This is a genomic window from Candidatus Clostridium helianthi, from assembly GCF_045310795.1.
Lineage (GTDB): Bacteria > Bacillota > Clostridia > Clostridiales > Clostridiaceae > Clostridium > Clostridium helianthi.
Genome location: NZ_JBJIAB010000002.1, coordinates 230,685 through 330,647 on the forward strand (window position 1 = coordinate 230,685; position 99,963 = coordinate 330,647).

At 30.1% G+C, this 99,963-nt stretch carries 90 protein-coding genes, 4 tRNA genes and 1 rRNA gene; 17 read left to right on the forward strand and 78 right to left on the reverse strand.

Annotated elements, in window-relative coordinates:
* Positions 1-243: 243 nt before the first annotated feature.
* Positions 244-1,908, reverse strand: a complete 1,665-nt coding sequence (locus tag ACJDTP_RS02645; protein ID WP_406760422.1) for a hypothetical protein — start codon at positions 1,906-1,908, stop codon at positions 244-246.
* Between the two features lie 439 nt (positions 1,909-2,347).
* Between ACJDTP_RS02645 and ACJDTP_RS02650 the strand changes: the two genes are divergently transcribed.
* Positions 2,348-2,950 carry a recombinase family protein gene (locus ACJDTP_RS02650; RefSeq protein ID WP_406760423.1) on the forward strand — a complete coding sequence of 201 codons (603 nt, stop codon included), beginning with the start codon at positions 2,348-2,350 and terminating at the stop codon, positions 2,948-2,950.
* On the opposite strand, the gene ACJDTP_RS02655 is transcribed toward ACJDTP_RS02650, so the two are convergent.
* The 7 genes from ACJDTP_RS02655 to ACJDTP_RS02685 form a co-directional block, all read right to left on the reverse strand.
* Positions 2,917-3,126, reverse strand: coding sequence for a hypothetical protein (locus ACJDTP_RS02655; protein WP_406760424.1), 210 nt, complete (start codon positions 3,124-3,126; stop codon positions 2,917-2,919). The genes ACJDTP_RS02650 and ACJDTP_RS02655 overlap by 34 nt on opposite strands.
* Before the next feature lie 26 nt (positions 3,127-3,152).
* Positions 3,153-3,359, reverse strand: coding sequence for a hypothetical protein (locus tag ACJDTP_RS02660; protein WP_406760425.1), 207 nt, complete (start codon positions 3,357-3,359; stop codon positions 3,153-3,155).
* 3 nt (positions 3,360-3,362) lie between these two features.
* Positions 3,363-3,671 (reverse strand): hypothetical protein, encoded by a 309-nt coding sequence (locus ACJDTP_RS02665; RefSeq protein WP_406760426.1) that lies wholly within the window; start codon positions 3,669-3,671, stop codon positions 3,363-3,365.
* A 27-nt stretch (positions 3,672-3,698) separates the two neighbouring features.
* Positions 3,699-4,253 (reverse strand): hypothetical protein, encoded by a 555-nt coding sequence (locus ACJDTP_RS02670; protein ID WP_406760427.1) that lies wholly within the window; start codon positions 4,251-4,253, stop codon positions 3,699-3,701.
* A gap of 451 nt (positions 4,254-4,704) precedes the next feature.
* Complete coding sequence (locus ACJDTP_RS02675) at positions 4,705-5,097, reverse strand: four helix bundle protein (protein WP_406760428.1); 393 nt, start codon at positions 5,095-5,097, stop codon at positions 4,705-4,707.
* Between the two features lie 476 nt (positions 5,098-5,573).
* On the reverse strand, positions 5,574-5,807 hold the full coding sequence (locus ACJDTP_RS02680; protein ID WP_406760429.1) for a hypothetical protein: 234 nt from the start codon (positions 5,805-5,807) through the stop codon (positions 5,574-5,576).
* 29 nt (positions 5,808-5,836) lie between these two features.
* Positions 5,837-6,112 (reverse strand): hypothetical protein, encoded by a 276-nt coding sequence (locus ACJDTP_RS02685; protein ID WP_406760430.1) that lies wholly within the window; start codon positions 6,110-6,112, stop codon positions 5,837-5,839.
* A 224-nt stretch (positions 6,113-6,336) separates the two neighbouring features.
* Between ACJDTP_RS02685 and ACJDTP_RS02690 the strand changes: the two genes are divergently transcribed.
* Positions 6,337-6,636 carry a hypothetical protein gene (locus ACJDTP_RS02690; protein WP_406760431.1) on the forward strand — a complete coding sequence of 100 codons (300 nt, stop codon included), beginning with the start codon at positions 6,337-6,339 and terminating at the stop codon, positions 6,634-6,636.
* Positions 6,637-7,426: 790 nt separating this feature from the next.
* On the opposite strand, the gene lepB is transcribed toward ACJDTP_RS02690, so the two are convergent.
* The 12 genes from lepB to ACJDTP_RS02750 form a co-directional block, all read right to left on the reverse strand.
* On the reverse strand, positions 7,427-7,969 hold the full coding sequence (gene lepB / locus ACJDTP_RS02695; protein WP_406760432.1) for a signal peptidase I: 543 nt from the start codon (positions 7,967-7,969) through the stop codon (positions 7,427-7,429).
* A gap of 39 nt (positions 7,970-8,008) precedes the next feature.
* Entirely contained in the window at positions 8,009-8,767 is a 759-nt protein-coding gene (locus ACJDTP_RS02700; protein ID WP_406760479.1) for a Fic family protein, read from the reverse strand.
* Positions 8,768-8,884: 117 nt separating this feature from the next.
* The gene (locus ACJDTP_RS02705; protein ID WP_406760433.1) at positions 8,885-10,867 is read right to left on the reverse strand and encodes a hypothetical protein; all 1,983 of its coding nucleotides are present in this window, start codon (positions 10,865-10,867) and stop codon (positions 8,885-8,887) included.
* A 373-nt stretch (positions 10,868-11,240) separates the two neighbouring features.
* On the reverse strand, positions 11,241-11,957 hold the full coding sequence (locus tag ACJDTP_RS02710) for a hypothetical protein (protein WP_406760434.1): 717 nt from the start codon (positions 11,955-11,957) through the stop codon (positions 11,241-11,243).
* An 8-nt stretch (positions 11,958-11,965) separates the two neighbouring features.
* Positions 11,966-12,382: a protein-export chaperone SecB gene (locus tag ACJDTP_RS02715; RefSeq protein ID WP_406760435.1), complete on the reverse strand. Its 417-nt coding sequence runs from the start codon at positions 12,380-12,382 to the stop codon at positions 11,966-11,968.
* 14 nt (positions 12,383-12,396) lie between these two features.
* Positions 12,397-13,008: a hypothetical protein gene (locus ACJDTP_RS02720; protein ID WP_406760436.1), complete on the reverse strand. Its 612-nt coding sequence runs from the start codon at positions 13,006-13,008 to the stop codon at positions 12,397-12,399.
* Positions 13,009-13,665: 657 nt separating this feature from the next.
* Positions 13,666-14,919: an RNA-guided endonuclease InsQ/TnpB family protein gene (locus tag ACJDTP_RS02725; RefSeq protein WP_406760437.1), complete on the reverse strand. Its 1,254-nt coding sequence runs from the start codon at positions 14,917-14,919 to the stop codon at positions 13,666-13,668.
* 248 nt (positions 14,920-15,167) lie between these two features.
* Positions 15,168-15,659, reverse strand: a complete 492-nt coding sequence (locus ACJDTP_RS02730; protein ID WP_406760438.1) for a hypothetical protein — start codon at positions 15,657-15,659, stop codon at positions 15,168-15,170.
* 242 nt (positions 15,660-15,901) lie between these two features.
* Positions 15,902-16,750 (reverse strand): hypothetical protein, encoded by an 849-nt coding sequence (locus ACJDTP_RS02735; RefSeq protein ID WP_406760439.1) that lies wholly within the window; start codon positions 16,748-16,750, stop codon positions 15,902-15,904.
* A gap of 847 nt (positions 16,751-17,597) precedes the next feature.
* The gene (locus ACJDTP_RS02740; protein WP_406760440.1) at positions 17,598-17,819 is read right to left on the reverse strand and encodes a hypothetical protein; all 222 of its coding nucleotides are present in this window, start codon (positions 17,817-17,819) and stop codon (positions 17,598-17,600) included.
* 237 nt (positions 17,820-18,056) lie between these two features.
* A complete protein-coding gene (locus tag ACJDTP_RS02745) occupies positions 18,057-18,716 on the reverse strand; it encodes a hypothetical protein (RefSeq protein ID WP_406760441.1) in 660 nt (219 codons plus the stop codon).
* Positions 18,717-19,121: 405 nt separating this feature from the next.
* A complete protein-coding gene (locus tag ACJDTP_RS02750; protein WP_406760442.1) occupies positions 19,122-19,298 on the reverse strand; it encodes a hypothetical protein in 177 nt (58 codons plus the stop codon).
* A 622-nt stretch (positions 19,299-19,920) separates the two neighbouring features.
* Here ACJDTP_RS02750 and ACJDTP_RS02755 point away from each other — a divergent pair.
* Positions 19,921-20,469: a hypothetical protein gene (locus ACJDTP_RS02755; RefSeq protein ID WP_406760443.1), complete on the forward strand. Its 549-nt coding sequence runs from the start codon at positions 19,921-19,923 to the stop codon at positions 20,467-20,469.
* A 217-nt stretch (positions 20,470-20,686) separates the two neighbouring features.
* On the forward strand, positions 20,687-21,112 hold the full coding sequence (locus tag ACJDTP_RS02760) for a hypothetical protein (RefSeq protein WP_406760444.1): 426 nt from the start codon (positions 20,687-20,689) through the stop codon (positions 21,110-21,112).
* A gap of 283 nt (positions 21,113-21,395) precedes the next feature.
* Here ACJDTP_RS02760 and ACJDTP_RS02765 read toward each other — a convergent pair whose 3' ends face one another.
* The gene (locus ACJDTP_RS02765) at positions 21,396-21,659 is read right to left on the reverse strand and encodes a hypothetical protein (protein ID WP_406760445.1); all 264 of its coding nucleotides are present in this window, start codon (positions 21,657-21,659) and stop codon (positions 21,396-21,398) included.
* 485 nt (positions 21,660-22,144) lie between these two features.
* Here ACJDTP_RS02765 and ACJDTP_RS02770 point away from each other — a divergent pair, with 485 nt between their 5' ends.
* Entirely contained in the window at positions 22,145-23,314 is a 1,170-nt protein-coding gene (locus ACJDTP_RS02770; protein ID WP_406760446.1) for a hypothetical protein, read from the forward strand.
* A gap of 132 nt (positions 23,315-23,446) precedes the next feature.
* On the opposite strand, the gene ACJDTP_RS02775 is transcribed toward ACJDTP_RS02770, so the two are convergent.
* The 3 genes from ACJDTP_RS02775 to ACJDTP_RS02785 form a co-directional block, all read right to left on the reverse strand.
* A complete protein-coding gene (locus ACJDTP_RS02775; protein ID WP_406760447.1) occupies positions 23,447-24,349 on the reverse strand; it encodes an RpnC/YadD family protein in 903 nt (300 codons plus the stop codon).
* A gap of 180 nt (positions 24,350-24,529) precedes the next feature.
* Positions 24,530-25,228: a hypothetical protein gene (locus ACJDTP_RS02780; protein ID WP_406760448.1), complete on the reverse strand. Its 699-nt coding sequence runs from the start codon at positions 25,226-25,228 to the stop codon at positions 24,530-24,532.
* Between the two features lie 141 nt (positions 25,229-25,369).
* The gene (locus ACJDTP_RS02785; protein WP_406760449.1) at positions 25,370-26,284 is read right to left on the reverse strand and encodes a hypothetical protein; all 915 of its coding nucleotides are present in this window, start codon (positions 26,282-26,284) and stop codon (positions 25,370-25,372) included.
* A gap of 533 nt (positions 26,285-26,817) precedes the next feature.
* On the opposite strand from ACJDTP_RS02785, the gene ACJDTP_RS02790 reads away from it, so the two are divergent.
* A complete protein-coding gene (locus ACJDTP_RS02790; RefSeq protein ID WP_406760450.1) occupies positions 26,818-27,150 on the forward strand; it encodes a helix-turn-helix domain-containing protein in 333 nt (110 codons plus the stop codon).
* A gap of 56 nt (positions 27,151-27,206) precedes the next feature.
* Here the strand turns inward: ACJDTP_RS02790 and ACJDTP_RS02795 are convergent, their stop codons facing one another.
* The 39 genes from ACJDTP_RS02795 to ACJDTP_RS02985 all read right to left on the reverse strand — a co-directional run bounded on the left by ACJDTP_RS02795 (position 27,207) and on the right by ACJDTP_RS02985 (position 74,844).
* On the reverse strand, positions 27,207-28,169 hold the full coding sequence (locus tag ACJDTP_RS02795; protein ID WP_406760451.1) for a hypothetical protein: 963 nt from the start codon (positions 28,167-28,169) through the stop codon (positions 27,207-27,209).
* A 55-nt stretch (positions 28,170-28,224) separates the two neighbouring features.
* A complete protein-coding gene (locus ACJDTP_RS02800; protein WP_406760452.1) occupies positions 28,225-28,668 on the reverse strand; it encodes a helix-turn-helix domain-containing protein in 444 nt (147 codons plus the stop codon).
* Positions 28,669-28,877: 209 nt separating this feature from the next.
* On the reverse strand, positions 28,878-29,111 hold the full coding sequence (locus ACJDTP_RS02805) for a hypothetical protein (RefSeq protein ID WP_406760453.1): 234 nt from the start codon (positions 29,109-29,111) through the stop codon (positions 28,878-28,880).
* Positions 29,112-29,688: 577 nt separating this feature from the next.
* Complete coding sequence (locus ACJDTP_RS02810) at positions 29,689-29,811, reverse strand: hypothetical protein (protein WP_406760409.1); 123 nt, start codon at positions 29,809-29,811, stop codon at positions 29,689-29,691.
* A gap of 195 nt (positions 29,812-30,006) precedes the next feature.
* Positions 30,007-31,371 (reverse strand): 23S rRNA (uracil(1939)-C(5))-methyltransferase RlmD, encoded by a 1,365-nt coding sequence (gene rlmD, locus ACJDTP_RS02815; protein ID WP_406760454.1) that lies wholly within the window; start codon positions 31,369-31,371, stop codon positions 30,007-30,009.
* A gap of 898 nt (positions 31,372-32,269) precedes the next feature.
* Positions 32,270-33,691 carry a pyruvate kinase gene (gene pyk / locus ACJDTP_RS02820; protein ID WP_017212224.1) on the reverse strand — a complete coding sequence of 474 codons (1,422 nt, stop codon included), beginning with the start codon at positions 33,689-33,691 and terminating at the stop codon, positions 32,270-32,272.
* A gap of 144 nt (positions 33,692-33,835) precedes the next feature.
* On the reverse strand, positions 33,836-34,792 hold the full coding sequence (gene pfkA, locus ACJDTP_RS02825; RefSeq protein WP_012061003.1) for a 6-phosphofructokinase: 957 nt from the start codon (positions 34,790-34,792) through the stop codon (positions 33,836-33,838).
* A gap of 456 nt (positions 34,793-35,248) precedes the next feature.
* The gene (locus ACJDTP_RS02830; RefSeq protein WP_406760455.1) at positions 35,249-38,824 is read right to left on the reverse strand and encodes a DNA polymerase III subunit alpha; all 3,576 of its coding nucleotides are present in this window, start codon (positions 38,822-38,824) and stop codon (positions 35,249-35,251) included.
* Between the two features lie 102 nt (positions 38,825-38,926).
* Positions 38,927-39,211, reverse strand: a complete 285-nt coding sequence (locus ACJDTP_RS02835; protein ID WP_078114203.1) for a Dabb family protein — start codon at positions 39,209-39,211, stop codon at positions 38,927-38,929.
* A gap of 23 nt (positions 39,212-39,234) precedes the next feature.
* The gene (gene whiA, locus ACJDTP_RS02840; protein ID WP_017212227.1) at positions 39,235-40,182 is read right to left on the reverse strand and encodes a DNA-binding protein WhiA; all 948 of its coding nucleotides are present in this window, start codon (positions 40,180-40,182) and stop codon (positions 39,235-39,237) included.
* Positions 40,183-40,222: 40 nt separating this feature from the next.
* A complete protein-coding gene (locus ACJDTP_RS02845; RefSeq protein WP_077837795.1) occupies positions 40,223-41,575 on the reverse strand; it encodes a gluconeogenesis factor YvcK family protein in 1,353 nt (450 codons plus the stop codon).
* The gene (rapZ, locus tag ACJDTP_RS02850) at positions 41,572-42,456 is read right to left on the reverse strand and encodes an RNase adapter RapZ (protein ID WP_406760456.1); all 885 of its coding nucleotides are present in this window, start codon (positions 42,454-42,456) and stop codon (positions 41,572-41,574) included. Before rapZ ends, ACJDTP_RS02845 begins: the two co-directional genes overlap by 4 nt.
* A gap of 226 nt (positions 42,457-42,682) precedes the next feature.
* A complete protein-coding gene (gene murB / locus ACJDTP_RS02855) occupies positions 42,683-43,597 on the reverse strand; it encodes a UDP-N-acetylmuramate dehydrogenase (RefSeq protein WP_103698070.1) in 915 nt (304 codons plus the stop codon).
* 237 nt (positions 43,598-43,834) lie between these two features.
* Positions 43,835-45,700, reverse strand: a complete 1,866-nt coding sequence (gene uvrC, locus ACJDTP_RS02860) for an excinuclease ABC subunit UvrC (RefSeq protein ID WP_077842491.1) — start codon at positions 45,698-45,700, stop codon at positions 43,835-43,837.
* 141 nt (positions 45,701-45,841) lie between these two features.
* Complete coding sequence (locus ACJDTP_RS02865) at positions 45,842-47,311, reverse strand: peptidoglycan D,D-transpeptidase FtsI family protein (RefSeq protein ID WP_077837798.1); 1,470 nt, start codon at positions 47,309-47,311, stop codon at positions 45,842-45,844.
* A 3-nt stretch (positions 47,312-47,314) separates the two neighbouring features.
* Positions 47,315-48,535, reverse strand: a complete 1,221-nt coding sequence (locus tag ACJDTP_RS02870; RefSeq protein ID WP_077842493.1) for an FtsW/RodA/SpoVE family cell cycle protein — start codon at positions 48,533-48,535, stop codon at positions 47,315-47,317.
* A gap of 152 nt (positions 48,536-48,687) precedes the next feature.
* Positions 48,688-49,131, reverse strand: coding sequence for an FHA domain-containing protein (locus ACJDTP_RS02875; RefSeq protein ID WP_077842494.1), 444 nt, complete (start codon positions 49,129-49,131; stop codon positions 48,688-48,690).
* A gap of 367 nt (positions 49,132-49,498) precedes the next feature.
* Entirely contained in the window at positions 49,499-52,324 is a 2,826-nt protein-coding gene (gene uvrA / locus ACJDTP_RS02880; protein WP_173709286.1) for an excinuclease ABC subunit UvrA, read from the reverse strand.
* Positions 52,325-52,400: 76 nt separating this feature from the next.
* A complete protein-coding gene (gene uvrB / locus ACJDTP_RS02885) occupies positions 52,401-54,374 on the reverse strand; it encodes an excinuclease ABC subunit UvrB (RefSeq protein ID WP_077837802.1) in 1,974 nt (657 codons plus the stop codon).
* Between the two features lie 276 nt (positions 54,375-54,650).
* On the reverse strand, positions 54,651-56,021 hold the full coding sequence (locus ACJDTP_RS02890; protein ID WP_171772962.1) for a signal protein PDZ: 1,371 nt from the start codon (positions 56,019-56,021) through the stop codon (positions 54,651-54,653).
* Between the two features lie 11 nt (positions 56,022-56,032).
* Positions 56,033-57,295: a S41 family peptidase gene (locus ACJDTP_RS02895; RefSeq protein WP_171772963.1), complete on the reverse strand. Its 1,263-nt coding sequence runs from the start codon at positions 57,293-57,295 to the stop codon at positions 56,033-56,035.
* A gap of 161 nt (positions 57,296-57,456) precedes the next feature.
* The gene (gene ftsX / locus ACJDTP_RS02900) at positions 57,457-58,347 is read right to left on the reverse strand and encodes a permease-like cell division protein FtsX (protein WP_171772964.1); all 891 of its coding nucleotides are present in this window, start codon (positions 58,345-58,347) and stop codon (positions 57,457-57,459) included.
* On the reverse strand, positions 58,337-59,023 hold the full coding sequence (gene ftsE / locus ACJDTP_RS02905) for a cell division ATP-binding protein FtsE (protein WP_077837806.1): 687 nt from the start codon (positions 59,021-59,023) through the stop codon (positions 58,337-58,339). Before ftsE ends, ftsX begins: the two co-directional genes overlap by 11 nt.
* 126 nt (positions 59,024-59,149) lie before the next feature.
* Entirely contained in the window at positions 59,150-60,004 is an 855-nt protein-coding gene (locus ACJDTP_RS02910) for a YitT family protein (protein ID WP_077842500.1), read from the reverse strand.
* A gap of 162 nt (positions 60,005-60,166) precedes the next feature.
* A complete protein-coding gene (locus ACJDTP_RS02915; RefSeq protein ID WP_406760457.1) occupies positions 60,167-61,111 on the reverse strand; it encodes a transketolase family protein in 945 nt (314 codons plus the stop codon).
* Positions 61,111-61,932, reverse strand: a complete 822-nt coding sequence (locus ACJDTP_RS02920) for a transketolase (protein ID WP_012061022.1) — start codon at positions 61,930-61,932, stop codon at positions 61,111-61,113. Before ACJDTP_RS02920 ends, ACJDTP_RS02915 begins: the two co-directional genes overlap by 1 nt.
* Before the next feature lie 227 nt (positions 61,933-62,159).
* Positions 62,160-62,513 (reverse strand): type II toxin-antitoxin system PemK/MazF family toxin, encoded by a 354-nt coding sequence (locus ACJDTP_RS02925; protein ID WP_009172938.1) that lies wholly within the window; start codon positions 62,511-62,513, stop codon positions 62,160-62,162.
* A gap of 9 nt (positions 62,514-62,522) precedes the next feature.
* Positions 62,523-62,780 (reverse strand): hypothetical protein, encoded by a 258-nt coding sequence (locus ACJDTP_RS02930; RefSeq protein ID WP_012061023.1) that lies wholly within the window; start codon positions 62,778-62,780, stop codon positions 62,523-62,525.
* A gap of 226 nt (positions 62,781-63,006) precedes the next feature.
* Positions 63,007-63,639 (reverse strand): germination lipoprotein GerS-related protein, encoded by a 633-nt coding sequence (locus ACJDTP_RS02935; RefSeq protein ID WP_012061024.1) that lies wholly within the window; start codon positions 63,637-63,639, stop codon positions 63,007-63,009.
* 65 nt (positions 63,640-63,704) lie between these two features.
* A complete protein-coding gene (locus ACJDTP_RS02940; protein WP_406760458.1) occupies positions 63,705-65,213 on the reverse strand; it encodes an NAD(P)H-hydrate dehydratase in 1,509 nt (502 codons plus the stop codon).
* The gene (gene acpS, locus ACJDTP_RS02945; RefSeq protein WP_406760459.1) at positions 65,213-65,584 is read right to left on the reverse strand and encodes a holo-ACP synthase; all 372 of its coding nucleotides are present in this window, start codon (positions 65,582-65,584) and stop codon (positions 65,213-65,215) included. The genes ACJDTP_RS02940 and acpS overlap by 1 nt, the downstream gene beginning before the upstream one ends.
* Positions 65,585-65,656: 72 nt before the next feature.
* Positions 65,657-65,986 carry a DUF6514 family protein gene (locus ACJDTP_RS02950; protein WP_406760460.1) on the reverse strand — a complete coding sequence of 110 codons (330 nt, stop codon included), beginning with the start codon at positions 65,984-65,986 and terminating at the stop codon, positions 65,657-65,659.
* Between the two features lie 764 nt (positions 65,987-66,750).
* Positions 66,751-67,092 carry a single-stranded DNA-binding protein gene (locus tag ACJDTP_RS02955; RefSeq protein ID WP_077837811.1) on the reverse strand — a complete coding sequence of 114 codons (342 nt, stop codon included), beginning with the start codon at positions 67,090-67,092 and terminating at the stop codon, positions 66,751-66,753.
* A 124-nt stretch (positions 67,093-67,216) separates the two neighbouring features.
* Positions 67,217-68,071 (reverse strand): YihY/virulence factor BrkB family protein, encoded by an 855-nt coding sequence (locus tag ACJDTP_RS02960; protein WP_077842504.1) that lies wholly within the window; start codon positions 68,069-68,071, stop codon positions 67,217-67,219.
* A 230-nt stretch (positions 68,072-68,301) separates the two neighbouring features.
* Entirely contained in the window at positions 68,302-69,618 is a 1,317-nt protein-coding gene (locus tag ACJDTP_RS02965) for a nucleotide sugar dehydrogenase (RefSeq protein ID WP_077837813.1), read from the reverse strand.
* 112 nt (positions 69,619-69,730) lie between these two features.
* Positions 69,731-70,306: an acyltransferase gene (locus ACJDTP_RS02970; RefSeq protein WP_077842505.1), complete on the reverse strand. Its 576-nt coding sequence runs from the start codon at positions 70,304-70,306 to the stop codon at positions 69,731-69,733.
* Between the two features lie 85 nt (positions 70,307-70,391).
* Positions 70,392-71,573, reverse strand: a complete 1,182-nt coding sequence (locus ACJDTP_RS02975; protein WP_406760461.1) for a DegT/DnrJ/EryC1/StrS family aminotransferase — start codon at positions 71,571-71,573, stop codon at positions 70,392-70,394.
* 237 nt (positions 71,574-71,810) lie between these two features.
* The gene (locus ACJDTP_RS02980; protein ID WP_406760462.1) at positions 71,811-74,096 is read right to left on the reverse strand and encodes an ATP-dependent DNA helicase; all 2,286 of its coding nucleotides are present in this window, start codon (positions 74,094-74,096) and stop codon (positions 71,811-71,813) included.
* A gap of 157 nt (positions 74,097-74,253) precedes the next feature.
* Positions 74,254-74,844, reverse strand: coding sequence for a DUF1836 domain-containing protein (locus ACJDTP_RS02985; RefSeq protein WP_012061034.1), 591 nt, complete (start codon positions 74,842-74,844; stop codon positions 74,254-74,256).
* Between the two features lie 550 nt (positions 74,845-75,394).
* Here ACJDTP_RS02985 and ACJDTP_RS02990 point away from each other — a divergent pair.
* Positions 75,395-75,640, forward strand: coding sequence for an AbrB/MazE/SpoVT family DNA-binding domain-containing protein (locus ACJDTP_RS02990; protein ID WP_008429457.1), 246 nt, complete (start codon positions 75,395-75,397; stop codon positions 75,638-75,640).
* Positions 75,641-75,743: 103 nt separating this feature from the next.
* On the opposite strand, the gene rsmI is transcribed toward ACJDTP_RS02990, so the two are convergent.
* From rsmI to ACJDTP_RS03005, 3 genes are all read right to left on the reverse strand, one after another.
* Positions 75,744-76,589, reverse strand: coding sequence for a 16S rRNA (cytidine(1402)-2'-O)-methyltransferase (rsmI, locus tag ACJDTP_RS02995; protein ID WP_406760463.1), 846 nt, complete (start codon positions 76,587-76,589; stop codon positions 75,744-75,746).
* A gap of 1 nt (position 76,590) precedes the next feature.
* A complete protein-coding gene (locus tag ACJDTP_RS03000) occupies positions 76,591-77,340 on the reverse strand; it encodes a tRNA1(Val) (adenine(37)-N6)-methyltransferase (protein ID WP_077842509.1) in 750 nt (249 codons plus the stop codon).
* 191 nt (positions 77,341-77,531) lie between these two features.
* On the reverse strand, positions 77,532-78,770 hold the full coding sequence (locus tag ACJDTP_RS03005; protein WP_173709296.1) for a C40 family peptidase: 1,239 nt from the start codon (positions 78,768-78,770) through the stop codon (positions 77,532-77,534).
* Between the two features lie 343 nt (positions 78,771-79,113).
* Between ACJDTP_RS03005 and ACJDTP_RS03010 the strand changes: the two genes are divergently transcribed.
* Positions 79,114-79,189 (forward strand) — tRNA-Pro (locus ACJDTP_RS03010).
* Between the two features lie 225 nt (positions 79,190-79,414).
* On the forward strand, positions 79,415-80,059 hold the full coding sequence (locus tag ACJDTP_RS03015; protein ID WP_406760464.1) for an HAD family hydrolase: 645 nt from the start codon (positions 79,415-79,417) through the stop codon (positions 80,057-80,059).
* Between the two features lie 290 nt (positions 80,060-80,349).
* Here the strand turns inward: ACJDTP_RS03015 and ACJDTP_RS03020 are convergent, their stop codons facing one another.
* Positions 80,350-81,096 carry a peptidylprolyl isomerase gene (locus ACJDTP_RS03020; protein ID WP_012061040.1) on the reverse strand — a complete coding sequence of 249 codons (747 nt, stop codon included), beginning with the start codon at positions 81,094-81,096 and terminating at the stop codon, positions 80,350-80,352.
* 180 nt (positions 81,097-81,276) lie between these two features.
* Here ACJDTP_RS03020 and ACJDTP_RS03025 point away from each other — a divergent pair, with 180 nt between their 5' ends.
* Positions 81,277-81,954, forward strand: a complete 678-nt coding sequence (locus ACJDTP_RS03025; protein WP_168982392.1) for a uracil-DNA glycosylase — start codon at positions 81,277-81,279, stop codon at positions 81,952-81,954.
* Between the two features lie 145 nt (positions 81,955-82,099).
* Complete coding sequence (locus ACJDTP_RS03030; RefSeq protein ID WP_406760465.1) at positions 82,100-82,510, forward strand: DUF3785 family protein; 411 nt, start codon at positions 82,100-82,102, stop codon at positions 82,508-82,510.
* A gap of 859 nt (positions 82,511-83,369) precedes the next feature.
* On the opposite strand, the gene ACJDTP_RS03035 is transcribed toward ACJDTP_RS03030, so the two are convergent.
* Positions 83,370-84,530, reverse strand: a complete 1,161-nt coding sequence (locus ACJDTP_RS03035; RefSeq protein ID WP_406760466.1) for an ROK family transcriptional regulator — start codon at positions 84,528-84,530, stop codon at positions 83,370-83,372.
* A 149-nt stretch (positions 84,531-84,679) separates the two neighbouring features.
* On the opposite strand from ACJDTP_RS03035, the gene ACJDTP_RS03040 reads away from it, so the two are divergent.
* From ACJDTP_RS03040 to ACJDTP_RS03055, 4 genes are all read left to right on the forward strand, one after another.
* Positions 84,680-86,446 (forward strand): solute:sodium symporter family transporter, encoded by a 1,767-nt coding sequence (locus tag ACJDTP_RS03040; protein WP_406760467.1) that lies wholly within the window; start codon positions 84,680-84,682, stop codon positions 86,444-86,446.
* A complete protein-coding gene (locus tag ACJDTP_RS03045; RefSeq protein ID WP_406760468.1) occupies positions 86,406-87,911 on the forward strand; it encodes a sulfatase-like hydrolase/transferase in 1,506 nt (501 codons plus the stop codon). The genes ACJDTP_RS03040 and ACJDTP_RS03045 overlap by 41 nt, the downstream gene beginning before the upstream one ends.
* A 331-nt stretch (positions 87,912-88,242) precedes the next feature.
* Positions 88,243-89,361, forward strand: coding sequence for an anaerobic sulfatase maturase (locus ACJDTP_RS03050; protein WP_406760469.1), 1,119 nt, complete (start codon positions 88,243-88,245; stop codon positions 89,359-89,361).
* Positions 89,362-89,412: 51 nt separating this feature from the next.
* Complete coding sequence (locus ACJDTP_RS03055; RefSeq protein ID WP_406760470.1) at positions 89,413-89,709, forward strand: YidH family protein; 297 nt, start codon at positions 89,413-89,415, stop codon at positions 89,707-89,709.
* 93 nt (positions 89,710-89,802) lie between these two features.
* Here ACJDTP_RS03055 and ACJDTP_RS03060 read toward each other — a convergent pair.
* Positions 89,803-89,878, reverse strand: a tRNA-Phe gene (locus tag ACJDTP_RS03060).
* A gap of 5 nt (positions 89,879-89,883) precedes the next feature.
* Positions 89,884-90,000, reverse strand: a 5S ribosomal RNA gene (gene rrf / locus ACJDTP_RS03065).
* Between the two features lie 189 nt (positions 90,001-90,189).
* On the opposite strand from rrf, the gene ACJDTP_RS03070 reads away from it, so the two are divergent.
* Entirely contained in the window at positions 90,190-90,921 is a 732-nt protein-coding gene (locus ACJDTP_RS03070) for an NAD-dependent protein deacylase (protein WP_077837824.1), read from the forward strand.
* Positions 90,922-91,092: 171 nt separating this feature from the next.
* On the opposite strand, the gene ACJDTP_RS03075 is transcribed toward ACJDTP_RS03070, so the two are convergent.
* From ACJDTP_RS03075 to fusA, 4 genes are all read right to left on the reverse strand, one after another.
* Positions 91,093-92,325: a competence/damage-inducible protein A gene (locus tag ACJDTP_RS03075; protein ID WP_406760471.1), complete on the reverse strand. Its 1,233-nt coding sequence runs from the start codon at positions 92,323-92,325 to the stop codon at positions 91,093-91,095.
* Between the two features lie 484 nt (positions 92,326-92,809).
* Positions 92,810-93,763, reverse strand: coding sequence for an ROK family protein (locus ACJDTP_RS03080; protein WP_077837826.1), 954 nt, complete (start codon positions 93,761-93,763; stop codon positions 92,810-92,812).
* A 111-nt stretch (positions 93,764-93,874) separates the two neighbouring features.
* Complete coding sequence (locus ACJDTP_RS03085; protein WP_012061046.1) at positions 93,875-94,111, reverse strand: hypothetical protein; 237 nt, start codon at positions 94,109-94,111, stop codon at positions 93,875-93,877.
* Positions 94,112-94,351: 240 nt separating this feature from the next.
* Entirely contained in the window at positions 94,352-96,433 is a 2,082-nt protein-coding gene (fusA, locus tag ACJDTP_RS03090) for an elongation factor G (protein ID WP_406760472.1), read from the reverse strand.
* A 272-nt stretch (positions 96,434-96,705) separates the two neighbouring features.
* On the opposite strand from fusA, the gene wsfD reads away from it, so the two are divergent.
* On the forward strand, positions 96,706-98,205 hold the full coding sequence (gene wsfD, locus ACJDTP_RS03095; RefSeq protein WP_406760473.1) for a glycan biosynthesis hexose transferase WsfD: 1,500 nt from the start codon (positions 96,706-96,708) through the stop codon (positions 98,203-98,205).
* 293 nt (positions 98,206-98,498) lie between these two features.
* Here wsfD and ACJDTP_RS03100 read toward each other — a convergent pair whose 3' ends face one another.
* From ACJDTP_RS03100 to ACJDTP_RS03115, 4 genes are all read right to left on the reverse strand, one after another.
* Positions 98,499-98,951, reverse strand: a complete 453-nt coding sequence (locus ACJDTP_RS03100) for a VanZ family protein (RefSeq protein ID WP_406760474.1) — start codon at positions 98,949-98,951, stop codon at positions 98,499-98,501.
* A 45-nt stretch (positions 98,952-98,996) separates the two neighbouring features.
* Complete coding sequence (locus tag ACJDTP_RS03105) at positions 98,997-99,434, reverse strand: hypothetical protein (protein WP_012061050.1); 438 nt, start codon at positions 99,432-99,434, stop codon at positions 98,997-98,999.
* A 256-nt stretch (positions 99,435-99,690) separates the two neighbouring features.
* Positions 99,691-99,766: transfer RNA gene (locus tag ACJDTP_RS03110), tRNA-Ala, on the reverse strand.
* Between the two features lies 1 nt (position 99,767).
* Positions 99,768-99,844: transfer RNA gene (locus tag ACJDTP_RS03115), tRNA-Ile, on the reverse strand.
* Positions 99,845-99,963: the final 119 nt, after the last annotated feature.

The window sequence follows — 99,963 nt, forward strand, 5'->3', positions numbered from 1 at the left end:
TCCCTAACCCAAAGCACTTGAACTATCTTTTAGTCTTAATGTAAATATATCGCCTAACATTGGAAAGCTATCCATAAAGTCCTGCTCGAATTTCTTTCCTTCATTCTTCTTTATTGCTGTCATAAACTATCTTCTCCTCTTTTGTTGATTACTTACTTGATTAGTTTTTATATTATATACACTTTAAATAAAATAAAAAGAGAATAATCGGTTGATTACCCTCGTAAATTATATTTGACGATATTAAGCTAAAGTATTTAGGATAGCTATTGTTATCTGTCTTATATTATTTTGTTTATTTGAAGCTGTGTATGTTTTTACCTCTCCATCTGGATAAACTACATTCAAAACTCGGTGTGCTGACCCTTGTGGAGCTATAACTTTTAATGTCTGCCTTACTTTATTTAAGCTAAACCATATATCGTACTTTATATCTTTACTATTTTCATCCCTATCAATCAACATCCTTGTTGCAATTATCTTACCTCTTCCCGCACATATAAAATCAAATACAACATCTGAATTTTGACTTCCACATACCTTGAAAGTTGGACTATTAAAATTGGCATTAATTTTATCTTCTACAGCTTGTATCTCTGCTATATTCTTTTCAATAACATCTTCTGACCATCCATAGCCTCTCATAATCTCTCTATTCTTAGCCATATTAAATATTTTCATGCTTGTAGGTTCAAATGATGTTAATTGCTCTTGTTTTTTTTCTGCCTTAACCTCTGCCTTTATTTCATACTTTTTCATCATTTCATCAAGTTTAATCTCAGTAGCTTCTTCTAATTCAGCACCGCTAAGACCTTCATCATGTTTTTGGCTTCTTGCTCTTCTTCTAAGGTTCGCTCTAATTTGGCTTAATACTTCTTTTTCTTTTGTTATTCCTGTTATATCTTCGCCCTTTTCTACCGTGCTTTTTAATTCCATGTACTGATTATAAAGGTTATTAAATTCGTTCATTCTTATTTTTAAGCCTTCCAAGTGTTCCTCTTCTAACTCTTGGTTTGTTGAAGCTCCAAATGGCATTAAATCCATTTCATCTACTTTATCTGGAAAGTAATTTTTAGGTAAAGAACCAAACCAAGGCTCTGTAAGTAATTTATTTTTTATAGCTGTTTTTGTATTTTCTAAGATAGGATATAGCTCAGTATATATCTCTTTAAAGATTTCATATGTTTCACCTGTTACAAATTTAGCCCTTGCACGGTTCACACGAATTTCATCTAATGCTTTTGACCCATTTAATCCATAACGGTAGTTATAAAACTCTTCGATCTTTTCTTCATAAGCTTTTACTATATCCCATTCTTCAACCCTTTTAAAATCACAATACAATGTCATTCCCACCACGATAAATGAATTTTGATTATTTTCCCTAACGCCTAAAGATGGTCTATATGTCTTTATGAAGTCATATAGTTTATCAAAAGTTGAGAATTTTTGGTGTGTACTATATCCCAATATAGATGTTATAAAATTCTCCTCTAATCTTGCTAACCCAGGTTCAGCTACGCTCACTAATCCATTCACATTTATAGAGAATTTAGGGTGTATATATCCTTCTTTATCTATGTTTCTCTCAAAGTTTTCAAATCCTTGTAGATTTCTATTAAGTGTTTTTAATTCGTTTATTAAGATATATATATGTTTACCTGTAGTTGTAATCCTTTCTTCTAATGTGTTTCTATTTATATTTGGAAGGTTTAGAGCTTTTATTACTTCCTTTTCTTCATATTTAGAAAAGTTAAAGCCCATTTCCTCTAATTCATCTAATATTTCTGATTTCTTTTCTTTTATTTGTTCTTTCTTAGTGTATATAGAATTTTTTAATGTACCTATCTCATGTACTTTTACTTTACTAAGTTTATTTAAATTTTCTACGAATTTTTCAATATTCATAATTTTTCTCTCCTCTTTTTTCCTCTTTAGTTTTTCTCCAAATATAATTGTAAATTGTTTTATTTTATCTATCCAGACTTTAGCTGTTCGAGCTTGTTTAACTAAGTGGTATATAATATCATATACGATTAATCATTATTTAATAACAAACATAATCAACTTTTGAGTATATTTAATACAATCAATTATAATTGACGAGTATGGGTAGTCCTTAAAGGACTACCCAAATATACTGCAACAATAGGGTACACCTATGTGAAAAAGAATACGCTTTATATGTTAAATTATATTTCTTAATAAAATAGCCATTTTCAGCTTTAAAATATTGCAGTCATTTTATCATTAGGGTATAAAATTTATTTTTTAGCACTTCATAATTAATCACCTACCCTATTGATAAAATATATGGTATAATTTTCATATCAAGGAGGTAGATGTAATGGCAGTATCAAAAAACTTTGGATATATTAGAATTTCCGATAAATCCCAAAATGAAGCCCGTCAAGTAGAAGCATTGTTGACTTACGGGATTGATGAAAGAGATATTTTTACAGATAAACAAAGTGGGAAAGACTTTAACAGACCTCAATATCAAGCATTAAAACAGTGCTTGCGTCAGGGGGATATTTTATATATAAAATCTATAGATAGATTTGGTAGGAATTCAAAAGAAATAAAAAAAGAATGGGAAGAGATCACGCAAGATATAAAAGCAGATATAGTAGTTTTAGATATGCCCTTGTTAGACACAAGACAGCATAAAGACCTTTTGGGAGATTTCATCAGCAGACTGGTCTTAGAGGTGTTATCCTTCGTTTCAGAACAGGAGCGAAACTCTATCAAAACTCGCCAAGCTGAAGGAATAGCTATAGCGAAGAGTAAAGGGGTCTATAAGGGCAGAAAAAGAAAGGATACATCAAACTTCAACAGCTTGTACCCTAAGTGGAAAGAAGGCTCCATATCAGCTTTAGAGGTCTGTAGACAGCTCAACATATCCTCCCCTACATTTTACCGTAGGGTTAAGGAGTTAGAGCAGAGATAAACAAATCTCTGCTTTAGTTCATTCTCCTTTATCTCTTTGTATTTAATTAGTAATTCCATATCTTCTTCGGTTAAATTAAGTATATCTTTTAACCTTTCAAGTTCTACTGCACAACAAAACATCATCGCACAAAATAATCTACTCTCCCTTTTTGCCACTATTTCTTCTTCTGTCATATTTATCCCCCATTATTATAAACAAACTACAACCATTTTTTTGCAATGTCTAAAATTAGCCCTGCAAAGACAAAGAACACTACGAAGATAATAATAAGGATAAGTAAGCTACTATCTTTATTAACAATTGCAGTATAAGTTAGATAGCAAGTTGGTAAAATTGCCAATATTGATAGAAGTTCGCAAAATTTTATTAACTTTCTAAGTATATTTCTTATCTTTTCTCGTTCCATGGTCTATGCTTCCTTATCAACTTCTTTCATACCTTCTTTAAACTTTATTAAATCTTTTAATTCTTCTTCATTCAACTCTAATGTATTTTGTAAATATTCTATATTGAAATGATCACAGAATTTTCTTGCACAAGACATTATAGCCCCTCTTCGTATTGCTTCTTCAAATCCCATCTCTGTAACCCCAGTAGTCTCCATAATAAATTCTTTTGAATACACTCCCTTTTTCTCTAAAAACCTTCTTGCAATGGAAATTACGCTGTCTTTTATAACAAGCTCTTCTGCTTGACTTTTGTCCCTTAAATATATCATTTAAAACCACTCCGTTCTAATTTTTAACTAATTTAATAATAAATAGAAATATGATAATGTTGAAAAGATAACATTATCCAAAATAAAAAGACTATACCTATTAACGAATTCATGCTTTTTTTCGCTAATGGCACAGTCTTTTATTCTTTCTACTTCTTCAATTTCAAGCTTTGTATATCTGGCTACATAATAAATATCTTCTCCATTTTCAAACATCCGTATTGCTATTTCTACCAATTCAATTTCATCTGCCGAGGCTTCTGTAACCTTTGCAATTAAATCTTGGTCATACCCCTGCATTAACAGAGAAGTTATTACCCATAACTTAGCTAACTTCACCCCTCTCTGGTATCCTCTTTCAAATGCCTTTTGGAGTATTTCTTCTTTATATTCTGTCATACTTAGCCCTCCTTTCAATTTCCCTTTACTATCTAACTTCGTCAGGTTGGCAGTTTGCTCATGTACGCTATCCAGTTTCTTCTCAATTCTTTTTTGCCCTTCTTCTAATTGCTCTAATCGTTCATTACTTTTTATCTGTTCATCTTTAATTTGCTTCAATATTTCTAAAATTTTATTTTCCATAAATATCACCTCATACATTTATACTTAAATAATTTACGACATATATACCATCTCCTTTATATATAGTATATCTATTTTAAGCTCCTACTTCAATCGAATACAGGCTCTATCTACAATTATTTCTTTATCTTCTCCGTAAAAAGTACGGATTATTTCATTTTGTTCATCCAGACCCTCTGCTGTTTAAACTTGTCTGAGTAAGTAATATATTATATCTTATACATATGCTAATTATTTAATAGCATATATACTCAAATTTTGATTATATTTAACGCAGTCACTATATAATTAACAACTCTTTTAGTACAAAGCTTAAAAATAATTAGAAATATATTCATCCATTCATTAGAGATAGTATAGAATCTGTATCTGTTTTATTTAATATGAATACTCCTATTTACTATAAAGCCTACCCAATCCCATAATAATAGAAGTGTTATTAAAACACTTCTTATTTACCCGACAACTTATTCAAATATGCTATTAATAGCTTTTTTATTTCAATTGTTCTATTATTTAAATCTATGTATTGTTCCTTTGTAATATATTTCCGTCTTAGAGAAACTTCCAACCAACACTCTACTTCCCCACAACTCCCCAGGGAATTGTTATAAAACGAAAATTCCTTTTTTGTATATAATTGAGATTTTCCCTCTGCAAGATTTCCAACGATACTGGTAGTAGCACGTCTAAGCTGACTGCCCAATTCATATGTCTCAAACTTTGGGAAATTCAAAGTTACATCATATATCATATCTACCAATTCTAAGCCCTTTTGATACGCTATAAGCGTGTTAAAAGCTTTTACATGTATTTTATCTTTAGTTAATATTTCTTCACTCATTTATGTTCTCCTTTGGTTCATACCTTAGTCGTTTACTTACTTTATTATAGATCAAGATTTGATAGATTACTACGTTAAAGACGTTCCACAAAGTTTAACTAAATTGCTATTTAAAATCATCTCGTAAAAGTTGATGTAAGGAGATTAACAACATTAAGTTAAATAAATAAGCCTATATATTTCGTACTCAAATGTCATTAATTTACATTAGCATTACAAATTAGCAATTTATCTTGTTACACCTATGACAACTTCTATTAATTCTTCGTATTTGATTGTCACAGTCTGTAACCTTAATGTCATTGTTTTTCATTCATCGAAAATATATATTAAATAGGGGTTGGCTATTTGTATATTTATCTCCCCCTGTCTGTAATTTTGTTAATAAAAAAATCTTAATTTAATGATTAATATGCCACTTAAAAGCACATTAATTACCAAATTAAGACCTCTATTATGATTTATACACTTTATTATTAATTCCTCATACATTTTAAATGATTTACACTTATTCCAGTTATCTCCGAAATGACTGTATCATCCAATATCCCGATCAATTCACTGGCAATCCTCACTTGTTCTGACATAATTGCAAAAACAATATCCTGTTCTCTTCTCTCCTTATACCTTTCCTCCATTTCAACATATTCAGAAAACTTGTCAAGTTCAAGTCTATCCAATCCATGACTTCTCGCTTCTTCCACCTTCATTCCTGCTTCCCTCCTTAATTCCTATCTTCCTAATCTATATCTTCTTTATTCTTTTTCAAATACATTAGCTCTTCGATAGTCAATCCAGTCTCTAATTGAACCATTTCCAACATTTCCAATGTCTTAATCCCCAATTCAACTGCTATATGGTAACGCCCCAACGATTCACCCTTTATAACTCCATTTTGAAATTCAATTCCATCAGAGGAGAAATCACCAGTCACTTCATCAAAAACTTCTGTTATCACCAACTCTGACCCTATTTTCTTCTTAATTTCATTTGTAATAATATCCTTCTTTCTCATTGTTACATCACCACGTATCTTATCTGTTTCAAATACTGTTAGATGACACTATTATATAATATACGAACATATATTTCTATGATATTTCCTATCTTGGATGAATTTATATATTATTACATATAGTCAAATAACTCAAACGATCTAAGACGTTTTAAATGTTTTAACTTACTTAAAAACTTCCTATAATGGAATTAACACAAAAACGAACAGGAGTTGCTATAACAATGCTACAAGAACTATTATACAAACTACAATATACCCTAATTCAAAAATTTGTTAATATTAACATAGAGAAATTTGATTATGTTCAATGTCAGGAATTATTCTCACAAGTTTTAAGTACAGCTTCTTATTTACTTCCAGACTTTTATTTAACTACTGATGAAGTTACTTACAAACCTGAAAGTAATTATATTATGATGAAATTTAATAGCTCAGTCCCCCTGTTAAACGGGCAGTTATTAATCCTACTTAACATAAATAACTTCATTATTACTGGTCTTGAAGTTTCAATAATAAACTAACTGTCTACGGTTATCTCAAATTAGCAATGTGAAATATTAAATCGAAGGGCTATAAAAGCCCTTCCCCATTATTGTAGATGACTAATTCATCATAACTTCCTTATCCCTTAGTTCTTTTCATAATTTAAGCCTACTTAAACTATAATTAACAATACGGTCTATAGCTATAGCGGCCACAATTATACTTTTTTCAGTTCTAAGACAATATATATACTTCCCCACATCGTTATTAATGCCATCTGCGTCTCTAATTTCAATTTCCTTTATTCATCAAATTCTCGCACTACTAAATCAAGAAAAAGAAATGAAAAAATATACACAATACCCATTAAAATTACAAATATACCAAGCCTAAAATCATTAGTTTGAATACTTTTAAATGCTAAATAGCAACACAACAACATCGAAAATATATATCAAGTATTTGATTGCCTTTATTATGTCTAATAACAACTTTTTTATATCCATATCAATTTTCCTTCCCACTAATCTCCCCCATTCTGAGTATATATTTTGTACAATGCAACAATAGTTACCGCTACTAATCCCACAATACATATAATAATATCCGCCACTTTTTCACCTCCCTACCCATAATGTTTACCTTTCATCTTCAATAAAAGTACATAAGAAATGCCCTGTCAAATGACAGGGCATTTTATTAAAAATATTGAATTTTTTAGATATTCACTATTACATTTTTTCATAATTATCACCAATTTTTCATAATATTAAATATATAATACTATTTTAAAATTATAAAATCAAGCATATGTACCAATAGTTGCGTTTAATATTTAGAGAGTTCCTTAAACGGGAATATTCTAAGCATTACTTTTCCAATAACATCTTTCTTGTAGTCAATCATTCCAACCATTAGGCTTCTGCTATCAAGACTGTTATTTCTATTGTCCCCCATTACGAAGATTTTACCTTCTGATACAACTAATTTCAGGTCTTGATTGTTAACCATAGGTTCTCTGATGTACTTTTCATCTAACTTGTTGCCATTAACATATACTACGTTATCTTTGACTTCAATTGTATCACCTGGAACACCGATTACTCTCTTAATAAGAATTCTGTCATTGTCAATGTTTGTGTTAAGTACAACGATGTCTTTGTATTCTGGTGCATGAAGCTTATAGGCTACTCTGTTTATTAATAGCAAGTCCTTGTCCTGTAAAGTGTTAGTCATTGATTCCCCTGCTACTTGTCCTGGTTTTACAAATATAGAAATTATAAAGGTTAATGCTATAGCACCTATAATAACAATTGCATATTCTTTTATTAGTTGTATAATTATTTCATTCTTAGTTTTACTGGCATTCATTTATCATCTGTCATTCCCTTCAAATGCTTAAATCAACTTCTAATCCAAGAAATCCTTTAAGCACTTTAATTTTACATTGTAATCTTTTTCCCATGTCTTATATGATTGAACTTCTAAAAATTCAACCATTCTGGATATTTCGTTCTTTGTATTAAAATATTCTAATGCTAAATAATATTCTTCTTTATCCGTATAAAATACAATAATTGGAGGAAAATTGTTTCCTATAAGAAGATAATTTAATAACATCCTTCCCACTCTACCATTACCACACGCAAAGAGATGAACCTTTCCTAACCACCAACAGCAATGAAAATAACTAACTACCTTTAGAACATTATCCTCATTAATCTCTACCTCATTTATTTCTTTAATTAATAAATCCAAATTCTCTTCTATATCTACTGCTCCCTGCAAGCTTCCTACATTACAATCGATCTTAAATTCTCCTGGCTTTTCGCCTTTACTTAGTAATTCTTCTAAATAACATCCTTTCATCAGCTCAAAATGAAACCGTTTAATTAGATTAATTGATAACTTTCCATTATTTTCTTTACTTAATTTAAAAATATTTTTACAAAGATTCTTGTGGTTTTCAATCTCTTTCAGAGTTATTGTATCCCCATTAAAACCACTTACTCTTTCTTCGCTAAAAATACTTTCAACATCTCTAAGCCTCGTTTCAATATTTGCTATTTTATTAGAAGAATAGGTGAATTTAACAAAAAATCTATTTAATAAATCTTCTGCCTTCCTATCTCTCCATGTCCTTATAATATCATTATACAATATTTCCACCATCCTGCTGAAAGTTATTAATAGAATAAATTATACCACATATTTTTACCTTTATTGTAAAGAAGATAAAACGCATTATCTTATAAATATAATTAATTCCTTATTAACACAAAAAAATCAAGAACTAAGAACATCCATCCTTATTCCTTGAACCCAAATCTCCCTTATTCCTATTCTGTATTGAACAGCATATGTTTGGTATCCTGGTTGGTAAGGTGTTTCTGATACTGGTTTTACAACAACACTTCCAACAGAGAAATCATATAATTCATGCCACTCTGCAAACAATGCGTGACTTCCATATTGTTTACTATTATCATCTTGCACAATTGAAGATAAGTTTGAAGAAGCTTGTGCTAAAGTTCTTATAACTGGAACTTCATATGTGTGATAGTCCTTTGTAGTATACACATAAGTATCTCCTGCATGAATTTCTGATGATTTAGGAATTGTTTCTTTATAAACATCTGAAAATCCATGTACTGGTGGTATATTTCTATCAATCTCAATATTTAGTGGTATGCTCTTTACTGGGAACTCCCAATGGTCAAATACCTGTCTTGAGTGTGAGTGAGAATGTCCTTTACTATCATGTGTAGTATAATGTTCTGTACGATAGATAGCTTTCTTTACATCTGCACCACTGTAGCCTACATAATATCTTATTTTATAGTCTGCTCCTGGTGTGGCTCTATCATATTCTCTACCATCAGTACCTACAAGTTTTATGTAAGTAGTTCCAACAGTTGTAGAAGGTTGTTGCACTTTAAACAGAATGTTTGAGGTGTCATCATTTCTATCAAGGTTTTCGGCATTATCATTGTGAACTTTGTCTATCAATGATGTAACTCTTAGAGCTTTACCTACATTTTCATCAAAAGCTAAATTCCAAGTGAATGTTTTTTCTTCTCCACCTGCAAATGTTTCTGGTTTGTCAGCAGTAGTTTGAAACTGATTATCAGTAAATCCATAAACGCTTGAAGTTGCTACTGAACCATATCCATATCCACCATCAATTAATGAAGGATTTGATGTTGTCGGAATAGTTGACATATTTTTAACTGTAACTTCCACAGTATATTCATCTCCTGGTACTAATGGTTTTATAGGGTTAACGCTATGTTGATAGTTGTATGGGTCTGTTTCACTCATATTGTCATATCCCATAATCTCATTAGTTGCTTTATCCCTAACAACTGTTGAAACAACACGCAAATTACGAACATCTGGATTATATGTAGCAAGAGTTCTATAATAGCTATATCCGCCTCTTGTACCTACAAATATAGCAGATGTCTTAGTTGGATCTGTTCTTAGAGAAAGCTTATTAGCCCATCCATAAGGGTCCCATCCACCATAATAACCCATGTCTGGATTTTGACTTAATAATAACGTGATTGCGTCTATTTTATTTTGATACATTTGTGTATTATCTGAATTATCCCACATACTTTCACCACCTGGACATGCCATTCCCATATTCCAAGGAGCGTCATCATAACCATAATTACCCGCAGTATAATGTGAATTATAGTCAGATGGGAAATATGGATTATTGATAGCTGAACCGAAACTTGAATATCCTAAATAACGATATTCTCCCCAAGTGCCTGCATATGGGGCAACCGAGTTATATGTTTTTCCACCAGATAAATTATCTAATGATGTATCATTTAATTGTGAGGCATATAACTTATAATTACCATAACTACTGTCAGCTAATGTCCATGACTCAGGAATATATCCAGGGTCTATATTAGCATTTTCATAACTTTGTGCTAAATTCCTAATATCACTATATTGAGCGTCTCCTGGATTTGGTAAAGGAGAATACATAGTTATCCCTTGATATGATTGCAAGAATAGTTGATTACCACCATACCAATTAGGCAAATATGAACCATTGTTACTGTTAAAAGTAGCTCTTGTCATAGTACCATCTTGTGATACAGCAACAGGGTCTAATGCACTATTACCACCAGTTGGCATACCACCTAAAGCATGTACTTTGACCGTTGATACCGACAGTGCTATTAACGTCAAAGAGGCAAGCGTTAAAGCTTTTCCAAATAACGTTTTTTTGTCTTTTATCTTTGTCATCTTTTGTTTACCTCCCATTTTAGGATTAAGGAGTTTAGGATTAAGTGGGTTAGAGTTAAGGTTTGTGCCTTATAAACAACTTCCTTATTCCTATTTCTGTTTCCTTTTTATTAATCTATTATATTGTCTAAGAGCAATATTTAATAACATATTAGGTTTAAGAAGTTAGGGTTAAGGGTTAAGCCTTGCTACTGCCCTCTTATTCCTCACGTCCCTTACTCTTAATTAGTTTACAGGATTTTTATTTTTTTATCTATGGTTTGGAGGTTCTATAAGGTTCGAGTAATGAGGTTTAAAATTTGAGAGGTTTAAGATAAAAGAAAAAGCCCAAGTCATACAACTTGAACCTTAATTCTGAACCCCTAAACTGGTATTATTGAGCAAAAAATATACTTTCTAATTCAGCACCATCTACTATATCTATAAAATCATAACCTTTTCGTTTTAGATAATTTATCTGAAATCTTCCAGGTGCTACGAATGACGGGAATATGTACTTTACATCGTCTCTATTGATTTTTGTATTAAGTTCTTTAAACATTGTCAATTTATCCTGAGTATGTTTATTTACTCTATCTCCCTTTAAAATGTAAACAAATGTATTAATATCTTGCTTACATTCCAAAAATTCAATATCCTTTTCAAAACAAATATAATCTTCGTCTATTGTCACATTATCTAAATTATATAAAACCACATCAACATTACAATTATTAGAGCAAATATTTACAAGACTTTCACCATCATATATAATACACTCATTCTCGTAGTCTAAATTTTTAAAATCTAACTTTAAAGGCTTTTTGATTTTCGTGACAATATATTCTAATAGGTCTCCTTGTTTTGCCTTTCCGCTTTTGACAACTGCGTTAAAATTATTCCACAAAATATTAAATTCATCATATTTTTCTTTGGTTACTATCTTAGCTGAAACATATCTATTTTCAATGTGTGCAGATATATCGTTCTTTTTTACATTTATGCTTCTAATAAAAACATTAAAAAATGTTTTATCCGAAATTAAAAAATCGCCTAATTTTTGAACCTCACCTATGTATGGCATTTTATTTATTTTTATTTTATAACCCATTTTAAATCCTAAACAACCTTATGATTACCTAATATTAAAGCAGGAAATCCCATTCTTGTTGTCATTGAGTTTATTATTTCTCTTCCATAAGGCCATGTTATTATAGGTAGATTGTTTTGAACGTAGGTATCAATACATTCAGACTGCATAAGTTCCTTATTATCTATGTAATTAATTACTGTAAATTCACATTCTATTTCAAATAAAACCTCGTTCTCATTTTTTGCTGTAACGTGAAATTGAGCTACACTTGTGAATTCATTCTCTTTTTGTTCTAACTTATTAAAATCTGGTTTGAATTCCACATCAACATTGATGTCAGAATTATTGGTTTCTAAAATACTTCTCTTGCTTGTAATTTTAGATAAAAAAACATCTTTCAATTCTATCGCCTTAATAAACTCCTTGTATACATTCTTGTCCATATTCAACCTCCTTATTAGCTAACCATCGCTATTTTTTGACAATCATTACAATTAGGTATATTGTTTGCTGAACCATCATCAAATACGATAGGTGTGTATATATCATTTTTAAAAACAACACGACTAATTACCTGTTCATGCAAGTTTGTAGAAGAAACTAAATGAACCCATTCTTCTTCTCCTTGTTTATTATGTAAACTTTCAATAAACATATCAGTTTCAGACGGAATAGCCTCATACCAACCAAGTAAGCTATTAAAATATACAAAATCTTTCTCTTCATCTGGTAAATCAATTATAGTATAATATTCTTCTTTAGTAGTTTGCACGATATATTTAAGTCTGTTTGTTGAATCTATATTAAGGTTTCCTAACATTTTGTTAGTTTTAATAGCCTGTCCTTTTTGAGACAAATCTTTTATCACTTCACCATAATATTCACCAAAATCATCATAACAATCGCCTTTTAGCTGATTATAAGTATCTTTAGCAGTTTTTAATAACCACTCATATAAACCATCTATAATTTCATATGCTGTTTGTTGCCTATATTTCAACTTAAACCCATATTCTCTAATCATATTATTCTCCTCCTTTATTATAAAGGCTTGTACTTTTTTCTTCATTTTACCATACTCCCTCTTTAAAGTCTATAATTTGCCAACGTTAGTACATTATAGTTATCATTTAAGCTTATTATAATATTACCATTATTTTACATTAAAAACAATTACATTGCATAGAAATAAAATAATTATTTACGGAATAACGGGTTAGGACGCTTCGCTAAAGGAGTTATGGTTAAGTTAACCTAAATGTGATTAAAGATTTGGATATACCCTATAATATATTAATTTTTAAAAAACAAGGCAATAATTAAATTATTTATTTTAGAAGGCGTGTATTATGGGACCTTATCAAAAATTGAGAGTGGGAGTAGACCAAATACTTCATCGCCCTCTACTCTCAAATATTTTCCTTTTGTACCTGACTACTCCATCTCTCTTTAATTCTTATAATATAACAAAAGGGATAAAGTTATCAGGTAAACAACAACAATATTAAGAGCAAAAGAAAGGATTAAGATTTAAGGTTCGTCACCCTAACTTCTTAATCCTTAATTCCTGTTACGCAGGAGGAGATTTTAAAAACAGCTTTGCTTTATATTATATATATTAGGGTTTAAGGATATAGCACGTGAATACTCTCACCACTTAAAGCTAAAGATTTAGAAGTGGGAGCTTCTGTAAAGTGTAGTATTGAAGTTTCCACTTAGTAATTTACTAAGCCACTCTTAACTTTACTGGGCTATTCACATAACCCTTATCCTTTGCTGTTTGTATCAGCTTAGGAATACATTTATCTTTTGTATAGAGCATTAATATATTGAGACTTCCATTTACATCTGCATTTATTTTAATTCCAGTATTGCTTTTAAATAAGCCTCTATATATGCGTCTATTCTTATTATAATGAGCTTTATTAATAGGTTCTAAGTCTAATGCACTACAACCAGAGCTATATGCTTCCTTTTGTGCTATAACCTTGATACCTACAAGTTGAGCCTTATATAATATTAACTCCTTGAACCTTGCAACTGGTATTTGTACAAAAGTTTTGGCATAATTCATATTTTGCTTAATACCCTCAATGTCACCAATAACTATGGTACTGCACTTATGTTTTAAGGCTAAGTCAATAACTTGTCTACTTGCTTTGTGAAGGTAGTTATTAATATAATCATCTCTATATTTTCTTAACCCTGTAATTTGCTTAGTATCCTTAAATTTATCGCTACCTACCATGTGCATAGTAATACTTTGAAGGTGTGCTATTTTCTTATTAACAAAGCCATTTACAGCTTTAAGAGGCTTTCCGTTAATTATGTAACTTTCTTCATCATTAAGAAAAGTTACAGTAGCAAGGTTACTTAACCCTAAGTCAATTGACATTATGTTATTGAAATCATCTGGAAGTGTTTCTTCTGGCTTAATATGTATAAGAATTAGATACCATTCTTTAATACTGTTATCCCATTTAATTTTGACCTGTTGTAAGCTATTCCAGTTTAATAGGCTTTGAAGTTTTTCAGAAACCTCAAAATTAAGACTTTTTACACCGTATTCAACCTGCATAGCTTTAGATAATGACAGCATTAATGTATTGTCTTTAAATCTAATTCCTGCGGAAGTAAAAATAATTTCATTTTTCTTATCATTATGATTTTTGTATTTAGGCTGTCTTGGACAACCTAAGTATTTAGAATGATTTTTCTTATAGTCAGCAATTGCTTTAAAATAAGACTTCCAATTTTGTTCAAGAACTCTCAAACAATGTTGATAATTATGACTATGAAGGTAATCCTTATGCCAATTAGCATTATACATAGTGTTCATGTCATAGTAAGACTTGAAACCATTTTCTAAGTTGTCATGGTTGGCAATGTTATATAACTTAGTAGTATGATAACTAAGTTCTTCAATAACTTTTAACTGCAAATCATTTAGTTCTGGCTTGAACTTAAATGCTAATTTCAAAAGAAAAACCTCCTTACATAATTCATTGACTAAATTATATAAGAAGGTGAAGTAATTTCCTATAGTTAACGAGTTCTATAATGTTCGAGGTTATATTTATGCCTTTACAGGCAGGAAAATTCAGCTCCCACTTAAAGAATTGGGAGTATTCTTTTCAGCTTTTGATAAATATTGTTAAGAAAAGAAAGTTCAAGAACCAAGAGTTACAAATCTTTAATCCTTGAACTTTATATCCTTTAGCGAAACGTTCAATTCTCCTTGACACTATTTTCGTCAAAATCAACTACATAATACTTATCAGCATTTCTGTAGTCACCTTTTAACTTGTAAGCCTGATTGAACAATTCTAAAACCTTGGCATTTTTTAGACCATTTAATGTTTTCTTAGTCTCTTCTTTTAATTCCTTTTCGCTCTCTTCATCTAACATCCCATCAAATACAGGGTCATTTGGTCTGGATTTAAGAACTTTCATAAGGTCGTGTTGAGTTTCTAATGTTTCTTTGACACTTTTAGTTCTGCAAAGTTCTATAAATAGATATTTAGGATAGGTACATCCCATATTGTCTGCTTCTCTTTCACTCATTTCTAATGATGGTGATACCCACTTTGCTTGCTCAAATAAATTCTTTGTTTCTTTAAATCCTAATTCTGCTACAATGTTTTTTAAACTATCATCTTTTTCATAAAAAATTCCATACAGCTCTCCATTTGCTATATATCCATAAAAAGTATCCTTCATACAATCCGCTCCTTTATTCTAATATCTTAATGTAATATATTCTATCATACTATATATCAAGTTGCACGAACACCATAGTCAAAGCAGGAGCTTCTAACAAAATGAAGCGTTTGGAGGTTTAAGGTTCAAGGTGTTAGCAAGTAAAATATTCATTTTTGACTATAGTATTTATATTTTGCACAAAGAAAAAGAGCTAAACCATCTGGCTCAACCCTTATCCCTAATTTCCTTAATCCTATTATCTACCACTTAATCATCTTATTAACCTTTAATTCAAAGGCTAAATCTTGAATTCCTTCTTTAGCTTTATTCAAATATTCAACAGAATTTGTTGTTCTTGTAGATATACTTGAATGTCCTTGATTATTTTTCACTTTAATAAAGTAGTCACAAAGCTCCTTTAATTTAGGATTATTTGTAACGTCCATATTAATAGCTTTCTCTATAGTTTCATCTACCATAGATAATGTTTTATTAGCTATTTTTGAACCCTTTTTCATACTATTTTCTAATTTCTCTGCCATTTCCCATAAAAGAGCTAATGCACTACCAACAAAAGACTTTTGGATAGCTTCGTTCCCCTCAATATCCATATCTAATTCACAAAGAGCTAATGAAAATCTATCCATATAGATCGTCTTGTCTGGAATATCATTTCTTAACTTTGCCATTATAGTCTTCTTCTTTTTATTGTTAGCAAGAAATTGTTCAAATAAGTTAAAAAATTCCTCAGTTATTTTATCATAATCTCTTAGTATTTCATCTAATTGAGCGAAATACTCCTTTTCACAAGCTGTAAACCTTTCTTGGAAATCTTTATACATTTCACTTGTCATAAAGCTTAATTTTTGGTTTCCCCATTGAAATTTAACTACTGACCTACTAAATGCAGTTCTGATTTTAGCTTCAAGGTTATGAACATCTTTCTCTCTACTTTTGCTCATAATATGTAGCTCTCCAAAAGAAATATGTTCTTTAACGAATTCTTCGCTAACTCCTTTTAAATCAAGACCTAAAATCTCCTCATTTAATTGAATTGTCATTCTTGACCTATTTACATTTACATCCACCATTTTTACCATTTTTGACATAATAAAACTCCCCTTTATAATAAAAAATATATACTTTTAAAAATAAAAATCACAAAAAATTGATTTACCTGTTTGTTTATTAAAAACTTTTATATTATATACGAGTTAGGTTTAAGGTATAACTGATTAGGAATAAGGATGATTGAAGGTTAAGACACAGGCTTAGGACGCTTCGCTTAAAGGAGATAGGATTAAGGTTTGTGTGAAAATAAAGTTATCAGGTAAACAATAATAGTGGCAAGGAAGTTTGGAAATTTAGCAACAACAAAAAAGATTAAGAGTTAAGAGCTTTGCCCTCAATTATTAATCCTTCATGTCATTCATGTTACATAGGAGGCGACATGAAAACAGATTTGCTTTATATTATAGGGATTAGGTATTAAGGATATAAGCGTTATATGTCTTACCCCTGCCTTATCTATAACGCAAAAAAGCCCAAGTTCTAAGAGCCTCACCTCTTAATCCTTGAACCTATTCTCCAAGCCATAAGCTTGAACCTTAACTCCTATCTTATTGAGCCTTATATACTTTAGTGAAGCGTCCTAACCTGCGTCCTATTTTCTCTTATGTCTAATAATAGTCACAATACCACCAACACCAATAATAACCATAGAACTTATTATAATACTCATTATAGTAATTAATGTGCTATCCAAACTCATGCACCTCTTTATTAAAAATTTTCCATTACACTATTTTTTATTATATTTTCTAAATTAAAAATTTATTTATTCTGTTATAATTTTTATATTTTGTGATATAATAAGGGTAGATAGAGGCGATATGCCTTTAAGATTGTTTATTTATTTGTTAGAAAGTAGTGGGAAGGTCTGCAAAACTAAACCCACTATTTTCTTTTGCTTTTATTTTGATTACCGCCATCAATGTCAACTGACATCTCCGCTTCAACTTTCCCATCTCGCAAATTTGTCTTCAAGTTAGTATCTGATTTAATACGAAGATTTTCGTATTTGTAACAATATACTCCGATTATAGCTACCACACCAATAACAACCAATGCAATAGCTATTATGCCTACTAAGCAAATTAATGTATAATTAACTTCCAATGTATCGTCCTCCTACATATCTTAAAGCATAACGCCTCTACCCATGTTAGAGATATAGGAGTTTTAAAGACAAAAACAATATATAAACATCTCTCTACAAAACAAGATTAACTCTTGCACCTGTAATACTCATATATTATACAATGATTAAATGCAATGAACAAGTTTTTCTTAGGTAAAAGAAAAAAGCCCAGGTCAAATGACCTAAGCCTTAAATCCTAATTTCCTTAACCCTATTTAAGCCACCTTTTTAAAACTTTCTTCCATGACATCTTCACAAATAATTTTTAAGAATTCGGGAAATGAATTCCAATCCAATAATTCTAAATCAATGTCTGATAGATTGAAATAACTTGCACTTCTTTTAACAAATTTCTTATCTACAAAATTATATGGATTTTTCATAGCCTTATCTAAGAAAAGACATCTACAAAACTTTAATACCGTGCTACAACTATGTGTTTTTGCTAAAAACACTATCTCATATGGGAACATTAAAGACTGATAAAGAGTTTTATATATATCCCCTTTTTCTACTGAATGTCCAAGCTTATACAATCCTGAATTTAGGTCTTTAACTATGTAAACATGTCCACTACCGAAAGACCCAAAATAACCATCAACTAAGAAATCAATTAAATTACCCATATTATAATGAATTCTGCACATATGAATATTGTTATTCACAATTTCATCATTAAACATTGTCCAATATTTTGAATAAAGATTAATTTTCGATTCATTGTTTTTTTTAGTCCATTCACTTTTATTCTTTAGTATCTCTACTCTCCTACGGTCATATCTGTCTTCTGATTGTAATATTTCGTGATACTTTTTCTCAGCTCTTTTTATTCCGTCTCTTAAACTTTTAATTAAACTTTCAAATGATTTTGCCATAATAAAAACTCCCCTTTATAATAAAAATATACTTTTAAAAATAAAAATCATAAAATTTGATTTACCTGCTTGTTTATTAAAAACTTCTATATTATATACGGAAGAGGTGAAGGGTATAACGGTTTAGGGAGCTTCGCTAAAAAGGTTAGGTTCAAGGAACAAATGATAAAGCTGTTAAGTAAGTAAACAACAGTAGGATTAAGGAAGTTATATAACAAAAAAGACTAAAAATTAAGAGCTTAACCCTTAATCATTAGTCCTTAATATCATTCCTATTGTATAGGAGGACGTGTAAAAACAGAAAAGCCTAACTCAGTTAGATATTTTACAAAGTTTTTTATCTTCACTACATTAACAGTCATAATGATACTGCCTCCTACAAGTATTTGTTCACCAATGACAAGCCTAATCGCCATCTGAAAGATAGTCGTATTTAGAAAGATTTCCGACATTAATTTTAAGTTCTTTAATTTCTCCAAATTCTACACCTACGCTTCTTGTATATTTCAATTCTATATTTGGATACGACAAGTCCAAAATATCTTCATTTATTCGTTTTAGTTCTTTTTTCGTATTTTTCATATTGAGTTGCCCCCTTCCTGTTAGGATTACTTAATAAGGACTTCTTTAATTCTAATCCCATTAATCCTTAACTCTTATTCCTCGAACCTATTCCCTATTTGACTTAACAATATCAGCAATTACCTTCATTCCAAAACATACCATTACTACTATCCCTACAATTCCTACAATTGCAATTAATATCATTCCAGTTTCATGTGACATACTATATTCTCCTTTACTGAATTAGATTTTTTATATTATATTGAGAATTAGCCAACCATATAAGAAATTAGGCGTAGTAAAAGTCTTTATTAGTTCAGAAAAATAAAAAAAGTCCAAGAAGCAAAACCTTAACTCTAACTTCTTGAACCTATTTCCCAGTTCCTCCGTTATCAACAAACTTACTCAAACATATAATGTTATCAGCAACTTTATTGAAAAAGGTAATACATCTATACTATATGTATTTAATTGAACCAAGGCAAAAAATAATATCTAAGCAATATTATTATATTGCTTTGGTTCTTTTTTTACAACAGTATAGATGTTTTACTCATGTGGGAGATTTAACTGCCCATATGGGTTGGTATATTCTTCTCCATGTCTTGAAGTTGACTTTGAAAAATGGAGTAAGATAGCCATGAGCAAAAAGAAAATTTCTAAGAAAAAGGCGAGTAAAAAAAATCGCAAGGTGGTTAGTAGAGAAAAATCTACTACTGAATGTATTGAAAATAGAAATATTTCAAAGGTAGTTAGCAGTAATGCTACTAAATGCAAAAAGGGCGAAACTTCTCCAAAAGGTAATGTAATAGACGGTTGGATTGCATATGGTGTTACACTCTTATTAAAGGTACTTGTTATTAACAGAGTGTTTCCATTGTTTTCTGAAAGCATATTTTGTATATGTGCTTTAAAATGTCTTGAATGTGTTTTGTTAGATGAATTTAAAGATGAAGAGGATGTATTATGGAAGGGGAAATACATCATATTCGGACTTATAGAGATAGTCACTAATGTTATTTTTGACATATCTGAGAATTCCCTATTAATAGCGTTATTCTTTATATTCGCTTTTATAGGCAAAAAGATTATACTTGAAGACTATTCAGAAACATTGAAAAAATATCTATATGTCATCAGCCTATTACCGCTAACATCTATTTTTGTTATATTGATTAATATACGTTAGCAGTAAATTAAAGTTCAAGGTAATCCGCCTTGGACTTTTTTCATTAAGTAAATTATATAATAAGAGCAAGTTATTTTCTATGCTTACTAAGGTCTATAGTGTCTAAGTATTTATCTCCACCTTCATCCTATCATACTTATACCTTAATCATAAACTGTATATGATTATAAAGATAGTAGACCTAATTACCTTAATACTAATGAATGGAGGAAAAACAATGTCTTTAGGATTTTTCATAGAAGATTGTATCTCTTTATCAGCAATACTTAGTCTATTTATTGATGTGATTTTGTGGGGCGGTGTTAATAACCCATTCCCAGAAGTGAGCCTTGCCTCTTGCTATATATTCTTAACACAAATAGTTATTATTTATTATTTTGGAGGAAATGTAGAACGAATATTTTGGGGTGTGAAAGATGATGAAAATTTTATTGCTTCCAAGGTGAAAAACCGATACATAATATCAATGTTCACAAACTGTATAACAAGCCTTTTTCTTCTATATCTGCAAATATATGTATTGGGAACTAAAAAGTTCTTTATCCTTGGAGGGTTATTTGTTGGACAGTGGATATGGGCTTGTATGGTGTTCTATCTGTTGATAGACTACCAGAAACGTAAAGATAATGAAACTGAAAAGTGATATTGTTGGGACTAAAGGATAACTTAGTCCTTTTCTATTTTTAAACAAAGAGAAAGAAGTCCAAGAAGTAAGAGCCTTAGCTCATAATCCCTAAACCTATCTTGAAACTTAACCACTCAATTCTTACTCCTAATTTTCCCCACTATATCTTCCTCTGATTTCTTATATAGTTGAGCTAATGTCTTAATACAATCTGTAATTTTTGCGTTATAATCAATATAATCTTCATAGCTTGGGAAAACCATGCCTATATTATATTTCCCTATATGTAAATACAATTAATTTATTCTATAGTTTGTATTAACTCTTCTATTTGGTTAACAAGTATATGCTCTGAAACATCATTGCAAACATATAGAGCTAATAAGTTGTATGCCTCTTTTAATGATAACTCATAAAATATATTATCATCAAAATCTATTAAAAAATAGCTTTCATAGTCCTCTTTGTTGCCATCTAAAAACCTATAGTTATTTATATCAAATAGTTTCCTCGCTCCGTTTTGTGCTTTATCTAAATAAATCTCTTCTGTTATCTTTTTACCCATACATTCACCTCAATAACTTTAACTTATTTTCATTATATCACAACTATTATTTATCAAAAAATAAAAAGAACACGCCCGCTTATTTAAGCAGAGCTAAAATTTTAAGCCTATTAATGCGGAAGTATAACCTCGAACACTATAGAACCTGTTAAATATTTAGAATGTATTTATCTTCCTATATAATTTATTCAATGAACTATATAGAAGGTTTTTCTTTTGAAATTAGCATTTAAGTTCAAACCACACCAAAATGATTTGCAGTTAAAAATTATTAAAGAACTTATCTATCATACCATTAAGTTTTATAAATATTGCTAACTATAAAAACTTAGAAAATGACTTTAAATCCTACTATTATATGAATACAATTTACAATATTAATCTGAATAAGTATTACCTTCACAGTTATAATTATCAGCATTTTTTAAGAGTTCTTTAATAAAACTGAAAGTCTTATTTTAAACAAAAGAAAAGGATGATTACATATGAGAAAAAGAACACATGAAGAATTTGTAAGAGAAGTATATAACCTTGTTGGTGATGAATATGAAGTATTAGGAAAATATGAGGCTTCTAATACAAAAATTGCAATAAAACACACTCCCTGCAAACATGAATATGATGTTACTCCAAGTTCTTTTCTTTGTCAAGGAACTCGTTGCCCTATATGTCATGGTAATACTAAAAAAACTACTGAACAATTTAAGCAGGAAGTATATAACATTGTTAGTAATGAATACGAAGTATTGGGTGAATATATAAATAATTCTACAAAAGTTAAAATGAGGCATACTACCTGTGGACATGTATATGAAGTTATACCAACCAACTTCATATATAAGGGAAGACGTTGCCCCGAATGTTTTGGAAATCAAAAAAAAGATACTGAGCAGTTTAAGAAGGAAGTTCATAATCTTGTTGGTGATGAATATGAAGTATTAGGCGAATATGAAAATACTAATACAAAAATTAAAATGAGACATACTATATGTGGACATGAATATGATGTTACACCAAGTAAATTTATTAATGGAAGACGTTGCCCTGAATGTTTTGGAAATCAAAAGAAAGATACTGAACAGTTCAAACAGGAAGTCTATAACCTTGTTGGTGATGAATATGAAGTATTAGGTGAATATGAAAATACTAATACAAAAATTAAAATGAGACATACTACATGCGGACATGAATATGATGTTATTCCTTTTAGTTTTCTTAAAGGAAATCGTTGCCCAAAGTGTTCAGAGAGTAAAGGAGAAAAGAAAATATCAGAAACTTTAACTTTACTATTAGACATAAACAAATATGACTTTAATAGGCATTATTCCATTTCTGATTGTAGAGATAAAGCACCTCTTCCATTTGACAACTTTATAAAACAGGGTGATAACCTATTAGCACTTATAGAGTATGATGGAATACAGCACTTTAAGCCCGTAAAATGGTCAAGCAGTATAACAGATGAAGAAGCTCGTAAAAACCTTAAAGATGTACAAAGGCGTGACCGAATAAAGACTAACTACTGTAAAAACCATGGCATACCACTTATTCGTATTCGTCATTGGGAGTTTGACAACATAGAAGAAATACTTACAAGAGAACTTAATGAGTTAGAAATAATTCAAATTGATAATGATAAAAAAATTGAAGCCTAAATAAATAAGAGTAGTAAGTTACTGCTACTCTGGCTTGTGTTGTTTTAATATCTAAAATTAGTTGTATATAAAATAAAGTTCAAATACTAAGATAGCAACCTTTAGTATTTGAACCCTACATTCCTAATCCTCTTATTTTATTTTTTTTATAAAACTGTCTATACTATCACATCTTATAGCCTCTTTAAACAAGTTGCTAAGTGTTTCAAAATCAGTTATATTAACCAATTTATTTTTTATGTCATTGATAGTATCTAAAGAAAGATTAAATTTCTCTTGTAACAATTCCAAGGTAGACTCTCGTTTAGTTTCAATCTTACCTTTTGTCTCTCCTATATTAATCAAATCTTTTCCAACCTTTGTCATTCCGAACACCTCCAACACTTTGTTTTTATATTTTTCTTGAACATATTTCAACGTCAAAGCGTAAAATAAAGTCAGAACCTCTCTTTTGTCGTCCTCGTCCTTAATAGATTCTGCTATGTTTATAGCTCTTATATAAGGTTCACTACCTTTATACTTTGTATCCATCAGAGGGCAAAAGACTATATTTATTAAGTCTTCTTTTGTTAGTTTAATTCCATTATTTATTTTTTCTTCAATGACTTCTAATCTTTCGTCTCCATTGATCTTACTTAAATAATATGCACTAACTTTATATTTACTACTACCCAAGTCAATTTCAGTATTACTATTTTTAATTTTTGCAGTGTAAACTACAATAGTATTTACAGGCTTTAAATAATCGTAGCTTAATTTTGCGTCATAATAGTGAAAGCGGTAAATATCTTCCTTCTTAGAAGTAGTTTGAAACTCAAAATGTATTAACGTATCATCGTTTAACAAAAACACATAATCTGGTATAGTTGTTTTTACCGACACTTTCTTTTGTTCTATTTTAGGTGTTCCAATTATCTTCTTATTTATTCCAAAGAAGCTTAAAGCACCTTCTTTAAAGAAATCAAAGGCTTCTTTCATTACTGCGTCTTCTAATTGATTTGCAATATCATTTTTGGTCTTTTTTCCTTTGCTCAATGCTACCCCACCTTTATTATAGTATATCAAATTTTTACCTTGTTATAAATAACGTTTTAAGCAAACCCCTTTCTTAATATTTTCTATCTATATATTATACTTACACTTTATAAAGGATATAAAAAAAGTCCAAGGTTCAAGAGCCTTAACCCTTAAATCCTTGAACCTCATTCCTTAACCTTATTTAATTGGACTGAAATCAATAGCAATACCATAGCTTTGAACTCTAATATTAACTGTTCTACCATCCAACTCTAAAGTTTGAGATTTCAAGCCATTTGTATCTAATACGCTATACAAGTAATCCCCTTGTGTTGGAAGTATCCAATTAAGTATTGTTTTTACTTTTTTATCTGTTTCTGTGTCGCTTTGTAAGATTGTTAGGTTTATATCGTACTTATCAGACAAAACACTGAAATCCATTTTAGTAAAGTTAATAGCACCTTTAGCACCATATTGGTTCAATGTTAATCCTCCATTTAAATCTACAAACCCCAGACCATAAAGCTTCTGCTTTATGTCTGCACCATTGTAAATAGTTGATGGAACATTTGTATTCCAAACACCATCTTTATCTAAGTAATAACCATTTACTTTAGTATTAACAGCCATAGAGCCATCATTCAACATGTAATACCATTTGCCACTACTTTGTATCCATCCTGTAGCCATAGAACCATCAGAATAGAAGTAATACCAATCGTTATTAAGTTGCAACCAACCAGTAGCTTTAGAACCATCTGTTTTCACATACTCCCAAGCACCATTAACTTGTACCCATCCTGTTGAAGAAGCGTTCATATTTATTTTTGTAGCAACAGCTCCCGCAATAATTACTGAACATATAATACCTGCAATAATTTTTTTATTCATTTTCATAATAAATCATCCTCCTTAAATTAAAAGCCCAGGTCAAAGACCTGAGCCTTGTTACCTTAAAATATAATTTTGTTTTGTTAAAATTGAATTATGATATATAAGGAGTAATTCGCTTACTCCTTATATTCTAATTCCTTAAACCTACTTAATTGGTCCGAAATCAATAGCAATACCATAGTTTTGAACTCTGATATTAACAGTTCTACCTTCCAACTCCAATGTTTGAGATTGTAAACCAGATGTATCCAATATACTATACAAATGATTTCCTTGACTTGGAAGTATCCAATTAAGAATTGTCTTAATCTTTTGGTCTGTTTCTGGGTCACTTTGCAAAATGGTTAAATTCATGTCATATTTGTTAGATAAAACACTAAAGTCCATTTTAGTAAAGTTGATAGCACCTTTAGCACCATATTGATTTAACGTCAATCCTCCGTTTAAATCTACAAACCCAAGACCATATAGTTTTTCCTTTACTTCACTACCTGTATAAGTAGCTGAGTGTGTTGGTTGTGTAGCTCCGCTTCCGCCTGAACCACCTGACGTTGAAGTACCACCAGAATTTGAACTTCCACCAGATGAGGGTTTACTTGGATTGTTGCTTATAGGTCTATTACTTTCCACTACACCAGTAGATTTAGATGACCCGTTATTAGAAGAAGACTGAGAACCACTTGTGCTAATTGTAGCAACTGTAGAGGTGCTATTGTTATCTCCTACTGCTTCAAACGCTACTTGATTATCTTTCACGTCTAATTTCAATCCTACCTTAGAAACTAAGAAATCTACGGGTACATAGGTATCCCCATCTTTAGAAACTGGTGTTCTAAATACTGGAATTGTCCAATCCCCAATAGTCTTTGTCTCATACGGAACATACGTTCCGTCAATTACTGAAAAGCTCAATTTTTCATCAATAACAACTTTCTTACCGTTAATAGTATAAGTGGTTGTTTTATCAACATTGTTGGTAATTTCTCCACCCATTTGTTTAACGATTATACTGATCGGTGCATACGAAAGATTGCCACATTTACTTATGACAACTTCCATTCCTTTTTCATTTACCTTATATGGGCAATCAGGGGTAAGGATATTAAGGATATTAAGGTTAAAACTATTACATTTTCTGAATTTGCCATGTTCTATCCGTGCTACCTATTTTACTCCATATGTTTTTCATTCCATCCAATCCATAGGACATTCCCATGGTATATAATAGCAGTTATCTAAATATTACTATGCCTATCATATTTACAACCAAAATCACCGCTATTAGAATTTCTACGCTTTATTTCTTTCCCATACCACCTTTCATACTTTTATCATTTGCTTTTTATGTTATACCACTCAAAATTTGACCATATAAATGATACAACTTATATAAATTATATCAGTTTCCCTTTAAGCATTTTGTCGTATTTTGACAGCAATTGGTTTTCCATACACTTTTGAGGAAATTCTAATATTAAATTGTAATTTTATTTTAAATTATTATAATGCTATTTGCAAACCTTTTGTATGCAGTTAGCTTATTTTTATATCTTAACATTATCTGTAAAGTTTTAATTACAGGGGGTTTTAAGATGAAAGGGACAATAAATTATAACGCTGTTGGATTACGTGTAAAAGTAGAACGAGAGAAGCTCGGCTATACAAGGGAAGTTTTTTCCGAAATGGTTGGTATCGCCCCCGTCTATCTGGGCCAGATAGAACGTGCTGAAAGGAAAATGAGCCTGGATACCTTTGTAAAAGTTGCTTCAAGTTTAAATGTTACACTTGATTATTTGATTTATGGCGATGAATCTTATGATATTAGTAAAAATGAACTTATAGACATTATAAATAATCGCACTAAACGTGAATTAAATGTACTTTCCAAAGTATTAAAGGCATTATTTCAAAATTTAAAGAAATAACATAAAATTAGACCAGTTGTGTAACTGGTCTTAATTCTTATCCTTATATTTAAGGTTTATTTTTCTATTGCCTCCTTTAAGAACTGGTCAAATCCAAACAAATACTTCTTTACTAATCTGCAAAACATATGTATTTGCCTTTCACTATCATTACTACTCCCAAACGGTAAGTATGTACCAATCCTTTGGAACTTACTATCCCATACTGTCATGTAATCAAAGAAATCGTTTATTTCATCTCTATGTTTATACATTTTTGAGTATATCTGCTTTGAATTTACTTGGGAGAATACTAATTCTATACCTAACCTTGATCTTCTATCAAATGATACCCTATAAGATATATCGGAATAAGAACTTCCTATTGTAAAGCAATTCCCCGATACCTCCTTGAATTGGTGAACGTTAGCATGATTATAACTATCAATTCTAAGCCTTTTTAGAATTTTAATTAATACTTTTTCCTTATAACTATACTGCCTCTCTGAGTCAATGACTTCTGCTGAAACAGTTTCCTTGTTATTGTAACACTGCATTCCCTTAATTACTTCAAAATGGTCTTGAATTTTATCTAAATCATTTAACATATCTACTTGTTCTAAGTGATAGCATTCATTTATAGTTTCCAGACTACTTTTTAATTCTGGATTAATTTTTATAGCTATAAACTCAATATTCATGTCTGAGTTAAGTGAAACCATTTCGATTAATTCTTCCAAATATTTTTCCGAGAACGAAGTAGCACACCATACAATCACAGTTTTCTCCATTACACTTGTCAGTGCTATTAAATCCTGTATCTGGATAAAGTGTGTTTTATCTTCACTTTTTAAAGCAAGTTCTATTAGATACCGAGTTCCATCTTGGTCGATTGCTATTATGTCGGCTCTTCTATTTCCATACTTTTTCTCCAACTGGATTGTTTTAAACTTAGTACCTAAAATACTTTCTAACTTTTCTGGATAAAGCTTCGTATATAAACTATAGAGGTACTCTCTTCTGCTATTGTTTTTTGACAATTAAATCACTCCTTTTTAAAAAAGAATCAGCATTAGCTGATTCCTTAACTTATACTTATGAACTTAATCTTTCTCTCAACAATCCAACTATATCCAATATCTTAGCCTCATCTTGTCGGCAAACTGAAACACTGGTGGTATAGTTCTCTAACTCCTGGATTAGATTTCGCAGTATAGTTTTAGATTCCATATCCACCTCTAAGTTGGCAAATAAATACCTTTCATTCAACAATATAAAATCAAGGTTCTGTACTCGTCCATCCTCTAAGCTATTTTGACAATTACAAAATTCTGCCATAGATGAAAAGGGAATATCAAAATATTGAATTAGCCTTCCAATACAGTCCAGAGTTGGGTTGTCTCTGGAAGAATTCTCCAATCTGTTTATATATGAGCGTGAAAGCCCTGTACCTGTTTCCATTTCTTCAAGAGACACTCCCTTCGATTTTCTAAGCTCCTTAATAAAGCTTCCAAGGGAATTTTTACCTATGTTTTGCATATAATATCATCCTCCTGCTAAATTATTGTTGCTTAAAGCAACTCCTTTTGTATTTACACTTATGCTTTCTTATATGCAGTTCTACCTATGTTTATAACTTGCCTATACTTACTTATGCTACAATCCAATTAATAAAATATAAGTTCCTCTAACTTTCTTTCTTAGAAAAAAAAGAGACCAAATACATAGTCTCTTCTACTCTAAATTAATTATTTTTCTTTTGTTTTTTCTTCTAATTCATCAACTAACTTCATAACGTCTTCTTTCTTCACTTTACCTTCACTTAGAAGTTCTAATCCAGAATGGATTTCTTTTAACTTATCTACAATAGATTGTATATCAGCTAACTCCTTATCACTTGCATTTATATTTTTATTCACATTCTCCCACTCTTTCTTGTCAATTTCACTCGGTACAATATCTAAATTTATATATACTCCCATGTTCCTCATCCTTTCACATTAATTTTCACATGAATTTGTTAAATATAAATAATTAATTTTACTCTACCTAATATTCACTTTATTTTCCGCCCTCTCCCTTCAATACAATGATGTTGGGTATATAACTTTATAAAAAAATTAAGCACCCATCTAAGACGAGTGCTTGTTCTAAAAAAATTATATTCATTTGTAATTTATAGTAATAATTTATCATAAAATCACTTCCGCTTATTATTTATACTTATAATTGTAATATGAACATATTATACATCATTATACTCTGAAATTAAATATTAATTATATCTATATCTTTCTAAAGTATCATTACTCTGCGATACATTTAACACTTTTAATTCACCTAATAATTCTAAACATAACATTTTACAATTTATTCCTTAATCCTTAAAAACTTAATGGACATCGTTAGATTTACATTCCTACTATGTTAGTTTCAAAAAAAGTCTTTCCTCCACACGCCCCTCAATCCCGCTTTCCTCCGTAACCAATTCAAATAAAGTTTTTCCTTACTCCCTCTTCCAATCCGTTATTTAAAACCACATAAAAAGAAAAACCTTATTTAATTCAAATAAAGTCTTTCCTTTTCTCTTGCAAATCTCTTGCCTTCTATTCTGTTTTTTCTTATCCATTGACGCTTGTTCGATTGATGATTGAGCCTTGCCTGATCCTTGCTAAAATCCATCTAAACCCTTGCCATTCCTTTATTCTAACATCTTACTTCTTATCCCTCGAAACGCTCTAACGAGCGAGGCGGATAGCCCCCTTTCTGGTTAAGCTTCAAGCGTTCTTTTCTTGCATTATTCTTGCGTGGAAGAACTATTTTTGAAATATGGAAGAGGTTTATTGGAATTGGAAAGGGATTATTGTGTGGTTACAGCTATTTTGTAATTAATTTAGCTACTGCTTCCACATGCTTTGTATTTGGAAACATATCTACAGGCTGTACTTCTACTGTTTTGAATCCCAAACCTTCTAAATGTTTTAAATCTCTTGCTAAAGTGCTAGGGTCACATGATACATACACTACTCTTTTAGGCTTAGCTTCCCCTATAGCATTTAGCAAATTGATATCACATCCCTTTCTTGGGGGATCCACAACTATTATGTCTGGTTTGATTCCATTTTTTATTAGCTCCGGAATCACTTCTTCAGATTTTCCCACATAAAATTCCGAGTTGTCTATTCCATTTATTTTTGCATTATCTATCGCATTATCTATCGCCTGTTCTACTATTTCAACTCCATAGACTTTTCTTGCATTCTGAGATAAAAATAATGTTATTGTACCAGCACCGCAATATGCATCAAAAACAATCTCATTTCCACTTAAATCTGCATATTCTAAAGCTTTATTATAAAGCACTTCTGTTTGAATAGGATTTATTTGAAAGAAAGATAATGGCGAAATATTAAATTTATATTTACCTATATAATCAGAGATATAATCCTGTCCCCACAAAGTTATACACTTGTCACCGAGAACTAAATTATTATTTTTAGTATTTATATTCTGAATTATTCCCTTTAAATTTTCAACCTCTAACCTAATATTCTCTATTAGTTCTTCTTTCTTAGGAATTTCTTTATCGTTGGTAATCAGAACAACCATAATTTCATTGGTTTTAAATCCCTTTCTCACCATTACATTTCTAATTAGTCCTTCACTAAAAAATAAATTATCTTTCCTAGCAGGTAATATAGAATGCTTTTTCATCCAATTTCTTATTATTTTTATGATTTTATCAGTTTCTTCATCTTGAATTAGACACTTATCCATATCAACTACTTCATGTGTTTTTTCACTAAAAAAGCCCATTGAAAGTTCATTGTCTGTCAATGCAATTGAATATATTCCTTTATTTCTATATCTGTATGGAAATTTCATCCCTACAGTATTTTGAACTATATCCCCCGATAATCCACCAATTCTTTCTATGCAATCCTTAACTCTATTGTATTTGAATTTTAATTGCGAATCGTAATTAGAATGCATTAGAGTGCAACCACCGCATTTTTCATAATAATTACATTCAGGTACAGTTCTTTCGTCACATTTTTCTACTATATCTATAAGCTTTCCATAAGAATAATTCTTTTTATTCTTGATTATTTCTATCTTTACAGTTTCCTCTATCAAAGCTCCTGGTATAAATATTGGATATCCATCTATCTTTGCGACACCCTCACCTTCATATCCCAAGGAATCTATTTTTACAATATACTCTTTATTTCTCTCTAACACATGTACACATCCTTCATTGTTAGTATCATTTCTTAACTATAATTTTCAAATCAATATTTAAAAATACTTTCTACATTTTATCATATCTTATTCATTTATTTAAGATATTTATAAATTCTTATATCCAATTAAGAACAAACTCTTAACTATTAAATTTTCACTTAATGGATATTATATTTAGACTTGACATTTCAATAATCTCCTATAAAAATCAAATAATTTACTTATGCTACAATTTATTTTATCGGGTAATAAATAAGTAATGATAATTATGATATCTAGATTTAATCAACATCTTAGTACCATTAAATTATATAATTTTCCTAAAATAAAAAAGAGCACCTTGCGGTGCTAATACAGAATCAGTTGCCATTTAATTCCATAATCATTAAATTATTATTTCTCTTTTAGAGCAATAATATACATTATATATTAAATATCCTATCTTTAAATGTTAATTTTTTGTTAACTTTATATATTTCTTAAAATTTGATTACATATTTATCATCTTAAGTGCATGTATATATTGGATTTTATGCTTAAGGAGCATTTAAAACCTTCCATGTAAAAAAATCGCAGGCGACTGTGGTTAAGTTCCGTATTGTACTTCGCACTCTTTTCATATGTGTAGATTTTTTTCACGCATCTGCCTTTTCGAACGCATGTGAGAAAAATCTGCACATCAGAAATAGCAGCTCTGCTGCATATAAGAACATTTTATGCAGACGAATAAGATTTCTTTTTTTATTCTTTTTAAAATATCAAAACTATTTAATCAACCTTTTTTATGTTATACACAGATTTTACTTGAATATAAATTCCTAAAGAATAAAAAAGGACTTTGGTAAGATTCTTACCAAAGTCCCTTTATATATATTAAAAAATTATGTTTCAAATATTATTTTACTTCGCTAATCTTTAAAAGATTTGTTGCACCAACTTGATCTACAGGAACTCCAGCTGCTAACACAACTATATCTCCTGATTTAACAAATTCATTATTTTTAGCTATTTCAACTGATCTTTCTAACATTTCATCAGTAGATTCCATTTTATCAGCAACTACTGGATATACTCCCCATGAGAATGCTAATTGTCTAGCAACTATTGGATCTGGAGTAACAGCTATAATTGGGCATTCTGGTCTACATTGAGAAATTCTCTTAGCAGTTGCACCAGTTTGAGTTGAAGTAATTACTGCTGCTGCTTCTAATTCATTAGCTGCATTACTAGCTGCTCTTGAAATAACTCCTGCTATAGCTGGAATATGTGTTTTAGCTTGAGAAACTGCTACTTTATATTCTAAAGATTTTTCAGTTTCTTCAGCAATCTTAGCCATTGTAGCTACAGCTTCTACTGGATAATCTCCATTAGCGCTTTCTCCTGATAACATGATTGCATCAGTACCATCTAAGATAGCATTAGCAACGTCTGAAACTTCTGCTCTTGTTGGTCTTGGATTTCTCATCATAGAATCTAACATTTGAGTTGCAGTTACAACTGGTTTACCAGCTGCTTTACATTTTTTGATGATCATCTTTTGAACTGCTGGAACTTGTTCTATTGGAATTTCAACACCAAGATCTCCTCTAGCTACCATTATAAGGTCTGAAGCTTCTAAGATTTCATCTAAGTTATCAACACCTTCTTGGTTTTCTATCTTTGAACAGATAAGGATTCTTTCTCCACCATTTGCATCAAGTATTTCTCTGATAGTCTTTACATCAGATGCTTTTCTTATGAATGAAGCAGCTATCATAGTAACTCCAACTTCACAACCGAAGATTAAATCTGATTTATCTTTTTCAGTAAGAGCTGGTAATTGGATTGATACTCCTGGTACGTTAACTCCTTTATGAGTTCCAACGAATCCAGTGTTTTGAACTTCACACTTAATAGCGTTACCTTCAACAGATTTAACAGTTAATCCTACTAAACCATCATCTATTAAAATTGTATTTCCTGGCTTAACATCATTTGCTAGTCCTGCATATGTAACTGAACATTTAGTAGTATCACCAACTACATCCATATCTCCAGCATATACTGTAAATTCAGAACCCTTAGCTAATTCAACTTTCTTTGGTTCAAATTTACCAGTTCTTATTTCTGGTCCTTTTGTATCAAGAATTATTGCAATTTCTCTATTTAACTTCTTTGATAGTTCTTTAACTTTCTTAATTCTTCCACCGTGTTCTTCATGGTCTCCATGTGAAAAGTTATGTCTTGAAGCATTCATTCCTGAAAGAACAACCTTTTCTAATATTTCCATATCTTCACTTGCAGGGCCAATAGTACAAATCATTTTAGTTTTTCTCATTAAACTAACACTCCTCTTTCTTCGATTAGGCACATAAAATAAAATAATGTTACAAATATGCAAAATAAGCAAGCATGTTGATTCATTATTTTTTGATTGTACCTTATTTATAAAATTTATATAAATAAACTATAAGCTAAATTATTATGATAATACTTGAGCAATATCATAAAGTTCTTTATCAAATTTACTTTCCATATCAAGAGCTTCATCTATATCTTGGTCTATTATTTTATTATCTCTAATTCCTATTACTCTTGAAGTTCCACCTTTTAATAATACTTCTATAGCCTTTGCTCCCATTCTTGAAGCTAAAACTCTATCTGTAGCAGTAGGACTTCCTCCTCTTTGAATATGACCTAAGATTGTTGCTCTTGTTTCAATTCCAGTTACTTCTTCAACGTACTTTGCAAGTTCAAATGCTCCTCCAATTCCTTCTGCAAGCATTATTAGATTATGCATTTTTCCTTTATTTTTACCTTCTAAGATAGTTCTACAAAGTGCATCTTTATCAAATTCCATTTCAGGAATTATAATTGCTTCTGCGCCTCCGCAGATACCTGCATATAAAGATAAATCTCCGCAGTCTCTACCCATAACTTCTACAATTGAAACTCTTTCATGTGAAGTTGAAGTATCTCTAATTTTATTTATAGCATCTACAACGGTATTTAAGGCTGTATCAAACCCTAAAGTAAAGTCTGTGTAAGCTAAATCATTATCAATTGTTCCTGGTAAACCTATTGTTTTAATTCCAAGCTTTGATAATAATTTTGCACCCATAAATGAACCGTCTCCACCTATAACTACTAGAGCTTCAACACCATAAGCTTGTAATATTTTTGCAGCCTTTTTTCTTACTTCTTCATTCTTGAATTCAGGACATCTAGCAGTCCTTAAAATTGTTCCACCTCTTTGGATTATATCAGATACTGAATTTCTATCCATGCTGAATAATTCTCCATTGATAAGTCCACTATAACCTCTTTGTACTCCCATAACTTCAATTCCGTTATGAAGCGCAGTTCTTACTACTGCTCTAATTGCAGCATTCATGCCTGGTGCATCTCCACCACTTGTTAACACAGCTATCTTTTTCATAATATATATTTCCTCCTTAAAATACCGCAAAGGGACCTTAAATGACCCTTGTGTACATAATATAACCATAATTTATTAATCAAGAATTATTGTACATAAATTTGAACCAATTATCAATGATATTTAACCATTTTCTGATATTATTCTAAAATAAATGTCTAAATTTTATGAAAAATTTCACAATACAAATAATTTGAAAATTATTTTACTGAATTTATGACTATACACCGCTAAATATCATATTTTTTCATATAAGCTATCTTCATTTATAACAAGGATAGTAACTGCATTTTTATAATAGTTTTAGTGTTATAAAACAATGAACGTAATTTGTCTTCTCTATTATAACCAATAATCGATAAATTTATATAAAATAATATAATTTTTGTGATATTAATTTTTGTAATATTTTTCATTTGTATATTTACTAAATTTTTAATCGCATCTCGTTTCTAATTATGAATCTAATACCTTAACATTCTCATCTCCTAAAGTTTGTCTCAATAAATTCATAACATCACTATCTAGGGAAATCCATCTATCTCTTGGCACCCTGAACTTTTGTTTTCCTTGGCTCTCAAATATATAAATAGGCGTATCTCCAATATATTCCTTTATCAATAATTCTTTTAATTTTTTACTTAAAACAGTAGCTGCCACCTTATCATCAACTCTTAAATATACCTTTGAAGTATTGACCTTCTCTAAAGGTTCTATACTTTCACAAATAAGTTTTGGTGGTTCATCTTCTTTCAAGCTTAATCTTCCCTTAACTATTACCAGACTATCTGTTACGCATAATTCTTTTACTTTCTCCAAAGTTTTAGGGAACACTATTACTTCAATCGTTCCAGTTAAGTCTTCAAGTTTTAGAAATGCCATTATAGAATTATTTCTTGTTACCTTTTGATTAACACTAGCAAGTATTCCTCCAAGGATTACTCTATCATTATCTTGTAATGCATCCTGCCTGTTAAATATATTAATCTCGCCCATATCGCTCTCTAAAGAATCATCTAAAGTTTCCTGTACTAAAAATATTTTAGAAATCTCATTTGTGGTCTGCATTTTCAGACTTTGAGCATAGTCATCTAGAGGATGCCCAGTGATATAAAGCCCCGTCATTTCCTTTTCCATAGCTAATAAATTACGCTTAGTAAATTCCTTAATATTAGGATAGTTTACTTCTGGATTTTTTAATTCTTCACTTGCAAATAAGCTTATTTGACCATCAATATTTCTTCTCTTATCACTAGATATATTATCAATTAATTTTTCATGAACAGCTAACATCTTAGATCTAAAAACATCAAAATCATCTAGAGCCCCAGCCTTTATTAAACATTCAACTGCACGCTTATTTATTGATGATGGATCCATTTTATTTATAAAATCCACTAACGATTCAAATTTGCCCTTTTCTTCTCTTGCTTTCACTATGCTTTCTACAACATTAGTTCCAACATTCTTTATAGCTGCTAATCCAAATCTAATCTTGTTCTCTTTAACAGTGAATTTAGAAAAGCTTTCGTTTATATTAGGTGGTAAAACTTGTATTCCAAGTTCTTCTGCTATGCCGATATAGTATGCTACCTTTTCACTGATTCCCATGATTGAATTAAGCATTGCTGCAATCATCTCTACTGGATAGTACTTCATAAGATATGCTGTTTGATATCCAACAACTGCATATGCTGCTGCATGAGATTTATTAAATGCATACGAAGCAAAGTCCATCATAGAATCGAAAATTTTATTAGCTATTTCCTCTGAAATTCCATTTCTCACACATCCTGGCACTATTACTTCATCATTTTCAACAATACCATGAATGAAATTTTTTCTTTCTTCCTCCATGACCTTATGTTTTTTCTTTGACATAGCTCTTCTAACCATATCACTACGTCCCATGGAGTATCCAGCTAAATCTCTAACAGCCTGCATTACTTGCTCCTGATATACTAAACATCCATACGTAACACTTAATATAGGCTCTAATTCTTTAGTTAAATACGTAACTTTTTCTGGATTTTTCTTTCCTTCTATGTATCTAGGAATTTCAGCCATAGGTCCTGGTCTATAGAGCGATATTCCCGCAATGATATCTTCCAATGAATCAGGTTTTAATTCCTTCATGAATGAAGTCATTCCTGGCGATTCAAGCTGGAATACTCCAGCAGTCTTGCCTTCCCCTATCATTTTATATACTTCTTTATCTTCAAAATCTATTTTATCTAAATCAATATCTATCCTTCTATTTTCTCTAATCATATTTATAGCATCATTCATAACCGTTAATGTTCTAAGTCCTAAGAAATCCATCTTAAGCAGCCCAAGCTCTTCCAATGTTGTCATTCCAAATTGGGTTACTATCATTTCTTCATTCTTCTGTAGTGGAACATATTCAACTAGTGGCTTTGATGCTATAACAACACCAGCAGCATGAGTAGAAGAATGCCTTGGAAGTCCCTCTAAATCCTTTGAAACATCTATTAACGCCTTTACTCTTTCATCTGTATCATAGGCTAATTTAAGCTCTGGATTTAAGTCTAACGCCTTCTCTATAGTTATTCCAAGCATTGTTGGTATCATCTTAGCTATTCTATCAACCTCTGCATAACTATAATTCATAGCTCTTCCAACATCTCGTATACATAGTCTAGCTGCCATTGTACCAAACGTTATTATCTGCGAAACATTGCTTGCTCCATACTTCTCAACTACATAATCAATGACTTCTTGTCTTCTTTCATAACAAAAATCACTATCGATATCAGGCATGGATACTCTCTCTGGATTTAAGAAACGCTCAAAGATTAAACTATACTTAATCGGATCTATTTTTGTAATTCCTAACGTATATGCAACTATTGAACCTGCTGCAGATCCTCTACCTGGACCTGTAGGTATTCCACTTTCATAAGAAAATCTAACAAAATCCCATACAATCAAAAAGTAATCAATATATCCCATTTGCTTTATTACTTGAAGCTCATATTCTAATCTATCAACATATTCTTTAGCTTCTTCATAATTTGCTACTACTTCTTCAATTTTACTATAGTCCAAACTCTGATTTCTAAGATTTTCAAATACACTATATCTATCTATCAGACCTTTATAGCAAGTATCTCTAAGATAGTCATAAGGATCTTGGCCTTCTTCTAGCGGAAATTTTGGAAGCTTAGATTCGTGAAACTTATATTCATAGCTACACTCATCGGCTATCTTAATGGTGTTCTCCAAAGCCTCAGGAACATAGGAAAACATATCCCACATTTCATCTGCTGATTTTAAATAAAACTGATCTGAAGGATATCTTCTTCTATGAGGATCATCAATGGTTTTAGCTGTTTGTATACACATTAGTACATCATGTGATTTAGAATCTTCCTTACTTATGTAGTGAACATCATTAGTAGCAACTAGTGGTATACCAGTTTCATTAGATAATTTTATATTTTCTTCATTTACTCTCTTTTGTTCTTCCATTCCATGATTTTGTAACTCAATATAAAAGTCACCGTTAAAAATTTCTTTGTATGTTAAGGCTGTCTCTTTTGCTTTTTCATAATTACCTTTAAGATGGTAAGATTGTACTTCACCGCCTAAACAAGCACTCAAAGCAATTAACCCTTCACTATGTTTTCTTAAATATTCATAATCTATTCTTGGCTTATAATAAAATCCTTCAATAGATGCAACTGATACTATTTTCATTAGATTTTCATATCCAATTTGATTCTTTACTAATAAAACCAAATGGTAAGTTGAATTTTCTTTGTCTGGCTGCTTTATATGTCTAGATTTTGGTACAACATAAACTTCACATCCTAAAATAGGTTTTATATCATTTTCTTTTGCTGCCTTATAGAAATCTACAAGCCCATATAAAACTCCATGATCAGTAATAGCAATACTCTTCATGCCCAATTCTTTTGCCTTCTTCATGAGCTTTCCTATTTTCCCTGATCCATCAAGCAAACTATATTCTGTATGCAAATGTAAATGACAAAATTGTTTTTCTTCCATTATCCTCACCTCCTCTTTAAATTACAGTTAATTTAAAGTTTAAAATTTACAGTTTATTTAGAATTTTTCTAACCAAACTATAAATCTTAAACCATATGTTATTTAGAAATCTAAAGTTTTACTGTCTTCCATATATGGCCCTATAACCTTTTTAACTTTTTCAACATGAAATTCATTCACGTCATACGATAAATAATCTTCCTTATTATCAAACCTTGTTATAATTCCAACATCATAACTTCTATCACTTTTTATTACGTCTATCCCTACTTCTAGCTGCTTTAATTCCTTGATCATTCCATTCATAGATAATAAAGTCTTTTCTACAAACTTTAAATTTTCTGTTGTTGCTTCCTTCAATTTAAATAATACAATGTGTGTAAACATAACATCCTCTCCCTTTAATTTTATTATTTGCTTGTTCGTAATTCCTCTGCTATCTTTTCTATTTTTCTTAATCTATGATTTATTCCCGATTTTCCTACTGGAGGATCTAGCATTTCTCCTAATTCCTTCAGAGATTCATCTGGATAATTCAATCTAAGCTCTGCAATTTCTCTTAAATTATCTGGCAATCTTTGCAGCCCAATCTGTGATTGAATAAGTTTTATGCTTTCAACCTGTCTTACTGCTGCATTTACAGTTTTAGAAAGATTTGCTGTCTCACAATTTACAAGTCTATTTACATTATTTCTCATTTCTTTCATTATTCTTATATTTTCAATCTCTAAAAGCGATGAATGAGCTCCTATTACATTAAGCAAATCTACTATTTGTTCCCCTTCTTTGATATATACTATGAAGCTATTTTTTCTTTGTATAACCTTAGAATTTAAACTGAAAGTATTGATTAAATTCGATAAATCTTTTGCATATTCTTCACTGTGCGTTACAAATTCTAGATGATAAGTTTTTTCTGGATTACTTATGCTTCCTCCGCCGATAAACGCTCCTCTTATATATGCTCTTTTTATATCTTCATCTTTAAAAATATACTCCTCTATTCTATAGTCCAAGCTCATTATTCCATCAATTTCTTTGAGTATTCCAGTATCGCTTAATAATCCTCTAACACCCATTTCTTCAGAAATTACTACCATATAGATATTATTCTTCTTTAAAGAGTTACTCTTTTTTACCATTAACTTCGAATGTATATTAAAATGATCCTTTAAAAGTGTAAAAATTAATCTAGCACTAGCTGGGTTTTCTGTGGTCATTTTAAAACTAAGTCCACTTCCACTAAAAGCTAATGTACCACTAACCTTCATAATAGCCGATATTTCTGCTAACGCCTCTTCCTTCGAAATATCTATATATCTGCATATCTCTCCTTTAACTTTAGATGAAAATGACATTCTGTTTCCTTCCTTATCTATAAATTTTCTTATAGTTTAATTAATCAATTACTTTTCCTTTTTCTTCTCTGACTCTTTCTTTAATACGTTGCGATAAATACATATATTCTATTATCTTTTTCTTATCATATAAAAGTTTCTTTTCCATTATTGTATCCACTAATATTTCTGCCAATTTATCTGAATCATGCTTAACTAATCCATTTTTAACTTTTACTAAATCATCACCGACTATTTTTACACCTAGACTATTAATATCTTCTCTATCTAACTTAACAAGATCTGCACCATCTTTTTGATATTTTTCTTTTAGTTCCTCTGTTATTTCTCCTGTATTAGCAATTACATAATCAACAATATCTTTCCCACCATATTTGAATAAAACCTTTAAGTGGTCTGATACTTTAAAACCTGTAGTCTCTCCAGGTTGAGTCATTATATTTGAAATATATATTTTGATAGCACTACTCTTCCTAACTTCTTTTGCAATGTCTTTAACAAGCAAATTAGAAGTTATACTTGTATATAGGCTACCCGGCCCCATAACTATAGCATCTGCTTCCTTTATGGCTTCTAATGCCTCCGGAAGGGCTTTTGCATTCTCAGGAACTATTTTCAATTCTTCTATTCTAGATTTTTGTTCAATAGCCTCTTCGGGAATTTGTGATTCACCTTTTACTATGTTACCATTTTGTAATTTTGCAACCAATTGCATATTATCCAAAGTAACAGGTATAACTTTACCTGTTACAGCTAATACAGAACTCATTTTCTGAACTGCTTCCTCAAAGTTATCAGATATTCCAGCCATAGCTGCTAAGAATAAATTTCCAAAACTTTGATTCTTTAATCTTCCATCAGCAAATCTATACTGAAGTAGATCCTCCATTATTGGCTCTGTATCAGCTAATGCCAAAATACAGTTTCTTATATCTCCCGGAGGTAACATTCCCAAATCTTCTCTTAAATCTCCAGATCCGCCGCCATCATCTCCAACCGTAACTATTGCAGTTATATTTGATGTATAGTACTTCAACCCTCGAAGCATTGTAGATAAACCGGTTCCTCCACCAATTACAACTATCTTAGGCCCTTTTACTAATAATCTTTTTTCATATATTAGGCTTTCAATTTTTCTACTATCTAGGGACACTTTGATATAGCCTCTATTTACTAATGCAATTATTGATTTCATCGTTTCAGTAATTGATATATATAAAACAAATATTCCTGTAATATTTAAGAACACATAAAAAACTTGGTAATATAAATTGTAAACCCTATGGTTAACTAGTTCTGTAAATCCAAACGATATTAATAATATTCCGAAAATACCGAACGCTAGCCATCGTTTCACTTTAATTCCAGCCTTAAGCCAATCTTTTATCCTCATAGCTTCTTTTCTCCTTTATGAAGATCTTCAGCTACATCTCTATGCTCTATTTTAGAATTATAGTTTTCTTTATTTAATCTTTCATAAACTTCATTTGCTATTGCAACTGAACGATGTCTTCCACCTGTACATCCTATAGATATAATTAATTGACTCTTTCCTTCTTTTATATAATTAGGTATTAAGTACTTTAGCATATCTACTAACTTTTCTATAAAATTCACAGTCTCCTCTTGTTTTAAGACATAATCTTTAACTGGTTCATCATTACCAGAATACTGCTTTAATTCAGGTATATAAAATGGATTTGGTATAAATCTAACATCAAAAACCAAATCTGAATCCACTGGTATTCCATATTTAAACCCAAAGCTTAATACAGTAATTGATAATTGCTTTTCGGGATAAGTATGATCTCCATAATTCTTGTTTATTTTTTCTCTCAAATGCCTTATTTCGTATTTAGATGTATCAATGATAATATCAGCTATATTTTTAACTTCTCTTAATTTTTCTCTTTCCTGATTAATCCCAGTCAAAACTCTTCCATCTGGAGATAATGGATGACTTCTCCTTGTCTCCTTAAATCTCTTAATAAGCACTTCATCAGTTGCTTCTAGAAATAATATTTCGTATTTAAATTCATTTTTCTTTAAGTAATTTAGGGCTTCAAAAAAATCATCAAAGAAAATTCCGCCTCTAATATCTATAACTAATGCTACTTTTTCAATATTTCCGCCACTTTGCGTGCATACTTCTGCAAACTTAGAGATTAACTTTGGTGGAAGGTTATCAACACAAAAATATCCCAAATCCTCCAATGTTCTTGTTGCTTGTGTCTTTCCTGCTCCTGATAATCCTGTAACAATAACAAATCTCATACTACACACTCCCTTTTGCCAAAGACGTTTTCTAGGCACAACTATTACTTCTAATTTATCTTAACATCAAAATTATATCATATTATTATAATTAAATCATAAAAAACCCAAAAGTCTCTAAACTCTTGAGTTTTATATAATTTAGTGTTTATTTTATAGATATATTTAACATCTTCAACTTCTATTTTTATTCATAGTTTCAAAACTAATGTAGTCACTAAAATGCTTAATCTTCACCCCAAATTCTAACTTCAGGATATAAATCTACTCCAAATTGTTTTTTCACTTCATCTCTAACATGACATATTACATCTAATACATCCTTAGCTGTTCCGTTCTTATAATTAATAACAAATCCAGCATGCTTCTCTGAAACACACGCTCCACCGATAGCAAATCCCTTTAATCCTGCATCCTCAATTAATTTTCCTGCGAAATAGCCCTCTGGTCTTTTAAATGTACTACCTGCTGAAGGATACTCTAACGGCTGTCTTTCTTCTCTCCTTTTAGTTAATTCATCAACTCTAGCTTGAATTTTTTCTTTATCACCATTAACTAAATTAAAAGTTGCGCGTAATACTATATATCCCTTTTGCATAACTACAGACTGTCTATATCCTAAATTCAACTCTGACTTATGAATTATTCTAATTTCTTGATTGTCATCAAGTACTTCTGCACTTTCAATAACAAATGAAATTTCTCCGTCATAAGCTCCTGCATTCATAAATACAGCTCCACCTACGCTACCCGGAATACCACAAGCAAATTGAAATCCTGCTAGTGATCCTTCTGTAGCTGCCTTCGAAACATCTTTAAGTAATGCTCCACATTCTGCAATAATCTTGTTACCTATACATTCTATTTTATTGAGCTCGCATAACTTTATAACAACACCTCTAATACCACCATCTTTAACTAAGATATTAGACCCATTTCCTATTACATAAAATGGTATATTATTTTCTTTACAAATAGTGATAGTTTCTTTTACCTGTTGTATACTGTTTGGAGTTAGAAGTATGTCTACTGGTCCTCCAACTTTAAAGTATATATGTTCACTCATTTTCGCATCTAATTGAATTTGTGACTCTTCGTATAATTTGCTGAACAAATTCTTATATTCTCCATAGTGCTTCATGCCAAAACTCCTCAAACATTTATATTAATCTGCTTTTTGTTTACATGATATAGAATAATTTAAATATTAATCTAAGACAAGTAAATTTTTATTCCGTACTATTATAGCATAATTTATTTATTTTGTTCATGTTTTTAATATATATTCAAAAAATAACATAATGTATTTTAATTATACAGCATTGGTACAATAATCTAAGGCTAAAAATTAGGTTGAGATACCCCAACCTAATTTCTCTTATTTTGTATTTTTGAAATACTCTAATATACTATTAGCTGCTTTCGTATCAATTGATTCTGCCTCAAGAAGTTCGTCTAATGTAGCTTTTTTAATATTATCGATACTTCCAAACTTCATTAAAAGAGACATTCTTCTCTTCTGTCCAATATTAGGTATATCATCTAATATTGAATGTAGTGTTCTCTTATCCCTTAAGCTTCTGTGGTAAGTTATCGCGAATCTATGAACTTCATCCTGAATTCTTCTTATCATTTGCATCAAATTAGAATTTCTATTTATTATTAATTCATTATTATTATAAATAATCCCTCTAGTTGCGTGATAATCATCTTTAACCAACCCACATACAGGTATATCTATTCCTAATTTATCTAATACTTCAAGAGCTATATTTACCTGACCTTTTCCACCATCCATCATAATCAAATCTGGAAAATTTGAAAACTTTCCACTAGAAAATTTAATTTCTTTATTTTGAATCTCTTTAATCTCTTTTAATCCATGAGTGAATCTTCGTTCTAAGATTTCTCTCATACTATCATAATCATTAGCACTTTTTACAGTTTTTATACGAAATCTTCTATAATCACTATTCTTAGCTTTACCATTCTCAAATACAATCATTGACCCAACAGAATCTACCCCTTGTATGTTGGATATATCGTAAGCTTCAATTCTAAGCGGTATAGTATCAAGTTCTAATAATTCTTGAATTTCCTTTAACGAAATCATATTTATCTCTTTATCTCTCAAAATCTTGTCCTTAAATTGATCTAAAGTGACTTTCGCATTATTTTTAACTAGCTCCAACATCTCTTTTTTCTCGCCTTTTATTGGCACCTTAACGAAGACCCTTGAGCCACGCTTTATGCTTAAAAATTCTTCCAACGCTTCAATTTCATCACTTTCCGGAATGTATATATTCTTTGGAACTTTTGGTGTTCCTCCATAAAATGAAATTATAAATTGCGAAATTATTGTTGTATCTTCCTCATGGGAACTATTTTCAATCATAAAATGTTCTCTTCCAGTTATTTTTCCATCCCTTAAAAAGAATACTTGAATACAGCAATCTTTCTCATCTTTATAGATATTAATAAAGTCTTCATCATTCTCTTGAGATTTAAACACCTTTTGTTTCTCTGCTATATTTTCTATAGCAATTATTTTATCTCTTAAGGATGCAGCTTTCTCAAATTCTAAATTTCCTGATGCACCTTGCATTTCTTCTTTTAACTTATTTAAAAGGCTCCTATCTTTCCCACTTAAAACTTCCATTATTTCATCTATCATTTTTTTGTATTCAATTTTAGAAATACGCCCTTCACATGGTGCATTACATTTTTTTATATGATAATTCAAACATGCTCTTGTCGGCTTTTCGCCTTCTATAATAGATTTTTTACAAGTTCTTAATGGAAAAATTCTTCTAATCAAGTTTATTGTTTCATGTACATCCCCTGCATTTGGATACGGCCCAAAATATTTATTTCCATCCTTGGCATAATTTCTTGTTATAAAAACTCTAGGAAAATCCTCATTAGTAGTCACTTTTATGAATGGATAAAATTTATCATCTTTTAGTGAAATATTATATTTAGGGCTATACTTTTTTATTAGATTGCACTCTAATATTAAAGCTTCCATTTCAGAATCTGTTACTATGTATTCAAACTCAGCAATATTTTTAACCATTGCCTTTACTTTTTCTGAATGATTTTTAGAATTTTGAAAGTATTGGCGCACTCTATTTTTCAATATTTTTGCTTTTCCCACATAGATAATCTCTCCAAGTGAGTTTTTCATTAAATAAACCCCTGGTTCATTTGGTAGAATTTTTAATTGGGCTTTAAAATCAAACATTCCAACACTCCTTCCTATAAATTCAAATATAAAAAAGTGAAGAGTTTAAGGAAAATCCTTTTATTATTTCCAATTCAGTACTTTTAAGAAATTTTAACGGTTCTCCAATAACTATTCACTTTTTATCTACCATATTTAATTTTAATTTCCAATAACTGCTTGCCTAATTAATTTTCCTGCTATCGGTGCCGCTGCACTCGCTCCGTATCCTCCATTTTCAACTATTACAGCAACTGCAATCTTAGGATTACTTGCTGGTGCAAGCCCAATAAACCATGAATGAGGTTTAGCGCTTTCTCCATTAGCAAGATTATAATCAGCTGTCCCAGTCTTACCTGCTGCATCAGTTCCTTGGAAATAACTCCAAGTAGAGTCGATTCTTGAGTCAACTAAATTTTTCATATAGTCTTTTATAATTGCAGCATTGGCTGAACTTATAACTTGTTTATTCACCTTTGGTTCCACTGTCTTAACTACATTACCGTCCTTATCCACCACTTGACTAACGAGTCTTGGCTCCATCATCTTACCATCATCAGCAACTGTACTTGCAACCAAAGCCATCTCCATAGGCGTAGCTAAAATACTACTTTGGCCAATCCCAGATTGAGCTATGCTACCAATTTCAGCTTTAGATAACTTTGGAAATTGACTCTGATCTATTTTAAATCCATCAGATTCTACTGTATTATTAAAACCAAACTTCTCCGCAGTAGCTTTTAACTTATCATTTCCTAGCTCCATTGCCAATGTACCAAATACAAAATTACTTGATAATCTATAGGCATCCTTTAAATCTATTTCACCATTAACTTCTCCATTATCATTACTTAATGATTGTTTATCATTAAATACTATTTTACCAGTATCATTAAAAGTTCTATTTGTAATTCCAGGCATATTTTCTAATGCGCTACTAAGAGTTACTGTTTTAAATGTTGATCCTGGCGGGTATTTTCCTGATACTGCCCTATTTATAAACGGGCTATCTTCATTAGAAGCTTTCATTGAGCCTTCCAAATCATTTGGATTATATGTTGGCTTAGAAACCATAGCTAATACTTCTCCTGTTTTTGGATTTAAGGCTACCACTGCACCCTTATTACTTCCAAGTGCATCGTATGCTATTTTTTGAAGTGTTGGATCTAATGTAGTTATAACACCATTCCCAACTTTAACCTCATCTTCTTTTCTATTCTTAAACATTGATTTTAACTTATCCATACTAAAATCTTTAGTTAGATTTAAAATATTGTTAGTAAGTTTGTTGTATGTGGTTAACTCACTATCATAGTTTGCCTCTAATCCTGTCAATCCATATCTTGGATCTACATATCCTAGAGCGTGAACATATAAATCTCCGTTAACATAAGTTCTTTTTTGTGTTAAAGCATCTACCCTTGCACTTGTTGTAAGCGGATTTTTATTTCTATCATATATGGTTCCCCTCAAAACTTCATTTCTTCTTGCCCAAAGCCTTTGATTACCTTCACTTTCAGCTATAGTAGGCGCCGAAAAAACTTGAAAATATGCAATATACGAGATAAGAGCTACAAAGCAAAACAAAAAAACTACCATTACCTGTTTTATACTATTAGAAACATTTTTCAATTTTTAGCCCTCCTCCGATATCTTTTGAAGTATTGCTAGTGCAAAAAACATAGTTATTATTGAGGAACCTCCAGCACTGATAAGAGGCAATGTAATCCCTGTCAAAGGTATTACCGCAAACACTCCTCCTATTATAACTAGAACCTGACATGCTATCATAGCACTAAGGCCTATGGCATTAAGTTGTGAAAATCTATCTTTGATTCTAAACGAAGCTCTCATTCCCCTATAGAAAAACAAGAAATATATTATCATGATTCCAAGCCCAAATACCATTCCCAATTCCTCACAAATTACTGCAAAAATTAAGTCTGAGGTATTTACTGGCATAAATCCTGGGTAGCCTTGACCAAGTCCACTTCCAAACATTCCTCCAGAAGAAATCGAATATAATCCTTGAACTATCTGATATCCCGTGGTATCTTTATACTTCCACGGATCCCTCCATATTAATACTCTTTGCTGTACGTGCGGAAACAACTTATATGCTAAGATAGATCCCAACGCAAATAATATAAACGTTATTACTACATACTTTTTCTTTCCAGTTGCAACATACAACATTGTTAATGAAATACCAAAAAATATTAATGCAGATCCCAAATCCTTTTGCCCAACCAAGCATCCTAATGAGTATAAAACAACCAGTGCAGGTTGCCAAAGCTGTTTAAAATCTTCTATTATATTATTTTTGTCTTCATAATCATGTAAAGCTGCCGCTAAGTATATAGCAAATGTTATCTTACCAAATTCCGATGGTTGAATGCTAAATCCACCAATTCTAATCCAGTTAGTTGCACCATAAACCTCTTGATGCGCGAACAATGCTAAAGGCATTATAATCAAAGTTGCTATCAGATATACCTTCTTGTACTTAACAAAATCTCTTATATCTGGAATTATCACTACTAGAGCAATAAATATTACTATTCCAGCTGCAAAATACATTAACTGTTTAATAGCAATGTCAGTATCCAATCTATATAGTACAGCTATACCTATTACTGACAATATACATGCAAATGTAATCAAAAACTTATCCCCATGGGGATAAAACTTACGTATTAATATTTGGGTAGCAGTTATTAAGCCACATACTATCAACCCCATATATATAGCGCCTTTATCCATGTCATCTTTCAATATTGCTAAATTTGTAAAAAGCGCTATACATAACAAATAAGTTAACAGTAATAGCTTTATTTCATCTCTTTTTATCTTCAATCCATATCACCCCACCGTGCTATTCCTTTGATATTTAGATTTCTAAAATACTTTTGTAAAGCCCAGCGGAAAATATAGCTTTACAATACTTTCCCGCTGAGCCTAATTTTTTTAATAAAAAATGCTTTTAATATTCTCTTTATTAAAATATCTTAAATTAAAATCTTAAAAATTGCTGTACCAATTCTTATCTCATCTTTATTAGACAATTTTGCTTTGCCACTTATCTTATTCTTGTTTAAGTAGGTACCATTTGTACTATTTAAATCTTCTATAAATAATGCACTATTCCTTATGATAATTCTTGCATGACTTCCAGAAACATGTTGATCACATAATACAATAGAATTATCATCTTTTCTTCCTATTGTCAAATCCGATCTAATAGGAATAATAGATCCATCTTTTAAATCTTTGCTACTTCCAGAATTTATAATTTCTAAGCCATAACTTCCTTTTGCTGCAGTAGGCCTTCTTTTCTTCCCTCCGTTTTTAACATCCCTATACATTATCTTTAGCGCATAGTATATTATTACATACAGTATAATAATAAAAACAATTCCAAAAAAACCAGCAATTATTCTCGAAAAACTCATATTTTCACCTCAATATTCATTCCTGTATCCATTGTATATGTAAAATAACTTTCAGAAGCTTATAAGCTGTAATTTACATTTACCTCATTAATGATTATACAATAAAAAAGTAAGTATGACATGCAAAAGTGCCACTTAATTAATATATATTATTATATCATCTAGATTATTTTAATATCTACTTATCATATTCTGTCCTATAATGCCCCAATTGTCAATTTTCAATATAATTTCTTCATAAAAACTTTATTATTTTTAATTTTATGTTATATATATATTGCCAATTAGGCATTATAACTACCAAATTATAGGTTTTAATATTATATAGTTCTAAATATGAGTACTCATTCCTTAATATTCATAAGTTTTATCTAAGCACATCTTTTAAATATTTACCTGTATAAGATTCTTGAACTTTACATAATTCTTCTGGAGTCCCACATTTTATAATGGTTCCTCCCTTATCTCCACCCTCTGGACCTAAATCAATTAAATGATCTGCACATTTGATCATATCTAAATTATGCTCAATTACAACTACAGTATTTCCTGTTTCAACTAAACTTTGAAGTATTTCTATTAATCTACTAACATCATCTACATGTAATCCTGTTGTTGGCTCATCCAGTATATAGAGAGTTTTTCCTGTACTTCTCTTTGATAATTCATATGCTAACTTAATTCTTTGAGCTTCTCCTCCTGATAATTGAGTTGAAGGCTGACCTAATCTAATATATCCAAGTCCTACATCATTTAATGTCCTCAACTTATTCTCAATTCTAGGTATGTTTTCAAAGAATTTTAATGCTTCTTCAACTGTCATTTTTAATACATCATCTATATTCTTCCCTTTATACTTTACTTCTAAAGTTTCTCTATTATACCTCTTTCCTTTGCACACTTCACACGGAACATAAACATCTGATAGGAATTGCATTTCTATTTTTATTATTCCATCTCCAGAACAAGCTTCACATCTTCCACCTTTTACATTAAAACTAAATCGCCCTTGCTTATATCCCCTCATTTTAGCTTCTGTAGTTTGTGAAAATAATTCTCTAATTATATCAAATGTACCTGTATAAGTTGCTGGATTAGAACGAGGTGTTCTTCCAATCGGACTTTGGTTTATATCTATTATTTTATCTATATTTTCATAACCAACTATTTCTTTATGGTTTCCTACTGGATTTTTACTCTTATTTACTAATCTATTTAAACCTTTATAAAGTATTTCATTTACTAGAGTACTTTTTCCAGAACCAGAAACTCCTGTAACCATAGTTAAAGTACCAAGAGGAATTGAAACATTTATATTTTTTAAATTATTTTCCTTAGCGCCTACAATTTTTATTTTTTGTCCATTACCTTTCCTTCTCACTGCCGGAATTTGAATTGATTTTCTTCCAGTTAAATATTGACCTGTTATTGATTTTTCACATGCCTTAATTTCATCAAGTGTTCCAGCAACAACTACTTCTCCTCCATGCTCTCCTGCACCCGGTCCAATATCAACAATGTAATCTGCTTCCTTCATAGTATCTTCATCGTGTTCTACAACTACTACTGTATTTCCAACATCCCTTAGATTTTTTAAAGTATGTATTAGCCTGTCATTATCCCTTTGATGCAATCCAATACTTGGTTCATCTAATATATATAGAACTCCCATAAGTGCTGAACCAATTTGTGTTGCAAGTCTTATTCTTTGTGATTCCCCACCTGATAAGGTTCCAGAATTTCTTGATAAACTTAAGTAATCTAAACCAACATCTAACAAAAACTGCAATCTATTTTTAATCTCTTTTATAATCTGCTCACTTATAAGTTTATTTTTTTCTGAAAATTCCACTCCATTTATAAACTCAAGTTCTTCTTTTATTGACATACTTGTAAATTCATATATATTTTTTCCACCAACAGTAACTGCTAGCACTTCTTTTTTCAATCTAGCGCCTTTACATTTTGGGCATGAATCATTGCTCATGTATTGCTCTATTTCGCCCTTTATAAGATCTGAATTACTCTCTCTATACCTTCTGCTTAATGCATTAATTTCCCCTTCAAATGCATAACTATAAATAGCTTTAACTCCATCTTTCACATATTCAATTTTAAGTTTTTTTCCACCTGTTCCATACAACAATAAATCAACATGTTCTTTATCCAAATCTTTTATAGGCTTGCTTAAATCTAATCCATACTCTTTAGTTAGAGCCTGAAGTATTGCATATGTCCAAGAATCTTCTTTTAGTCTTCCACTTCCCCAGCTTGCTATAGCTCCTTCCATAACACTTAGCTCTCTATTAGGTATAACAAGCTTTTCGTCTATCTCCATAAGACTTCCAAGCCCATCACAATGATCGCACTTTCCATATGGAGCATTAAATGAAAATAATCTAGGCGATAGCTCATCAATACTTATTCCACAATCTGGACAAGCAAAATTTTCGCTAAATAAAGTTTCTTCTCCTCCAATAACGCTAATTATAACTAATCCTTCGCCCATCTTTAAAGACGCTTCTACAGATTCTGTAAGTCTACCTTCAATCCCTTCCTTTATAACAATTCTATCAATAACAGCTTCAATATTATGCTTTTTATTTTTATCTAACTTTACTTCCTCTTCAGTTAAGTCATAAATTTCCCCATCAATCCTTGCTCTAACAAAGCCGCTCTTCTTTATATGTTCTAATATTTTTTCATGAGTTCCTTTTCTCCCTTTAACTACAGGTGATAATACTTGAAGTTTAGATCTATCTCCATAACCCATAATTTTATCAACAATCTGATCAACAGATTGTTTAGTAATTTCTTTACCGCACTTTGGACAGTGAGGAATTCCTACTCTTGCATATAATAATCTCAAATAATCATATATTTCAGTTATTGTTCCAACTGTTGATCTTGGATTTTTACTTGTAGTCTTTTGATCTATTGATATTGCCGGTGATAATCCTTCTATATATTCTACATTCGGTTTATCCATTTGTCCTAAAAATTGCCGTGCATAAGAAGATAAAGATTCCACATATCTTCTTTGCCCTTCAGCATATAATGTATCAAAGGCCAAAGATGATTTACCAGAGCCTGATAATCCTGTAAGTACAACTAATTTATCTCTCGGTATTTCTAAACTTACATTCTTTAAATTATTAACTTTCGCACCTTTTATTACTATCTTATCGTTCATTAAACTAACCTCCTACTTAATGGACAATACATAATTCATAGTTTTATGCAATATATCATATATTGATTATTACCCATTACTTTCCATCTTTAATTTCATTAATAATATCTCTAAGCTCAGCTGCTCTTTCGAATTGAAGATTTTTTGCCGCTAAAAGCATTTCTTCTGTAAGATCCTTAATTAACTTATCTTTTTCTTTCTTAGTAAGTTTTTTCTTATCCGCAGCTTTATATTCTTCGACTTCTTCTGCAACCTTTGTTGCTTCTATAATATCTCTTACATCTTTAATTATTGTTGTTGGTACTATTCCATGTCTTTCATTATAATCTTTTTGTATAGCTCTTCTTCTTTCCGTTTCCTTCATTGCTTTATCCATAGACTTTGTTATATTGTCAGCATACATTATAACCTTGCTTTCCGAATTTCTAGCCGCTCTTCCTATTGTTTGTATTAATGATGTTTCTGATCTTAAAAAGCCTTCTTTATCGGCGTCTAAAATTGCAACTAAGGCTACCTCTGGTATATCTAATCCTTCTCTTAAAAGATTTATTCCTACAAGTACATCGTACTCACCAAGCCTCAAATCTCTTATTATTTTCATTCTTTCTATCGTATCAATATCTGAATGCATATAAGTTGTTTTAACACCAAGTTCTATTAAATATTTAGTTAAATCTTCTGCCATACGCTTGGTTAATGTAGTTATTAATATTCTAAATCCACACTCTATCGTTTTATTAATCTCTCCATATAAATCATCAATTTGTCCTTTAATAGGTCTTATAATGATTTCTGGATCTAACAATCCTGTAGGCCTTATGATTTGTTCAGCGATTTCTTCAGAATTATCTATTTCATAAGCCGATGGAGTAGCACTTACAAACACTACTTGATTGATTTTCTTTTCAAATTCCTCAAATTTTAGCGGTCTATTATCATATGCGCAAGGTAATCTAAACCCATAGTCTACCAATGTATTTTTTCTTGATCTATCTCCTGCATACATTGCTCTAACCTGAGGTAATGTTACGTGGCTCTCATCTATAAACATAAGAAAATCTTCCGGAAAATAATCTATTAATGTTTTAGGTGGTGTTCCTGAAGCTCTACCATCTAATATTCTAGAGTAATTCTCAATTCCGCTACAATATCCCATTTCTTTTATCATCTCAATATCAAAGTTAGTTCTTTGCCTTAATCTCTGAGCTTCTAAAAGTTTATCCTGAGCATTAAGTTCTCTAAGCCTCTCCTCTAATTCTCCTTCAATTATGCCAATTGCTTTATCAACAGTCTCTCTAGATGTTGCAAAGTGGGATGCTGGAGTTATGGCTACATGATTTCTTTCTCCTAGTATACTTCCTGTTAATACATCAAATTCTCTTATTCTATCAATTTCATCTCCAAAAAATTCAATTCTAATCCCTTTATTTGAATACGAAGCAGGAATTATATCTAAAGAATCTCCTCTAACTCTAAAAGTTCCTCTTGAAAAATCAATATCATTTCTTTCATATTGAATTTCTATGAGTTTCTTTATAACCTCATCTCTCTCTTTTTCCATTCCAGTTCTAAGACTTATAGTCAACTTTTTATATTCATCTGGATTACCTAGCCCGTATATGCAGGAAACAGATGCGACAATTATTACATCCCTTCTTTCAAAAAGAGCTGAAGTAGCTGAATGCCTTAATTTATCTATTTCATCATTAATTGATGCATCTTTTTCTATAAATGTATCTGTTTGAGGCACATATGCTTCTGGTTGATAATAGTCATAATAAGATACAAAGTATTCTACTATATTATCAGGAAAGAACTCCTTAAATTCCGAACATAATTGCGCTGCTAAAGTTTTATTATGAGCTAATATTATAGTAGGTCTTTGTAATTTTTCTATAACATTTGCCATAGTAAATGTTTTTCCTGAACCTGTTACTCCAAGCAAAGTTTGACCTCTATTATTGCTTTTTATGGAATTGACTAATTTATCGATTGCTTGTGGTTGATCCCCTGTAGGTTTAAATCTCGATTGTATTTTAAATTCTCCCATTATATTACCTCCAATCCGAACAGACATTCGTATCATATGTCTATTTTACTTTTCCTTAAGTATTAAGTCAATAAATTATCTTATTTATTTTAAATGCTTGCTCATGCCTTTAATACTTTCCATATATCTAAAATATTATAATTATTAGATGTTTACTTTATTTAAATCAGTTGTAATTAAAATTATTTATTAAAAAAGATAAAATTTATCTTAAATATCTCTCAAATAAAAATATTATTATTAGCTAAAGAAAAAAGTGGCCAAGCCACCTTCTAATTACATTTTATTATCTTTATTCTTAACATCCTTATCATGTTTTCCATCATTCTCTTTTTCTATTTTATATTCAACTTTATTTTCAGAACCCTTTTCGGAACCCTTTAATGAATTCAAAACATTTTTAAAATTTCCTCCATCGACTGGCACAATATCTTCCTTGCTTACATTTCTAGGTACTACTAAAATTCCAAGCCTAGTATTTTTATTATGCCTAAATTGAATATCTTTTACCATTCCATGAGAATCCTTTATCTTTAAAACTGCATTATATAAGTTTTCCTTTAAAATAGAATAAACTTCCGCTTCGGAATTAATTTTTTTACCATTCACTGATAAAATTTTACTTTGAATATCAACTCCAAATTCCCGCATCCTAGAATCCGCTGACATTTCTAAAACTACCAGCCCTTCTTCATCACTAACAAATTTAGCCACTTGCTTTTTCTCTCGATCTGCCTGAAGCTTAAGCATTAATTCGTGCGCTGTTGGCATGAAAATCACAACAAATATTTCACCAATAATTCCAAACCTAGAAATTTGAGCTGAAGCTATTAGAATAATTCCATAAGCTAGTATGTGTACTCCTGAAGATATAGCTTTTTCTCTTTTACTTTTTGTAAATGTAATTGATGAATAACCTAATACCATATAAAAAGGAACTATAGAAATAATACTTCCAGCTATTAAGGCGAGTCCATATGGTAATTTAATTAATGGCCACCAATCTGGATTAGATATAGATTCTGTCATATAACTCAACATCGAATTATTCCCATTCATAGCAATAATTATTGCTATTGGCAATGCCCAATATCTTTTTAATGCATATCCACCTAAAATTTTATTATCTCTATTTGTAAATACAGGTACAGCTCCTCTATCTCCATCGACAATTACTAATATCCCTTCAATAACATGGAATACTCCTATAAGAATTGCTAAATAAAATATATTTAGATCAAAAACTCCTAAACTATAAGGAATGAATATATTAATCAATTTAATTATAATTACTATACCACCTAGAATTGCTCCCGAATAAGAAAAGCATATTAACCTTGGTCTTATAAGCATTAATAATATTGATATAACAAACAAATACGATATTCCAGAATTTTCACTAAAAACTACACCTAAACTTGTAAGTATTATGCTTCCTATAATTCCACCTATAATTCCTAAAACAAGTTGAGATAGTGTAAGTTCAATAGATGAATTTACACTACCTCCTAAAATTATTTTTTGCATAGTTACTACTTTTTTGTTCTTTGAATGTAGTACCATTATTAAGAGTATTAATAAGAATACTAATGGAGGGGTTACTATAGCACCTGATACGCTCCGTAGCGTATATATAAATAAACCCATTTAATCCCTCCCTATTTAATCTTTTCTCCTATTTTTTCAACCGCTGTCTTTAGCTGCTCATCAGCATTTTTATCATAACTCTTTTCATCAATACCAACAGGTGTTGTAACATCGAAATCTGGGGCTATCCCTTTTTTATGAATATTCTCTCCATTTGGAGTATAATATTTAGAAATAGTTACTTTAAGTCCACCAATATTATCATCAAATTTAACTGTTTGCTGAACTATACCTTTCCCAAAAGTAGTTTTTCCAACAATTGTTGCTGCGCCATAATCTCTTAAAGCACCTGTAACAACTTCTGATGCACTAGCGCTATTTTCATTAACTAGTAATACCAATGGCATGCCTTCAGCATCTCCACCAATTGATAATGAATCATTTCTGTTTTCATATTTATCAATTGTGTAAGTTATTATCTTTCCTTTCGGAATAAACTGTGATGCAACACCTACTGCTTCTGTTAATAGCCCACCAGGATTTTCTCTCAAATCTACTATCAAGCCTTTCATCCCCTGAGATTTCAATTCATCAATAGTGTTTTTGAAATCTTCTGCCGTATTTTCATTCATGAAAGTTTTTATACGAATATACCCTATTGAAGAGTCTAGCATATTTCCGCTTACTGATTCAATCTTTACTTTTTCAGGTGTTACATTAACATCAAATTCATCAGTATCTGCTCTCTTAATAGTCAGTTTTAACTCTGAATTATTTGCCTCTGCAATCATAGACGTTGCTTTTTTTAAATCGTCACCAGACACATCGATATCATTTATCTTTTCTATTATATCATTTTCCTGTAGTCCAGCCCTATCAGCAGGTGCTCCTTTAACAGTATCTAAAATTGTTACCTGTTTATCTTTTAACGTTACAGTAACACCTATTCCTGTCATACTTCCACTACTTTGTTTCATTAAATCATCAAATTCGCTTTGATTCATAAATACGGTATATTGATCATTTAAGGCATTAGTCATTCCCTTAATCGCTCCTTCTAAAAGAGCATTATCATCAATTTCACCATCAAACTTTTCAATTAATTTATCTCTCACTGTAAAAAGTGCTGAATATTTACTCTTATCATTTATCTGCGAAGCTGTACTCTTAACTTCTGGCGATGTTCTTACTAGAAATATCCCTTTAGTAGCAATATAGTTTCCTCCTAAAAAGGATACACATATAAGAAATATTATAAAGATTACTGTTGGTACTAAAAGTATTTTTCTATTTTGCCTTCTATTTGCAAATATGTATTTTCTTGATTCCTTCACCTATAAAGACTCCCTTTCATATGCATCATACATATAATCCCAATATATATCTTTATAGATTAAAGTGGATTATATTGTAAAGTTTTTCTCAAGATTTCATAGTATAAAATACTATTTTTCTTTATTCCTATTTTTATTATATTTACACTTATTTGCAAAAATTATACCACTAAAAATTTCCTTAATGAAATTATACTAGCAATTCCACCAACTACAATACCACCAAGCATAAATTGCCATAATAGAGTTGAGAATATAAATGTTGCTGGTACAAGGCTTACAAATACCAATTGTGAAGCAATCCACCTAACTAGTCCATTATATGCTGCAAATAAAGCTCCACATGCTAATGTTGCTCCAATAAACCCTATTACCATTCCCTCTATTACAAATGGCCATCTAATGAACCAATCAGTAGCCCCTACAAATTTCATAATTCCAACTTCTCTTCTTCTTGAATATACAGTTAGTTTTGTAGTATTCATTATTAAGAATATTGAAACACCTACTAATATTATAAACAATCCAAAACCAACTATTTTTACACCATTTACTATTCCTACAATCTTGTCTACTAATTCTTGTTGATCACCTATAGTCTCAACACCTTCGAAATCTTTTATTCCTTCGCTTACAGCTGATGCATATTCTGGTGATTCCAATTTAACTGTAAATGATGCTGAAAAAGGATTATTTTGCAATGTATATCCTTTTAGTAATCCTTCATTTTCATTCGTAGTACTTTGAAAATTCTTGTACTCTTCTTCTTTTGATTGGTAAATTACATCTTTAACGCCTTCAATTTCTCGTAATTTTATTTCTATTTCTCTTTGATCAATAAGTTTTATATCATCCTTAAGAAATATTTTTAGTTCTACTTTATTCTGAACAGTATTTATTCCTTTGTTTATATTATTAGCAACTAATACGAATATTCCCAAAACAAAGAAAGTTATAAGAACAGTAATTACTGAAGCAATACTAATAGTCTTATTTCTCTTTAAGCTTGTAAATGCATCCTTAATAAAATGTGCAATAGTATTAATTTTCATCTTCGTACTTACCTCTTTTCTCGTCTCTAACGATTTCTCCCTTTTCAATAGCTATAACTCTTTTTTTCATATAGTCAACAATTTCCTTTGCGTGTGTAGCCATAAGAACTGTAGTTCCAGACTTGTTTATATCCTCAAGTAATGACATTATTTCTCTCGCTGTATCTGGATCTAAGTTACCAGTAGGTTCATCAGCAATCAAAACAGATGGATTATTAACTAGTGCCCTTGCTAAAGAAACTCTCTGTTGTTCTCCTCCTGATAATTCATTAGGAAACATCTTATATTTATGAGATAATCCAACTAACGACAATACCATTGGAACTCTTCTTCTTATATCTTTTTGAGATGCTTCTACTACTCTCATAGCAAATGCAACATTTTCATATACGTTAAGAGTTGGTATCAATCTGAAATCTTGGAATACCATTCCTATCTTTCTTCTGTAATAAGGTATTTGCTGCCTAGTAATAGTTGATAAATCTTTATCTCCTATTAATATTTTTCCGTTGGTTGGTTCAATTTCCTTTAAAAGCATTTTTATAAAAGTAGATTTCCCAGATCCACTTGGTCCTACTAAAAATACAAATTCTCCTGCTTCTATCTCAACATTAATATCTGACAAGGCTTTTACATTATTATTGTAAATTTTAGATACTCCTCTAAACTCGATCATACTCAAACACTCCTTCTTTATTGTATATTCCGCAAATTAATTGCAAAACCTACAAAATTAATTATAACATAAGAATACTTTCTAATGTTATACAATTTTATTAAATTTGGAGCCATTTGTTGGTAATTAATGTTGTTTTATATCATTAAATCCTTCACCTAATACTTCATGAACTTCCCCAACTGTTATAAATGCATCAGGATCTACATCTTTTATAAACTTCTTCAATTTTATGAATTGATTCCTACTTAAAACGGCATAAAGTATATTAGTTTCTTTCTCTGTAAATGCCCCAACTCCATTTATAAATGTACATCCTCTATCTAATGTATCTATTATATATCTACTTATCTCATAATTACTTTTACTAATAATAAATATACTTTTACAAGCATTAAATCCTTCTATAACTCTATCAACTATTAAACCAAGTAGTATTATACTTAGCATAGAATACAACGCAACATCCACTCCAAATACAAACGCACTTGCCAAGGTTATTACAAAATCTACTACTAATAAAGATTTTCCTATATCTAAATGAAAAAATATATTTAGCATTTTTGCTAATATATCAGTGCCCCCTGTTGATGCATTTTCATTAAATATAATAGCCATTCCGAATGCTGAAATTAATGTTCCGAAAATAGTTGCCATCATTAAGTCATTTGTGATTGCAACTGGCTTAATGAACCTCTCAATTGCCCATATTATAACTGATAATCCTAAACTAGCATAAATCGTCTTCACACCAAATTTTCCATCAATAAATATAAGTGCGACTATAAATAACAATCCATTTAAAACAAAACTCACTACACCTATTGAAAAAGATGGTATAACTGCATTAATAATTATTGCTATTCCCGTTACTCCACCTGCTGCAATATTATTTGGAGCGTAAAAGTACTCAATAGAAAGCGCAACTAGAATTATCCCAAATGTTATTATTAAATATTCTCTAAACTTTGATTTTTTCATTGTCATCTTCCCCTTTTAATTTTTATTTATATTAGAATTTCTCTCATAGTTTCCCTTGTTTATTTTTGATTATTCAAAAATAGAAAATGCAAGATCCTCAGCTATTTCATAAGCTTTGTATCTTGCATTTTCGGTATGTTATATTCTATTATTCTAGGTTGATTATTTCTTTAATGAAATAGCTTTCTTACTATGCTCTACTATGGCTTCTACTGTTAATCCATACGCTTTTAATAATTCGTTTGGCTTACCACTTTCACCAAAAGTATCTTTTATCCCAACTTTTAATACTGGTACTGGACATTCTTCTGTTAAAACTTCAGCGACTGCTGAACCTAAACCACCAATTATACTATGTTCTTCTGCTGTAACTATTGCTCCTGTTTCTCTCGCTGCATTAGCTAATAGCTCTTTATCAATTGGTTTTATTGTATGTATATTTATTATTCTAGCATCAATTCCATCTTTAGCCAACTCTTTTTTAGCTTCTAACGCTAATTCAACCATTAGTCCTGTTGCAACTATAGTAACATCGTTACCTTCGGCTAATGTCACACCTTTTCCAATTTCAAACTTATAATTCTCTATGTTATTTACAGTACTAACAGCTAATCTTCCTAATCTAACATAACAAGGTCCATTGTATTCTGCTATAGCTAATATTGCTGACTCAGTTTCTATATCATCTGCCGGATTAATTACAGTCATATTTGGAATACTTCTCATTAGTGATATATCTTCGATAGATTGATGAGTCGCTCCATCTTCTCCAACTGTTAATCCTGCATGGGTTGCACAAATTTTAACATTCAAATTTGGATAACATATAGAATTTCTTATTTGCTCAAAAGCTCTTCCTGCTGCAAACATTGCGAAAGTACTAGCAAACGGAATTTTCCCACAAGTTGAAAGCCCCGCTGCAACTCCCATCATGTTTGATTCTGCTATTCCCATATTTATAAATCTTTCTGGTGAAACAGCTTTAAAATCAGCTGTTTTAGTTGATTTCGATAAATCAGCATCTAGTACTACAACATCTTTATTTAAATTTGAAAGTTTTACTAACGCTTTACCATAAGCTTCTCTAGTTGCTACTTTATTTCCCATTAGTTTTCCCCTCCAATTTCCTTTAATGCTTGCTCACATTGTTCTTTATTTGGAGCAGTTCCATGCCATCCTGCTTGGTTTTCCATAAATGAAACGCCTTTACCTTTTACTGTGTTGCATATAATTGCAGTTGGTTTTCCTTTAACTTCCTTTGCTTTTGCAATAGCATTTATAATTTCATCATAATCATGACCATTTATAGTCAAAACGTTCCATCCAAAAGCTTCAAATTTTTTATCTATAGGACCAGGATTCATAACATCTTCTATGTTCCCATCTATTTGTAGTCCATTATTATCTATAAATGCAGTTAAATTATCTAATTTGTAGTGAGCCGCAGACATTGATGCTTCCCAAACTTGGCCTTCTTCAAGCTCTCCGTCTCCTAAAATAGCGTATACTCTATAATCCTTCTTATCAAGTTTTCCTGCTAATGCCATTCCAACAGCAGCAGAAATTCCTTGTCCTAGCGAACCTGTAGACATATCAATTCCTGGTAAATCATTCATATTAGGATGTCCTTGTAATCTTGAGCCTGTTTTTCTTAGGCTCTTTAACTCTTCTACTTCAAAATATCCCTTTCTAGCTAAAGCACTATATAATGCTGGTGCCGCATGACCTTTTGATAAAACAAATCTGTCTCTATTTGGATCTTTTGCGTTAGATACATCTATGTTCATTTCTTTAAAGAATAGTACAGACATAATATCAGCTATTGACAAAGAACCTCCTGGATGACCTGATGATGATTCTGTAAGCATAGAAACTATATCTTTTCTCATTAACTTTGAGATTTCTTCAAGTTTGTATTCATTATTCATTATACAACCCCCTATTATTAATTTACTCATTTATATTATGTTTTATTTTAACATATTTATTCTAGCATACAAAATATATTTTGTATACCTCATTTGTTAATGTGATATACTTTTAAGTATATTCATATAATATAGAGTATTCTCACGCATAAAAAGAGTAGTACAAATAAAAAAATTATCTATACCACTCCTAATATTAATAGATATAAAACCATTTTATTTTCTCTTTAGCTTAAATTCAAACTAACCGCTAATGCTTTATCAACCTTTTTCATGTCTGCTTCAGTCATATGTCCAATTTTTTCTTTAAGTCTTCTCTTATCTAATGTTCTTATCTGTTCTAATAAGACAACAGAATCTCTATTTAATCCATACTCTTCTGATGAAATTTCAACATGAATAGGAAGCTTAGCCTTATTTATTTGAGATGTTATTGCAGCTACAATAACAGTAGGACTATATCTATTTCCAATATCATTTTGTATTATAATAACAGGTCTTATCCCGCCCTGTTCGGATCCTATAACTGGACTTAAATCCGCATAGAAAATTTCCCCTCTTTTTACCACAATGTTTGCCATTCTAAATAATCACACTCCGCAAATCCATGCCTCATACTCATTAACATCATCTAACATATATTCAAAACCTAATTTAGAATATTCCAAGTTTATTTCAGCCATTTCTTGATAACCATTTTTCATTAGCTTTTCAAAATCAGCTGAAAATCCCTCGTTAATATATTGTATTAACGATTTCTCCATAATTCCACTATTTTTTTTAATTTTATTATTCCCTGAGTTAACTATTTTTTTATTTTTCATGTTATTTAGATTAATTATTGACATCTTTTCGCCTCCATAGCAGTAAAAAGTTCTTATAACTATGATTATATTGCAAATTATGTCAATTTGTCAAAGGATTTGTATTACTTCTTTACCATTCTCTAGATAATTCTTATTAAATGTTTTCTCTACAAAATTTCTAATATGTACTTTAATTTATATTTAGATTTAGTATATCGTTTTTTAATATTAATGTTGGCTTGATTTCTAATTAATAAATTTATTCAAATCAAAATAAATCATCACTTAATGTTTTTTCTTTTTTAAAATCACTATACTTTACTATTACTCTCTCTTTATTATCATCATCTAAAATCTTTAATAATACTGGAACCTTCTTATCCTTATCTACATAGAATTCAGCTTTATTTAAATGCTTATTCTTGCTGTTAAATTCTATATCTATTTGTAAATATACTCCTGGTCCCCAATCTGCTTTAACCTCTTTTATTTCATCGGCTTGCTTATTAGATAGTATATTTTCTATGAATGCCAAAGGATAAATTACGTCTATATCCTTATCAAGTGTATATCCCTCTTTATCTTCGTCACCCTCAACTTTTATCTCCGAACCGTTATAAACCTTAACTCTGTTATAGTCATTTCCGAATTCTATTCTTGACCCCTTATCAAAACTATAGTATTGCATTGTATTTTCCTCGAATTCCGACTTAGAATTCTTAAACAGATAATCAACTTTACTACTGTAATACTTTGTGTCTTTCAGTTCACTAATTATATCTTCATTTGAAGGGGTAATTACGTCTCTACATAAAATAACTAACAAAATCATAAGTACTGGAATAAGCACCAAAATACCTATAATTATTTTTTTATTGAACAATACTTTTCTAAAATCCATAAGGCCTCCTAAGATTTATTACTACATATTACTATTTATGAAAATCTTAGTGACTTTATTCTTAATTAATCAATAATACTGTTAATTTCTTTAGGTAATTCGGCTATAATATCTCTTGCATTTACTATGTAAACTTGTTTGCTTAATTTATCAGCTATATTCCCATGAATATATGCACTTAAAAGAGCAGCCTGATTTATGCTAGCTCCTTGTGACAGAAATGCATTTATTATTCCGGTCAATGCATCTCCCATGCCTCCTGATGCCATCTTACTGTTGCCAGTAGGATTTATATAAACTTCTTTTCCGTTCGAAATTACGGTATTATACCCTTTTAATAAAACAATTATTCCATACTGCATAGCAACTGATTTTGCTATGCTGACTCTATTAGCCTCCACGTCTTCAACACTCATTCCTAGAAACCGTGCCATTTCACCTGGATGTGGAGTAATAATTGCCCTACCCTTTAAATTATTTAGCAAATACTTATTTTCCCCTATAATAGATATCCCGTCCGCATCAATCACAATAGGACATTTACTGTTACTTATTATCTTTTCCAATAAGCTTTTTTCTCTTTCTCCAACCCCAATTCCAGGACCAAAAGCAATAGAACTTGCTCTTTTTATAAGTTCTATAAAGTTATCATTATCTTCATAGTCTAATGTCATAGCTTCTGTTAATCTGCTTGATAGTATCTTTTGCACCTCACTGCTGCATACTAGTGTAGTCAATCCCGCACCCGCTCTAACCGTACATTCCGTAGTTATAAAGGCAGCTCCAGTAAATCCGATTCTTCCAGCTACAACTACTGCTCTACCGTAATCTCCTTTATGACCATAAACCTGCCTTTTTAAAAGCATCTTATTATATTCCTTTTTTTCTAGTATATAAAAATTATTAGAGTTTTTCTTTTTTATATACTCTGGAATACCTATTTTTAATATTTTAATTTTTCCGACACAATCAATAGCTTTATAATCTAGAAAGCCCTGTTTGATGACCTCAAATGTATAAGTTATATTAGCCTGAACCGCGATTCCTCTCTCAATACCTAAGTCACAGTCTAAACCCGATGGCGTATCAATCGCCACTACAAATTTTGCATACAAATTTATACATTCTATAATACTTTTAAACATTCCCACTAAATCTTTGTTAAGACCAACCCCAAAAATTCCATCTATTAATAGATCATAGTCTTTAATATCACGTATTACGTTTTCATCTATATCGTTCTCTGACTTTATAAATAATATGTCACTCTTTTCAATTATTTTTTCTAATATCCCAAAGTTGATCTTAAAATCTTGACTGTAATTTTCGTCTTTACTTACAATATAAACCCTTACCTTTTTCCCATCTAATATCAAATGCCTAGCTAATGCAAGGGCGTCCCCCCCATTATTTCCTTTTCCACATAATATTAAAAATGATTCACCTTTATCTGAAAGCTCCCCAAATAAACTTATCGCAGCATTTTCCATCAATACTATACTAGGAATTCCAATATAATCAATGCATTCTCTATCAATTTCTCTACATTGTTTAGCCGAAAAAATTTCTAACATTATATTGCCTCCATAACTGCATAAGCTATCGCATTTTCATTACTATGTGAAATACTAACATGCATATTAAATTCTTTTCTCTCCAATAGGTTATATATTTTATCACTTAAATTCACTATTGGCTTTCCCAACTCATTTCTCAATATTTCAATATCTTTTAATCCAAATCCTCTAAATCCAGTTCCTATTGCTTTACTAATCGCTTCCTTAGCAGCAAAATTTCCTGCTACTACATTCCCCTTAAATCCTTTTAATTTGAAATATGCAATCTCATTACAAGTAAATGATCTTTCAATAAAAGTATTTGTTCTTTGTATCGCACGTTCTATTCTACTTATCTCTATTATATCTGTTCCAATTCCAATAATCATGATTTATCGCCTTTCTTAGTAATCTCTTACCATATATTAGCGTAAATATTTAATTATTTCTATACCTTAATATTAATTTATAACTTTCTCTCCTATGCCAATATCAAACTCATAAGCATGCTCATCCACATAAGTCCCTATAATATCAATTAAGTGAAGTGGTGATACCTGATTATTAAACAATTTCATAAGTAATTGTTTTACTTTGTACCTATGAATTGATATTATATCTATCTTTTCTCTCTCTAAATTCACATTTTTTAGACCAATATAATCTTTTCTTTCAATTTCAATTCCATATGCAGTTATCCCCTTATAATTCTTCTTTATAAGCCTATATGCATATCTATACTCTACATCAGCATCACTATTAATTGATGTATATTCCTCAACCAAATTCATAACCCTTTCAACTCCCTCAAGATAGTAATTCCTTGTTTACAAACCTATAGTATCACATAATGTATCAATAAATTGTCAAAGCATGTCCTCTTTTTCAAGATTTATATTTTTTTTATTGACAATAAAACTTCTTCCTTTATTTTTTACAACATATACATTCTTTAAATTTTCACATAAAAAAAGTCTTTTGTCGAAATTAGACGAATAATATACTGTATATATTTTTTAAAAACTCAATATGGTTTTTATTTACAATTAAAATATTATTTATTATTATAAAGAAATAAAAAAAGAGCCAATAGCTCTTTTTTCACCTCATAATCTCTTTTTTTGTTTCACCATAATTGAAAAATATATAATAGATATCGTTTACAACATTATTATAACACATATTCACATAAATACAACACTTTTTCTACAAATATTTTTCATTTATTTTTCAATATAAGAAAAACATTTTTTGCATTTCCATATAAATACTGCTTGTCTTACTTTAATGACTTTAGTATTCATTTTTAGTTTTATTAAATTAAACTAATATTATCAGCATTTTTTGCAACCAAGCATTTTATTAAAAGAATATTTATTTTAAGTCTACTTTTATTTATAAGTAAAAATACACTTTTTATGTTATTACAAAGGTTATCTAAACGCATTAATAATACCCAACAATTAGATAACCTCTTCTATAATAAGTATACTTATAGTTATATACTTATCTATCCATATGGCTTATATTATTAAAATCAACTAGACCAATATTTTTACAACGCCTCAGTTTGACTTTTCTTATTCTCAAGAAATTTGAAATCTTCTGCTATAACCTCTGCTATATACTTTCTATTTCCCTCCTTATCCTCATAACTACCAGTCCTTAATCTACCACTTAAAGTAATAAGGCTTCCCTTTTTCATATATTTTACTATAACTTCAGCTTTTTTTCCCCAAACTTTTATAGGTATAAAATCCGCTTCTCTAATTCCATCAGGTAATCTAAAATTTCGTTGCACAGCAATTGTAAACTTGGTATAAATTTTATCTCCATTTTCAGTGTGCCTAAGTTCAGGGTCTTTAACTAATCTTCCTAATAATATTATTTTATTCATCTTTTACCTCCTGAATATTTTTCTTCTAAAGTTATACCCACTTCGGTAATTTCTATTCAATAAAAAATCAAACTTTATAATAAAATAGAAAAAGAAACTTATACAAAATTTTCAATATTATTATCTACTTGTTTCTAATCATTCCATTTCTACCCCTTAACTCAGATGTAACAAAATTTATCTCCACTCCTAAGATGAATATTATTGATATTAAAAATAACCATGTCATAAGTATAAATACTGCGCCAAGACTTCCATAAAACCTAGAATAATTGTTAAAATTATCGATATAAAATGAAAAAACAAAAGACACTAGTACCCAGCCCACCGTGCTAAATATGGACCCTGCGATTACCTCTTTCCATACCAACTTTTTAGCAGGAGCAAATTTATAAACGCCAATAAATATAGATATCATTATAGCTAGTATAAAAGTATATCTGAATATATTCCAAATAATCAATACTATTTCATAAAACGGATTGATACTTTTAATATAATCGCCTATTACATTTCCAAATACTAGCGCTGTTAAAGCTAGAATTATAGTTACAGCTAATGCTAATATTCCTAACATAGAAATAATTGAGAGTTTAATAAATGACCTTTCTTCTTTAAAGTTGTACGCCTTATTTATGCTTTTTATTATAGCCTTAAATGCAGATGATGCTGTCCATAGCGTTAACAATATAGATATTCCTAACAATCCAGTATATTGATTGTCAAATATCTCTACAACAGTCGATTGAGTTAATTCCAACACACTCCTAGGAAGCATAACATTTAATTGTCCCAGTATTTGTTTAGAACTTATGCTGCTAAATCCAGCTAAAGTCATCAAAAATAACATAAACGGGAAAAAGGATAATATTAAATAATATGCTAACTGAGACGCTAGTGCAAACACATCGTCCCTCTTAATTTTTACTATAAGATGTATAATTAAATTAACTTTGCTACTTAACTTTATATATTTCATTTAATCACCAATTTCTATCTATATTAATTAAAAATCTATTTATTTTATGTAGTACTTATTTTATTCGCTTTTCACAAATTATATGTACCCTTAATAAATGTAATAAAAGAGCACATCCATAAAATTATGGATGTGCTCTTCTTATAAACAGTATATTCCATCTAATTGTAACTCATTGGAATTAATGTACTATTCTCACATAGAATCAGCTTATCTACACCTTGCAAAACTTATAATTTATAAATCTTCTCTCTATTATTAACAACATTTTTAGTTGCATTTCTAGTATCATAAACAACTTTAGCTCTAGACACAATTGATTCGTAATCATAACAGCTATGATTTGTAGTTATAATTACTATATCAGACTCGTCTATAACCTCTTTCCAATCAACAGAATTATAAACCTTACCTTTATATTTAGAAATTGGACAATAAGGGTCATTTACCATTAAATCAGCACCATTCTTTTCTAATAGCTCTATTACCTTGAATGCTGGAGATTCTCTATAATCATCTATATCATTCTTATATGCAACTCCTAATAAAAGAACTTTAGCACCATTTAATGCCTTTTTATTCTTATTCAAAATCTTCATTACATTATCTAATACAAATTCAGGCATAGAATCATTTATTTCTCCTGAAGTTTCTATTAATCTTGTGTGATAATCATATTCTTTTGCTTTCCACTCTAAGTAAAATGGATCAAGAGGAATACAATGTCCACCTAAGCCTGGGCCTGGATAAAATGGCATAAATCCGTATGGCTTGGTCTTAGCTGCATCTATAACTTCCCATACATCTATTCCCATTCTATTACATAAAATAGCCATTTCGTTAGCTAATCCAATATTTATATTTCTAAATGTATTTTCCAATATCTTTTCCATTTCAGCTACGGCTGGAGATGATACAGTATGGATATCTCCCTCTAATATATTTCTATATAATGCTGCTGCAACTTCTGTGCAATCAGGTGTGCAACCTCCAACAACTTTAGGAGTATTTTTAGTATTAAAGTCCTTATTACCTGGATCAACTCTTTCTGGTGAAAAAGCTAAGAAAAAGTCTTCTCCGCACTTAAGTCCACTTTCTTCTAGTATTGGCTTAAGAACTTCTTCTGTTGTTCCTGGATATGTAGTGCTTTCAAGAATAACAAGCATACCTTTATGTAGATATTGTGCAACGCTTTTTGTTGAATCTACAACATATGATAAATCTGGTTGCTTATATAAATCTAATGGAGTAGGCACGCAAATACAAATAGTATCTACATCTTTAACAAAACTAAAGTCTGTAGTAGCTCTTAAAGTATTTTCTTCTACTATCTTCTTTAAATTTTCATCTACTACATCTCCAATGTAGTTTTTCCCTTCATTAACCATGTTTACTTTTTGATCTTGAACATCAAATCCAATAGTTTGATAACCAGCATTAGCTTTTTCCACAGCTAATGGTAATCCAACATAACCAAGACCAACCACACCAACTTTTGCAGTTTTATTATTTATTTTGTCTAATAATTGTTGTTTTAATAATGACATCTTATACCTCCTGTAATGTACGGTCTAAAATTTTATCCACAGAACATAATTTACTAAAAAGTTTTATTAACAAATTACATAATGAAATGTTAATAAATAAAAACCTATTTTTCTAATCTATACATTCTACTTTTTCTCTATCTTTACTATACTTTTTCCCACAAGCTTCACAAGTTGCATGCTCATCTTTAAAGTTCAACTTTTCTCCACATTCACATACATATCCCATTATACTTGCCGGATTACCTACCACTAAGGCATAATCAGGTATGTGTTTAGTAACCACTGCTCCAGCACCTACTAATGCATATTTTCCTATATTATGGCCGCACACAATTGTTACATTAGCACCTATAGAAGCCCCTTTTCCAATTATAGTTTCCTTATACTCGCTTTTTCTTTCAATAAAGCTTCTCGGATTTACTACATTGGTAAACACACAAGATGGTCCCAAGAATACATAATCTTCACAAATAACCCCTGTATATACAGACACATTATTTTGTATCTTTACTCCATCTCCAATTTTTACACCAGGCGATATTACAACGTTTTGACCTATATTACACTTTTCTCCAATTACAGAATTACTCATAATATGAGAGAAGTGCCAAATCTTCGTTCCGTCACCTATCACTACGTCGTTATCAATGTAACTTGATTCATGTACAAAATAATTCTTATCCATAATTAACCCTCGCACTTATCAATATTTTCCTTAAGTAAACCTCAAGTTCAAAATATATAGGAATTTGCATATTACAATATTAATATTATGCCTTTATATTTTCAACTATATAATTTATTTCATTTTCTGTTAATTCTGGATAAACTGGTATTGCAAATGTTCTATGTGATAAATATTCTGCAACCGGCATATCCCCTTCTTTATATCCTAGATCTTTATATACTTTTTGCAAATGTAATGGGACTGGATAATAAACTCCAGTTGCTATACCATTTTCTTTAAGTTTATTTATCATATCTTCTCTATTTTCGCATTGTAACACATATTGATGATATATAGTTTCATTTTCTTCATCAACAGTAGGTACAACTACATTAGAATCCTTTAATTTTTCATTATATATTTTTGCTACTTCTCTTCTTCTACTATTCCAATCATCTAAATGTGGCAATTTTACTCTTAGAATTGCTGCTTGAATAGCATCTAGCCTAGAGTTGAACCCTATTAAATAATTATAATATTTTAAAGCATTGTATACAGTATCGTCACCATCTTTAGATGTCTCTATCTCATCATTTATATTATTTAGCAAATTATAAGCTTTTTGTCCTGTTTCTCCACTTCCATGTGTTCTTAAAGCTTTTGCTATTGTTGCTATATTATCATCATTTGTCACTATCATACCACCATCGCCAGCACATGAAAGATTCTTAGTTGGGAAGAATGAGAAGCATGCTGCATCACCTAAAGTTCCCGCCATCTTTCCTTTATATTTAGAACCTGACGCTTGAGCAGCATCTTCTACGATCTTTAAATTATGCTTCTTAGCTATTTCATTTATTTCATCCATCTTAGCACATTGTCCAAAGATATGAACCGGTATAATAGCTTTTGTTTTATTTGTAATTTTTTCTTCTATTTTATTTGGATCTATATTAAATGTTTCTTTTTCAACATCAACAAAAACGGGTGTTGCACCTACTGCTGAAATAGCTTCAGCTGAAGCAAAATAAGTAAATGTCGAAGTTATTACTTCATCTCCATTCCCTATTCCTAAAGATTTTAATGCAATAACCAATGCATCAGTTCCATTCGCTACTGATATCGCATGTTTAACTCCTATATATTCTGCAAATTCTCTCTCAAATTCAATTACATTCTTGCCCATAATATAATTCGCAGAAGAAAGCACTTCTTTAGTTACTCTATCTAAATCTTCAGCAATAGACTTATATTGAGCTTTTAAATCAATTAATGGAATATTCATTATCCTCGCTCCTTAATTCTACTTTAATATGTTATTAATCATCACCAATATATCTCCGACTCAAACTTCTGACTGACGATATCAATAACTAAATATTTTTTAAATTGTAGTGTAAATACTAAAATTATATGTAGATATACTATTTCATAAAACTACCATGAATATTTTAACATACTTATTTTTAATTCACAATGCACAATACAATCTAGTAGCTTATTTCATACAAATATAGGTAATTTAATATTTATTTATAGGATACCACTCATTTGGTAAAAGAACACTATATTTATTGTTTATATACCTATCATCAATAAGCAGAACTCTTCCTTTGTCCGTCTCAGTTCTTATAACTCTTCCTACAGCCTGCTGAATTTTATTTATTCCTGGAAATACATACGCATAGTCATAACCATCTTCTTTATAAAAATCCTTTATAACTTCATTTATCATATCTACCATAGGATATCCTACTCCAATTATTATGCTTCCAATTAACTGATCACCAGGCAAATCTATTCCTTCTGAAAACATCCCTCCAAGCACACAAAACATTAATAAATTATTGCTATTCTTAAATCTTCTTAAAAATTCACTTTTTTCTTCCTCCGTCATATTAGGTTTCTGTTTCATAAGATTAAATTCTTCTAGCTTCGACTCCTCCATATGGCTATATAACTCTTCCATATATGCATATGATGGTGAAAAAATCATGTAGTTTCCAATTTGCTGCTTTATAAAGCCACAAATTTTATCTTTCACTGATGATAATGTCCTTTTTCTATATGAATATCTAATATTAATAGGACTAATATGAAATTTTAAGTTTTCTTTATTGAAAGGAGATGGAAGCTTTAACCTATATGTATTATCATCTCCGCCCAGCATATTTACATAGTATTTTATTGGTGATATAGTTGCAGAAAAAAATATTACCGAGTAGCATTTCCCTAAGTATTCTCTTAAATTCTTAGCTGGATTTACACAATATAAAGTCAACTTGATTTCTTGAGAATCCTTTTCTATACAAGTCCTATAATTTTCATCATAGAGCTGTGTCGTAGAAGTAAAAGCATTTATATCAAAATATAATTTCAATATATCTTCATAACCATCAAATCTATTTCCTCTTACTAGCACTTCTTCACTTTCTTTTAAGTATAACTGCAAATACTTACTCAATTCCTTAGGATGTTCCTCTTCATAAAATGATTTCACTTCTCTATGGTCGCATTCATTTCTTAAATCAATGAAATAATCATTAATCTTTCCCAATAAGGAATGTAGTTTATTTAGTTTACCCTTAGTTATCTTTTTGCAATTTAGAATTTGACTCTTATATAATGATGCAGAATACATATTTCTTGACCTATCAATTAAATTATGTGCTTCATCCACCAAAACTATATTTCCTTTGCTTTCTAGAACTCTACTCAAAGATACTCTTGGATCAAAGATGTAATTATAATCACCTATAATTCCATCACAATAAGTACTTATATCTAAAGATAGCTCAAATGGGCATACTTGATATTTTTCGGCATATTCCTTCAATATTTCCGTGGAAATTTTTTCTTCCTTTTCGATAATATTTGTAATTACTTTTTTTACTTTACCATAATAGTCTTTCGCATATATGCACTTCTCTGGATTGCAATCAAAATCATCATTAATACATGTTTTCTCTTTTGCAGTAATTGTGATAGTCCTAAATTTCAATCCTTCTTGACGCAATCTTTCAAAAGTTTCTTCAGCAACTTCCCTATTTATCGTCTTTGCTGTCAAATATATAATTTTTTCTCCAATTCCTTCGCTTATAGCCTTTACAGCTGGGAATATGGTTGATATAGTTTTTCCTATGCCTGTCGGTGCCTGAACAAATAATATTTCCCCCTCTTTTATAGTTTGATATGAAACATTAATAAGTTTCCTTTGACCTTCTCTGTATTTTTCAAAAGGAAAATTTAATACTTTTATAGTTTCATCTCTAATGTTTTTCCATTTAAATATTAAAACACTAAATCTCTCATATTCTCTTAATAAATCAGATATAAATTCTTCTAATTCTCCTATAGTAAATCTTTTTTCAAAACTCTTAACCTCATTCGTTTCTAACTGCATGTAGGATAATCGTACATAAATTTCTTCAAGATTATTTTGATTTCCATAAATAAAAGCATACACCTTTGCCTGAGCCCAATGGACCTCATTCAAATCATCAATGTATGCAAAATTCTTATAAGTAGATTTTATTTCTTCAATTATAACTTTATCTCTTTCCGTTATAATTCCATCTGCTCTTCCTTCAATATAAATCAAGCTTTTATTCGTCTCGAACTCATGAGTTAAATATACTTCCTTTTCATAGTTCTCATAAATCCTTCCGTTATCTTCCTGAAGCTTTTGATGTGCTCTTACTCCCTCTACTGCCCTAGCACTTCCAGAAAACCTATTATCTATATCACCTTTTTTCAAGCAAAATTCCACTAAATTTCTCACAGACTCTCGTATAAGAATTTTATCCATAAATTAATTCCTCACTATAGTTAAAATCACATTTTCCATATTAAATCATAAACATAGTCATAAAACACTTACTTAATTAGCCTAACAAAAATTCAAGTTCTAATTAAGTAAGTGTTTTTTAGTTTATTGCTATTGTAAATATTTTATCTCATATAATTTATTCTTCTTCATACTCTTTAACTATTTTTTGAACTAACTTTTTAATAACACTTGCTTCTGCTATTAAAGAAAGAACTAATAGGAAAATTTTAATTCTTTCCTTATCATTATCTTTCAAGTCAAAATTCTTTATTATATCTTCTAATTTATCATCATTTGATATAAACGTATCTAAATAGTTATCCAAACTTTCCTTTTGTATTTGTGTGAAAGTTTTATATGTCTCTTCCCATGACAGTATATCATCGCTTCTGTCATTGATTTCATTAAATGCAAGCCGAAAAACTTTCTTTATTTCTTCCGTCGTTAATAAGGGCCTCATATGACTAAGCAGTACTAATTGTACTAAATGCATTTTTGTATATCCTCTTTTTTTGCCATCTTCCGGCTTAGTTATAACTTCACTTTTAGTATAATTTTGAACTATATTGTTAGTAAACTTCTCATCAACAAACTTATCGTTCAAATAATCGATTACTTGGGACAAAAACAAATCATATTTAGGAATATCTTCATATGAAACGGAAGTACTTTTAGACATTTCTTTAGCCAATTCTTTTATATAATCTGAATCAAATTTTCCTGCCATTATCATGCACCTATTCTTTCTCAATCTATATTATATATTATATAGTAATCATCAACTTGTTACAAGTTATTATAAACATTGTAATGCAAAAATTTTTCTACTAGTTTATACTCTTAGTATAATAATAGTATTATACGACATATCTAATTTTTTTTAAATATAGTATTGATAAAAAATATCTAATTTATGTAATCAATCGACATTATTATTTATAGTATTTGCATTTCTACAAAAAAAGTGGACATATGCCTTATATTACTTTATTTGTAAATTTACTATTATACAATCATGAATATAATTCATATACATTTCTCTAACCATTGGTACATCTAGATTCCTCAAAATTATTAATTTGGATTAATATGATAATTTTACAAATAAACCCTCTTGACTTTTCTAAAATATGGTAGTATATTTTATATAAGATGTTTATTAAAGTTGAAATTTGTAATTTCTTATAAATATTTAAAAATATACATTGACTTTATATTACATACTTGGTAATATATCATAGTAGAATGTCGAATCATGGAATTAGGAGGAATTTTTTATGAAATCAACAGGTGTAGTTAGAAGAGTAGATGAATTAGGAAGAATAGTTATTCCTATAGAACTTAGAAGAACATTAGATATTGCTGAAAAAGATGCATTAGAAATTTATGTAGACGGAGAGCAAATAATCTTAAAGAAATACGAACCAGCTTGTATTTTCTGTGGAGATGCAAGAGACGTAATTAACTATAAAGGTAAGAATATCTGTACTAAATGTTTAGACGAAATTAAAACAAATAAATAGTATTTGATATATTTTAATTTCCTATTATATAATTAGTTATATAATCACTAAATAATAGACTATCTCAAGAGTTAATTTGAGATAGTCTATTTTCTTAACTTAATTATATATTAGTTGAGAATTTATACACTTCATTTTTAGGTAATTCTCTTTCCTTGGCTACAAGCTTTATTGCCTCTTTCTTACTCGCACCACCATTAATATATTTAACTATATGCTCTTCAATAGATAAATGAATCCACTCTTCCCTTTGCTCTTCTTTTATCTCTTCAAGTCTTTTTCCTTCTAGAACAAGAACAAATTCTCCTCTTGGTTTATTCTCTAGAAAATATTTAACAGCCTCTTTTAACGTCCCCCTATATATTTCTTGATAAATCTTAGTTAATTCTCTACATACGGCAATTTTTCTATCTCCGAACGTATCTAATAAGTATTCAAGCGTATCTATCAGCCTATGCGGCGCTTCATAAAATATAATAGTTTCCTGACTTTGCAGTAATTGATTTGTGACTATCTTACGTTCTTTATTTTCTCTTGGTAAGAAACCCCTGAATAAAAATTTAGTTGTGTCTAATCCAGAATAGACTAACGCTGTAGTTATAGCCGTTGCTCCTGGAAGTACTTCAAAATTTATCTTTTTTTCTATGCAACGTCCGACAATAACACTTCCTGGATCTGATATTCCGGGTGTTCCAGCATCTGAAACTAAAGCAACATTATTGCCTTCAATTAGCAAATCTATAATTTTATCACTTTTTATTTGCTCATTAAACTTGTGATAACTTATTAATGGCTTTTTTATCTCAAAATGATTTAGTAACTTCAAAGTTTGTCTTGTATCTTCAGCCGCTATAATATCAACATCTTTTAAAGTTTCTAGAGCCCTCAATGTTATATCTTTTAAGTTTCCAATAGGAGTTGGCACTAAATACAACTTTCCATTTTCCATATCATGACCTCCAATATATTGAATCTATTTCTTTAGTATATTTTCCATCTTCATCATAGACATATAATGGTGCTTCCCACTTCAAATAGGCTCCCCCATCTCTTTGACCTTCAACCAATACAATATTAGGCGCTTTTCCTACTTTAGGATGAATCATTTTTACTCTTTTCGGTTCTATTTTATATTTTCTCATTAAGATAAAAATATCTGCTAATCTTTCAGGTCTATGTATCATAAATAGTCTTCCATTATCCTTTAATAAAATTCTTGCTGCTGAAATCACATCCTCTAAATTACATAATATTTCATGCCTAGCTATAGCAAGCTTATCATTTGGATTTATAATTCCTGAATTGTTTAGTTTATAAGGTGGATTTACCGTTACTACATCAAACTTATCAAGCGTCTTTAGATAATCTATATTTTTTAAATCTTCATTTATAAAACATACATTTCCTTCAAGCTCATTTAATTTTACGCTTCTTTTAGCCATATCTACCATATCTTCTTGAATTTCTAATCCATATACACACTCAGGCTTATATTTACCATATATCAAAAATGGAATTATCCCAGTTCCTGTGCATAAATCCATCACCTTATGTTTATTTTTTATATAAGCAAAATCAGATAATAAAACAGCATCTATACCAAATTTAAATCCCTCCTTCTTTTGAATTAGATTTAATCCCTTAAGTTGCAAATCATCTACCGTCTCATCATCTCTCACATATTGCAATTTATTATTCATATTATTCTTCCTTTACTTAACTTTACAATATTCTACTTTAAAATATCTAATATCAATGTTTGTATATACCTAATCTCTAAAGCATATATTCCACATTATATCATACAAGTAAAATAAAAAAAGTCCTTCTGATATTTTACAGAAGGACAATAATTTGAAATCAGATATTAACAACTAATTTCTTATGTTAACTAATTAAGAACTCTTCTTGCCGCATAAAAGCTATAAACTGGCGCAACTTTAACCACATCACCTGTTTGAGGTGCGTTAATCATTTGGCCATTACCAACATATATCCCAACGTGACCTGGATGAGTAAACACCAAATCTCCAGGTTGAAGCTGATCTTGGCTAACTGGTTGTCCAACTCCAATTTGAGAATAAGTTGTTCTTGTTATATCTACTCCTGCAGCATGCTCATAAACATATTGAGTAAATCCTGAACAGTCAAAACTTGCATCTCCAGTTGCACCCCACACATAAGGCTTTCCTAGCTGTGCATATGCCTCATTTAGAATAGATTGAGCATTTCCTGCTGATGGTACAGCTACTTTTCCGCCTCCGCCTCTACTTGGCGTTGCCACTTTTACTTCAGCTGCTTTTTTATCAGCTACCATTGTTTTAGCCTTTTCAATTTTATCATTTATCTCTGAAGTAACAATCTCACTCTTAATTTGATTATCTCTAATATTTCTTAATTGATTAATTGCTCCTTGAAGATCAGCAGCTGAACTATTAGAGTTACCTATAACATCAAATTGAGATTTTACAAGTTCTCTTTCTAATTGTGATAAGTATTGTGAGTCAAATTTACTTTTTTCATCCTTAGCTTGACTTGATAAAGTTTCTGCTTCTTTTTTCTTTCCATCGAGTTCACTTAAGCTAACTTGTATTTCTTTATTAAGTTTATCTATTTCATCTTTCTTATCTTCTAAGGATTTTATTTTGTTATTTAATTCTTCCTTTTTACTTGTAACATCTTCTATGGCAGATTTGTCTTTCCCTATAATTTTACTAACTGCCTCTGCTCTAGAAAAGAAATCACTTGTTGATTCTGATTCAAGTATAAAATTCAAGTAACCAAATTCTAAATCACCTGACATATACATAGCTTTGACTCTTTGTCCTAAAGCTAAATCTAATGTATTAATCTCTTTCTTATATTGTTCAATGTCTTTTGTACTACTATCAATAACTTTATTGATATTTGTTATTTCTTTTTTATTCTTATCTACTGTTAATTGTAGCGGCTCTATCTGCATATTTAAATCATCAATTTTATTCTGAATATCTGTTATCTTACTTTCAATTTCTGCATATTTCTGTCTTGAATCACTCAACTGTTGATTATCTGGCGTCGCAAACGCTGGTATTGAGCTACCTACAACGATTACGGTTGCTAACATAATAGCTAGAATTCTACTCCTCATTAAATATCGGTTTTAAACCTTCCCTCCTCCATTAATCTATATTACTACATAATTATAACACCTTGGATAAGAATGAACAATTCATATATATAGCGAGAATTTAGTTTATCCTACTATTATCTAAATATCGTCCGTATTCCCCACTTTTTCTAGCTTATTCTTTGTGATTCTTATTATAGCTTATATATAAAAATTTTCATCAATAAACTTAACTTAACAATTCTAGCTTCCCTCATTACAAAATTATTTATTCTAATGACTATAATTAACTTTTTTCTGTATTAATTACATCTTCTAAAGTCCTTGACATAAGATTTACTTGAATATATAATTAATGTATAACCGGGGTGTGGCGCAGATGGGAGCGCGCGTGGTTTGGGACCATGAGGTCGCAGGTTCAATCCCTGTCACCCCGACCAAATATATTATTAGACTATTATAACTTAAGGATTGATCCTTAAGTTTTTTTATTTAGTAATTTATTAATCTATCAGATATATCGTATTACTAATTCCTACTCGTGTCTAATGCTTCAATTATAATATTTATTGACACTAAGGTGCACCTATAAAAGATTAAGTTTGGCACTAAGCTGTATCAATATTTATTCGTTTATATAAATAACAATTATTTGGAGGTGTAAAATGCTAAATAATATAAAAGGTGTAATTTTTGATTTAGATGGAACTATTGTAGATTCCATGTGGGTATGGTCTCAGATCGACATAGATTATCTCAAAAAGAAAGGACATGCTGTACCTAATGACTTAAAAAACGATATTGAACACTTAAGTTTTTATCAGACAGCAGTATATTTTAAAAATAGATTTAAAATTAAAGATTCAGTGGATGAAATACTTAGTGATTGGCATCATGCAGCATTTCATCATTACGCTAATAATGTAAAACTCAAATCAGGTGTAAAAACTTTTTTAAGATATTTAAAAGATAATAAAATAAAAATTGCATTAGCGACTAGCAATTCTATCCCACTGCTTGAGGCTTGTTTAAAAAGCAATGGGGTTTATGACTATTTTGATTCAATCACTATTACTGATGAAGTGGCAAAAGGAAAAGATTGTCCTGACATATATTTATTAGCAGCAAAAAAGTTAAATATAAAACCTGAAAACTGTTTAGTATTTGAGGATATACTCCCTGCTATGAAAAGTGCAAGAAAAGCAAATATGAGGGTAATCGGAATAAAAGATAACTTATGTTTAGAACCTATATCTGAAATTCTTAAGTATTGTGATAAATATATTTCTTCCTTTACTGAGCTTTTATAGATATCGGGTATTATAAATATTTGTTTTATCGCTCACATACAAATAATTAGATTACTAAAAATAATTCAGCATTCTACAATACAAATTTAAGACAAGCTTTTTCTCATGCTGTTAATGTATAGATCTGTAATATAGGGACAGCTGAATACATTTTTATAACATGAAATCATATTTTAATATTGCATTATATTTTAAAATAATAACATATGAACTTTAAAATATAAAAATAAAGGTAATGGATCCATCATTACCTTTATTTTTGAAACTATACTACTATTAAATAGAAATTCCTATTTTCTTTCAACTCCGTATTTAGCTTCTAATTCCTTCAATATTTGATCATATTTTTTATGTTGATTTTCTTTAATTAAATTATCTAATACACTGTCTTTAACTTCTTCAAAACTTTTGATTGAGGCTTCATTTTTTGCATCTACTAACACTAAATGATACCCAAATTGAGTTTTAACCGGTTCAGTAACCTTTCCTATTTCTGATGTAAAAGCAGCTTCTTCAAATTCTGGAACCATCATACCTTTAGAGAATTCACCTAAATTTCCACCTTGTTGATTAGATGGGCATGTTGAATATTTCATTGCAGCATCTCCGAATGAAATCTTACCGCTTAAGATTTCTTCTCTTGCCTTATTTGCTTCCTCTTCAGTTTCTACTAGAATATGTCTAGCTGAAACTGTTGCAGGCTGACCAAAAGCTTCTTTATTATCTTCATAGTATTTCTTTACTTCTTCATCTGTTATTGTTACATCACTCAATACTTTATTTATTGCCATTGAAGTTATAACTTCCTTTGATATATTTTCCATGGCGTCTTTGTATTCTTGAGTTTTATCTAATTGTATTTCTTTTCCAAACTTATTCATTAATTCAAATGAAATCAACTGTTCTACCAATTGTTTCTTCTTTTCTTCGCTTTGCAAAGCTCCTCTTTGCTCTTGTGGATATCTACTAATTATTGCATTTAAATCTTTTTCTGTTATCTCATATCCTGCTGCAACAGCTAACACTTTATTTTCCATGTGAATTCTCCTTTATAATCATTTTATATTATTTTTAACAGTTTGTTATATACACTTCATTTTAACAGTATCTACTACTTCTAACAATAATATAACTAAATAAATTTTAGATTTTTAATCAAAAATACATAGTATACATAAAACCACCATAAAATGTTATACTAATTTAGGGGTGATTTAATGTCCGATATATTAAAAAATGATTGGAAAAATTATTTGGAGTCAGAATTCCAAAAAGACTATTATATTAATCTAAGAAAATTTTTGATAAATGAATATAATTCTAAGACCATTTATCCTAATATGTATGATCTCTTTAACGCCTTACATTTTACACCTTATAATAAAGTTAAAGTTGTTATATTAGGTCAAGATCCTTATCATGGACCTGGCCAAGCGCATGGATTGAGTTTTTCTGTTAATCCAGGTGTAAAAACTCCACCATCTTTAATTAATATCTATAAGGAACTACATACTGATTTAGGTTGCTATATTCCAAACAATGGCTATTTAAGAAAGTGGGCTGATCAGGGAGTCTTATTGCTAAATACAGTGCTTACAGTTAGATCTGGAGAAGCTAATTCTCACAAAAATAAAGGATGGGAAGAATTCACAAATGAGGTTATTAAGGTGCTGAATAAAAAGGAAACACCTATAGTATTCATACTTTGGGGTAATAATGCTATTTCAAAGACTGACTTTATTACTAATCCTAAGCATCTTATAATAAAATCCGTTCATCCTAGTCCATTATCTGCATCAAGAGGCTTCTTCGGAAGTAAACCTTTTTCAAAAACAAACAATTTTCTGATTTCTACAAATCAAGAACCAATTGACTGGCAAATCGAAAATATATAATTATTTAATTTACTTTTCCAATGCTTACATTCAAATTAAGCCTTTATATTATAAAGTAAATTAAATGTTTAAATATAGTTTTGCTAAACATTGTGCATATGCTGGTGTATAATTGATTATACACTAATTTTGAGGAGGTTGTTTTGTGGATTATAAATTTGTTTATGAGAATAAAGAATACGTACTAACAGATAATAATTGCGATGGGATATTTTTTGAAGGTGAAAATGAGATGACAGGTCTTTCCTTAGATATAATATTGAATGCTCTAAATGAAGGAGAAGAAGTAAGTTTTTCAACAGAATATTATGGTGATAAATGTGCATGTAATACTCAAGAGCAAATAAATAAATCTTATCGTTACTTAGAGTACCACTTTTACATATATACAAAGGATAATGAATATGTAATAAATACTTTATGTAATGAATATAGGAATACATCTTTTAATAAACTTTTTGGTTTAGGAAAAATTGATGATAGCTATATAGTTAGTGTTACTGTATGCCCTAACTGCGGTATCTACTCAATATATATAGATCAATGTACAGTCTAATGAATAATCTGATATTTGATACTTAGACTTAAATATAAGTATCAAATATTAGAATTCAAAACTCTATATCTATTTAATAAACATCTACTCTTCTTTGCAAATTTTTACACTATAACGACAAGTCATTTTAAGGTAAAACCATAAAATAGATATAATTTTTGTAAGATTACCTGTAATCATTAAAACTCTTAAACCACTTCTTTATTATTATAATTTATGATTTTCACAAAAAAAGTTACTCTAAAACACCTAATAAATCGTGGGAATAATAAATTTCATATAGTACAAAATTTATTTTGCGAAGTCATCAGCAATATCAATAAAAAAATAAATTCCCTAACTATTAATATGAACAATTATAGAATCATAAGGTAATACGCTGGTCTTCTGTCTATAATGTCACAAGAAATAAATTTATTCTGAGTTTAATCTTAATGCATTAAAATTTCCAAATTGCTTGCGCTAGATTTAAAGTTTGAAATTATATGACTCTCATTTTGCTTAAAAGAAGCAATAGTAAGAGTCCACTCTTCATAGAAATTATTAAAATTATATTTAGATTCATAGTTGAGATTGCATTACTTCAACTACATTTACAAATAAACATACAAAGGGCTTTAGCTAAATCTATGTCTTGATTCATGAAATGGATTAATAATAAAATTTCAACCGATAAATTTTGTTACCTTATCAATAAAACTCCAACTCCTAAGCCGAATATATTAAAAAACAAATATTTAGCATTAGGTTAAGCTTTCTAAAACTTCTGCTTTAGGATCTAAAGAATACTATATACGTATTCTTTAATATAAATTCTATCAATTAAAAAAAGCTATCCTTTAGCACAATAAGTTAATAATTAAATGAAAATAAACTCATTTAATGCTAAAACCACAGGTGACAACATCACATCAGAATATGTGTGAATCTGAATAATATCATAAATTGGTGTTAATTGTAATTCGTTAATTGCTGCTTTAAAATAAGTATTAAAACGTTCAGATGAAAATAAATCACCAATAATTATAATTTTTTTTATGTCAATTATTGAAAATGTATTAATAATACTTAGTGCAAGGAATTTAGCATTTCTCTTAAATATTTGATTGAAAGGAATCGATCCATGTTCAGCAGATTTTATAATGTTACTAATATTAATATTTTTACTTAAGCCTTCACATAAATTCCAAAAAACAGGACAAAAATCAAGCCTAAAATTTGATTTAGCATAATTAAGCATTTGTTCAATAGATATTATACTTTCTAAACATCCTCTTCTTTTACAAACTGGACAATAACTTCCATCCGGATTAATAATTAAATGTCCAAAATCTACAATGGAATGTGTTTCACCTCTCTCAATCTTCCCATTTCGTACAAGAGCACCACCTATTCCAGGTTCCATATATTTTAAAAAAATAAAATTTTTTTCGTTAGAATGAAGTTGCTCTAGCAGAGCACTACAACGTACACCATTGTCAACTGCAACTGGAATATTAAATGCTTGCTGGATTGGAGATTTCATATCGACAACTGTATCCCAAATACCATGATAAGCATATTTCCCATCTGTCACCCCTTTAATACTTATACCTATTCCCATAAAATATTTACTTTCTAATAAATTATCAGCAATTAATTCTCTCAATGAACTAATTACTCGACTTATATGTTCCTGTGGATCCAATATAGTCGAAAAAGACGTCTCTTTTATAATATTCAGTGCTAAGTCTGTTAATAATATCGTAGTTTTTTTATGATTTATTGTAATCCCGAAGCAATATTTGTAAGTTGGATTTATTTTAATTTCTATTTCATTTCTTCCAACTTTTTGCGTCTTTATTTGATTAGATTCTATAATTATACCATCCGCAATTAATTCAGCACATATCTTAGTTATAACTGATTGTGACAATCCAAGTTCACTTGCAATGCGCTTTTTAGATAGGTTTTGTTTAGTGTATAACAGACGAAGGATATCTTTTTTATTTTTATCTTTAATCTCATGAATATGCTTCATAAATGTGTCACCTCTTGTTGAAATTTTAACATAAAATAAATTTAAATACAATTTTCCATTAATACTTGACGCTGGAAATTATATATGTTAAAAATAGTATATAATGATTCACATAGTAAATTAATAAAAAAAATTAAAGGAGGATGTATATGCGTTGGTGGTCTATGTTATCGTTTGCTTTTTTTACTGGATTGGTTGCATTTATTTCATGGCGATTAACTAGAAAAGATGATTTATCCACAAATACTGGTTATTTTCTAGGAGGACGAAGCTTAAGTGGAATTGTTATAGCAGCTTCATTGATTTTAACAAACTTGTCAGCTGAACAGCTTGTAGGTACTAATGGTACAGCTTTTGCAAGCGGACTAACAAGTATGTCCTGGGAAGCCACATCAGGACTCACACTTGTATTTATGGCCCTGATATTTTTACCAAGATATTTAAAAGGAGGATTCACTACTGTACCAGAATTTTTAGAAGAGCGTTTTGATACAGGAACTCGTAATTTAGTTACAGGTTTATTTTTGATCAGCTTATCATTTGTTACAATTCCAATTGTATTGTATGCTGGTGGAATTGCAATTAATTCGCTTTTTAACATTCCTGAATTACTTAATATTTCAGAATCTCAGTCGTTATTTATTGTTATTGCAACTATAGGTGTAATTGGAGGCATTTATGCTATCTTTGGCGGATTAAAAGCAATAGCCGTTTCAGACACTATCAATGGAATTGGATTATTTATCGGTGGATTGATGATTCCAATTCTTGGATTAAGAGTTTTAGGAAATGGAAACGTATTAACTGGAATGGACTCTTTAATTGTCAACATTCCTGATAGGATGGATGCAATTGGAATAGGAAATAAATTTAGTTCTGTTCCGTTTAGTACTTTATTTACAGGAATGATATTAGTTAATACTTTTTACTGGTGTACTAATCAACAGATTGTTCAAAGAGCATTTGGTGCTAAAAATCTAAAAGAAGGTCAAAAAGGTGTACTTTATGCTGGGTTTATAAAAATGTTTACCCCTATTATTCTTGTACTTCCTGGAATAATAGCATTTCGATTATATGGTTCTGAAATAAGCAAGATGGATTCAGCATATTCTGTTTTGGTAAGTCACGTGCTTCCAAAACCATTGGTTGGCTTCTTTGGCGCTGTAATATTTGGTGCTGTTTTAAGTGCTTTTGATTCAGCCTTAAATTCAGCATCAACAATGTTTTGTCTAAATATTTATAAGCCAATCTTTAATAAAAATGTTGATGATAAAAAATTAGTTAAGATGGGTAAAATATTCGGCACTATTATTGGAATTTTTTCCATTTTCGTTGCACCTAATATAGCAAGAGCTCCAGAAGGTTTATATATATTTATGAAAAGTGTTATGGGGTTCTTTAATATACCTATATTAGTAGTAGTATTGATGGGCTTTGTAACCAAAAAGGTTCCAGCAATTGGAGCAAAAATCTCCATTTTCTTCTTTATTATATGTTATGCATTGTATAAATTTGTTTTCCATATAAATATTCATTACTTACACATATATGGAATATTATTTGTATGCTGTGTATTAATCATGTTGATCTCAGGATTAATTGCACCAAGAAAAGTACCTTATGTTCAAAAGGATATAGGCGAAGTTGACTTAAATTCTTGGAAACATGCTAAGCCCATTTCATTCGTGGCTATTACTACTTTGATATATATATATATTATTTTTTCTCCAATTGGAATTATCTATCATGGTAGTAATTACGGTATGCGTTTATTAATAATTACATTTATATACGCAATAATATCCATTACAGGTTTTATTGTAGTTAAGAAAAAGTTTAATAAATCATTTATAAATAATGGAGAGGTGAAAATAATTGAAAAAACAAATAATATTAATTATGACAGACACAACTAGAAAAGACATGCTTGGATGCTATGGCAATCCCCAAATGGTAACTCCCAATTTAGACAAGCTAGCTGAGGAAGGAATAAAATACGAGAATACCTATACTTGTCAGCCAGTTTGTGGTCCAGCAAGATCTGCCATCTTCACAGGAACTTTCCCACACACAAATGGCGTTGTCACAAATTGTATTGCTATGGGTGATAATGTAAAAACCATTGGTCAAAGACTTACAGATAATAAAATCCATTGTGGTTATGTAGGAAAATGGCATTTAGATGGTGGTGATTATTTTGGATTGGGAAAATGTCCTGAAGGATGGGATGAAGAATATTGGTATGATATGAAATGTTATTTAAATGAACTGACAGATGAAGAAAAGGTAAAATCTAGGCAATCATCAACTTCATATGAACCAGGTTTAACAGAAGATTTTACCTATGCTCATCGTTGTTCTAATCGTGCCATTGATTTTTTAAATCGTTATAAAGATGAAGATTTCTTCCTAACAGTATCTTATGATGAACCTCATGGTCCATGTATATGCCCAGCTCCATACAATACCATGTATGAAGGATTTAAATTTGATGATAATCCAAACTTTCAAGATGACCTTAGCAAAAAACCTTTCATGCAACAATTATGGTCAGGAGATGATATTAACAAACCTATAGAAATGTTGAACAAGCCTTCAAAGCAATTAGCATTATTTCTAGGCTGCAATACCTTTGTTGATCATGAAATAGGACGTATTATAAATGTAATCAATGAACAAATTCCAAACGCCCTTGTTATCTTCACTTCAGATCATGGAGATATGTTAGGTGCTCATCGTCTGCAAATGAAGAATGCCGTAGCTTATAAAGAGATTGCCAATATTCCTTTAATTATAAGAGGAGGAGAAAAAGGAAAAACCATCAATTATCCTGCTTCTCATATTGATATTGCACCAACTATTCTTGAATATATAGGTGTCCCTGTACCTAAAATACTAGAAGGTAAAAGTATGCTTGCACAAATAAAAGATACTTCTGTAAAAATTAATGATGTTGTATTTACAGAATTTACAAGGTACGAAGTCGACCATGATGGATTCGGTGGACTTCAAATTATGAGAGCTGCTATCACTGAACAATATAAATTAGTCATTAATTTATTAGACAGTGATGAGTTCTACAATATGGAAAAGGATCCATATGAAGTGTGCAATCTAATTAATAGTGATGAATACGCTGATATTCGTAATGAATTACATGATAAACTACTGCAAAACATGAACAATACAAGAGATTTATATAGAGGGTATCAATGGGCTTGCAGAACATGGAGAAAAGATAAGAAGCCGACATGGGAAAATGATGGATACACTCGTCAAAGAGAAAATGAAGAATATGAACCAAGACAATTGGATTACGATACTGGATTTCCAATGAAAAATGCAGTTAGACTAAAAACAACTAATGATAAGAAAAATTAAAACCCATAAAACGAGATATTTATTTTATCTCGTTTTTTACAAGTTTTAGTAGAGTTCTTTATACCTTTAAATTCAATTAAGCTTTATTATATAGGATTTCATACTGATAACAAAATATATTACATTAGTTATAATTGTAGAAATATCGATTATCTCTCAATTACATAAGTTTGAATCTCAGTAGCAACCCTATATTTAGGACTTATTTATAACGAAAATATGTACCAATAAGAACCTTTTGTGGTCCCTCATGCACAAAACGAATTAATTAGGCATGCACTATAAGAAATCTCACAATATTATAAATTATAGAAAGATAGGTGTGATACAAATGCCAGCAATAACTGTACTTATAAAACCTGTATCAAGTATTTGTAATTTACATTGCAAATATTGTTTTTATTATGATATTACTGAACACAGAAATGAAAAAAACTATGGATTAATGTCATATAATACATTAGAAATATTAGTAAAAAAAGTTTTTGAATATGGAGATAATATAGTTGGTTTTACGTTTCAAGGAGGTGAGCCCACTTTAGCTGGCCTTAACTTTTATAAAAATCTAATAGATATGCAAAAAAAATATAATACTAAAAATTTAATAGTAAATAATGCCATTCAAACAAATGGAATTATTATTAATGATAACTGGGGAGAATTTTTAGCAAAAAACAATTTTCTAGCAGGGCTTTCATTAGATGGTCCTAAAGATATTCATGATCAAAACCGCATAGATGTTAATGGAACAGGAAGCTATAAAAGGATCGAAAAAACTATTAAAATATTCAATAAATATAAAGTTCAATATAATATTTTATCAGTAGTTACCAAATCCGTAGCTAGGCATGTGCAAAAAATATACAAGTATTATAGTAAAAATGAATTTAATTATCTACAGTTTATACCATGTTTAGATCCATTGGATTCTGAAGCTGGAAAAAATACATACTCATTAACACCAGAAGATTATGAGGAATTTTTGAAAAACTTATTTGATTTATGGTATAAAGACTTTAAGGAAGGAAAAAAAATTAGTATTAGAATGTTTGATAATATAATTCAAATACTATTGGGTTTACGTCCAGAGTCTTGTGATATGAATGGACGTTGTTCCTCTAATCTAGTTGTTGAATCAGATGGTTCATGCTATCCTTGTGATTTCTATGTTATTGATGAATGGAATATTGGAAATATAAAAGAAAATAACATAGATAATTTATTACATGGAGAAAAAGCTAAAGAATTTATAGATAAATCAAAAAGCATTCCAGATAATTGCCTTAAATGCAAATTTATATCTATCTGCAGAGGCGGATGCAGAAGGCATTATGAACCAATTAATGAAAAGGCCTTGGGCAAAAATTATTTTTGTTCGTCTTATAAAGCCTTTTATAAATATGCAATTTTACGACTTCAAGAAATCTCAAACATAATTGGTAAATTTTAAAAAGAATTATTAAAAATATAAAAATTTTTAAACGCAGAATAGAGGTAAGCCATGATAGAAAAAGAAAAAACAGAAAAAATATATAACTTTAACAAAGATAAAATGATATTACGAGATTTTTTAGCTGCCGACAGGACACACTTAGCAAATGAGAGGACACTTCTAGCATATATGAGAACTGGGCTAGGCACATTTGCTCTAGCTATTTCATTAATAAAATTATTTGATACTAATTTTACATATGTTTTAGGAATAATTTTTATTGCACTTAGTGTCATATCTATAATATTAGGTATATATAGATATAAAAAAATAAATAAAAAAATAGAAAATGTACTTTATAAATAAACCTAATTTAGTATAATAAGTTAGAATTTTTTCTTTTAAATAAAATGAACTGCTGTACAATCAGTTACTAATTACACAACAGTTCATTTATTATGGTGGCTCGAACTGGAATCGAACCAGTGACACGAGGATTTTCAGTCCTCTGCTCTACCGACTGAGCTATCGAGCCATATTACCTGGCAACGTCTTACTCTTCCACACAGTCTCCCATGCAGTACCATCAGCGCTGTAGACCTTAACTTTCCTGTTCGGAATGGGAAGGAGTGTTACCTCTACGCCGTCATCACCAGATACAAGTAGTATTATATCGAGTTATTTATATTATGTCAACACATTTTTTATTTTTTTATTATAAATATTTTAAAATGTTTAATTTATCAGGGCTTATATTTTATTTTTCTAATCAATTGTGCAATAATTAAATATACATGATAATGTGTTTTTAATACTTAAAATAAATTCTAATTTGGAGGTTTTTCTATGAGCATTGAAAAGTTATCAGAAATATTAAAGAATAGTAGTAATATAGTCTTTTTCGGCGGAGCTGGTATCAGTACGGAATCTAATATACCTGACTTTAGAAGTTCAAATGGCCTGTTTAGCGAGAAATTAAATGCTACATTAACTCCTGAACAGTTAGTATCACATACTTTTTATATTAGATATCCTGAAGAATTTTTTAAATTTTATAAAGCAAAACTTATATACCCAGATGCTAAACCAAATGCTGGACACTTAGCATTAGCCAAACTTGAAGAAATGGGAAAATTAAAAGCTATCGTTACACAAAATATAGACGGACTCCATCAAATGGCTGGAAGCAAAAATGTATTCGAACTTCACGGATCTATTCATCGAAATTATTGTGTTAAATGTCACGAATCTTATGATGTGAATTTTATCCTACAATCTAAGGGAGTTCCTATTTGCACTAAATGTGGTGGGGCTGTTAAACCCGATGTAGTTCTTTATGAAGAGGGTCTAGACGATAAAGTAATTAGAGACTCTATAACTGCAATTTCTAATGCAGATACTCTTATTATAGGTGGCACTTCACTTGTTGTTTATCCTGCTGCCGGACTTATCAATTATTTTAAAGGAAAGAATCTTGTATTAATAAATAAAAGCTCTACCTCTGCTGATTCCAAGGCTAATTTGGTTATTAACGATTCCTTCGGGAAAACATTGAGCGAGGCTATAAAAGAATTATAAATTTTTTATCTAAATTATGTATAAATAAATTTAATTTGGCAATAAATAATAATGAAGTATTTAACTTCAATATTTAATCGCCTCTCCCCCATTTTTATTTATATACAATTTGTAAAGCCATAATATATTACTTCGTTTGAAATATATTATGGCATTTTTATTTTGCATAATTTATTTAATAAGAATTCTTCTTAGCATGTCTAATCCTGTAATTGTAGACTGAAGCCTTACTTTGTTTCTGTCTCCCTTAAACAAACATTTTTTTATCGTTACCTTTCCTTGAACATACACACCTATAAAAACCAATCCAACAGGTTTTTCTAAAGTACCGCCTTCTGGTCCTGCAATTCCTGTTGTTACAATACTAACATCAGTATTAGCTGTCTTTGCAATACCAATTGCCATTTCTCTTGCGGTTTCTTCACTTACAGCTCCATACTGGTTTAAAATATCATTATTAACGCCTAGTCTATTATGCTTAGCCTCATTAGAATATGTTACAGCGCCTTCTAAAAAAACTTCCGATATACCTGGATAATTAATAAGATAGCTTGCTATCATGCCACCAGTACAAGATTCTGCTGTAGATATTGTTAGTTTCTTCTCTATCAAAAGCCTAGCTACAACTTCTTCTATGTTAATATCCTCAGTTGCATAAACATTATCCCCAAGTCTGTTCTTAATTTCTTCCTCAATTGGTTCTATCAATTTTAGTGCTTCATCTTTAGTTGCAGCCTTTGCAGTTATACGAAGCATTACTCCTACATCTTTTGCATAAGGCGCAATTGTAGGATTGGTTTGAGCGTCTATTAGATCCTTAATCTCTTCTGCAACAGCACTTTCCCCTATCCCAAGTATCTTAACAACTCTTGAAACCAATATTGAATCTGATTTCTCTTGAAGATATGGTTTAACCGATTCTTCAAACATTGGTTTCATTTCCTTTGGTGGCCCAGGTAAAATGATCATTATCTTATTATTATCTTCCATTATAACTCCTGGTGCTGTTCCATTATTATTATTTATAACAGTTGCTCCTTCTGGAATTAACCCTTGCTTTAAATTATTTTGAGTCATTGCTCTTTCTCTAAATTTAAAATAATCTCTTATTTTTTTAGTGGAATTTTCATCCTCAATCAATTCTTTATTAAAATATTTAGCCGCAACTTCTTTTGTAATATCATCATCAGTTGGTCCAAGTCCTCCTGTAGTTATTATGATATCACTTCTGCTATATGCCTCATCAAATGCATGCATAATTCTTATTTCATTATCTCCTACTACTTGCTGATAATACATATCTATTCCAAGAGCTGCTAACTCCTGAGCTAAATATTGGGCATTTGAATTAATTATATCGCCTAATAAAATTTCTGTTCCTATGGCTATAATCTCTGCTTTCATCTTATTACCTTCTTCTTATTTAATTTGCAAGTCCACAATAATATTATTAATTAGAAATTATACTACTAAACTGTTACTCATTACAATAATCTCTTTTTATATCATAATTAAAGATTGAAACCTATCCAACAATCTATTGAATAGGTTTCATATAAAATATACTCTTTTATAATACGCTATCTCTAAGTATATCTAGAGATAGCTTATATAAAAAATTTTTTCATCCCAATCTATTATAGGTAAATACTTTAAATATCAAAATAAAAGTCTCCCTAATTAAGTAATTAACCTAGAATAAACTTAGTAATATGTATGAGAAGAAAAAATTTATTGCAAAGAGAGCTTTTTGTTCTAATTTTATGTGAAATTTTTAATATTTATTCACATCTATCTGTAATTCTATTATAAAAGCCTATTCTAAATGCTTTAAAGTTCTAGGATTAAGCTAAAAATCCACACTACTTTACTTGATTCATTCTTTGCATTACTTATCTTCTGTTTCAAGCAATGCTAATGCTACCGCACCAATTACTCCTGCATCTGTACCTAATCCTGCTGGAACAATCTTAACTGATTCTGCCATAGATTTAAAACATCTCTTATCAACAACTTTTCTTACTGTATCAAAAACAATATCTCCAGCTTTTGATACACCACCGCCTATTATTATAATTTCTGGATCAAATATAGATACTGCATTAGCTACAGCTATTCCTAAATAATTCAGTGCATTATTAATTATATCCACGCAAACTGGATCTCCTGCAGCCGCCTCTGTAAACACCTCATATGAAGTAATAGTATCATACTTTCTTAATGAAGTTTCAACTTTGCTAGCTAATGCTTCCTGCCCTCTTTTTGCAATTGCAGTTCCTGATGATGTTGCTTCTACACATCCTATATTTCCACAATTGCATCTTGGTCCATCTGGTGCTACTGTCATATGTCCAATTTCTAATGCATTTGAAGTGTGCCCTCTATATACCTTTCCATTTAAGACAGCACCGCCACCCACTCCAGTGCTTACTGTGAAGAATACTACATCTTTAGCGCCTTTTCCTGCGCCAAACATATATTCCCCAATAGCTGCAACGTTTGCATCATTATCTAAAAATACAGGAACTTCAAACTTTTTATTCAAAGGTTCCACTAAATTAAAATTCTTAAATGGAAGGTTTGGTGTATAGATTATAGTTCCTTTTTCAGCATCTAAAGGTCCAGGGGAACCGATACCAATTCCTTTTATATCTTTATAAGTTACTGATCCATCTTTAATTACTTTTTCAACAGATTCTATAATTCTATTTAATACTGGAATTTCTCCCTCGCTTGCATTTGTAGGAACTGTTGTTTGACATAACACTTCTCCATTTAAATTGGATAATGCAGTACTTATCTTAGTTCCCCCTAAATCTACTCCTATAACATATTTTTGCATAATATAACTCTCCTTTATTTTATTTAATATACCAATAAAAAACAATTTGCTAATACATATTATACTATATTATGCTATTCCAATAAAACCTGTATTTTAAATAATATTTTTTCAAGACCCTTTATTGGCGCTTATGTAGTAGTTCCCAAAATCGTCATATTGTGTATAATTGATATTAAATTTGTTATCTTGAAGCATAGAATTAATTAATTCTATATCATCCTTATTATTTCTATCTATCCTTATTACAAAATTATCATCTTTGTCTATTATATTTAAATAGTCAAATATATTACTATAATCACTCAATTCTATATTTCCATTAATATCCATGCTATAATCTGACATTGTACAGGCCCCCTTGTTCAAATTGTATAAAATATACTATTACTAAAATATTATGTCTTTCTGCACATGATTTTATCCTATATATATTAATGTAAAATTTACCTTATTCCTTAATTATAGTAATTTTTATTTTATTTCTCTTTATTAAGCCCATAAATAAAAAGTACCCTTTATGTAATACCTACACTAGAGTACTCTTTATTCCTATTTCATGAATTTTATCTATAACTTTCCATAATATTATTTTCTTAATTCATTAATGCTCTCTATTGCTTTTGCTACCTCTATCTCTGGAACTTCTTCATATCTTGCAAATTCTTTTGTAAATACTCCTCTTCCTTGAGTTAAAGATCTCAATTCAGTAGCATATTTTCTAATTTCGGCAAGCGGAATTTCTGATATAACCTTTTGCTTGTCCCCTTCTGGCTCCATTCCGATTACTCTTCCCCTCTTTTTATTTATATCAGCTATCACATCTCCCATATATTCATTTGGTAATATAACTTCTACTTTCATTATAGGTTCCAATAGAATAGGTTTAGCTTGCTCTAATCCCTTTTTATAAGCTATAGAAGCTGCAACCTTAAAAGCCATTTCAGAAGAATCTACAGAGTGGTATGATCCATCATGAAGAGTCGCTTTAAGACCTATAACTGGGCATCCTGCTAAAACACCATGAGTTATACACTCTCTTAATCCTTTTTCTACTGCTGGAATAAAATTTCTTGGGACTGCGCCACCAACAACGTTATCAATAAATTCTAATTCTTCCTCCCCATCTGTTCTACGTTCAAATTTAATTACCACATCTCCATACTGTCCATGTCCACCAGACTGCTTTTTATGTTTTCCTTGTACATCTGAAAATCCCTTTATAGTTTCTTTATAAGGTACCTTTGGTAAACTTAATACTGCTTCTACACCAAATTTACTTTTTATTTTACTTGCGATTACATTAATATGTGTTTCTCCTAGTCCTGAGATTACAATTTCTGCGTTTTCTACATCTCTATCAATTTGAAAAACAGGATCTTCATCTTTTAACTTGGCCAAGGCTTGAGATATCTTTTCCTCATCCCCTTTAGCTTGAGGGATTACAGCCATTGAGAAAACTGTTTTAGGAAAATTCATTTTGTCATATATTACTTTAAAATCAGAACTAGCTAAAGTATCGCCTGTATTTGTATACTGTAACTTAGAAATAGCACCTATATCACCAGCTATTATTCTTTTAGCTGGTATTTGTGTCTTACCTCTAATAAAACATATATGGGATAACTTTTCATTCTTATCTTTATTAACATTTAATACTGTCATATCATCTTTCGCTTCACCTGTAATAACTCTAAAAAATGATATCCTACCTACAAATGGATCTGCAATGGTTTTAAATACTAATGCAGAAAAAGGCTTATCTTGATTGAGATTAACAAAAACCTCTTCATCTTTTAAAACGTCTACAGCTTTTTGTGGAATAGCATATTCTGGCGATGGAAAACATTCTACAATATCATCAATTAAAGAATCCATTCCAATAACTTTTGTAGCACTTCCACACATAACAGGGGCAATATCTCCACTAGCACATCCACTTATAAGGCCCTTATATATTTCCTCATCACTCAATTCGCCTTCACTAAAATATTTATCAAGCAATACTTCATCAGTCTCAGCTACAGCTTCCATAATCATCTTCTTACAATTTTCAACTTCATCCTGGAGATCTTCAGGTATATCCAATATTTTTATTTCCTTAGTCTTTACATCGTATACTCTTGCTTGTTTGGATATTATATTTATTACTCCTTTAAAATTGTCTTCTTCTCCTATAGGATACTGAATAGGCACCACGCTGATGCCAAATTTTTCTTTAAGAGATGCTAGTACTTTATTAAAATCCGAGTTCTCTCTATCTAATTTATTTATAAAAAATGTTCTAGGCAATTTAATTTTGTTACAATATTCCCAGGCTCTTTCAGTTCCCGCCTTGACTCCTGAAACTCCGCTTACAACTATCATACCTACATCCACGGCTCTCATTCCTTCGATACATTCACCTTGAAAGTCTGCATATCCAGGAATATCTATAAGATTTATTTTAACATTATCTAATTCAATTGGTGCTACTGAAAGAGCAATAGAAAATTGTCTCTTCTTTTCTTCAGTATCAAAATCTAAAACCGTAGTTCCATCTTCAATATTCCCTAATCTATCTGTAATTTTTGAATAATACAGAAGGCTTTCCGCTAAGGAAGTCTTTCCAGTTCCATTATGCCCCATTAATCCTACATTTCTTAAATTTTTAATACTATAATCTTTCATAATGCTGCCAAACCCTTAATCTACCCAAGAGATTGGCTCCCACCTGCCTTTCACTTAATAATGCTATATGTTATATTTCTATTTCTATTCGTTAAATCCTCCTTATTTTCTTAATTTTCTGAAAACTTATATTTATCCTATTTTTGAAGTAGTCATTTAAATTAATTTGATGTTTTCTTGTAGTATTAACCAAAAAACATTATAATTTTATCTGTTAATATCTTTATAATCATGTTTATTACTTTAAATCTATCTTTGTGGAGGAAAATTTAATGAAAGCAAAAAAGAATTTAAGAAACTTCTATATGTTTTGGTTTGCTTTACTTGCAATTTCTATAACTATCGGAGTCCTATTTATAAAACCCCAAGTGGGTGTTGCTGACCAAGGTGATTTCTATAGAATTATGAATATATCTGGTCTGTCATTATTAGACTCAGATACGAACAATCCTAACTCTGTAGGATATTACAACTTTATTGTGACTGATTATAAGATTACCCCTTTAAACAATACTGATTCTAAAAGCATCTGGAATTGTAGTTTGAGCTATATAATAATACTTGTTAATTATATATGCAAATCACTTGATCATAATATATTTAAAACTCAATATTTAGCTGTCATCTATAGTATTATATATATTCTTTCATTTATCATAATATTAAAATCTTTGAATATAAAAAATAATATTAAATCTATGATTGTTGTACTAATAACCGCATTCATTTTCTTTGATGGCAATTATTTAATTTGGTTTAATAGCCTATATGGAGAACCAATGATGATAACTACACTATCATTGCTTGTTGCATCCATTCTTAACTATATTCAATACAAATACGTAGTAAAGGGAACGGAAAAATTAATGTCGAAAATACTTTATATATTATTTTCAGCATTTTTATTTTTAGGTTCTAAATTACAAGTTATTACTTCTTTACCTATTATTATAATCCTTGTATGTAAAATATTATTGGATAATAGATATAATCTAAATAAAATCAGTTTAGCTATTTTATATGTTATTACATGCTTATTGATAATCTACCCTATTCGCATCAATATGAATAGCAACAACTTAAGTAAAGACACCCAGTATAACTCAGTCTTTTATGGAGTATTAAACGAATCTACTACTCCAGAGCAAGACTTGGTAGATTTAGGCTTAGATCCTGATTTATCAGCTGAGGCTGGGAAACATGCTTATTTGGATTCCGATGAATATGTCAAATATATTCCTGGTTCAGAAATAACTGATGAAAAATTCTACAGTAAAATAAATAACTTTAAACTTGCAAAATTCTATTTAACTCACCCTACTCGTTTATTAAATGGCATGAAATATACCGCAAGTAAGACATTTTATACTAGTACTGGACTAGGTAAGTACTCAAAAGCTGATAGTTCAACCCCAGTTAGGGATTTCCATCGTTTCACTCTTTGGTCATCTATAAGGGAAAAAATATTACCTAGAAATTTATATTTTATAGGATTAATTTATATTATTGTTCTGTTATGCTCACTGTATAAATATATTCGAAATAGTTCTAATCCTGAAATAAAGAACAAAATTTTCTTGCTTTGGACTGTTATATTTATAGGTATGCTTCAATTTCCAATGCCTTTTGTAGGCAATGGAAAGGCTGATACCGCGAAACAATTATTTTTGTTCAACTTCACTTTTGATGGATTATTAATACTTATTCTTATTTATATTCTATTTAAAGTAAATGATCTATTTAAAATAAAATTTAATTCATCTCATAAATAGGTTTAATAAGTAATTTTAGAGTAATTGTAATTTTGTTTACTCTAATTAAACCAATGTCTATATTTGTTTCTCACTAACTTATATTTATGTTTGCATCACATATTTAATTTCTGTTATAGAAAATGAAGGCTAAGTACACAATGCCTAATTTGCATTATATACTTAGCCTTCACAATTTTTATTCCTTATTTTCATACCTTAATATAATTAACTCATTTATATTATTTTAAAATTTGAATAATTAATTTGGTTTTAATCTTAAATTACTATATCTCAATTATTCAAATTATCTTTTATTTATCTTCATTAAACTTGGCAACTATATGCATTCTAAATAGATTAATCAATATTAGTGTAATCCCCCCAACCGTATCTATTATAACATCTCTAAAAGCACCTTCTCTTCCTAAAACAAATAATTGATGTATTTCATCAGAACAAGCGTAAAAAAATACAAAAACTACTGTCAAAAAAATAACTCTTCTGATGTTAAAATACAATCTAAACACATTAAATGCTAGTAATGATAATACCATATATTCAAGAAAATGTGCACATTTTCTAACTATAAAATTAGTAAACTGCCCAAAGATTCCATTCATATTGATACCTATAGCAGAAAGAATATTTATTACGCCTTCACTTTGAGAATCAGATATTTGGGCAGGTTGATTAGACATAATAAATATCCCTATCATCCAAACTATTAATAAAAACCAGTAAATAATTTTCCTTTTGTTCTTCATACGCCATCCTCTTTAAGTACAATTTTAAAATTCACAGATATTATATTACTCAGACATATATCTATTTATATAAGCGAGTGACTCTTCTAATAATTCTTGCCCTTTTTCCAAACCATCGATTTTCATCTCTAAACTACAAATTCTTTGGTCAATTTGATACATAAACTGCTTTATATCTTGTAGCAACTTTGCTTCATAAGTAACTTGTACACCTTCATCATCAATGTATATTTTTTCTGGTGGAGCACCACACTTAGAACACTTAGCATATATTCCTTGTTTATCTAAATTATTAAACACCTTAAATGTATCGTTATTACACTCTGCACAATTTGATAACATTATAAATTCATAATAACTCACATCATAATAATAAGTACTTCCACAGTCTTTACAGACTAATTTAAGTTTATTATCTTCTGTTGATATATGAAATTCATTACCGCTACATCCATCTTTTTTGCAGACAATAGTTCTTACCATAATCCTACCCCTCGCAATATAATTTTTATACAATAAATAAAAATACCAAATTACATTTTTACATATATTTTACATATAAATTATATATTATAATTCATTCATTGTATACTTTAACAATTAGTATTTTTAGCCTATTTTATACTGTTGTTCTACTATTTTCTGCATCATATAACTCATGCTAGTAATAAATATTGTTGTTAAATAATATTTATAATAAAAAAATAAAAAAACTATGAATAAAATTCATAGTTTTCAATGGTGGAGATAAAGAGATTCGAACTCTTGACCCCCTGCGTGCAAGGCAGGTGCTCTCCCAACTGAGCTATACCCCCATGGTGGACCTTCAGGGACTCGAACCCTAGACCTACCGGTTATGAGCCGGTTGCTCTAACCAACTGAGCTAAAGATCCATAAGTTAAATTTCTTTAACTTAACTCTTGTAATCTACAAGATTACCTCGCAACGTCCTACTCTGCCACACAGTCTCCCATGCAGTACCATCGGCGCTATAGACCTTAACTTTCCTGTT

Excerpts from the sequence above, each read along its gene's own strand:
- ACJDTP_RS02930 (WP_012061023.1), bottom strand. The coding sequence starts at position 62,780 with ATGTCAATAATTAATCTAAATAACATGAAAAATAAAAAAATAGTTAAC.
- ACJDTP_RS02835 (WP_078114203.1), bottom strand. The coding sequence starts at position 39,211 with ATGTTTACACACATTGTATTATTTAAATTGAAGGAAGCAACAACAGAA.
- ACJDTP_RS02975 (WP_406760461.1), bottom strand. The coding sequence starts at position 71,573 with ATGAATATTCCATTAATTGATTTAAAAGCTCAATATAAGTCTATTGCT.
- ACJDTP_RS02800 (WP_406760452.1), bottom strand. The coding sequence starts at position 28,668 with ATGCAAAACATAGGTAAAAATTCCCTTGGAAGCTTTATTAAGGAGCTT.
- ACJDTP_RS02920 (WP_012061022.1), bottom strand. The coding sequence starts at position 61,932 with ATGAATAATGAATACAAACTTGAAGAAATCTCAAAGTTAATGAGAAAA.
- ACJDTP_RS02730 (WP_406760438.1), bottom strand. The coding sequence starts at position 15,659 with ATGAAGGATACTTTTTATGGATATATAGCAAATGGAGAGCTGTATGGA.
- ACJDTP_RS02915 (WP_406760457.1), bottom strand. The coding sequence starts at position 61,111 with ATGGGAAATAAAGTAGCAACTAGAGAAGCTTATGGTAAAGCGTTAGTA.
- ACJDTP_RS02950 (WP_406760460.1), bottom strand. The coding sequence starts at position 65,986 with ATGAATTTGGTTGAGGAATATACATCAATTAATAGTGATGCTGATGTA.
- ACJDTP_RS02765 (WP_406760445.1), bottom strand. The coding sequence starts at position 21,659 with ATGGGTAAAAAGATAACAGAAGAGATTTATTTAGATAAAGCACAAAAC.
- ACJDTP_RS02845 (WP_077837795.1), bottom strand. The coding sequence starts at position 41,575 with ATGAGGATAAAAGATTGGCTTAAGGCTGGAATTAAAGTGAAACGATGG.
- ACJDTP_RS02770 (WP_406760446.1), top strand. The coding sequence starts at position 22,145 with ATGAGAAAAAGAACACATGAAGAATTTGTAAGAGAAGTATATAACCTT.
- ACJDTP_RS02875 (WP_077842494.1), bottom strand. The coding sequence starts at position 49,131 with ATGAGTTTTTCGAGAATAATTGCTGGTTTTTTTGGAATTGTTTTTATT.
- fusA (WP_406760472.1), bottom strand. The coding sequence starts at position 96,433 with ATGAAAGATTATAGTATTAAAAATTTAAGAAATGTAGGATTAATGGGG.
- ACJDTP_RS02935 (WP_012061024.1), bottom strand. The coding sequence starts at position 63,639 with ATGGATTTTAGAAAAGTATTGTTCAATAAAAAAATAATTATAGGTATT.
- ACJDTP_RS02810 (WP_406760409.1), bottom strand. The coding sequence starts at position 29,811 with ATGGATTTTAGCAAGGATCAGGCAAGGCTCAATCATCAATCGAACAAG.
- ACJDTP_RS02680 (WP_406760429.1), bottom strand. The coding sequence starts at position 5,807 with ATGAAGGTGGAAGAAGCGAGAAGTCATGGATTGGATAGACTTGAACTT.
- ACJDTP_RS03080 (WP_077837826.1), bottom strand. The coding sequence starts at position 93,763 with ATGCAAAAATATGTTATAGGAGTAGATTTAGGGGGAACTAAGATAAGT.
- ACJDTP_RS03075 (WP_406760471.1), bottom strand. The coding sequence starts at position 92,325 with ATGAAAGCAGAGATTATAGCCATAGGAACAGAAATTTTATTAGGCGAT.
- ACJDTP_RS03020 (WP_012061040.1), bottom strand. The coding sequence starts at position 81,096 with ATGGAAAATAAAGTGTTAGCTGTTGCAGCAGGATATGAGATAACAGAA.
- ACJDTP_RS02830 (WP_406760455.1), bottom strand. The coding sequence starts at position 38,824 with ATGGAAGAAAAACAATTTTGTCATTTACATTTGCATACAGAATATAGT.
- ACJDTP_RS03035 (WP_406760466.1), bottom strand. The coding sequence starts at position 84,530 with ATGAAGCATATTCATGAGATTAAAGATAAAAATAAAAAAGATATCCTT.
- uvrA (WP_173709286.1), bottom strand. The coding sequence starts at position 52,324 with ATGAACGATAAGATAGTAATAAAAGGTGCGAAAGTTAATAATTTAAAG.
- ACJDTP_RS02955 (WP_077837811.1), bottom strand. The coding sequence starts at position 67,092 with ATGAATAAAATAATATTATTAGGAAGATTAGTTAAAGACCCTGAACTT.
- ACJDTP_RS02705 (WP_406760433.1), bottom strand. The coding sequence starts at position 10,867 with ATGACAAAGATAAAAGACAAAAAAACGTTATTTGGAAAAGCTTTAACG.
- ACJDTP_RS02670 (WP_406760427.1), bottom strand. The coding sequence starts at position 4,253 with ATGGAAAATAAAATTTTAGAAATATTGAAGCAAATTAAAGATGAACAG.
- ACJDTP_RS02940 (WP_406760458.1), bottom strand. The coding sequence starts at position 65,213 with ATGTTAGAAATTTTTTCGGCTAAACAATGTAGAGAAATTGATAGAGAA.
- murB (WP_103698070.1), bottom strand. The coding sequence starts at position 43,597 with ATGAAGCACTATGGAGAATATAAGAATTTGTTCAGCAAATTATACGAA.
- ACJDTP_RS02655 (WP_406760424.1), bottom strand. The coding sequence starts at position 3,126 with ATGACAGAAGAAGAAATAGTGGCAAAAAGGGAGAGTAGATTATTTTGT.
- ACJDTP_RS02745 (WP_406760441.1), bottom strand. The coding sequence starts at position 18,716 with ATGGCAAAATCATTTGAAAGTTTAATTAAAAGTTTAAGAGACGGAATA.
- ACJDTP_RS02715 (WP_406760435.1), bottom strand. The coding sequence starts at position 12,382 with ATGGACAAGAATGTATACAAGGAGTTTATTAAGGCGATAGAATTGAAA.
- ACJDTP_RS02960 (WP_077842504.1), bottom strand. The coding sequence starts at position 68,071 with ATGAAATATATAAAGTTAAGTAGCAAAGTTAATTTAATTATACATCTT.
- ACJDTP_RS03105 (WP_012061050.1), bottom strand. The coding sequence starts at position 99,434 with ATGGTAAGAACTATTGTCTGCAAAAAAGATGGATGTAGCGGTAATGAA.
- ACJDTP_RS02760 (WP_406760444.1), top strand. The coding sequence starts at position 20,687 with ATGTCTTTAGGATTTTTCATAGAAGATTGTATCTCTTTATCAGCAATA.
- acpS (WP_406760459.1), bottom strand. The coding sequence starts at position 65,584 with ATGATTATTGGAATTGGAACAGATATAATAGAGATAAGTAGAATAGAA.
- ACJDTP_RS03000 (WP_077842509.1), bottom strand. The coding sequence starts at position 77,340 with ATGAATAATAAATTGCAATATGTGAGAGATGATGAGACGGTAGATGAT.
- ACJDTP_RS03015 (WP_406760464.1), top strand. The coding sequence starts at position 79,415 with ATGCTAAATAATATAAAAGGTGTAATTTTTGATTTAGATGGAACTATT.
- ACJDTP_RS02790 (WP_406760450.1), top strand. The coding sequence starts at position 26,818 with ATGAAAGGGACAATAAATTATAACGCTGTTGGATTACGTGTAAAAGTA.
- uvrB (WP_077837802.1), bottom strand. The coding sequence starts at position 54,374 with ATGGGAGAATTTAAAATACAATCGAGATTTAAACCTACAGGGGATCAA.
- wsfD (WP_406760473.1), top strand. The coding sequence starts at position 96,706 with ATGAAAGCAAAAAAGAATTTAAGAAACTTCTATATGTTTTGGTTTGCT.
- ftsE (WP_077837806.1), bottom strand. The coding sequence starts at position 59,023 with ATGATCGAGTTTAGAGGAGTATCTAAAATTTACAATAATAATGTAAAA.
- ACJDTP_RS02650 (WP_406760423.1), top strand. The coding sequence starts at position 2,348 with ATGGCAGTATCAAAAAACTTTGGATATATTAGAATTTCCGATAAATCC.
- ACJDTP_RS03055 (WP_406760470.1), top strand. The coding sequence starts at position 89,413 with ATGATAGAAAAAGAAAAAACAGAAAAAATATATAACTTTAACAAAGAT.
- ACJDTP_RS02675 (WP_406760428.1), bottom strand. The coding sequence starts at position 5,097 with ATGAGTGAAGAAATATTAACTAAAGATAAAATACATGTAAAAGCTTTT.
- ACJDTP_RS03100 (WP_406760474.1), bottom strand. The coding sequence starts at position 98,951 with ATGAAGAACAAAAGGAAAATTATTTACTGGTTTTTATTAATAGTTTGG.
- rsmI (WP_406760463.1), bottom strand. The coding sequence starts at position 76,589 with ATGGAAAATGGAAAGTTGTATTTAGTGCCAACTCCTATTGGAAACTTA.
- ACJDTP_RS03050 (WP_406760469.1), top strand. The coding sequence starts at position 88,243 with ATGCCAGCAATAACTGTACTTATAAAACCTGTATCAAGTATTTGTAAT.
- ACJDTP_RS02735 (WP_406760439.1), bottom strand. The coding sequence starts at position 16,750 with ATGTCAAAAATGGTAAAAATGGTGGATGTAAATGTAAATAGGTCAAGA.
- ACJDTP_RS02645 (WP_406760422.1), bottom strand. The coding sequence starts at position 1,908 with ATGAATATTGAAAAATTCGTAGAAAATTTAAATAAACTTAGTAAAGTA.
- ACJDTP_RS02785 (WP_406760449.1), bottom strand. The coding sequence starts at position 26,284 with ATGGAAGTTGTCATAAGTAAATGTGGCAATCTTTCGTATGCACCGATC.
- ACJDTP_RS02665 (WP_406760426.1), bottom strand. The coding sequence starts at position 3,671 with ATGATATATTTAAGGGACAAAAGTCAAGCAGAAGAGCTTGTTATAAAA.
- ACJDTP_RS02720 (WP_406760436.1), bottom strand. The coding sequence starts at position 13,008 with ATGAAGAAAAAAGTACAAGCCTTTATAATAAAGGAGGAGAATAATATG.
- ftsX (WP_171772964.1), bottom strand. The coding sequence starts at position 58,347 with ATGAAAATTAATACTATTGCACATTTTATTAAGGATGCATTTACAAGC.
- pyk (WP_017212224.1), bottom strand. The coding sequence starts at position 33,691 with ATGAGAAAAACTAAAATGATTTGTACTATTGGCCCTGCAAGTGAAGAT.
- ACJDTP_RS02660 (WP_406760425.1), bottom strand. The coding sequence starts at position 3,359 with ATGGAACGAGAAAAGATAAGAAATATACTTAGAAAGTTAATAAAATTT.
- ACJDTP_RS02805 (WP_406760453.1), bottom strand. The coding sequence starts at position 29,111 with ATGGGAGTATATATAAATTTAGATATTGTACCGAGTGAAATTGACAAG.
- ACJDTP_RS02685 (WP_406760430.1), bottom strand. The coding sequence starts at position 6,112 with ATGAGAAAGAAGGATATTATTACAAATGAAATTAAGAAGAAAATAGGG.
- lepB (WP_406760432.1), bottom strand. The coding sequence starts at position 7,969 with ATGAATGCCAGTAAAACTAAGAATGAAATAATTATACAACTAATAAAA.
- ACJDTP_RS02980 (WP_406760462.1), bottom strand. The coding sequence starts at position 74,096 with ATGGATAAAATTCTTATACGAGAGTCTGTGAGAAATTTAGTGGAATTT.
- ACJDTP_RS03070 (WP_077837824.1), top strand. The coding sequence starts at position 90,190 with ATGAGCATTGAAAAGTTATCAGAAATATTAAAGAATAGTAGTAATATA.
- ACJDTP_RS02965 (WP_077837813.1), bottom strand. The coding sequence starts at position 69,618 with ATGTCATTATTAAAACAACAATTATTAGACAAAATAAATAATAAAACT.
- ACJDTP_RS02990 (WP_008429457.1), top strand. The coding sequence starts at position 75,395 with ATGAAATCAACAGGTGTAGTTAGAAGAGTAGATGAATTAGGAAGAATA.
- ACJDTP_RS02970 (WP_077842505.1), bottom strand. The coding sequence starts at position 70,306 with ATGGATAAGAATTATTTTGTACATGAATCAAGTTACATTGATAACGAC.
- ACJDTP_RS02910 (WP_077842500.1), bottom strand. The coding sequence starts at position 60,004 with ATGAAAAAATCAAAGTTTAGAGAATATTTAATAATAACATTTGGGATA.
- ACJDTP_RS02890 (WP_171772962.1), bottom strand. The coding sequence starts at position 56,021 with ATGGGTTTATTTATATATACGCTACGGAGCGTATCAGGTGCTATAGTA.
- ACJDTP_RS02755 (WP_406760443.1), top strand. The coding sequence starts at position 19,921 with ATGAGCAAAAAGAAAATTTCTAAGAAAAAGGCGAGTAAAAAAAATCGC.
- ACJDTP_RS02710 (WP_406760434.1), bottom strand. The coding sequence starts at position 11,957 with ATGGGTTATAAAATAAAAATAAATAAAATGCCATACATAGGTGAGGTT.
- ACJDTP_RS03005 (WP_173709296.1), bottom strand. The coding sequence starts at position 78,770 with ATGAGGAGTAGAATTCTAGCTATTATGTTAGCAACCGTAATCGTTGTA.
- ACJDTP_RS02985 (WP_012061034.1), bottom strand. The coding sequence starts at position 74,844 with ATGGCAGGAAAATTTGATTCAGATTATATAAAAGAATTGGCTAAAGAA.
- ACJDTP_RS02780 (WP_406760448.1), bottom strand. The coding sequence starts at position 25,228 with ATGAAAATGAATAAAAAAATTATTGCAGGTATTATATGTTCAGTAATT.
- ACJDTP_RS03025 (WP_168982392.1), top strand. The coding sequence starts at position 81,277 with ATGTCCGATATATTAAAAAATGATTGGAAAAATTATTTGGAGTCAGAA.
- rapZ (WP_406760456.1), bottom strand. The coding sequence starts at position 42,456 with ATGAGATTTGTTATTGTTACAGGATTATCAGGAGCAGGAAAGACACAA.
- ACJDTP_RS03040 (WP_406760467.1), top strand. The coding sequence starts at position 84,680 with ATGCGTTGGTGGTCTATGTTATCGTTTGCTTTTTTTACTGGATTGGTT.
- ACJDTP_RS03085 (WP_012061046.1), bottom strand. The coding sequence starts at position 94,111 with ATGTCAGATTATAGCATGGATATTAATGGAAATATAGAATTGAGTGAT.
- uvrC (WP_077842491.1), bottom strand. The coding sequence starts at position 45,700 with ATGTTTGATTTTAAAGCCCAATTAAAAATTCTACCAAATGAACCAGGG.
- ACJDTP_RS02750 (WP_406760442.1), bottom strand. The coding sequence starts at position 19,298 with ATGAAAAATACGAAAAAAGAACTAAAACGAATAAATGAAGATATTTTG.
- pfkA (WP_012061003.1), bottom strand. The coding sequence starts at position 34,792 with ATGAAAAAGATAGCTGTGTTAACAAGTGGTGGAGATGCACCAGGCATG.
- whiA (WP_017212227.1), bottom strand. The coding sequence starts at position 40,182 with ATGTCATTTTCATCTAAAGTTAAAGGAGAGATATGCAGATATATAGAT.
- ACJDTP_RS02925 (WP_009172938.1), bottom strand. The coding sequence starts at position 62,513 with ATGGCAAACATTGTGGTAAAAAGAGGGGAAATTTTCTATGCGGATTTA.
- ACJDTP_RS02690 (WP_406760431.1), top strand. The coding sequence starts at position 6,337 with ATGCTACAAGAACTATTATACAAACTACAATATACCCTAATTCAAAAA.